We start from the raw sequence: 115,343 nt of genomic DNA, 5'->3' as shown, positions 1-115,343 counted from the left end.
GTCCACACATACTCCAACCCCGTAAACGGAAAAGGTTAAGCTGAACATCAGTATTGAAAAAAGCGGAAGATAGCCGGTTAAGTATGTATTTTTCATGATTCTCTCCTAGGATTTAACTTACAGTGTTCTCTTTCATATTAATCGTTTGGGATAGGAATGAAAAGGAAATTTTGATTTTCTGAGAACCCATGCCCACTTATAATGTTAAAGCGGTGGATTCTTTCGCCGGTTAATAAGAGAAAACCATGCCGCGAATTTCGACAATTTTATTAAATTCTATCCCTTTTTATTCTCTTTCTTCATATATATAAGCGGATTAGAACGCCGTTATTCATAGACTTTCAGGCATGCACAGATTGTTTATTTACGTTATACTTCTATTTACACAAACAAAATGATCAAATCACAAAGGACTGCGTATGCAGATATGAGCTGCTTACTAATGTAGTCCTTATTTACATGTGTAGCCTCTTGTTATATGGGGAAATCTAATGTGATGAATGTATTAAGGAGGGATTTTCGTTGTCGTTGCTTCATCTAGCCATAGTCCTGCCTTTTCTGGCGGCAGTTTTCATCCCTTTTTTGTTTAAGGGTTTGAGAAACATTCATACGGGATGGTTTGTTTTACTCGTTCCGCTATTGCTTTTTATTTACTTTGTTCAATACCTCCCTGTTACCAGGGACGGTGAAACTGTTACGAAAACGTTGGAATGGATTCCCTCACTGGGGATTAATTTTATTGCGCACGTTGACGGGCTGGGTTTGTTATTTGCCATGCTGATTACAGGTATCGGCGCACTTGTTGTCCTTTATTCGATTTATTACTTAGCGAAAGAAAAAGAAGCACTGCACAATTTTTATGTCTATCTGTTGATGTTTATGGGCGCCATGCTCGGAGTTGTTCTTTCAGATAACTTAATCGTGCTATACATGTTCTGGGAATTTACCTCTATTTCCTCTTTTCTTTTAATTGGATATTGGTACGATCGGGAACGGTCGAGATACGGTGCACAAAAGTCCATGCTGATTACGGTCTTTGGCGGACTTTCCATGCTGGGGGGAATAGTTCTTCTCTACTTAATGGGCAATACCTTCAGCATTCAGGAATTAATCGGTCTGTCAGATGTATTAATTACTGATCCATTATTTATTCCCGCATTGATTTTAATCTTACTGGGAGCCTTTACAAAGTCCGCACAGTTCCCATTTCATATCTGGCTTCCTGATGCGATGGAAGCCCCTACGCCAGTCAGTGCGTATCTACACTCTGCCACGATGGTAAAAGCGGGAATCTATCTTGTAGCCCGGATGAGTCCTGTATTTGCAGAATCGGGACTATGGCTGTGGCTGGTTGCCGGTTTTGGGATTTTCACCTTGTTCTGGGGTTCCTTTAATGCAGTCAAACAAACCGACCTGAAAGCCATTCTGGCTTATTCCACGATTAGTCAGCTGGGGTTAATTATGTCCCTTCTTGGCGTAGGTGCAGCAGCCCTGCATTATGATTATCTGGATGACAATATTTATATGGTCGCAACCATCGCAGCAGTCTTTCATTTAATTAATCATGCTACCTTCAAAGGAAGCTTGTTCATGATGGCAGGGATTGTCGATCATGAAACAGGCACCAGGGATATCAGAAAGCTTGGCGGTCTGGTCAATCTGATGCCAATTACCTTTACAATTGCGATCATTGGATCCTTTTCAATGGCAGGACTTCCTCCATTTAACGGGTTCTTAAGCAAAGAAATGTTCTTAACCGGCATGCTTTCTGTCCTTGAGCTTGATCTTTTTAATTTAAATACATGGGGCATTTTATTCCCTGTTATCGCCTGGATTGCGAGCGTGTTTACGTTTGTTTACAGCTTAAAGCTCGTATTTAAAACGTTCCTTGGCAAACCGCAGTTTGATCAGCTGCCGAAAAAACCTCATGAAGCGCCGATTGGTATGCTCATTTCGCCGCTAGTATTGATTTCAATGGTCGTCCTGTTCGGGTTCTTCCCGAATCTGCTTTCCAACAGTATGATCAAACCGGCTGTCGAAGCGATCCTTCCAAGTCTTGTTGACGCAGGACAGGAAGTGGATGTTCATATTTATTTCTGGCATGGTTTTCAGCCTGAATTATTTATGACACTCGGCATTATTCTTTTTGGAATTGTTTTATACTCTACCCTCGCGAAATGGCAGGGCGTGTATAACCGCATTCCGGAACGATTTACATTAAACGGCCTTTATGACCGCGGCCTTGCCCGAAGCGAGTCAGGGGGCTACCGTTTAACCAGCGGTGTTATGACTGGATTCATGCGAACCTATTTGGTTTACATCTTTTCATTCTTTACCGCGATTCTTTTATCAACTCTTATTATCAAAGAAGGCATTGTTTATGATACATCCGGACTTGCAGCAATCCAAAGCTACGAGGTCATCCTGGCACTCGTTCTGGTAGCAGGAGCCGTGACTATTCTTTTTGCAAAATCCCGCCTTACTTCTATTGTAGCGTTAGGCGTTGTGGGATATTCTGTTGCCCTGTTCTTCGTATTATTCAGAGCGCCGGATTTGGCTCTTACACAGCTTGTTATTGAAACGGTGACGGTTGCGTTGTTTCTGCTTTGTTTTTACCATTTGCCTGAAATCAGCAGAAAAGAAGAACGGATGCGATTCCGATTCGGAAATGCGGTTCTATCCGTGCTTGTCGGCGCTACGATGACACTGATTGCCCTGTCTGCTTTCAGTCAGCGTTCTGATGAATCCATCTCTCAGTATCATATTGACAATGTGTATGAACTTGCAGCAGGAGGAAATATGGTCAACGTAATTCTGGTGGATTTCCGGGGCTTTGATACGCTGTTTGAAATCTGCGTACTGGGGGTTGGTGCACTTGGCATCTATGCAATGGTCCGGTACCGCACGGCAAGGAGTGAAAATGAATGAAAAAGACCAATGATCTGATTTTACAAACCGTAACGAAAGTCATTTCGTTTATCATCATCTTATTCTCCATTCATTTGTTCTTTGCCGGCCATTACACACCCGGAGGCGGATTTATCGGAGGATTAATGACAGCAGCTGCTCTTGTACTGCTGCTGCTGGCTTATGATATAAAGACACTGGATAAAATACTGCCGTTTGATTATAAGCTTATGACGGCAGCTGGATTATTAATTGCTGTATTGACAGCAGCTGGTTCATTGTTATTTAACGTTCCTTTTTTCACACATGCTTATGACTATTTTGATCTTCCTTTATTAGGTGAAACATCTCTTCATACAGCTGTTTTATTTGATATAGGAGTGTACATGGTGGTAATCGGCATAACAATGACCATTATTCAAACGATAGGGGAGAGTGAATAATGGAATTTCTAATGTGCATTATAGTCGGAATTCTGTTTGCCAGTGCCGTCTATCTGATTTTATCTAAAAGCTTATTAAGAATTATTATTGGTACAGGCCTGTTAAGTCACGGTGCTCACTTGCTGCTTCTTACAATGAGCGGATTGAAAACCGGGGCTGCACCTGTGCTGAGTGACAATGTAACATCTTATACAGATCCACTGCCTCAGGCACTTGTTCTGACAGCCATCGTGATCAGTTTCGGGGTCACCGCCTTCTTCCTGGTACTTGCTTATAGAACGTATCAGGAGCTCGGGACGGACAATATGGAAGAAATGAGAGGTACAGAAAGCCATGATTAATTTACCTTTGCTTCCTATTTTAATTCCACTGCTGGCTGGCGTAATCCTAATGTTTTTCCCGAAACGCATTAAGGCGCAGCGCACCATTTCGATTATTTCAACCGTTGCTACCATAGCAGCATCAGCAGTACTTATAGCGGAGATCAGACAAAATGGGATTCAAACACTGAATCTTGGAAGCTGGCCGGCTCCTTTCGGGATTCCCTTAGTATCCGATATGCTGTCTGCTCTTTTGGTGCTTACTACGGGTATCGTAACGCTGGCTGTGATCTGGTACTCTATTTACTACCTTGAGGACGAATACGAACGATATTTTTATTACATCGCCGTTCAGTTTTTAATGGTTGGATTAAATGGAGCATTCACTACAGGCGATATCTTCAACATGTTTGTATTTTTCGAAGTGTTCTTAATTTCCTCTTACCTGTTAATTGTTTTAGGAGGAAAAAAAGCACAGCTGCGTGAGTCAGTTAAGTATGTACTGATTAATGTAATATCCTCTGCATTATTTGTAGCAGCCGTTGCTTTTCTGTACGGAGTAGTCGGAACGCTGAATATGGCCGATGTTTCGGTTAAAATTGCAGAATTAAATGACCCGGGAATTATTACCGTTATCGCCATTTTCTTTTTGCTTGTGTTCGGGCTTAAAGGTGCGATCTTTCCGTTGTATTTCTGGCTCCCGGGTTCTTATCACGCTCCGCCTATACCGGTACTTGCTTTATTCGGTGCATTATTAACCAAAGTCGGTGTGTACGCCATCATGCGTACGTATACCTTATTCTTTTACCATGATACAGGCTACACCCATATGATTTTAGGTGTGCTGGCTTTGTTAACAATCGTCATAGGTTCAATAGGCGCACTGGCTTACAAAGATGTTAAAATGATTATTATTTACAACATCATTATTGCAGTAGGCGTCATTTTGTACGGTGTTGCTGTTATGACACCAGATGGGCTTGAAGGAGCTGTCTTCTACCTGCTTCATGATATGATTATCAAAACAGCGCTTTTCCTATTGATCGGAATTATGATGGCCATTGCAGGATCAAGTCATTTAAAATCCATGGGCGGCATGATCAAAGAATACCCGTGGATTGGCTGGACATACTTTGTCGCAGCTCTCTCTCTTGCAGGAATCCCTCCACTCAGCGGTTTTATTGGAAAACTGCTCATTGTACGCGGCGGATTTGATGCCGGAGAAATGATTGGACCCCTAATTATTCTGGGATCAAGCTTAATTGTCTTATATTCCGCAATGAAAATTTTCACAAATGGCTTTTGGGGAACGCCAAAAGAGTATACAGGAGCAAAAGCACATCTTGCTTCGCGTCTGTGGATCCCTGCAGCTGTACTAATGGTTATTGCCATTGCATATGGCGTAGGAGCAGAAGCAGTTAGACCGTTTATCACTCAAGCTGTCGAACCGCTCATCAACCCTGCAATCTATATAGAAGCCGTGCTAAAGGAGTAATGTGAAATGGCATTTCAACTTTTATTAAATTTCTTTTTGGCGTTCCTGTGGATGTTCTTAGAAGGTTCGTTTACCGTTTCAAGCTTTATTATTGGCTTTTTCTTAAGCATGATCGTTGTCTTTGGAATGAGACGATTTCTTAGCGGACGGTTTTATATTCTGAGAGTAATTGCGATTATCCGATTAACTTTCATGTTTTTATGGGAGCTGATTAAAGCCAATTTTGAGGTTCTAGCTATTGTTTTAAAACCAAAAATGGATATGCAGCCCGGGATATTTAAATACGATACAAATTTAAAGCGAGATTGGGAAATAACGCTCCTGTCCTTGTTAATTACGTTAACTCCCGGCACATTGGTAATGGATATCTCTGATGATAATGAAACGCTGTATATACACGCTCTTCATATACCTGATGTTAAAAGCGCCGTTTCTTCTATAAAAGAAGGATTCGAGAAAGCCATTATGGAGGTGAGCCGATAATGTTTACCTTAGTTGTTTCGCTCTCTCTTGTTGCTGTCACATTGTCTATGATAGGGATTGTTTACCGAGTCATCAAAGGCCCTACTACGCCGGACCGTGTCATTGCCCTTGATTCTCTTGGAATCAGTTTAATATCCGTTATTGGACTTATTTCCGTATTGATGAGAACAAGCGTCTTTTTAGAAGTAATCCTGCTTTTGGGGATTTTAGCGTTTATTGGGACAGTCGCCTTTTCCAAATACCTAGAGAAAGGGGAGATTATCCAACGTGAGCGAGATTAATGATTATGTCATCATGTTCTTTATCCTCGTCGGTGCTTTTTTTAGTGTTGTTACAGCGATTGGGTTAATCAGGCTGCCTGATATCTACTCCCGGACGCACGCCGCTTCTAAAAGCGCTACACTTGGGGTAATGTGTATTCTTATTGGTACTCTCCTCTTCTTTTGGACAGAAGAAGGCTTCTTTAACTCCCGTGTAGTTCTCGGCATTTTCTTTGTCCTGATTACTGCCCCGGTTGGAGGTCATTTAATCGCCAGAGCCGCTTACAACAGCGGAGTCAAGCTTTGGAGTAAATCAATACAGGATGATCTTGCAGATAAAGAAGAAAAATTTGAATCAAAAAAAGAAGGATCCCGCCAATAGCGGAATCCTTCTTTTTTAATGGTCATACAATGTTTGTTCAACTGACCCGTCACCCGTGTAAATAACCAGTTTACCGTTGTGCTCCGATACATACGGCTTTGCTTTGTCTTCCAGCTGACTTTTTGTGCTCTCCACAAAAATAGCTCGGTCTTTTCCTTTTTGCTTCAGCTGCCAGCCGTCCTTATGAGTCGAAATTTCATATACTGGCTGGTCTTGATCGCTTCCCTGTACAGATTTTTCTGCACGGTCTGTCGCGATTGCAATGACTCTGCTTTCCTCGTAATTCTCTTCTCTCAAAAGAGCATTGCCAATTTCAATTGCTTTACTCCTGACATCAGCGTCTAAGTTCTTCCAGGAATCCGGATAATCATTTTTCGTCCAAGGCATAATCTTCACCCTTTCGATATGATAGTTCTATGTTTCCACGAAAGGGTGTTTCTAAACTTATTTTTTCTCAACCACCGCTACTGTACATCTGGAAATACACAGCAGCTGCTCCTGTTCATCCACGATTTTAACTTCCCAAACCATCGTCGTTCTTCCCTGATGAATCGTTCTGGCTCTCGCGGTAACCACACCATCTTTTTTAGATTTAATATGATTCGCATTGATTTCCAGACCGAAGCAAGCATGTGTCTCTAAATTGATTAAAGCGACTGAACCGTAGCTTGCTACAGTTTCTGCCAACGCAACGGAAGCGCCGCCGTGAAGAAAGCCAAATGGCTGTCTGGTTCGCTCGTCCACCGGCATGGTTGCTACGACTTCTCCTTTTTCAATCGAGGTGATCTCGATTCCTAATGCCTCTAAAAGTGTTCCCTTTGCATTGTGTTGGTCCATTGGCTACCTCTCCCTTACTCTTTGTCTCTTTCATCTTGACGAGTAGAATGGGAAAAATCAAGAACAAAACAAAAAACCCCGGCGCTTGTTCAGCGCTCAGGGTCACAATATAATTGATAGTCTTCTACCGGTAGTAAGGATTATATGGTCCCGGGCCATAGCCTCCAGGTGGATATCCCGGCTGGAAACCAGGCTGATAAAATGGAGGCGGATATGGAGGATAATAAGGTGGGCGAGGGCGTACAAGTGCACCGCCAAGGGCCCCGCCAAGCAAGCCTCCTAAAAATGGAGCCACAAAAAATGGTGCTCCAATAAATCGGCTGCCCCCATAACCTGAACGATTATAGTTGTAAATAGGATAATTCGGCATTCTTCTCCCTCCTTCTTCTTTCCTTATATAAATATGTGAAAAAAGAAGGAAGAGGCTGGGCAAACGCTTGAATTGAGAAATCAGCCTAACTTATAAAACCAGTGCCGCAATCCAGCCAAAAAGAATGAGCGGAATATTATAATGAATGAATGTCGGAACACATGTATCCCAAATGTGGTTATGCTGTCCATCTGCATTCAGGCCTGCTGTGGGGCCAAGTGTACTGTCAGAAGCGGGAGAACCTGCGTCGCCCAGTGCACCCGCTGTTCCAATCAATACGATGGTAGCAAGCGGACTGAATCCAAGCTGCGCCGCCAATGGAACAAAGATAACCGCAATAATCGGAATGGTGGCGAAAGACGATCCGATTCCCATCGTTACTACAAGACCGATCAACAGCATTAGAATCGCGGCGAGCGAACGGCTGTCGCCAATTATATTAGAAGCACCATTTACGAGATTTTCAACATCGCCTGTCTCTTTTAAAATGGCAGCAAATCCATTTGATGCGATCATGACAAAACCAATAAAAGCCATCATTTTCATGCCATCAGTCATCAACTGATCCTGATCCTTCACCTTTACGGTTCCGAAAATAAATAGAACAGCCAGCCCGACAACTGCTGCAAACACCATCGATTCAATGAAGGTCTGAACAGCCAGTGCAGCGACAATTGCAAGAACCGTTACCGCCAGATCCTTGGTGCTAATCGCTGTTTCACCCACATGGTCCGTTGAACTGATAACCTTTTCCTCATATTGTCTTGGTTTACGGTAGGTCACAAAAACAGCAATCACTAGTCCGATCACCATTCCCGCTGTCGGAATAAGCATCGCCTGTGGGATCGTTGAAGCATCAATAGCAAGCCCGCTAAGTTCCATATTTTCTGCAATCGTATTATGAAAAATCTGTCCAAATCCGTACGGCAGCAAAATATAGGGAGCCGTCAATCCGAAAGTAATCACCGTTGCAATGAGCCTCCGATCCAACTCAAGTTCATTCATCACCAGCAAAAGCGGCGGGATTAAAAGAGGGATAAATGCAATATGAACCGGAACAGCATTTTGAGATAAACAAGATATAAACAAAATGGCAAGGACAATCAAAACTTTCGGAAGTGCCTGTCTTCTGGAATCTTCTTTTCTGCTGACTATCTTTACAATTTTGTCAACCAGCAGCTTTGGCAGTCCTGTATACGAAATTGCCACTGCAAACCCGCCCAGCAAAGCATAGCTTAGTGCAATATTTGCTCCGGCACCTGCACCTTCAGAAAAAACGGTGACAAGCTCATCAATAGTAAGACCCCCGATTAAACCACCTGCCACTCCTCCAATAACCAGCGCAATTACAACATTAATCCGGAGCAGACTCAAAACAAGCATAATTAAAACCGCAATAATAACAGCATTCAAACCAATCAGCCTCTCGATCTATAAATTAACTCTTTAGTATACTAAACAAGTAACGTGTTAAACCCTCCCATACATTATCAAACCCCTCTCCCTGTGTCAACGAAAGGGCAAAAAGTCGGAATGTTTCTTCACATTACCGCACAAAAATGGGCCTGTCCCCTTTTGTGCGGTAATGTGAAAAAGGCTCCACAACGGGAGCCTTTTTCATTCAACCTTTTTATTTATGCTTAAGAGAAAATTGTTCGATCAGGAGAGCCAGTGTACGGGTCATGGCTCCTGTTGCGCCTGCTGGTCCAAGGTGATGAGCAGATTTTGTGGTCGCCGTTCCTGCGATATCAAGGTGAACCCATGGTGTACCCTCTGCAAACTCTCCAATAAATGCCCCGGCAAAAAGAGCGTGGCCGTCTCTGCCCGGCGAGTTATTAAGGTCTGCTACAGGTGATTTGCGAACACGATTTTTATCGCCTTCCGTATATGGCAGCTGCCAGATAAATTCGCCTGCTTCAGCTGATGCTTCAAGCACCTGCTCAAACAATTCTTCGTTGTTCGTAAGTGCACCTGTCTTATCCAGTCCGAGTGCTACGATTACACCGCCTGTCAGTGTAGCAACGTCCACAATATAGTTGGCGCCGTGCTGCTTCGCGTAGGTTACTCCATCCGCAAGAGCAAGACGTCCTTCAGCGTCTGTATTTAAAATTTCAATGGTTTTGCCGCTTAAAGAAGTAATAACGTCATCAGGTTTAAAGGCCTTTGAACTGACCATATTATCTGTAGCCGGAATCACTGCGACAACATTTTGCTCAGGCTGAAGACGGCCAATCACTTCCATTGCGCCAAGAACAGCTGCGGCTCCACCCATATCTGCTTTCATTCCGACTATGCCATCTTTTGGCTTAATGGAATAGCCCCCAGTATCAAATGTAATGCCTTTTCCAACAAGGCCCAGTACATCTGTCCATTCGTCTCTTCCTTTGTGCTTAAGCACGATCATTCTAGGCGGTTCTGCTGATCCCTGGTTTACTGCAAGCAAAGCGCCCATTCCCATTGATTCCATTTCTTCTTTGCCAAGAATCTCACTTTCAAAGCCATATTTCTCAGCTAATTCAACTGCATAGTCTGCCATCTTGGAAGCAGTCAGCATATTAGCAGGCATGTTGACCAATGTGCGCGCAGAGTTTGTTCCTTCCCCCAATACAAACCCTACTTCCAGGGCAGCCGTCATTTCCTGTTCGTCTGTATGGGTCCAGACGGAAATGGCTTCAAGCGTCACTTCCGGCAAATTAGGCTTTTTACGGTATCCTTCAAATTCATAGCTGGATAAAGTAATGCCTTCTGTTAATGCCTGTCCTGCATCAGATGGTTCGATTGCCATAGACAGGAAGCTGTCTATGGCAACAGAAACGCTTGAGACTCTGCTGTTTTTCAATACTTTTCCCAGCGCACCAAAGCTCTCACGCAATCCGTCTATCGTCAGCTCCTTCTGGTTTCCAAGTCCTACAAAAATAATGCGTTTTGCATTGCTTTTTCCGAGCATCGGCAATTTTGTAATCGTTTTGGCTTTTGTTGAAAGATCTCCTTCCTTAACAAGCGCGGTTAATTCTCCATTGAGCTCCTTGTTCAGCTCTTCTAAAATGCCTTCAAATTGTGAAGATTTGTTCCATAACCCTACAACTAAGTAATCGTGTGAAGATTCAAGCGGGTTTTCGTTATGTACGGACCATTTCATTTCAAAACACCTCCACTTTTTATTATACCTAAAAGTGCATTCGATTTCGATTTACGGACCGCGCATTCACGAATAACCATATAAAATATGATATAATAGCCCAAACAGATTGAGTATTTGCAGTAGAGAGGGTGCAGTCATTTCATGGAACTATTTACGAATTTTCCGCTTTGGGCATCACTGTTTGCCATATTATTTGCTCAGGTTGTAAAAGTACCGATTCAATTCATTGCCACTAGAAAAGTGGACTGGTCCCTCGTAACTTCAACTGGCGGCATGCCCAGTTCTCACTCAGCTGCGGTAACTGCTCTCGCCACAGCGATCGCACTCGAATCCGGACTTTCATCCCCGGTATTTGCATTGGCTACGGTTTTTGCGATTATCACCATGTTTGATGCTACAGGTGTGCGTTTTCAGGCAGGCGAACAGGCCGCAGTCATTAATCAGCTTTTGAAGGACTTTAACAAATTTGTTTCGGAAGCAAAAGGGTGGACGGAAAAAGATGAAGAAGAAAAAAGAAAAGAGCTTAAAGAGCTTTTAGGTCACAAGCCGGTGGAAGTTTTCTTTGGCGGACTAACCGGGATCCTTCTTACATTGCTGATCCATTATTTATTAACACTATAACGACGATGAATGGCAGGTGTTTTATTTGAGAATTGCATCACTGTGTCCCAGCAATACAGAACTTTTGCATTATCTCGGGTTAGCACCATCTTTAATTGGTGTGGATGACTTTTCTGACTGGCCTGAAAGCATTGAACATTTGCCAAGACTGGGACCTGATTTATCAATCGATATAGACCGGTTGGAGGGGCTGGAACCTGATCTGATCGTGGCTTCGTTAAGCGTGCCCGGTATGGAAAAGAATATAGAAGAGCTTGAAAAAAGAAAACTTCCGTATATCGTTTTAAATCCTCAAACCCTGGAGGAAATCGGTCAGGATCTCCTGACGCTTGGAAAAGCTGCCCGCTGTGAAGAAAAGGCTTCAGAGGTTCATTCACACTATCTTGCTATTTTGGAAGAATTCAATAAAGCTTCCCAATCTGTTTCCAGCAGACCTTCTTTATACTGGGAATGGTGGCCTAAACCGGTCTTTACGCCAGGCGCTGTAAATTGGCTGACAGAAGTCAGTTTACTAGCAGGCGGTGTGAATGTGTTTAAAGACGTTGAACTTGCCAGTATCCAAACAGATTGGCAGGATGTATATGACCGCAGCCCTGACCATATTTGCCTGGCATGGGTCGGTGTCAGAAAAGAAAAAATAAAACCGGAGCTCATTCTTAAGAGACCTCAGTGGACGGAGCTGAAAGCAGTGAAAGAAAACAGGATACATATTCTAGAGGAAGACCTCTACTGCCGTCCCTCCCCCCGTTTGATTGAAGGAATCTGGAAGCTTGGACGCCTGCTGCATCCTCAGCAGTATAAATCAATATCACTGCCTAAACTATTCACATCATAAAAAAACGAAGCACAGCCCTCGCTGTGCTTCGTTTTTTATTTTGGTTCGTTTAATGAGAGAAGCTCTTTTTCCGTAAAAGTGCCCTCCCCTTCTTTAATGACATAGACGTCTACTTGCTGTTTGCCCCATTCATTAAATACTTCATCTACAGTATCGTAGTACAAATCAATAATGTTTCCTTTAATGGCACTGCCTGTATCAGCCACTACTCCGTATCCATAGCCCGGGATAAATAAAATTGAACCAATTGGAAAAACTTCTGGATCTGCAGCAATGGTAGAATACGTGTCTCTTACTACCTCAACACCGGAAAACGTAATTCCGTATAGGTCATCGCCCGGATTTTTCCCAGTCGACTCCTCCCCGGCTGTATAGCCTGTAGCGGTAACCGCCTTTGAAGGATAGCTTTTAATATGATCAGGCACGGCTGAAGGATCACTTGAAAGTAATCTCGTGGCTATATAATTATGCGTATATTCATTTTCAGCCATAGTTTTTGCTTGAAGCATAAGATCCCTGTCTTCAAGCAGCAAATTGGTCAGAACGTCTACACTTTGCATCTCTTCATCAGGATGCTCGATTGTATACGACTCCGTCACCTCAGCTTTTGTACTGGAAGGAATAAAGAGGACAACCATAGCTACAGCAAAAATAGCTGCCAAGTGCGAGGCAAAATGATTAGATTTCGTCAATCTGGTATCACTCCTTTCAAACTAGTATTTACCCAAATAGATGGTTAGTAATCCTCTTTTCATGAAGATTGTCCCATATCCATCGATTTAATAAAGAGCTTTTAGAGTGATAAACAGCTAACGATATTATTAGGAGAAATAAAAAAACTCCGCCATTTGGGGGAGCTTTAAAACATTCGATAACCGTTAGCACGAAGCCACCGCATTACCAGTCCTGCAATAATGGCACCGGCCATACCTGCAGACAATATTAATATATCGGCTAAAGCTAAGGAAGAAAATCGGCTTCCCAATGCTGTAAAGGACTCACCAGGAGCACGGAAATATTGAATAAAGCGAACCTCATCTACAATTAAAATTGTAATGACTGGATAAATGACAGCCATAATCCAGGTCATGCGAAGAAGCATATTTAATAAAAAACCGATGCCAAAAAACAGCACCAGAAAAAGAAGCATCGAGATTAATAATTGCGCGATTCCAAATGTCCCCAAACGACACACCTCCACATTCACTTCAACAGTCTACCTTATTTAACGGGCAGGTGCAATAAATCCTGAGGATAATTCATTCAGTTGTCACAAACGCCAGCAGCCTGCCTGCAGAGGTGAATTTAGCTCTATAAGGAGATTTTCATTGATGTGTGATGTACACTTTTCCAAATAAAAAACCCGGAGCCTAAACAGGACCGGGTTTACGTGTATAGTTGAGTGAGGCGTTTTTATTTCTTTCCATTTCCTCCACATGACGGGCATGTTTCTGATCCGCCTAATCTTAATTGAAAGTAGCCTTGCCCTGAGCAATATTCACATGATTTATTTGAATTTCGTTTTATTTTATTCATAAGGAGCATCCCCTCTCTGATGTGGTTGAGAGTAACTATAGCACGCCCCATAATAAAGTGAAAAGGGCCAAAAAAGGCAATAATAGTCCATGTAAGCGAATACATATAGGGGTTTTCTCTCTTTTTCTTTAATTATCAGAAAATTTAGAACTGTAAGGATATTTCGATTTTTGTTCACATTTGAGGATCCCCTCATCCTAAAAAGAGGTGGTAAGAGGTATAGTCAAAATGGTCTCCTGGATTTACCAGCGGGCTTCTTTTTAAGCCCTGCGAACGCATATGCTGAATCATCGCAGGAATCATTTGAGAGACACGAGGGTCTTTTTCAAGCTTATGAGGTGACATCCATTGAACTTCTGCAATTTCCCCTTCCTGGGCTTGAAGCGAGTGAATCTGCTTTCTGCATACAAGAGAAAAGATGATCATATTATCGCTAATTTCAGCACCTATGACTCCACTTCTTAATCCAATCACTTCTCCAACTTCTGCCTTCACACCTGTTTCTTCTAAAACTTCGCGTTGAACTGCCTGATCTGCAGTCTCCCCTGCCTCCACAAACCCTGCAGGCAGCGACCAGACTCCTTTCAGGCCGCCGTACTTCTTTTTAACGACGAGCCATTCACCCTTCTCATTCAACACCAGCCCTGCAACAGCCAACCAGACATTTTCTCTCTTTTTTTTCATATCATTATAATCTCCCCGTCAAAGTTTATAGATTGATTCATCACGGTCCAGCTTATAATATGCAACATACTTCAAAAAGGCCGAACCTGAACAAGTTTTTTGCATTTTACTATAGAAAAAAGAGCCGCGAAAGCAGCTCTTACTATTATAAAATATTTAATTTTCCTTTTTTAAATACAAGTCCTGGTCCACCAAGAATAAGAAGGGCACGGTTGTCGATCACTTTTTTCATGATCGCAGCACGTTTGCCTGTAATCTTTCTGCCAAACACTTCGCCAATTGCTTCGTTTCCGCCTAAAGAACATACTGTTCCTTTTAAGTCAGGAGCGAATGGCTCAAGCTCTTCCCCTTTAAGAAGGGCAGTGATGTTATGAGCGATATGTGCTCCCTGCTGCATAGCGATCTGAGCAGTAGGAGGGAATGGACGGTCATTTTCAGGGTTGATCATCAGTGCACAGTCCCCAACGATAAATACATTGTTATGACCAGGGGCACGAAGATCAGGATCTACTTTAATACGTGCTCTCATATTTTCAAATCCAGCTTTTTCAATGATTGGATTTCCTCTTACGCCGGCAGCCCAAACGACTGTATGAGATTTAATTTCTTCAAACTGATCTTCATCTCTTTTGATTTTCACACCTTCAGGAGTTGCTTCCACAACAGGCGTTCCAATCGAAAACTCAATGCCTTTGCTTTCAAGATGAGAAACAGCGTAATCAACAAGCTCTTTATCAAATCCAGGCAATACCATTGGAGCTGCTTCTACACATAAAATCCGAACGGCTTGCGGATCAATATCGTATTCAGCACATAGTTCAGGAACACGTTCCCCAAGCTCGCCCAGGAACTCGATTCCTGTAAATCCGGCTCCTCCGACAACAATTGTTAAACGGGAAGGATCCTTTACTTCTTCCATGCTGTAAGTCGCAAATTGATATTCAATATGTTCGCGAATTTGACGCGCTGCTTTAATATTGGCAATGGAGAATGCATGTTCTTTTAAACCGGGAATGCCAAACGTTTCGCCTTCAAATCCTAGTCCTACTACTAAATAATCATAGGCAATTTCGGATTTGTCGGTAATGACTTTTTGTGCAGCAGTATCAATGTTTTCAACACTTGCTTTGATAAAGTTTACTTTCCCTTTATCCAAAACACCGCCAATGTCATATCTTACTTTATCATGGTGCATCGTTCCTGCTGATGCTTCGTGCAGCCAGGTTGTTTCATAATGGTAATCATTTTTATTAACTAAAATAATATCTGCATTATCTGCACTGACCATTTTTTGAAGCTTAGTAATAACGGATAATCCTCCATATCCTGCTCCCAGGACAACTACTGTAGGTCTCTTCACTCGGATCACTTCACCTTTACATTGTATTGCGATGGTGGTTAAGGCGCCATCGCGAAGCCCATATTTAAATAGTTTGTGATAATATTCACGAAAGAAAATAGCAAACCTCTCTCGTGTTTCTATGATCTGCATAGTATCTTACCCAATCATAGCCCTTTTTTGTCAAGTTTTCAAGGTTTATGATGGAAATCAGAATACTTAGATAGTCTTGCTACAGATGCCTATTGATTTTATCTAAAGTACAGCAGGAAAGTGGGCTTTAAAAAAAGAGTATGATAAAATACGTAAGGTGTAAAAGTTTATTATAGGCAAGAAATCGCCTTTTAAAAGGGATGGTTTCATTTATATGGAGGGATTAAGAATGAAAGAAGATACAAAGATCTACGACATTACCGTAATTGGCGGCGGTCCGGTCGGGCTGTTTACAGCTTTTTATGGCGGAATGCGCCAGGCCAGTGTGAAAATAATTGAAAGCCTGCCTCAGCTGGGCGGACAGCTGTCCACTTTATATCCGGATAAATATATTTATGATGTTGCAGGGTTTCCAAAAGTACGCGCACAGGAGCTCGTCGATAATCTTGAAGAGCAGATGTCGCGTTTTGAGACAACTGTCTGCTTAAACCAGGAAGTCGTCAATGTAGAAAAATTGGAAGACGGAACATTTACTTTAACAACAAACGACGAAATCCATCATACCCGCACGATTATTATTACAGCAGGAAATGGTGCATTCCAGCCAAGAAAACTGGATCTGGACGGATTAACGGATTTTGAAGGCAAAAACCTTCATTATTTTGTCCCAAATCTGGAAGAATTCACAGGACGCAATGTAGTGCTTTGCGGCGGCGGCGACTCAGCGGTAGACTGGGCCCTTATGCTTGAACCGATTGCAGCCTCTGTCACTCTTGTCCACAGAAGAGATAAATTCCGTGCACACGAACACAGTGTTGAACAGCTGATGAATTCCAGCGTGAATATTATGACTCCATATACCCCTGTTGGCTTTGAAACGCTTGAAGATCAAATCAAGTCTCTCACGCTTCAAAAAGGACGCGAAGAAGAAACCATTACGGTAGATTTAGATGATCTTTTAGTAAATTACGGCTTTATTTCGTCATTAGGCCCTATTAAAAACTGGAGTCTAGAAATAGAGAAAAATTCCATTGTGGTTAACTCCCGTATGGAAACGAATATACCTGGGATCTACGCAGCGGGTGATATCTGCACCTATGACGGCAAAGTAAAATTGATTGCATCCGGTTTTGGAGAAGCACCTACGGCCGTAAATAACGCAAAAGCATCCATTGATCCAAAAGCCCGTGTGCAGCCAATGCACAGTACATCGATGTTTGAATGATCCTGCGTTTAGGTCATCACCTGACGGGTAAATATAAACTAAATATATTTAATTTGAAAGGTGATGTCTTATGCACGTATTAGTAATTGGAGCAAACGGAACTACAGGTTCAATGGTAGTGGAAAAGCTTGCGAAGAGTGAGCAGCATTTAGTTAAAGCCATGATCCGCAAAACAGAGCAGGCGCCTAAAATGGAAGAGCTTGGCGCGAGACCAATTATCGCTGATCTTGAAAGTGAATTTGACTATGCGCTTGAAGATGTAAACGCAGTGATCTTTGCTGCTGGTTCAGGTCCTGATACAGGTGCAGAAAAAACAACTGCAGTCGATGAAGAGGGAGCGAAAAAAGCGGTCGATTATGCCAAAGAAAAAGGCGTCGAGCGTTTCATTATGCTAAGCTCTATAGGAGCCGATGACCCATCTGTTGCATCAGATAACGAAACATTCCATCACTACCTGCAGGCCAAACACAACGCAGATGAACATTTAAAACAGAGCGGACTGGATTATACTATTATCCGTCCTGTTGGGCTGGAAGATGAACCTGCTAAAGGAAAAATTACAGCAAGCAAAAGTCTTGCCAACAAAAAAGGCACGATCACGCGTGAGGATGTCGCCACTGTTCTGGTAGAATCTCTATTGATAAATGGATTGAAAAATAAGTCAATCGAAATTGAAAACAGTGACGAAAGTGATATTGTTCCGGCACTTGAAAAATTGTAATTTCCTAAATAAAAACCAGAGCTGAATTTTTTCAGCCCTGGTTTTTTTTATATTCTCCTTAAAGGTATGCTTAAGCACCCCCCTCCTCGGAGGAAAGCGTCAACCGTAAGCAACGAGAACCATAAAAAAAGTCTGAGACACGTTTGTCCCAGACTCCATAAACATTTATTTTCTATTATACTTTTTATTAAATCGTTCCACTCTTCCGCCTTTATCCGCAAACTTTTGTTTGCCTGTATAAAAGGGATGCGTGTCTGAACTTACTTCCACCTTTAAAAGTGGGTACGTATTTCCGTCCTTCCACTCAATTGTCTCTTGAGACTTCTTTGTAGAACCGGTTAAAAATGAAAACCCGCTGTTTGTATCTATAAACACAACTTTTTGATAATCAGGATGCTGATTTTTCTTCAAAGTAAATCCTCCTTTATTCAAAATCGTAATGATTACGATTTGATTATTATTTTATTAAAACATACTTTTATATTCTTCGCAACCTATGGACAAATAGTCAGGGCCCTAGATATTTTATAAGGACATCCTGACTGGTAAGTCAATCAATTTTGCACCTTTATTTTTCTTTTATAAAGAAAAATCATACCAGAGCCTACGATCAATGTAAGAACGATAATCCCGATTATAAAAACATTGGGATTGCTATTGATTTCATCCGAAAAATATCGAAACGAAACAGCCTGCAGACCGATAAAAGCAGGAACAAAGATCGTGATCCATGTTTTCGTATAGATGGCAGATGCGATAAACAGAGCAAGGCAAATTGCAATAATAATCGTGTTTTGGAGCGGGGTTGCAACAAAGAAAGGTTGGGCTGAGTGACTTTTCATCCATAATAACAACATCACGAATATGCCGGTAACAAAAATATTTGCGCCGAAAATCAACACCATTCCCCAAAAGGACTTATATAATGAAGGCAGGACTCTGCACATCACTAACCCGTAGACAAATACGCCAATAGCTGCTCCGCCTAAAGCAAACCACAGAATAATACTGGACAGGGCAAACGTCCCTTCAATGGCAGGACCAAAGCTGAAGTAAGCTGCAATCAGCAGTATCATCATTGGAATCAATACGGCCATCTGTTTTCGATCTGTTTTCATTTCGTTAGAAAGACTTTTCATGTACTTCCTGGGGCTTTTGCCGACTATGTTAGCGATATCCTTTCCCTGCTCCTCTGCTCTCGTTAAATGAATTTCAAGTTCTTCTGTGATTTCGTCAATCTCCTGATCCTTCTTGCCTTTTGAAATTAAATACATTCGGAGCTCTAAAATAAATTTTTCTGATTGTTTTGACAGCATCCCAATTCACATCTCCTCTTTTTTTAATACCTTGTTTACTGTCTTGTTTAATTGATTCCACCTCTGATGAAAAAGTAGCAGCTCTTGCTCCCCTTTCTCAGTTAATGAGTAATATTTCCTCTTTGGACCTGCAGTTGACTTTCTAAGTGTTGTAGCAACAAGCTTTTCCTTCTGCATTCGGAGCAATAATGGATAAATCGTTCCTTCACTGAATGAAGTAAATCCATACGATTCAAGCTTAGCAGCGAGTTCATATCCGTATATTTCTCCTTCTTTTATGATAGCTAAGAGACAGCCATCTAAAATCCCTTTTAGCATTTGTGTCTGATCAGCCATACATTCAGCTCCTTTTACCTTGTAATACAAGAGTTATCATCATTCTTATATACCTTGTAATGCAAGATATAAAAATAGTATAGCTTTTATTATCTTGCATTACAAGGTATACATCTAAAAAAATCCTTCAACGAATTTAATTCGTCAAAGGATTTTGAAGTATATTAGCAATTTTCAGGTGTTCCTTTTTTTGTAGCAGTAGTAAATGATGAACCACAGCCACATGATGCAATGGCGTTCGGATTTTCAATCGTAAATCCGCCGCCCATTAACGATTGTTTATAGTCAATTTCAGTTCCTCTTAAGATGTCTGCGTCTTCTGTTTTCACCAGCACGCGGATGCCATGATGCAGCTCTTCTCGATCTTCCGCATCCACTTCGTGCTCAAAGCCCATCCCATAGGAAAGACCGCTGCAGCCTCCGCCTTTAACCGCTACTCGAAGATAGGCATTTTCTTCCTCGGCTTCTTTCATCATATCTTTCACCTGAAGCGCTGCAGCTTCGGACATTTTGATTACTTGTTCCATCGTAGCACCTCCGTAAATTCCTTCGTATACGTAGTATAGCTTTTTTATCCATTTGTCTCAACCATTTGGATTTTTTCTTCCTGCCTGCTCTTTTAAAAAATTTTATAAAAAACATACCTTTAGACCCATTAAATGATAAAATAGCAAGTATATAGCACTATCCAATGAAGGCGGTGGAAAAATGGAAGTTTCTCCAATCTATACGAAATCAATCACATGCCCCTTGTGTAACCACAAATTCTCATCTTCTAAGACCCGGTCCCGCTTTCTAAAAATAGAAGGGCATCAAAGCGATCTGCGTCCGATTTATCAAAATGCAGAACTGGATCCAAACCTTTACCACGTGCACGTCTGCTTTTCTTGCGGATACTCCTTTACGGAAGATTTCTCTCCTTATTTCCCTCCAAATACTAAACAAAGAATTCAGGATGCTCTCAATAGCAATTGGAAGCCACAGGACTTTTCGGGTGTCCGGCAGCATGGTCAAGCGATAGCGTCCTTTAAGCTTGCCATTTTTTGCGCACTATTAAAGAATGAAAAGCAGGTTATAATCGCAGGTCTGTATTTGCGGCTCTCTTGGCTTTATTCAACCATTCAAAGCAATGACCAGCAAAAAAGATTTCAGCGCCTTGCACTCCATTCCTACAAGGAATCCTATTCAATCGGAGATTATACAGGCACCAAAATGTCTGTAGAACGTCTCCTTTATCTTGCTGCTGATCTTTCCCTTCAATTAAGTGAAGAGCAGGAAGCAACCACCCTATTTTCTAAGCTGATTGAACAGCAAAATGCAGCCACTGAACCAAGAATCGTCAAGCTTGCTAAAGAACGCTGGCAGACGTATCGGGCAGAAAAAAACAGTCAAAGTATTCAACCTTTTACGTCATGAAAAAAAGCACTCTGCAAACAGACTTTTCAGCCTGTCTGATTTGCAGAGTGCTTTTACCATTGGAAAGCATATTTATTAAAACATAGGATTTTCTTCTAAATACACATAAATTTCCTCAACAAGCGCTTTAGGTGTATCCGCTTCAACAACATCTCCATTTACCAGGGCAAAATGAGACGCTGCACATTTTCCGCAGTAACCAAGACAGCCGTATTCTATGACATCCAGATTGGGATCCCGTTCTAGTTCTTCGAGGGCCTCCTGTGAGCCGCTTGCTAAATTGCTTATGCAAAATTCTATAATTGGTTTCATTGTCTCACCTCACACTACCTATTCATGCTACCTTTTTTCAGTTAAACCGTCAATCATTTGAATTGAAGCCCGTATGAACACTCTTTACAAAGTTTGTGAAGGAATTCTCTTATTATTATTGTACAATCGACCTTATTCCGCTATACTTTTTTTATAAATACAAACGTTATGTACACGTTAATTAAGCGAATAAGCATCATATTGAAAGTGCTTACGCTGACAAATGCTGATTGCAAAGAGAGGGTTACTATGAAACAGTTAGTTCTGCTTGGCGGCGGATACGGCAATATGAGGGTGCTTCTGCGTTTACTGCCTAACCAGTTGCCAAATGATATGGAAATCACCTTAATTGATCGTACGCCTTATCACTGTTTAAAAACTGAATATTATGCCTTAGCCTCCGGAACGATTTCCGACCAGGAAGTTCGTGTATCTTTTCCTGAACATGAAAGGCTCAAAATGAAATACGGCAATGTGACAAAAATAGATACGAAGAAAAAGCATGTTTTATTAGAGGATGGGTCTTTTGTCGATTATGATGATTTAGTCATCGGGCTTGGATGCGAAGATAAATATCATAATGTGCCTGGAGCAGATGAATATACTCACAGTATTCAATCCATTTCCAAGGCAAGAGCGACCTATGAGAAGCTGTCGAATCTTCCTTCCGGTTCTGTAGTCGGAGTAGTCGGCGCTGGGCTGAGCGGTATTGAGCTTGCAAGTGAATTAAGAGAAAGCAGAAGTGATCTCTCAATTAAGCTTTTTGATCGGGGCGAACGCATTCTCCCTGCTTTCCCTGTTCGATTAAGCAATTATGTTCAAAAATGGTTTGATGCCAATAATGTAGAAATTGTCAGCAACTCCAATATTACTAAAGTTGAACCGAATAAGCTTTTTAACCATGAAGAAACGATCCCTGTTGATGTCTGTGTCTGGACAGCAGGTATCCAGCCTGTAGAAGTCGTACGGAGCATTCCGACTGAAAAAGATGCTTCAAACCGAATTGTACTGACTCAATATCATAATCTCCCTAAGGATGAAAATGTGTACGTAGTTGGTGATTGCGCAAGCCTTCCTTTCGCGCCAAGCGCCCAGCTTGCTGAGGAGCAGGCAGAACAGATTGTCAAAGTCCTGCTCATGCGCTGGAAAGGGGAACAGCTTCCTGCTGAGATGCCAAAAATCAGTTTAAAAGGGTTTATGGGCTCCCTCGGCAAAAAACACGGCTTCGCCTATCTTGGCGACCGCACAATCACAGGAAGAATTGCCCGGCTCATGAAATCAGGCGTTCTGTGGATGTATAAATACCATAATGGCTAATATCATCACGCTCATTTAGTTGAGCGTGTTTTTTATTAGTAAAAATGCTCTATATCTAAGAGCCTGGGACATAAATGTCTCAGGCTTGCTGACCTGTTCACTTTGCTTAAGGTGGACATTTTCCGAAGGGACGGTTGGAGTTGTCGCCTTCCGCTCCGATCTCCTATTACTATTTATGAATACTACCTCGCTTTTTAATCTTTTTTTAGTTTTGTCTCCACTTCGGGATGAAATTATTGTCATTACTCTGCAAATTGATTGTTTTAAATCGGAGAGTAAAACTGGCAAAAAATAAAATCATACCACTCTCTCCCGCGTGCCAAGCAGAGGAACTGAAGAGAGAATATTTCTGTACGAAAACGTCCGGCGGGTTTTTCTGAGGTAGCAATAAGCGACCATAGAATACTCATTCAGCTGGAGAATTTTTATTTTTCTATGGCTGATCTCATTACGGTCTGAAAGATAAATCATTTCAACAACAAGGTCTTGCTCCATTGCCCTTATAAAATGATGCTTTTTCATCTTAATACCCCCTTTATTCTATTATAGAACAAACGTTCCCTTTTTATAACTAAAAACATTTTCCTTTTTATTTACCGTATTTTAGTAAATGTGCTTTACAGAAAAAGACAAACAAAAAAGAACAATCATGATACCGATTGTTCTTCTGATCTTTTTATTCTTTGGAAATGTAATGAATAAATTGAGTAAGCAGTTCGGCCTCTCCTGTAACAATGATGGCTGGCAGCAGGATTAAAGTGGCGACGACGGCAAGATTGGATAGAAAAAAGATTTTGCACGTTTTTTTAAACACATTCATTTGAGTCATCACCTTTTCTTATTGAAAAATAGACGATCTCAACATAATATGCTGTGTATGTTTAAACATTCTTAGAAAGTTTTACGCCTCTGCTTTATAGCCGTACTTTTCAAATTCACCAAAGACCGTTTTCAGCCTTGGATTGCCTTCTCCTACAATACGGTCCTCGATCAGTACCACAGGATAAAATAAATCCTCTTCTTCCATTCGTTCAATGAATGCTGTTTTCTTCTCATCCTCATGCTTTTGATTTATATCCACATATTCCATTGTGAAGGACTGATTTGGAAATTTACGTCCAAGCGCGGCCTCAAGCCATTCGTATGTTTCTTTTGAAGACGGAGCTCCTACGCAGCTTGGACAAATTGTTTCGGCGCCATAGACTGTTACGGTAACAGGTTTAACTAACATGCAGACACTTCCTTTCAATTTTAAACAAATGAATCAATCTGGATGGATTTTTTTCTTCATCCTTATTATAATAGAAGGTAGGAAAGGAGTCGATTCGAATGACAGAAGTTGAAATGAAAGATTCGGTTCAGGAAGTTCTTGATAAGCTTCGTCCATTCCTTCTTCGAGATGGCGGAGACTGTGAATTGGTAGACGTAGAAGACGGAATTGTGAAACTCAGACTTCTTGGTGCTTGCGGCACATGCCCAAGTTCGACGATTACTCTTAAAGCAGGAATTGAACGCGCACTGCTTGAAGAAGTTCCCGGCGTCGTTGAGGTAGAGCAGGTATTTTAATGTAAACTGCATATAATGCAAGTGGCACTTATTCCACTTCTTATACACTTAAAGCCCCTCGCGCTGATGCGGGGGGCTTTAAGTCGGCTTATATATGTTTTTCACCGCTTTAATGCACCTTTGTCAAAGGGTCATTCCCCGTCAGGACATGGGTGATATTGTCTGCACAAAGCTCCATCATGATTTTTCTTGTTTCAAAGGAAGAGCTGCCGATATGCGGGACAGCGATCACGTTTTTCATGGATAAAAGAGGATGAGAGGAATCGATCGGTTCCTTTTCAAATACATCCAATCCTGCTCCTGCAAGTTCTTTCTCCTGAAGTGCGTGTATTAATGCTTTTTCATCTGCAACAGGTCCTCTGCCAGCATTAATAAAATAAGCTGTCTCCTTCATGAGAGCAAATTGCTCTGCCCCAATCATCCCTTTTGTTTCTTCGGTTAGAGGCGCAAGACAAACAACAAAATCAGACTCCTGCAGCAGCTCATCCAGCGTGCGGTAAAGTGCCTGAAGATTTTGTTCTGCTTCATGGTTTCTGGATCGGTTATGATACAAAATCGTCATATCAAAGCCTCTGGCTCTTTTGGCCACTGCTTCGCCAATTTTGCCCATGCCTATGATTCCGATTGTCTTATGGTGAATGTCACTTCCTGCAAGCAAATAAGGCGACCAGGACTGCCAGCTGCCCTGCTTCACGTAATCCGCTGCTTCCACGATTCTTCTTGCTGAAGCCATGAGGAGGGAAAAAGCAAGATCAGCAGTCGTATCCGTAAGCACATCCGGTGTATTTGTGATGGTGATCCCTTTTTCAGCCGCTGCCTTCACGTCAATATTGTCATAGCCCACTGCGAGATTCGCCACGATTTCAAGCTGTGGAGCGTGGTCAAGCAGCTCTTGATCCACCTGGTCTGACAGCATGGTTAACAGAGCGTGGCTGTCTGCGGCCTGCTTCATTAATTCTTCCCGCGGGCAGGCATGATGCTCGGAGTGCCAAACCTCCACTTGAAAATGTGTGGCCAGCGTCTGAATCACTTCTTCATCAATGTTTCGAGTAATAAATACTTTTTTCACCATAATTCCCCTCTTTCTATAAAATCTCCCATTCAGATAAGGAAGTAATTGAAAAAGCAGGCTGTCTTTCCATTGTCATCAGGATATCCTTTGTGGTTACTCCTGTATGCACAATGATGGTGTCCATCCCTACATTTAACCCCGCAGTAATGTCTGTATCATAATTATCGCCAATCATTGCTACTTCCTCTTTAGGAAGACCGAGCACCTGTAATGCCTGTTCCATTATGATCGCTTCCGGCTTGCCGATAAAAACAGGCTCTGTTTGTGTGGATACAGTAATGACTGAAGTAAGCGATCCATTGCCAGGCAGCAAGCCCCGCTCTGTTGGTATGGCGATATCTCCATTAGTGGAAATAAATTTCGCCCCGCCGCGCACAGCCAGACAGCCAAGAGCCAATTTTTCATACGTAATATCCCGGTCAAGTCCGACCACAACGTAATCTGGGGATTCGGTTACTAGCTCCATCCCTTTTTCCTGGAGAGCCTGACGGATCCCTTCGCCTCCAATCACATAGACAGTCGCATCCATCTTTTCCTGGGAAATAAATGCCGCAGTTGCCATAGAAGTTGTAAATACCTGATCATTTGACACCGGTACATCGAATTTTGTCAAATGCGCTGCCACTTGATCTGGCGTTTTAGAAGAATTATTAGTGACAAATAAATAAGGAATGCCACGCTCATGTAGTTTTTTAACAAACGCGACTGCTTCTTTTATCGGTTCTGTTCCTCTGTACATCGTTCCATCCAAATCGATTAAATATCCTTTATAAGCTTTCAACTACAAACATCCTTTCTAACGTATGACGATAAAATTTTACATCTCGTAAATTATTTTTTGAAAGCAGACACGGGTCCTAATTCCGTTTCTAAATACTTTCTTATCCTGCTTGGGAATTGGCTCACTGCCGGAATGGATTTTTCCATTGACCGGGCAATCTCATCATGATTTACTGTCAGATACTCCTGCACAAGCTGCTTTCTTAGCTGAATCAGGTTTTTCAGAAGCGGAGTCATTTCTTCCGTTACGACTTTTTCATCATCGAGAATATCGATAATATCATCGTAGCTGCCTGGATCCCTCATAATGAATCCGTCAATCATGCTGTTTCCAACATCCAGAATGCTTTCAATAATCATATGTGCAGTCCGCTCAAGTGCCAACTTTTCTGTTTCCTTTTCAAAGGAAATTTGCTGATTAAAGTAGGAGGTCTTTTCTTCCATATAAACAAGCATCTGCTCAATTTTTTCACGGTCAACAAAATACATTGATCTTCACTCCCATGCACGATTTATCCTTCACTAGTTTACCACAAGATAGTCGTTTTTCTTCTTGATGACATTACTGAAACCCTCTTTTTCAGGACAAACTATAAAAAAGGAGGCAGTGAAACGTGGCAAAAAACGAAGAATACAGTGACTTTTCCAACGTAGAAGTCGGTCGTGAATATCTGATACCTGAAACTCTTCCCGAAGGTCCCTACGGATCACCACGCGGCAAGTATACACTGGTGCGCAACAAGTCGGGGCCATGGCGAAAAGGACAACGCTATTACAGTGCGTTTAATTATGAAAATAAAGGTCTGCACGAAGATATACCGAGAGCAGAGCCAGGCTCGCACATTCCGTAATTTTGTATTAAAAAATCAAAAAAAATGACCCGGCAACAGGTCATTTTTTTGTCTCTACCTTCTTAATCACAAAGTATGGACAGCCAAAATTACAGTATTCAAACAGGTAGTCCTTTACGGTTGAAATTTTAGTGTCAAACGAAGACTTTTGATTCTGGTCATCAAAAAACCCCTTTAACCGGAGCTGACCATAGCCCCAGTCCCCTACAATAAAATCGTATTTGTGGAGGATTTCGCTGTAACGACCTTCAAACGCTTCCTGGTCAAAGGCATCCCGAAATTCATCAACTATTTCATATGTTTGATTTTGAATGGAAATCATCATTTACACCGTCCTTACTCTTCAAACTGATACGTTCATTATACCGTAAAAACCATCATTTACTATGATAAAATATCGCATCCTCTGGGGAACCTAAATGTAAGGAGGCGATGTGGATGAAAAAGCATGCTGCATTTTTATTGGCGGGGGCATTAACACTTGGTGCTTGTTCATTGCCAGATACCCCAACAGTGGATACAGACATTGAACAGTCTGCGGCAGCAGATACTCTTGAGATTACCGATACAACCGAAAATCATTTCGGGTTTTCAACAAAAGTGGCAAACCCCAATGACGGGGAAGGAGAAAACGATAATATTGCTTATAAAATGAATCTTCAAGTCGCTGCAGATGCGATAAGCCGGTTCAGCGCATCGTTGCCCGGGATTGAAAATGTTTCTACCGTGGTAACAGATGAAGAAGTTCTCATTTCCTATCAGGTGGCCCAGGATTATGATCATGAGATGGATCCAAATGAAATGGCCGATCAGGTAAAGAAAAATGCCTTATCTGTTGTTCCAAGATGGTATCATGTTTATGTTACAGATGACCCTGATCTTCGTGTGAATGTTGAAAGCATTGCAGAAACTCATTTAAATGACGCGGATATGGAAGATGCTATTGCCTCAACCATCAAACTGATGAGAGATTCCTCTCCGCAAGGCTATCCAATTGACGAAGGCGAAAACGCCAATGGTGAAACAAAGGATGAAGAAAATGACATGGTGGAAGAAGACATCGATCTTGCACCAGCCGCAATGGATATTCCGGCAGTAAAATCACTGGACGCCTAATTCGAATGGAAGACCAAAGCAAAAGCAGCAGATTCATCTGCTGCTTTTCATTATTTAGCCTGCTCTACTTTTTCTCCCTGCGCCTGGCGCTCACGTGAAGCTGCATTAACCTGCTCGTCCGCGTGATAAGATGATCGTACAAGAGGACCTGCTTCACAATGCTTGAAGCCTTTCCCCATTGCAATTTTTCTTAGTTCTCCAAATTCAAGCGGCGTATAATACTTGATAACAGGAAGATGTTTTTTTGTAGGCTGCAAATACTGGCCAATCGTCATAATATCCACATCATGCGCACGAAGATCATCCATTGTTTGAATGATTTCCTCTTTTGTTTCCCCAAGTCCAATCATCAGACTTGATTTTGTTGGAATGTCAGGCTGAAGCTCCTTTGAACGCTGCAGCAATTCCAGTGAACGTGCGTATTTAGCTCTTGCCCGCACTCTTGGCGTTAAGCGTTCAACCGTTTCAATATTATGATTTAATATATCAGGGCGTGCATCCATCAGTGTTTTAATGTTTTCATAAACGCCGCCCATATCAGACGGAAGAACTTCTACAGTGGTAAAAGGGTTTTTCCTTTTAATCGCACGGACCGTTTCTGCGAAGACCTCTGCTCCCCCATCCTTTAAATCATCACGGGCAACTGCAGTAATAACAGCGTGCTTCAAGTTCATCATAGCAACTGAATCAGCTACTCTTTCCGGCTCTGCTAAGTCGAGTTCTGTAGGCAGACCCGTCTTTATCGCACAAAAGCGGCAGGCGCGTGTGCAGATATCTCCTAAAATCATAAAGGTAGCTGTTCTTCTGATTCCCCAACATTCATGAATATTCGGACATTTTGCTTCTTCGCAAACTGTATGAAGATTATTTTCTCTCATCATTTTCTTAAGGCCCGTATAGTTTTCGTTCGTATTAAGCTTAATTTTCAGCCACTCAGGCTTTCTTAAGTAGCCGTCTTTTGTTTTTGTGCTCATTTCATTCTCTCCCATCTGATAGGTTCAGGGGTTCTAACCCGTTCGAGTAATCGACAAAAAAATGAAAATATGTAAAGCTTTCTGACAATGTCACTTTATCACACTAACTGGTTGAAAACAAGGGAGGCTAAGGGGTTTTAGCCCTTCAAAATGCTTATGCGACCGTTCTGTGACATGGCTGCGATGTGCAGATTCAGTATGTGATATTGATTTTTTTTGCACACTTATACCCTTGCAAATTATCTATAAAAAAGAGGCTGGGACACAAAAGTGTCTCAACCTCTTTGACCGGTTCGCTGCACTTCAGGCGGACGCTTTCCGCAGGGACGCCGCTGAGCCTTTTCAGGGCTCTGCCCTTTAAAGTCTCAGCTTGCCGTCATATCCTGCAGGAGTCGCCACCTTCCGCTCCGCTCACCTCTTACTATTACTATTACTAATTACTGTCTCTTTTTTTAACTTATTTAAGTTTAGTCCCAACCACTTACTTATGAATAAGTTATGAATGGGCTTTAAACTAAATTAAGCTGTTCTTTTGGATTTTTTAACTGCGTTAAAAATACTTGCTGCAAGGCCCCCCCATAAGAGAACAATTCCTATGATCATCATGACGATGGCACTGGCTGTCATCATTGATACCCCCTCTATTCTTTTTCACCTGCTATCGAATGATGCTTGCTCCATTTACCAATAGAAAGCAAAATCCCTACAAGAAGTGCTCCAACTGCTACAGACACACCACCGTAAAGGGTAAATGCAGTGGTATAGCCTTCATAATTCCCTGTGTCACTGTCAAATTGCTGAAGAATATTCTGTTTTAACAAGCCAAACATCATGACTCCAAGCACGATTGGTGTAATAACGCCAAGACAGATCTTCCACCAGACTCCTAGCTGGATATCTGAAGTTAGGTTTGCGTGAGACTGCAAGGTATTCGTTTTTCGAAGAATCCAGACTACCATAATCACTTCAACGAGTCCCACAGCTGCTACACCGAATTGGTTAATGAAGTAATCCGCCATATCAAGGAAGTATAGACCTCCCTGAGTAGCAAACAGGATTGAAATTGTGGCTGCCAATCCGCCTCCTAGAATAACTGCTTTGTTCCGGCTGACACCAAATTTTTCTGTTACACCCGCTACATATGTTTCTGTAATAGACATTAAGGATGTTAACCCGGCAAGTGTTAAAGAAAGGAAAAACAATACGCCAAAGAATCCATTGAATCCAGGAAATTGATTAATGATTTGTGGAAAAACGACGAATGCAAGTCCTACTCCTGCATCTGCTACTTCATCAACAGGTACCGCCAGCTGCGTTGCCATAAATCCTAACGCTGCAAAAACACCGATACCTGCAAGAAGCTCAAAGCCTGAATTTGCAAAACCTGTGATAAATGCATTGTTTGTAATATCAGACTTCTTAGGTAAATAACTTGAATATGTGATCATGATGGCAAATGCAATGGATAAGCTGAAGAAAATATGACCGTATGCTGCAACCCAAACGCCAGGGTTCATGATCTGATCAAAGTCAGGCTCAAAAAATGCATTTAAACCTGTAGCAGCGCCCTCAAGCGTAACGGCACGCACCACAATAATCAGGAATAAAATAACCAAAGTAGGTATGAAAATCCGATTGGCAATTTCAATTCCTTTTTTGACTCCTTTAAGAAGAATACCAAGGGTAATTACCCAGACAAGAATTAATGGAATGAAAACACCCCATACAATTCCTCCAGTCTCACCAGGTGTGACCTCAAGCAGCTGAAGAAAATCCCCCTGGAGGAACGCTCCCGTATCTTCCCCCCAAGCCTGATCAAACGAGAAGATGGTATACCGCATGGCCCATGCGATAATGACTGCATAATAGGTTGAAATGACAAAGGCTACAACTACGCCCCACCAGCCAAGCCATTCTGCTTTTTTTCCACCAGCCCGAAAAAATGACAGCGGTGCAGAGCCACGGTACTTATGACCGATTGTAAATTCCATGATTAAAATAGGAATACCAGCTGTTAAAAGTGCAAATAAATATGGAATTAAAAAAGCTCCGCCACCGTTATCGTAAGCTACATATGGAAAACGCCAAATATTTCCCAAACCAACTGCAGATCCAACTGCGGCTAAAATAAATCCTGCGCGTGTCCCCCATTGTTGACGACTCATTTTCTTCCCTCCCATTAAACTTCCATTAAAAGTAAGAAGTTTTTATATATTCAGATTATTTATTCTAATCTAAAAATAGTATAGCACTTCATGCCTAAATGTAAAAGAACTATTTGAGATCATTTATTATTATACTGGTATATGTACATTACACTTGAAAACCAAGCGTTTCAGTAAGGAAGGTTAATAAAAAGTATTCATTTAATATCTTATACATTATATGAATAGAGCAGGTTTTAATTCTAAAGTACTATTCGTTTCAATTTTATACTCTTTATCTAAGGGGATTTACTACCTTTTAGAAGCTGAGATTTCTTCGATTGGGATTTATAACTAGTAATAAATCAATGCCAAAAAGAGCCTGAGACAGAAGTGTCTCAAGCTCTCCCATTGGTTCACTGCGCTTCAGTCGGACGCTTTCGGCAGGGACGGCGCTGAGCCTTTCAGAGCCTTGCTCTGTAAAGCCTCAGCTTGCCCGTCATGTCCTGCAGGAGTCGCCGCCTTCCGCTCCACTCACCTACTGCTACTAATAAATATATCTTCATTTGTTAAATTTTTTCGAGTTTTGTCTCAGCCTCTTTTTGGTTATGTCACTGTATATTATGATTTTGTAGCAGTTTCCTGAGCAGAAACCACTCTTTCTTTATCAGGGTTTCTTCCCATGATCAGAGCAAAGGCAGCCAGCAGAAGAATAACTAGTCCAAGCGCCAGCCAGGTACTGCCGGTGAAACCAAGCAGAATATAGCCGGCTGAAGCAATAACAGCCCCTGTTACCGCATAGGGAATCTGCGTAATCACGTGATCGATGTGATTACTTCCTGCTCCTGTTGAAGAGAGAATTGTCGTATCCGAAATAGGAGAACAATGGTCTCCAAAGACAGAACCGGCAAGAACTGCTGCAAGGGCAGGAAGAAGAAGTGAACTGTCCGTGCTTACGGCAATCGTCCCTGCAATCGGTAGAAGAATCCCGAACGATCCCCATGATGTTCCTGTAGAAAATGCCATGACACCTGCTACCAGGAATAACAGCACAGGAAGCCATGCAATATTTAAGTCAGATTGAGTTACAGCGTTAGCGAGATATTCACCTGTTTCAAGTTCCCCGATGAGTCCTACAATCATCCAGGCAAACACAAGAATATAAATGGCAGGCAGCATGGATTTGATTCCCTCTTTTAACGCAAGGAAAAATTCAGCACCCCCAATTTTATTTGAACGCTTCACCTGACGTATAAAGAATCCAATCGAAACAATGAGACCTACTGAAGCTCCCCATACAAGGGATTTAGCTACATCGGTGAATTCAAACATTTGCAGAATTGAAGCCGAGCCGCCATTTTCTTCGGTGTAAAGCTGACTGCCTGTCCACATCATGGACGCTACTGTTCCAATTACCAATGCAATGATTGGCCAGATCAGGTCTCCTACTGTGCCGTGAGTGCTTGTTGGCAGATCATTTTTTAATTCTCCAGGAATATCTTTTGTTTCATCGTACACTTTGCCTGTTTCGATCGCACGGTTTTCATGCTTTCTCATTGCGCCAAAATCCACGCCGCGGAATGCTACAATAAACACAATCCCAAGAGCCGCCCAGACATAAAGGTTCATCGGCACCATTTGCATAAAAGCAGAGAATGGCGTGTATTCGGTAATGGCATGCTCCGTTAAGATTCCACCGATAACAGCGATGATGTAGGCGCCCCAACTTGATACAGGGGAAATCACACATACCGGTGCGGCAGTTGAATCAATTAAGTAAGCAAGCTTAGCGCGGGATACACGGTGGCGGTCTGTAAGCGGTCGTGCTACCTGTCCTACTGCAAGGGAATTAAAGTAATCATCGATAAAAATGACCACTCCCAGGCATGCAGTCAGAACCTGTGCACCGGCACGCGTTTTTACACGCTTCATGGCCCACTCTCCAAACGCTCTTGCTCCTCCCGAAATATTGATAAATGCGGTAATAACACCTAAAATAAGTAAGAATAGGATAATAAAAATATTCCAAAGATTTAATGCTCCGTCTGACCAAAACACACCGCTGAATGATGACCACAGTTTTTCAAACGTACCTAAGATTGAAAAATCTACGAGCAGCAGTGCAGCTGTAATGATCCCTGCTCCCAGTGAGAGCAGAACTCTTCTTGTTAGTACCACCATTGCAATCGCAATAATTGGCGGCAGTAATGACAACCATGTTCCTTCCATAATGTCCTCCTTGTTCTTGACAGGGTATCTTGAGGGCAATCGTTCCAAAAACGCAAAAAAGAGCAATGATAGAGGTCTCTACCATTACTCTTATAGGTTCAGTAATGTATGCTCCATCACGATCTGTAGCTCCTCATAACGTAAAATCAGGTTTACGCAATGAGAGTGTTATCCTTGTTTAAGATAACCCCAATAGCAATGTCTTTGACATACACTCGCTATTTCGGCAGCTTTTCCTTTCAACTGTGATCTTAGTTGTCATCCTCACACAGCGTACTTTTAAAAACTGCTCCTCTACCCCATCGGATTATGATGTGGTGATATTCTTTTTACTTTTCTATACTACCAGTCCTGCAAATGTTTTTCAACCTTTTATGGAGAAGGAAGCGGAACCTCCATCGACGGAGCCATGCCATCTCCTACATTATAAATTTCTGGAACTTTACCTCTTATCAATCCCATTGCAACTGGAATATCCTGCTCAATGGTTGTAACTTTCGTAGCAAAAGGCACAATGATCTGGACGTTTACGATTAGATGGATATTCACTTCTACAAACGCATTATTAATCCCAAACTCTTTTATATTTGAGGTGATATTGGAAGTAACGTCGCCAACTGCATGAAAGCGAATTGGAACTTCCGGACCCAAATTTCCTAAAAGGACATTATTTGTAGCTTGTCCTAAAGGAACTGTATAGACAATCCCCTCCATATCTCCCGAATCCTCCACTTCAAGGTCAAGATCCGTTAAAGATCGCAATACACTGGTGTCGCCGCGTTCAATTGCCCGAAGATGCTCCTGCACCAGCTGTGTGGTTTCTGTTTGCACACGATTAATAATTTCTGTATTAAATTGAGTCGTGACCATTTCTGCTGAATCCGTTGGAACATTTTCAATGATTTCATTTATGTCCATAATCGTGGCAATCTCCCTGTTTACAGCTTTACTGATGACAAGAGCGCCAATTTTTTTCGTCTGTGATTCGGCATAATTCATTAATGTCGGTTTGATTCCTACATTTATTGTCCATAATCCCAGCACGGTAAATCCAATAAAGAGAACGGCGGAAATAAACCATACATAGCGAAGCGGCATGGGGCCAGATGGCCGCGTTGATTTAAATTTCACATAAAACGCCCTCCTTCGCTTCATTGTATGCGAAGAAGTGGACGAGTTTCCTATAATCTGAACTTCTCTGAATTTAAAAAAGTTATACGGCACTTAAATTCTTAAGCTTATATTTTAAAATATCCCGCAGAAATTCAGGCATAAAATATTCTTTTGGTGCTCTTTGCATTTCAGGGAAAAAGTAGCCAAACGTAAACATGTCTACTGTCGCCACCCGGTAGACTTTATCCGCCTCAATCATTTCCCCGCCTATTTTAAAGGTGTAGGAATGCGGTGTGATATTTTTATAAATAAATGTTCCGAGAATGCTTCCTCTAAAACCAAGACCCTTTACGACAGTGTTTGGCCACTCCTGATTTTGGGACTGCCTCAGCACCTCTTTCAGCTCGCTTCCATGAAGCTCCACGATACAGGGATTAATAGGATGAGGGAGAATCCGGTGTAAATCAAATGCTGTAACAGGACCGGCAGACAGCGAGTCAAGGAGCAAGCCTCCCGTCAGGATTGCGCAGTCTGCTTGACACCATTCAAACAAAGCGTCTGCAAGAAGTGCGGATAAAACAGAATCCGGATCGAGCGGATGGTGCGGAAGAGGTTCACTGAGCGAAGCTTCTACAGTAGACAGAAGGTCTTTCCCCCTGTCCATCCACATTTGGATCTCCTGCTGTTCCTTTGGCGACTCTTCAAGTGTAATTGTTTCAATGAGTGATGCCGTTTTTCGGGTGACTGAACGGGATGAATGATCATAATCTATTTCCACTTTTCCTGTATACGCCCCGTGCTTTCCGGCAGCAGCCAGCAATGTTTGATTTTGAAGCTTCCCCTCTTCAAAGGTATGATGTGTGTGTCCTCCCATAATAACATCAATCTCCGGACACTCTTCAGCTACCCATTCATCTTCCCTGATTCCAAGATGCGATAGAAAGATAACAATATCCACTTTCTGTTTCAGCACCCGAACCTGAGCTTTCAACTCATCTTTTGCAGGAGTTACAAGCCAGCCCAGTCTTTCGTAAAATGCGGGATATTCTGCCGTAACTGCAACAATGCCAATCTTCGTTCCTTTTTCAGTCGAAGTAATATACGTTGGATATACCCAATGCGGACGCTCTCCTTCTGAGGTAAAAAGGTTAGCCAGAACAACCGGGAATTGAGCTTCATCGTATAGATGGTGTAAGTCCTCATGGGCAAATGTAATGCCTTCGTTGTTTCCAATGGTCACGGCATCATAGCCCGCTTCATTTAACAGCTGTATATTTTCTTTACCTTTGGATCCTTCTGTTAAAGGATGCCAGCGGTCTGCATGATCTCCTATGTCAAATAAAAAAACAGCTTCTCCCCTGTCCCGATGAAACTTTTTTCTTTCTTTCAGAAGATCCCGGATTCTCGGCCAGTTTTCAAAATGACTGTGAAGATCATTTGTATGATAAAAATGAATGGTCTCTTTCATGGGAGAATCCCTCCTTTTTTGCTATCCCAACAGCCCTTCCATAATGGAACGGATTCCGATTAAAATCAGAATGAAACGAAGTACCAGCACCAGCTTGTCCGAGCGCAGCCGGTGATTCAACCAGGCGCCAAGCTTCGCACCGAACCAGGCTCCCGGAGCAAGTGCGAGAACATAAAGCCAATTTACATTACCCAGAATTATGTGAGAAGCAGATCCTGTAATCGAGGATAAAAACACCATCAGCATGGAGGTGCCTACTGCCACGTGAGGAGGAAATAAAAAAGCGATAATCATGACCGGCACCATGACCGATCCGCCGCCAATTCCAAATAAACCTGAGCCAAATCCCACCGTGAACGCTGCCAGCACTCCAATAAGAGGAGGAAATCCATATTGAAATTCCATCCCCTGTGGATCTGTAAAATTGCGCTGATAAGAAGCGGTCTTGAACCGTTCAATCGGCTTTATTCTATTTCGAACCATAAGAATTAAAGATAAAAAGATCATAAAAAATCCAAACGATAAATGAAAGGAATCCAGTGTAAGCTTCTGGTTTACCCATGAACCGAGAATTGTACCCGGGCCGCTTCCGATAAAAAAGAGCAGGCCGCTTTTAATATCAACTGTGTTCTTTTTTAAATACGACAGTGTAGAAGATAGACCCGTAAAAATCATTACCACAAGAGAGATCCCGACGGCTGTTTGAGGTGTAATTCCCGCAATCCACCCTAAAGAAGTACCAAAAAATAATAGAGCAGGCACCACAATCACGCCCCCGCCAAGACCTATCAAAGAGCCAAGCGCACCTGCCGTCAGTCCGATAAAAATTAATAAAACCCATTCCATTCCATTTCATCTCCAGCTTCTTTATCCCGGTTTATTTCCATCCGGGCATTTTCATCCTTATAATTGTAAATGGAATCGCAAATGAACGCACGTTTAATAAACTGTCTAAAATAAGTCCAGCTGTCTGGGTGCTAATATTGTATAGTCGATGTCCATTAATTTCATAAACTGCTTTGCATTTTTTGCAGCATGACCTCCGGAATTATTATTAAAGAGAACATACACATCTTCCGCTTTTTTATGCAGTTCCTTAACTCGTGTCACCCATTCCAGAAGTTCATCTTCATTATATTCATATAAATAGCGTACTTCACGCCAATTGCTTTCGTTTCCTTTTCGGGTCCAGCCATGAACATTGCGTCCATGAAAGCGGACAAGTACAGCTTTTCCACTTGTTACGACCGGTACAATCGGTATGGAACCTTCCCCAGCCTGAGGCTCTGAGAACAGGATTTGCTTAACAGTTGTGTGAAATTCCCTTTTTATTATAATATCATGCGTTGGATTCATTTCAACCAAATACAGATTGTGTCTAATTCAATAAAATGAAAAATCTATCGTTTAATTATGATAAATAAACAAATATAGATTCACTTAAAGTTATAGATATTCATACATATAATTAATATTTTCACCTTTTGAAACACACAATTATAATATTGACTTTATTAAAAACATTGTATAAGCTAATGGTAATTATCAAAACAATTAACAAATAAAGGCAATGAAGAGAAAAAGTAAAATGATTACGTTTTTCACAGAGAGCTTCGGTAGCTGAAAAGAAGCAAAAACACTCATTTGAACAATGGTCTCCGAGCTTCGTTCTGAACATACTATTGTATAAGTAGGATTCGACGAGTCTTGACACTCGTTATCAAAGTCACAGTATAAGAGTAAATTATTACTATTACTCCGTACTTGTTGAGGCAAATGGTGTGAGCCATTTGCGAAATAAGGTGGTAACACGTGGAATTCAAACCTCGTCCTTAACTATTACAGTTAAGGCGAGGTTTTTTTGTTTTTCAAAAAAATATTTATATGGAGGTTTTACTAATTATGAGTATCTTTATTGGCGGTGCGTGGGCTTATGCGAATGGCTCATTACATTTAGGTCATATTACAGGTTTGTTACCAGGAGACATTCTTGCAAGGTATTACCGCATGAAGGGAGAGAATGTTTTATATGTATCAGGAAGTGATTGTAATGGAACGCCAATTACAATTAAAGCCAAACAAGAGGGTGTAACACCAAAAGAAATTGCTGACCGTTATCATAAAGAATTTGTAGACTCCTACGCAAAATTGGGTTTCTCATACGATACCTATACAAGAACAGATACCGAATTTCATCATAAAATCGTTCAGGATATATTTTTAAAGCTACTCGAAAAAGGACTTATTTACAAAAAAGAGATTGAACAAACATATTGCGAATACGACAATCAGTTTTTACCTGATCGTTATGTTGAAGGTATATGTCCTAATTGCGGTGCTAATGCACGTGGGGATCAATGTGATTACTGTTCATTAGTTTTAGATCCACTTGATTTGCTCAATAGAAAATGTAAGATATGCGGAAATCCTCCTACCACGAGGTTCACAGAGCATTTTTACTTCTCATTAAGTTCTTTTCAATCTAATTTGGAGACCTATACAAAGGAAGCCGAGGATAATGGTCTTTGGCGGGAAAATGCAATTTCCCTAACTAAACGTTATTTAAAGGAAGGTCTACAAGATAGAGCCGTTTCAAGAGATCTGTCTATCGGAGTTAGTGTTCCAGTTTCAGGATATGAAGATAAGAAGATTTATGTTTGGATTGAGGCAGTTTCAGGCTATTATACAGCAAGTAAGCTATGGGAGAAGGAAACAAACAATGATGCAACACCGTTCTGGAATTCTTCTACGACATCTTATTACATTCATGGGAAAGACAATATCCCATTCCATTCAATTATATGGGCGGGAATTCTATCTGGTCTTGGAATAGATGCATTACCAACACATATAGTTTCAAACGAATATTTGACTTTAGAAAAGAAAAAATTGTCTACAAGTAAAAATTGGGCAGTATGGGTTCCAGATATATTAGAAAGATACGATCCAGATTCCATACGTTATTTCCTAACAATTAATGCACCAGAGAACAGAGATGCTGATTTCTCTTGGAAAGAATTCATATATAGCCACAATAGTGAGTTATTAGGGGCATACGGAAACTTCATAAATCGAACATTAAAATTTATTGAAAAGTCTTTTGATGGCAACATTCCTCAAAAAGATATTTCTTTAAATATAAAAAATAAAATTAACCACTTATACAATGATGTAGGTAAGTGTATCGAAACAACTTCTTTTAAACAAGGTATCGAAAAGGTATTTGAAGTTGTCAGATTCTCAAATAAATACTTTGATGAACGTCAACCTTGGAAACAAATTAATGAAGATATAGAGGCTTGTGAACAAACTTTAGCAGATTGTGTTCACCTTATTGCTAATTTGTCACATATTTTAACTCCTTTTCTTCCTTTTTCAAGTAACAAAGTAAAAGAAATGATAAATATAAATGAAACTAAGTGGGAAGCATTCTTAGTTGAGTCGAAGCAATTGTCAAATGTACAACCGTTATTTGAACGAATAGATCCTGTAAAAATTGAAGAAGAGCTTGAAAGATTAAACAAACAAACAATATAAAGAAATATTTGGGAAACCCAACTATCAGGGTTTCCCGTAAATCTACCTAACTCAAAATTATTTCTGACTGGTTAGTCTTTAACGTTGTGTTGCTCTGATAACTTTTTTAATCTACTTTTTCTCATTGGAGTTACTACCTTATTTTGTTCCGCTTGATTGGATAAAGGGTTGCTACGGTTAAAGTTTTTATTGTACTCCTCAAACTTCCTATAGGCTTCCTCTTTATTAGAAAACGCAGTTTCAAAAAACAAATCAACAATTGGATGTCTGGACTTTCCAGTTGTCAACAAGTTAATTAACTGAACATCAGATTTATGACTTGCATTGAACCAAGAAAACAGAATTGATTGTTGCTGTTCAACTAACATCTCTAATTCCTTGACTCTTTCTTTTTGTTCAACTATTTCTTGCTTCATTTTATCTATCTTTTCCAGATACTTACTTGATTCTTTTGCTTTCTTTTCATTGAGTTTTAGTGCTTGTATTAATCTTTTTTTATCACTCGCTTTTCCAGAGTAGAACTTATTTACACATTCTTCTGTATCTACAAACACTTCTGTTTGTTCAACCTTTTTTCCTTGGATAGTAACTTTGTATGATTCGTTTGTTTCATCTACAATCATTCTTCCCTGACGATTTGGTCTTCTCCAAAACTCGTCACTCAACTTATATGAAATCTCTCCTTTCTCGTACAGTATCTTTGCAAAGCGATACATTTCAGAATACGTGATCATACCCGTAACCTTTTCTTCTTGAATGTATCTATAAACGATATTTCTAATTTCTTTTTCGTCATATAACTTGGTTTTCCTACCCCTCGTTGCCATTGTAATCAATCCTTTCTTTTACCTTGGTCAAATTGACATACCTTTTTATAGCGTTATCAATACGTTTTGACCGATTAATCAATTCTTTTCTAATTTCAGGATTGTCAGCAGAGTAGAATTCATCTTTCGTATAATTGTATATGTTGTTATATAAACTTCTTAGGTTTGCCACAACATCATTGATTTCATCTTTACTTTCATTTAACTTCTTTGCTAATAGGTTTTGCTTCTCCATCAATTCTTCTCTTGATATTCTCCAAGAATCACATTCCCAACAGTCTTCAACCATACAATTCTGAAATTCATCTGTGCAATAACCATCTACTAATTCATTTTTAACGTCAGAGTTTGAAGGTCTTAATACAAACTTTTCTATAAAAGATGTTCCTATTGAAGTATCTTGTTGTTCATCTGAATTTCCCAACTTCTCACTATAACTTCCCAAATCAATATTTGAAATCAGTTCTAATATTTCAAGATCCACATAATTTTGAACATGATTGAAATAATGATTTTGCGAATCTATTGAAATATGTCCACCAAGTCGTGCAATTTCAACAGGATGGTAGCCTTGCCTGTTCAAATTTATAAAAGCAAGGTGACGGGTATCTCCTGGCTTTAGTTGTTGAGTAATGGAGATAACATCTGAATCAAGCGGATTTCTATTCAAAGTGACATTGTATTGACCAAACACTATCAGATTAAAAAATACTTTTAACTCTGATCTAAAAATACTATTTGTAAATCTATATGGATTCAGCCTTTTTGAATACGTACCATCAGTAGGCATCCAATACTTCCCTTCAAACATATTTGGTATTGAAAGGTAGGAAATAAGCGTATCTGTTCTACCAAAGCCGTTAGTTTTTTCTTTATAATCCTCTATCTTTCGATAGAGAGATTCAGGAATATTTATTTTATCCAAAATTTGTATTCTTCTTTTATTAGTTTCTTTTATTTTGTGTCTTGGTAATTTAATGTAAAACTTCCCGTTATTTTCAATAAGGCAGTCACGTTCAATGTTGCAATATTCGCTTGGTCTCATTGGTATCAAATTTGTTAGATTCCACCAAAGCCAAACCGAAAACCATTTCAAGTATTCTATCTCTGATAGATTGCTTGAAAAATAATTTTCTAAGACTTTTGAAAAAACAAGAATATCTTTAGACGGAGGGATTATTCTCACAACGCTTTTTTCGGATTTAGGTTTAACTGAATATAATAGAGAGATATATTCATCAACATCAAAACTAAATTCATTATAGTAATCAAAAAAGTTTAACATCCCACTACATACGTATCTTCTCATACTATCCGACATATTTAAAAAAACATCGGCAAGTTCATCTTGATTTCTTTCAGTAAGCCCTTTAGTAATTTGTAGGAATACTAACAATGATTCATTAACCATCGTTATAATTGTTTGTGGGTTATATCCTTCATCTAAATTTGAAGACACCCAACATTTTACAATATCAACAAACTGATCCTTTGGAATATGCTTATTAAACTGGATAGCATCCTTAATCTGATTGAAGTCGATTGATTCTCTTTTGGATTCATAAGGAATTTCCAAATACCATTTCATCTCCTCAAAATAGCAGGAACTAAGATGTTTTGAATCCATTTCAGATTGAAGGATTATTTTTGCTTCTTTAATAGAATTTTCTATATCAAAGTGACTCTCATTGTATTCGTCAATCGTTTCTAAAGCTCTCTGTAAAGCTGTTGATTCTATCATAAAACCGCCTCCACCTTAATCTACGGGCTGTAAACCTTCTTCTTGTGGATCTGGAAGTTCTTCTAAATCGCCTATAAAGACGTTTAAATCATCGTCCAACAACATCTCGATAATTTCTGCCCCAAACATCTGTTTTGCTTCAATTATCTTAGAATAGTCCAATATCAATAGGTTGTATAATTTATTTTTTTCTCCTATTGGAGTCTGTGAGTTATACGCTATACTCTTATAAATCGTAAGTGTCCTTTTCAATCTTTTAGTAATAGTGCTTAGTGAATAGAAATGAGGAATAGAAAAAGGACACTTATTACAATCTGCTTTTGGGGCAATACACGTTGAAAAGAAACATTGATAAGTTTCCTCTCTGGCAGGAGATAACCCCAAGTTAATAAGATTTAATCTATTTTTTAATTCCTCTTTTGGTAATTCTTCTAAGAAAGTACCTACCGTTACGTCTCTATTTGATAGTGAGTTCAGATAAGATGCCATGTCTTCTAACTTCACAACATCACCAAGGAGCTTACGTAACTCAATAGACTTTTGTGTTTTTTCCAATCTATTTGTAAGGTTATCCCCAAGTAATAGGTTGTTTACTTTATGATATATGAACCCAAAATAACCAGTATCAAATAACTGTTCAGTAATGAAGTCTAAATGTTCTTGTGGCAACTTGATATAAATATTAGTCGTTTCAAGATTTGTGTGACCTCTTAAATGCTGTGCGATCAACATTGGATCGCCATTTAGCGTTGATTCAATGACTGAACTTGTAATACTTAGAACTGTTCTGTTCATTTTTCTTGATTCAAACTTAAATCCTTCTTTATATCCCCCAAAAAAAGAAGAATGGATAGGTTGAGTAACTTCATTTTTTCTGTTGAAAAAGTGAATAAGATGTGATTCTTCGTGAATATGAAAATGCCTACATCTAAACTCACATATTAAAATCGCATAAGCCATCGACAATTTCAGTTCACTTGAACAATAAAAAGTAGCCTTTTCTTTGTTCTTGTTATGCTCAAACCAACGAATTTGATAGAATCTTATCACCTGTTCAGCTTCTTCATTTGTTAAACTCAATTTCTCCAAATCCTCAAACGAGTTTAGATTGAATTTATCAAAAAGATGGGAAGGATACCTTGGGAACTCAACCACCGTTCCTTTTCTCCAACCATTATTTATATGCAATAAAACATATAGCCACATTGAGTCATATTTCTTATACTCTTTGATGTTTTTCAAGTCCTTCGTACTCTTTAAATATTTTATATTATCCAGAGCTAATTTCTTATGAAGTCTGTAATCCTTTACATAATTGTATAGAGAGATATACTCTTCAAGATCATATGTTTCTTCATCTTGATTACTTATTTTCTTTTTACTCTCACGTTTAAATTTCAAATTTGACAGGTTCATTATCCTTTTCCCTGTCTTTTGCTCTATATGATTAACAACTTCACACAAAAAAGAATATACGTGACCTTGATATTTCTTCGGAACATTGTTATTAAATATTCCTAAATTAATTTCATTTTCGGAAAATGAAAGCAACTCCCTTTCTCTTGTAAATTCACAAATCAGCTTTGTAGTGTACTTAAACGCAATAACTCTACCAATAGAAGTTTCCCTATTTCCAGACATATTCCGAAGTCTGTTCTTAGTATATTGGAACCATAGTCCCTTTGTTACTTGTGCATTTTCAGAAAACTGCACATCCTCAAATTCAAGAATTTCATTTAAGAGAATAGGATAATCAGTAATTGTATTACACAGTGCTGAAATAGTTCTTTCTGTTCTTAACCTTGCAATATAGTCATCAATACCCTTCTTGTCATATACAACTTTTTTATATTTATATTTTTCTGTTCTGACAAGAGGGGAAACTACACCTTTAATTTCATATCGTTTTAGTGCGTTATCATCTGCCTTTGAAGTTCCTATTGTATTGTGAAGCAACTCTACTTCTTCATACGTATATGTATTTTCATTTAACTCTTTAAGCGATTCTTCCTGCAAATTTTTAATAAAGTTGAAATCGCTTTTACCTAAATAAAGATCAGGCCCACTCACGAAAAAAGTTTCGATATTATACATTTTAAGAGTTGCACGAAAATTCTCTGGACTTATTGATAATTGTTCCACAGATTCTCTAACACTTATTACATCACGATATTTTTTATATACTTCTTCTTTTCGGACGAATTTGTATTCATATAAATTTTGAAGTGATACAATATCAATCCCTTGTTTTAATAGACTATCTCTGAATGACTTAATATCAACATCAATATTTAATTCTTTGTAAGCGTCGAATAGTGAGATGTAATCCTCCAAAAACTTATCGCAACTACTTTTCTTAATAAAAAATTTCTCATTCCTTGTTATGGGAATTTCAAGAATCAATGTTTCCATACCTACTTGCTCGATAAATCTATGAAGACCTTTAGAATCTGACCTAACGGATTTTCCTGTAATTCTTACAAACGCCTCTTCCAACACCATATATTCACTACGAATTCTGTCTACTTTCATAAGATATTTCTCGAATGATTGAACACTAATAAAAGTACGGTCTTTAATTTGTTTCACATTAATTTCACCAGATTCTATCAAACTATTTAATCTGGTTGAAGTCACACCATAATGTTTAACATCATATTTTTTTACCAATTCAGAATAAGGTGAGTATCCATCCATTATAGGTTCCTCAAATCTTCAATTTTTGTATATTTCTTGTCTGCGTGAGTAGTTGCCTTTGCTATTATTTCAACTGCTTCTTCGGTCTTTTTCTTAACATTATGTTCTTCTATATAGCTCTTTGAAGATTGAATATTACTGTCACCTCGTGCAATCATCACTTCGCTTGCAGACCACCCCAACAGAAATACAAGCATATTGGTGAAGATTCCTCTTCCAACGTGAGTAGACCAACTTTTTGATGTCAGTCTTTGATAAGCCTCTTCATCATTCACAAGAAGAATACTTAAAAATTTATTTTTAACCTTTGTAAAACGTTCCCAATAAGAAATACCTGAAATCGGCTGTCCAGTATGTATTGAACAGAATAGAGCCTGCTCATTTTTTATTAAACCTTTCTTTTCTAATCTCGAAAGTAAATTCTTATGTTTACCATACATCTCTAAGACAATAGGGGCTTTGAAAACTGCTTGTATCCTCGTTTTCTTAACCTGTTCTGCTACTGTAAGTTTCTTATGAGAGAATAGGACATCCCAATTATCTTTGATATTTAAAGTAAACTCACCTGAACCGTTTCTGTACGGCTCTTTTACACTACTACGCAAAAGGTTCACTACTTCGCCTTTTCTCAAACCTCCATAACATTGTAAAGCAATACCCAATGCTATATCGGGAGCTTCCAATTCAGCAATTCTAATAAATAAATTTACAAGGTCTAATCTACCATTTCCGAAGTCGTGGAGATTATCTGATCCTCTTCCCATATCCCTCATATTTGGGTACTCTGTTCCTAATTCAAAATTATCAAAAGGGCTAAGTATAATAACTGTTTTCTTGCCCTTAATGCTCCTAATATCTTCTCTATATTGAATGTTTTCTGTTATTAAACCCTGCTCACTTAACCAAAAATAAAATTTTGTAAGCATTCGGTCAGCATCTCTTACTTGCTGTGCAATGATTTCATTTGCCCGTACTCTTTGCGTTAAGGAGGTAATATAACTTGAACCATGTTTCAATTTCAAACCACTAATACCATTACTTCTCAATTCCAAAAACATTTCTTCTTCATCGGATATACAGTCTAAGATATAATTCAGGAACTTTTTTATTTCCTCTGCATAGTTCTTCTGTGTTTTTAATGCTAATGATTTCCTATCAAATGTACTCTTTATGAAATTTGATAACGGGTGAGGTAAAACTATCCCTGTTTCTTTATCCTCTATACAAAGAAATATCTTATCCTCTTCAACTAAATCACCTTGCCTAATTTCCTTTATTTTCATTTGTTTTACTACAAATTCATAGCTCACTATAATCCTCCTTCCGCTACCCGCTACGGGACTACATCCCCCTACATTGAATAGAACATACATTCTATATATAAATAATAACTTAATTATAAAAATATTTCCACACAAAAAAAACGACTATTGTGTAAAATAGTACGTCTCATAATGTTTGATATATCAATGTTTATTTTATATTATTCAAGTTATCCTATTTATAAACCCAAACATACTAATCCATATCACAAATACTGTGGATCCAATTCTCTTCCTTTAAAAAGGATAAGGTTCTGTCTGTATATTCAGGCTGATACCAGGTCTGGTTGCGAAATTCAATCGCCAGAGGAAGGTCAGCAAGCTGTGCTTTACAATAGCGGATGTAGTCAACATTCTCCTTGCGGCAGTCAAACCAGGGTGGATATTGCAGGAGCACCATAGCAAGCTTATTAGATTGTTGAAAAGGGCGTACAGATTGCCTGAATGCCTCAAACATTGTTTTTTTTGTCTCAAAGGGAATGTCACCCCGTTGATGACCAGTCATTCCCTGATAAGCCTTCACCACAAATTGAAAATCATCCGGAGTCTCTCTGATCCATTTTTCCACATTTCGTTCCGGCTGAATGGCGTAAAAAGAAGCGTCCAGCTCTACAATCGGAAAATGTCCCGAATAATCCTTCAATTTATCTTTAGCAGCGGAGCTTGTCTGATACAGATCAGGGTGATCTCCCCACCCCGTTAATCCAATGTAAATCATCTCATCACCTACTAGTATGTATGCTTACATTCATTGTACCATAACAAAAAACGGAATCCTTTATCGTCCATTCCTTGAGAATATTCTACTCAATAAGGCTTCTTTCGTATAGACCTAAAAAAGCAATTGAGTTTCAATCAAATCATAAACATAAAAACACACATCCTGTAAAAGGATGTGTGCGATTTCAATGATTTATCCAATTGAACCTTCCATCTCGAACTTGATCAGACGGTTCATTTCTACTGCATATTCCATCGGAAGTTCTTTTGTAAATGGCTCGATGAAGCCCATTACGATCATTTCCGTTGCTTCTTCTTCAGAGATTCCGCGGCTCATAAGATAGAACAGCTGCTCTTCAGATACTTTCGATACTTTTGCTTCATGCTCCAATGAAATATTATCGTTTAAGATTTCATTGTAAGGAATCGTATCGGAAGTGGACTGATTATCCATGATCAGTGTATCGCACTCGATATTTGAACGTGCTCCGTGAGCTTTGCGTCCAAAATGAACAATTCCGCGATACGTTACTTTACCGCCTTGTTTTGAAATGGATTTCGAAACAATCGTAGAAGACGTATTAGGTGCCAGGTGATGCATTTTTGCTCCTGCATCCTGATGCTGCCCTTTACCTGCCAATGCGATTGACAGGGTCATGCCGCGTGCGCCTTCACCGCGAAGGATAACTGCCGGATATTTCATTGTCAGCTTCGAGCCGATGTTGCCATCCACCCATTCCATTGTTGCATTTGCATCACATACCGCACGCTTCGTTACCAGGTTGAACACATTGTTCGCCCAGTTTTGAATCGTTGTATAGCGGCAGTAAGCATCTTTTTTGATAATGATTTCCACGACTGCACTGTGAAGTGAGTTTGTGGTATAAACAGGAGCGGTACAGCCTTCTACGTAATGAACGCTTGAGCCTTCATCCGCTATAATCAGTGTACGCTCAAACTGCCCCATGTTTTCAGAATTAATTCGGAAATAAGCCTGAAGCGGAGTATCTACTTTTACGCCCTTTGGCACATAGATGAAAGATCCGCCGGACCATACGGCCGAGTTAAGAGCAGAGAACTTGTTGTCACGAGATGGGATAACAGTGCCCCAATGCTCTTTAAACAGTTCTTCATTTTCACGAAGAGCAGAATCTGTATCTTTAAAGACGATTCCCATGTCTTCAAGCTCTTCTTTCATGTTGTGGTATACAACTTCAGATTCATACTGTGCAGATACACCTGCAAGGTATTTTTGCTCTGCTTCAGGAATACCTAATTTGTCAAACGTACGCTTGATCTCTTCAGGAACCTCGTCCCAGCTTCGCTCACTTTTCTCAGAAGGCTTAACATAGTAGGTGATTTCATCGAAATTCAACCCGCTCATGTCGCCTCCCCATTGAGGCATTGGCATGCTGTAAAACTGTTCAAGTGCTTTTAGACGGTAGTCAAGCATCCATTGAGGCTCGCTTTTCATGCGTGAAATCTCTTCAACAATTTCTTTTGTCAATCCACGCTTGGAGCGAAAAATGGAAACATCTTCGTCATGAAAGCCATATTTATAATCGCCCACATCCGGCATTTTCTTAGCCATGGTGATTCCTCCTTTTTTACTTATCTGCTTAAAGATGAGCTGCTTTCAGCTCACTTTTGACGCTTTAATGCGCAAAGCAGATATTATGAATCGTTTTGGTCAATCCCTTTTTCCATCGCTTTCCAGGCAAGTGTGGCACATTTGATTCGTGCCGGAAACTTTGCCACTCCCTGTAAAGCTTCGATGTCGCCAAGATCGATTGAATCATCGTACTCTTTGCCGAGCATCATATCGGAAAAAATCCCTGACATTTTCAGTGCTGTATCAACTTCCTGACCTTTGACTGCCTGCGTCATCATAGAAGCGGATGCCATTGAAATCGAGCATCCTTCACCATCGAATTTCGCCTGCTTTACGATCCCGTTTTCAACGTCAAGCGACAGATGAATACGGTCTCCGCAAGTAGGATTGTTCATATCTATTGTAACACTTCCATCTTCAATTGCACCCTTGTTGCGCGGGTTTTTATAATGGTCCATAATCACTTGCCGATAAAGTGTATCCAAGTTATTAAAAGACATCGCTAAAATACTCCTTTGTTTTCACAAGTCCGGCGACAAGCTTATCAATGTCCTCTTCTGTATTATACAAATAAAAGCTTGCACGCGCCGTTGATGAAACATTCAGCCACTTCATCAGCGGCTGGGCGCAGTGATGGCCTGCCCGAATGGCGATTCCCTCTGCATCCAGCACTGTTGCCAGATCATGAGGATGTACATCCGCCAAATTAAAGGTAACAAGACCTGCCCGTTCCTGAGGATCTGCCGGTCCGTAAATAGTCATATCTTCAATTTGTGACATCTTATCCATCGCATAAGCAGCTAAATGGTGTTCATGCTTTTCAATTTCTTCAAGTCCTACTTCTTCAAGAAAGTCAATGGCAGCGCCTAATCCGATTGCCCCTGCAATAATGGGAGTACCGCCTTCAAACTTCCAAGGAAGCTCCTTCCAAGTTGACTCCTGCAAGCCGACAAAGTCGATCATTTCACCGCCGAATTCAATCGGCTCCATTTTATTCAGGATATCTTTTTTGCCGTAAAGAACACCAATGCCGGTTGGTCCGCCCATTTTATGTCCGGAAAATGCAAAGAAATCGCAATTTAAATCCTGAACATCGACCTTCATATGAGGTGCAGCCTGGGCGCCGTCCACTACCATAATCGCCCCGTTTTCATGAGCGATCTGGGTGATCTCTTTAATCGGATTCATCGTGCCAAGTACGTTTGATACCATCATAATGGAAACAATTTTCGTGTTCTTTGTCACGGTTTCACGTACATCTTCAAGAGATAATGTTCCATCTTCCTGAAGCGGCACATATTTAAGAGTAGCGCCTGTTGCTTTAGCCAGCTGCTGCCAAGGTATAATATTACTGTGGTGTTCCATATGAGTGATGACGATCTCATCGCCCTTACTCACTTTTTCGCGGCCGTATCCTTGAGCGACTGTATTAATAGCAGTAGTGGTACCACGCATAAAAATAACTTCCTGCGTTGAAGGGGCATTGATGAAGTTCTTTACCTTTTCACGTGCTCCTTCGTAGCGGTCAGTTGCTCTTGTTCCTAATGTATGAACACCACGGTGCACATTTGAATTGTACCCTCTGTAGTATTCATCTAATGTTTGGATCACAGACAGCGGCTTTTGAGAAGTCGCTGCGCTATCCAAATAAACAAGTGGATGACCATTAACTTCCTGATCAAGTATAGGGAACTGTCTGCGGATCTCATTTACATTCATTATTGAACTTTCCTTTCGATAACCTCGCTCAGCTGCCGTTTAACTCCCTCAATTGGAAGCTTGGTTACAACCGGTGCAAGGAAGCCATGTATTACCAGACGCTCTGCTTCATGCTTGGAAATACCGCGGCTCATCAAATAAAAGAGCTGCATTGGGTCTACCCGGCCAACAGAAGCTGCGTGTCCGGCTGTAACATCATCTTCATCGATCAAAAGAATCGGATTGGCATCTCCGCGCGCTTTCTCACTCAGCATCAGCACACGTGACTCCTGCTCAGCATTGGCTTTTGTCGCACCATGCTCGATTTTTCCGATGCCATTGAAGATGGAAGATGCTGCATCTTTCATTACACCATGTTTCAAGATATAACCTTCTGAGTTTTTGCCCCAGTGCGTTATATTCGTTGTGAAATTCTGCTTTTGATTCCCACGGCCGACAACCACCATTTTTGTATCGCCGAATGAATTGTCGCCAATTAGCTTGGTAATATTTTCAGAGACCGTATCGCCATCATTCATCATGCCTAGCGCCCACTCAATACGGGAATCACGGCCTGCAATGCCTCTGCGGTTTACATACGTTGTGGTGCCTGCTGATAAATTATCAACTGCTCCATAGACAACGCGTGCATTTTGCTTGGCAATAACTTCAGAAACGATATTCACAACCGATTCTTTTACATCATCAGTAGCAAGATAAGATTCTACATACGTAACAGAACTATTGTCGTCTGCTACAACGAGCACGTGGTTAAATAATGCAGCGCCAGGGTGGTCATGAACATAAACAGCCTGGATCGGCTCAGCAATTTCTACATTTTTAGGTACATATAAAAATGCCCCCCCGTTTACTAATGCTGCATGCAGTGCTGTAAGCTTGTGTTCGTCAACTTTTACAGCATCTGTCATAAAGTACTTTTCAACCAGCTCAGGATGTTCTTTTGCTGCTGTTAAAATATCAGTAAAAATAACTCCCTTTGCTTTCAGCTCTTCAGAAAGAGTCAAAAGCGCAGGTGTATTATTGCGCTGTATATATAAATTTCCCTGTTTTTCAACATCAATTAGTGTCTTAATGCTTTCCGGCAGCTCTTCTACTGAGCCATATACTTCACTGTCGATTGTATGATTTGCAAACTGGGTAAAGTTCCATTTTGCAATTTTCGTTTTGTCCGGCTTCGGTAATGGAAGATCATCTGCTTTCGCAAGTGCGTCCAATCGAAGGGACGACAGCCAGTTTGGCTCACCGTTGCGCTGTGAAAAAGCCTCTACCGTTTGCTGATCAACCGGTAAGTTTGTTTGTGTCGTCATCTTTATCCTCCTAACGATTACGCTTCTTGACCTACAGTTTCGTCTTCAATTCCAAGTTCCTGCTTAATCCAGTCATAGCCTTCTGATTCCAGACGGTGTGCAAGCTCAGGACCGCCGGATTTTACTACACGTCCCTGCATCATCACATGAACATGATCCGGTGTAATGTAATTTAGCAGACGCTGATAATGCGTGATAATCAGGCAGCCGAAATCTTCTCCGCGCATTTGATTGATTCCTTTGGAAACCACTTTAAGCGCATCGATATCAAGCCCTGAATCAATTTCATCAAGAATACCGAATTCCGGTTTGATCATCATTAACTGAAGAATTTCGTTGCGTTTCTTTTCCCCGCCTGAGAAGCCTTCATTTAAATAACGCTGAGCCATGTTCTGGTCCATTTCAAGGAAGTCCATGTTTTTATCAAGTTCTTTAATGAATTTCATCAGCGAAATTTCCTGTCCTTCTTCACGTCTTGAATTGATTGCTGAACGAAGAAAGTCTGCGTTTGTAACGCCGGTGATTTCACTTGGGTACTGCATAGCAAGGAAGAGGCCTGCCTGTGCACGCTCATCCACTTCCATTTCAAGGACATTTTCTCCATTAAGAAGAACTTCACCTTTAGTTATATCAAATTTAGGGTGTCCCATAATAGCAGATGCAAGAGTTGACTTGCCTGTACCATTTGGTCCCATGATAACGTGTATTTTACCGCTGTCGAGTTCAAGGTTTACACCTTTTAGTATCTCCTTGCCTTCAATTTCAACATGAAGATCTTTAATAATTAATGTTGAAGCCATAGCTGTATTACCTCCGTTTGAGCAATTTTATGGACAATCCATTCTCACTTTATTCTCATTCTAATCTTATAACAAATTAAAATAAGAATCAAATCCTACAGATTATGGAGGAAAATGAAAGTTCCTTAACCAGAAAAAAGCCAGTGTAGTAAACACTGACTCTTTTCTCATTACTTATTATAGATGATTGTGAAGTTTACTATCAAGGTCTGCAATCAATTGCTGCTCTTTTTTGTAATCTTCTTCTCTTTTCATTTCAACTTCCATGCGAACATCATGCTGTCTCATGTATGTTTCATAACCTACTCCATGAGAACTTTGCATCGCTTTTTCCATTTCACCTGTGTACTCCATATTAATCTTATGGATAATGAATCATTCCTTTTCGGTTTTTTCCGTGGCTTATGTTCATGTACACAGGTTATATACCCAGCAAAAAAATGGATAAACCATTTTTCTGGATTTTTTATTGCTTAATTTGTCCTTCTTCATACAAATTCAATGTCCATTCCACTTCTGTAGCTCCCTGCGCCATGACAGCACCTGCCTGAACCGCTGCACTAACAGCTGAAACTTCCCGGATTTGAGAAGGTGAAATTCCATGATCAATACAGCCGGTGACATGATAATGAACACAGTATTCATCCTGGGTTGCAAGGCTTACTCCAAGCGCAATCAATTGTTTTTCCTTTTGAGTAAGCTCACCTTCTTTAAAGCATTCCTCCGTAAAGGAGTGATAGGTTTTCATTATTGCAGGCATTTTACTGCTTAATTCGCCTATTGCTTCTTTAAGTGTAAACACATCTTCATCCTGGATATGATGATCCATATTGCCACCTCTTTTAATTAGAATAGACTTAATATGTGCAGGATTGGATTGATCATTCGTTCTTTTAAGAAATGCTTCATTCGAGTTCATTGAGCAATAGAGACAGGGGCATTTTCCGTTTCAGGCGTACGCTTTTCGCGGGGCGGGAGGCGAGCCTCTTTAATGCTGCCGCATTTTCACGGTCTCACCCTTCCCGCTTCGTCCTGCTGGAGTCGACGTCTTCCACTGCAATGCCCCTATTCTTTTTGACTGTGTCATCCCAAAACAGGATATGAATTTACGCATACAGGAAGTAATAATCCTTTACTTCTATGATTCACATGTAAATTGAAAAGCAGGTGGGTTCCTATTTTTAAAAGGAAACCGGGGCATTTCCGTTTCAGGCGTACGCTTTCCGCGGGGCGAGAGGTGAGCCCCTTTAATGCTGCCGCATTTTCATGGTCTCACCCTTCCCGCTTCATCCCGCTGGAGTCGACGCCTTCCACTGCAATGCCCCTATTCTTTTTAACTGTGTCATCTCAAAACAGGATATGAATTTACGCATAGAGGAAGTCATAACCCTTTACTTCTATGATTCAAATGTAAATTGAAAAGCAGGTGGATTCTTTTTTTATAAGGGGACCGGCGCATTTCCGTTTCAGGCGTACGCTTCCCGCTTCATCCCGCTGGAATCGACGCCTTCCACTGCAATGACCCTATTCTTTTTGACTGTGTCAGCAAAAAATGAATATGAGTTTTTAGGTATATAGGTCTTCACATTAATTTTACTTTTGGTGGGGCGGTTCTAAGGGAATCAATTTTATACTGCAAGTGGCGTTAGTAATTAGAAAGAGTAATTAAAATCAGAGTGCTCTGTGATGTCATCGCTTTCTATCGCAAAGGACTTATTTGGCAAGCTTAAAGCGCTGTGAATTGTAAAAGAGCAGCCTGAGACGTATTTGTCCCAGGCTGCTCTTTTCATTTGATTTAAGCTATTAAGTTCAAGTCTATTTATGTTTCTTATTCCCCGCTTACAGGGACAACAGAACCTTCCCATTCTTCAAGAATAAAGTCCTGGATTTCTTCAGAAGTTAAAACTTCCACTAGCTTTTGAACCGCTTCATTATCTTCATCGCCGCTGTTTACTGCGATTACATTTACATATGGAGAATCTTCATCTTCACGTGCGATGGAATCTTCAATTGGGTTAAGACCTGCATCAATTGCATAATTTGAGTTAATAAGAACAGCGTCGCCTTCTTCATTTTCATAAAGCTGAACAAGAAGAGATGCTTCTACATCTGCTACAAACTCAAGGTTTTTTGGATTTTCCTGTACATCTGAAATTTCAGCAACTGTTTTATCTACTTCCGGATCCAGTTTAATCAGACCTTCCGCTTCAAGCATCGTTAAAATACGGCCATGGTCTGCCACTGAGTTGCTCATAATAATTTCCGCGCCATCCGGTAATTCATCAAGTGAGTCGTATTTTTGAGAGTAAACTCCAATTGGTTCAATGTGGATGCCGCCTGCGTTCGCTAGATCATAGCCAAGCTCTTCGTCTGCATTTTGCGATTCAAGATATGGTACATGCTGAAAATAGTTCGCATGAATTTCACCAGCATCTAAATCCTGATTCGGAAGAACATAGTCCTGGTAAGTCTCAATCACCAGGTCCACTCCTTCTTCTTCAAGTAGTGGCTGCGCTTGCTCTAAAATTTCAGCGTGAGGTACATTGGATGCTCCGACAATCAGCTCAACCGGCTCACCGTCTTCACTTTCTTCTATCTCACCTGCTGAATTGTCTGATCCACATGCTGTTAAAGCAAAAATACTCGCTGCTGCAAAAGTTCCTGTTACCCATTTTTTCATTTAAACTCTCTCCCTTTTTTAAAGTTATCTTTTATCCAGTTTCCGTGTGAAGAAATCACCAAGAAATTGAATGATAAATACAATGATCAAAATAATAATAGTGGCTGCAAGTGTCACGTCGTCCCTGCTCCGCTGAAAACCTTCTAAGAAAGCAAGATTCCCAAGGCCGCCAGCTCCAATAACGCCTGCCATTGCGGTATAGCCAACAAGCGCAATCGCTGTTACTGTGATGCCGGAAACAAGAGCCGGAAGCGATTCTCTGATAAGAACTTTACTAATAATAGTAGAAACCTTCGCGCCCATTGACCTTGCTGCTTCAATCACCCCTTTATCAATTTCACGAAGCGCAATTTCAACCATTCTTGCGTAGAATGGAGCAGCTCCAATAATTAAGGCTGGCAATGCTGCATTCGCTCCCCTGATTGTATCAAGCAATGCACGGGTGAACGGAATAAGCAGGACGATTAAAATAATGAATGGTATGGACCTGAATACATTAACGATGATGCTGGTGACCGTATAGACTGCCCGATTTTCCCAAATATTATTCTTAGATGTCAGAAAAAGCAGCAAGCCGAGAAGAAGTCCGATAATAAATGTAAAAGCAACTGATATCACGGTCATATAAATGGTTTCGTAGGTAGCCTCCCACATCGTCGGCCATTCTACATTTGGAAACAGCTGTTCAATCATATGAGATCACCTCCACTCCCACTTTTGCGGAATGCAGAAAATCTACCGCTTTCCTAACTTCATTGACCGGACCATTTACGTGGATAAACAACGACCCGTAAGCTCCGTTTTGTGTCTGGGATATTTTCCCCTGCAGAATATTAACCTGCAGATCAAATGAGCGAATAAGATTAGTGATCACAGGCTGCTCTGCCGATTCACCGACAAACGTCAGTTTAATCACCTTGCCATCCTTAACCTCTCTTACCAGCTGCTCGATGGTTTCCTTCGTTTCTTCAGGCTCTGTCACCTGCTGCACGAATCGCTTCGTAATGGCCTCTTTTGGCTGCTTGAACACCTCAAGAACATCACCTAATTCAACCACACGGCCATCTTCCATCACGGCTACCCGATGACAGATTTTTCGTATAACGTGCATTTCATGTGTTATCAGTACAATTGTTAATCCCATCCGTTTATTGATATCCACAAGTAATTCCAATATGGCATCGGTGGTTTGGGGATCTAATGCGGAGGTTGCCTCATCGCATAAAAGAACTTCCGGTTCGTTGGCCAGTGCGCGGGCAATTCCCACTCTCTGTTTTTGACCGCCGCTTAGCTGTGAGGGATAGGCGTCGCCCCGTCCACTGAGCCCGACCAGCTCGATTAATTCATCTACCCGCTGATCCCGGTCTTTTTTTCCTACACCCGCAATTTCAAGGGGGAACGAAATATTTTCCCGGACGGTACGGGACCATAATAAATTAAAGTGTTGAAAGATCATGCTGATTTTCTGGCGCGCCTTTCGCAGCTCACCTCCCTTGATATTGGAAACCAGTTTGCCGTTCACATCCACTGTTCCTGAGGTTGGCGATTCAAGACCGTTCAGCATGCGGATTAAGGTGCTTTTCCCCGCGCCGCTGTAACCGATCACACCGAAGATCTCTCCCTCTTTAATGTTAAGATTTACATCATTCACAGCTGTTAATGATCCGCTTTTTGTTTTAAACAGCTTCTTTACGTTAGAGATGGTAATCACGCCATCACCTTCTTTCTTTTCTATAATTATTTTCTTCTAGCAGTATGCCCATTAAAAAGGGCCAGGATAAAACAAAAGCGCCCTTCTGCAAATAGGAGCAGAAAGGCGCAAAAATAGAATGTCCCTTCTCTCATATCCCAGGTTTAACCTGTGTGAATTGGCACCTTTCCAGTCAATAATGACTGCTGGTTGCCGGGTTTCATCGGGCACATCCCTCCACCGCTCTATATAAGAGTATTCGTGTTATTCAGTTCGCTGCACCTGATGTCGAATCATGGCGCTTTCAGTACGAGAATCATATTATCACGATTTCAAAATAAGTGTCAACAAAAAGATTTCTCTAACAGCACACTCTTTTTCTGGCAGTCGATGAGGAGTGAAAATAGTTTAGAGCCCAATACCAAAATAAAAAAGCCACCCGGCTTACAGATGGCTTTGCAAACGCTCAAATATATTTGGCACCGATTCAAATTTATAAAGCTTCTCTTCAAACTCACCGTTTTTCCAAATAAGCAGGCACGGGACACTTTCAATTTGATACGTTTCAGCAAGTGATTCCACATAGTTTAAATCCGCTTTTCCAAAGCTGTAGCCCGGAAGCGTTGAAGCGGTAATTTCAAGCATGCGCCCTGCAAGCTTGCAGGTTCCGCACATGGGGGTATAAAGATAAAGAGCAGTGTGGGCAGTGCGCTTAAGCTCGGCCTGCAGCTGCTCTATTTTCCATTCCTGTATCATTTATATATTCATCCTTTTTTCCAAATACTCAGTATTAATATCAATATTTGCACTCAGCAGCAGAGAAGCTAAAAAATTGGATGGCGTAGTAGCCACTTCTCTGTAAGCACGGTCAATATAAAGATGCTCCGCATCAGGGAATTCACGTTTAAATTGTTTTCGGAGCTTTTCACCCGCTTCATCTGCGTCCACTAAAATATACACATCCCGATTCGTAAGCTGATCAATTAATTCATCCATTCTTGAAAAACTGATCGTGCCATTCGTGCAGATAATGTCTACCGGTTCTCGAATAATCGGCAACACCTTTCTTTTATCAGACGTACCTTCGACAATGATGACCTTCTCATACCCATCATCCATCCTGCCTCACACCCTATCATCCATAATGGCCAGTTCACAACACAATGAATTGATTAAAGTAGTATATGATGCTTCTTTTATTTTCGCTTGTTTCTTTGTGAAATGCAAACACCAGCAATTGAAAAAAGGCGTCTGACCATACGCTTTTCATTCCTGATCAAGCCAAATTTGACGGTTTAAAGGTAAAGCAGTTTAAAGGTGAAAAAATATAAATAAAGCCGCTGTCCGTTAACGTGCACGTCCAGCGGCCTGACTATGTATTGCTTAGTCTTCATTCGTCATTTCATCGTATTTTTCAGCAGTCATCAGCTCATCTACTTCACTTGGGTTGTCCAATTCCACAACCACCATCCAGGCTTTTTCAAATGGAGATTCATTGACAAATTCAGGGCTGTCGCTCAGTTCTTCGTTAACTTCTATAACCTTGCCGCTGACCGGTGCATAAAGCTCGGAAACGGTTTTGACCGATTCAACACTGCCAAAAGGCTCGTCAGACTTCAGCACATCTCCTACTTCAGGAAGCTCAACAAATACAATATCGCCAAGTTCAGACTGTGCAAAAGAAGTGATGCCGATGCGTGCTTTGTTGTCCTCTACTTTTACCCACTCATGTTCTTCTGAATAACGTAATTCTTTTGGTGAACTCATATTATTCCCTCCACTTTCAATCTGCGTTCTTTACCCTTTAATTTTTGCATATTCAACGCCTTAACACAAGAAATGTTTATCCCGGATTGTTACTTCCAGTATTGCTCAAATTCAGCTTCTTTGAAGCCAACCGTCACATGCTGGCCATCTGTTGTAAGCGGACGTTTAATCAGCATGCCGTCTGAGGCGAGAAGCTCCAGTTTTTCATCATCGCTCATGTCGCCAAGACGATCTTTAAGTCCCAGTTCTCTATACTTCATGCCGCTTGTATTAAAAAACTTTTTAAGATCCAATCCGCTTTTTTTGTAAAGCTCATTCAGTTCTTCTTTGGATGGAGGGGCCTCAATTAAATGAACTTCCTCAAATGAAGTTCCCGCTTCTTCAAGCCATTTTTTTGCTTTTCTGCATGTTCCGCATTTTGGATATGAATAAAAAGTAATGGACAACTCATTCACCTCATTTTTTAGTTAAATTACTGGAGAAGACTAATAACATCTGTCCTCCACTGTAATAATTAATTGCTTCAGCTGATCAATTGCGTCTTCAAAAGCCAATGAATAATAACGCTGCGTCCCTTGCTGCTCCATCTTCAGTATCCCCTGTTCCCGCAGAATTTTCAAATGATGTGAAACGGCAGGACGTGATAATGTAAGCTTTGATGTTATTTCATTTACTGTTAACGTATCATTTTTCGTCAGCAGCAGGATAATATCCTGCCGGCAGGTATCGCTTAATGCTTGAAATAAAGGAATACATTCACGCAGTTTCTCCAGCGCCTGTTCTCCCATGGCAGTCACCTCAATTCTTCTGACCTCATTATACTCTTTCCTGTGTTTTTCTTACAATCGCAGCAGCCGTTTTACTGGAAACCAGTGAACCAAAACGTGTTTGAATACGGTTCATCGCACCAGGAATAATTTCTTCTTTTCCCTTATGAAACTGTTCAAACGCTTCGTTTGCCACTTCTTCTGCCGACATAATCTTCTTTTGAAACAGCTTGGAGTCATCCAGTTCAGCAGCATCCTTAAAGCCGGTGCTTGTGGGTCCGGGACAAAGAACAGACACTTGAACGCCAAAATCCTTCCACTCATTGGATAAAGCAAGGCTAAAGGATTTTACATAGGCTTTAGATGCATAATATACAGCCATTAATGGACCCGGAAAATAAGCCGCAACCGAAGCTACGTTTAAAATCCTGCCTTTTTTTCTTTGAATCATGTCTTTACCGAACAGTTTTGTAAGGGCCGTTAAAGAAGTAATATTCAGCTGGATCATCGCTTCTTCTTTCGCCAGCTCTGTTTTGTGAAACTCACCGAACAGGCCCACCCCGGCATTATTAATCAGCGTATGAATTTTGAAGCCTTTTTCCGTAATTTGCTGATACAGCTTCTGAGCAGAACCCTCTTGAGAGAGATCACTCTCAAACACCGCAACTTGCACTCCGTATTTCTGCGAAAGCTCAGCTTTTTGTTGATTTAAACGCTCGATGCTTCTTGCAGCAAGTACAAGGTCTTCTCCTGCCTCAGCATATTTAATTGCGAGAGATTCTCCAATTCCACTCGACGCTCCTGTAATTAGTACAGTCATAATTCCATTCCTCATTTCCATTGGTTATTGTTTCTTTAATGACATTTAGTTCAAATGTTTAAACATTTGAACATATAGTACAGTATTCGACTTTGATCTGTCAATTTACATGCTTTTTTATCAAAAGACATTTACTAAAACGCAAGCTAAAAAAAACACCCTGTAAAATCCGTCAGATGCGGACCTTCACAGGGTGTTAAGACGATTAATTAAACAACAAATTTTTCAACATCAATCAATTTTGCCGCTGCTTCACGCTTCACCGGAATTAAATTCACTGGTGTATAGCGTGTGAATTTGCGAAGAGCTGACAGCATCATGCGCAATGTATCGCCGCTTTCAACCGCAATAACGGTTTCTTTGGCATGCCCTTCAATTTCATTGAACGCTTCCTGACAGAAAATTTGAGTGTAAAGGATTTTTTGTTTATTTTTCTCAAGCCCAGTTTTATTAACCGCTTTTTGCGTACGCAGCAATGCAGATTCCATTGCATAAGCGAGAGACACGATATCCGCAATGTTCACAAGAACTTCCTGCTCAGCCTCAAGTGCTTTGCCATACTTTTGTGCAGCCAGTCCGGCAGCCAGCAAACCAATCTTTTTCGCATTTTTCACAAGATAGGCTTCCTGAGCTAACGGCTCATCACTGATTTCTTCCGGCATCATCGTCATCAATTCTTCCTGAAGGGCCTGTGCTTTTTGGAAAAGAGGCAGCTCACCTTTCATCGCTTTTCGCAAATACGTACCCGGAACAAGAAGACGGTTGATTTCATTCGTGCCTTCGAATATCCGGTTAATACGTGAATCACGGTAAATCCGCTCCACTTCGTATTCCTGCATGAAACCGTATCCGCCATGAAGCTGAACCGCTTCATCCGCAATGTAATCGAGTGTTTCTGTTCCAAACACTTTATTTAACGAGCATTCAATGGCATACTCAGCAATCGATTTAGCTACTTCCGTGCCGTTTTTAATTTCTTCATCAGAGAGCTGGCTCATGCGGTCTTCAAAAAGCCCAACTGTCCGGTAGACGGAGCTTTCAGTTGCATATAGTTTTGCACCCATAGTCGCCAATTTTTCTTTTGTTAAGTTAAACGATGAAATAGGCGTTTTAAATTGCTGACGTTCGTTTGTATATTTAACTGCCAGCTCAAGTGCGCGTTTTGACGCGCCGACTGTACCGACACCTAGCTTGTAGCGGCCGATATTCAGGATATTGAACGCAATGATATGCCCTTTCCCTGCATCTCCAAGGAGGTTTTCTACCGGCACCTCTGCATCAGATAAAATCAATGTGCGCGTGGAAGAACTTTTAATTCCCATTTTCTTTTCTTCTGCTCCAACTGAAACGCCAGGGAAATCTCGTTCTACAATAAAGGTAGAGAAATGCTCTCCATCTATTTTAGCGTAGACTACAAATACATCAGCAAAGCCGGCATTGGTAATCCATTGCTTCTCACCATTCAGGACATAATGAGTACCTGCCTCATTAAGCTTTGCCACCGTTTTTGCACCAAGTGCGTCTGATCCGGAACCAGGCTCTGTCAGTGCATAGGCCGCAATTTTTTCTCCAGTGGCAAGTGCCGGAAGATACTTTTGCTTCTGGTCTTCATTTCCAAAAAGAACGATTGGAAGTGAACCGATTCCTACATGTGCCCCGTGAGTAATTGAAAAGCCTCCTGCCCGTGACATTCTTTCAGCGATCAATGCAGAGCTTACTTTATCAAGCCCCAACCCGCCGTATTCCTCAGGCACATCTGCTCCTAAAAGACCAAGGTCTCCTGCTGACTTCAAAAGCTTAACAGAGCGGTCGAACTCATGATTTTCAATATGCTCTACCTGCGGCACGACTTCGTTCAGGACATAATCCTCTGTCGTTTTGGCAATCATTTTCTGCTCATCTGTATAGTCCTCAGGTGTAAACATGCGATTTGCCTCGATATCCTCGATTAAAAAACTGCCGCCTTTAATGACGGATGTTGTTTCGTTTGTCATCACTGGTTCCTCCCTTTTCCCCTTTAGTTCTTATTGAATCATTTCAAATACGCCTGCTGCTCCCATTCCTCCGCCGATGCACATTGTCACTACACCAAACTGCTGGTTTCTGCGTTTTAATTCATGCAGAAGGGATAATGTCAGCTTTGCTCCGGTACAGCCGAGCGGGTGCCCCAGAGCAATCCCACCGCCATTGACGTTCACGATTTCTTCATTTAAACCGAGCTGTCTGATTACCTGAATCGCTTGGGAAGCGAATGCTTCATTTAATTCGAACAGATCAATGTCTGACAGTGACAGGCCTGCAAGCTTCAGCGCTTTAGGAACTGCTTCCACAGGACCAATTCCCATAATTTCAGGCGGAACTCCCCCGACAGCAAATGACCTGAATTTCGCGATGGGCTTTAAGCCTAAGGATTCTGCTTTTTCACGATCCATCACCATCACAGCTGCTGCCCCGTCGCTTGTCTGGGATGCATTACCGGCTGTTACGGTTCCGGTGCGGGAAAATGCAGGACGCAATTTGCTTAAAGATTCTACAGTTGAATCAGGCCGCACGCCTTCATCCTGGGAAAATGAAAATGTTCTTTCGTTCAGCTGATGTTTTCCATCAACGTTTCGCAGCGTCACATCAACCGGCACAATCTCATCATTATACTTTCCTTCTGCCAGCGCTTTTGCAGCTTTCTGATGGCTCCATACAGCGAAGGCGTCCTGTTCTTCACGGGTGATGCCGTATTTTTTGGCAACCTCTTCAGCTGTATGCCCCATGCTCATATAATATTCGGGCATTTCTTCTGCAAGACGGATATTCGGCCGTACAGTATGACCCATCATTGGTACAAGACTCATAGATTCAGCTCCGCCTGCTATGACTGTATCTGAATGGCCCAGCATGATTCTTTCCGCCCCGTAAGCAATGGTCTGAAGTCCGGATGAGCAATATCGATTGACCGTAATAGCAGGTACAGTATGGGAAAGACCCGCCAGTGCCCCAATATTTCTTGCCATGTTCATTCCCTGTTCAGCTTCAGGCATCGCACAGCCGATAATCAAATCATCAATGTTCCCATCATAGTTCCCTGCCCGCTTAAGTGTTTCTCTTACCGCAAGTGCACCTAAATCGTCCGGACGCACAGTAGCTAAAGATCCTTTTTTTGCTTTACCAACTGGTGTTCTTGCACCAGCTACAATTACTGCTTCACGCATTGTGCTCCCCCTTTACATTTAACTCTGTCCCTCCTGCTGGTGAAGAATAGATCACTTGCTGTTTTAACTGTCTTTCTTCAACAGCGGAATGGGGTCAGAGAGAATAGATTTATATCAGTTGCGCAGAGGCTTGCCTTTAACAAGCATATGCTGCATTCTCATTTGAGACTTCGGCTCCTGAATCAAACTTAGAAAAGCTTCCCGTTCAAGCTTCAGCAAGTACTCTTCGTCTACTTCCGTTCCAAAAGGCACTTTCCCTCCAGCAATCACGTAAGCAAGCTTTCTCGCAATCTTCAAATCATGCTCGGAAATAAAGCCGGAATGGTACATCGTCTGAGCACCAAGCAGCAGCGTGGCATACCCGGTTTCCCCGACTACAGGCACTTTCCGTTTAATCGGAGCAGCGTAATTTTCCGCTAAATGAAGAACCGCCTGTTTTGCGTCATAAAGCAGATGGTCTCCGTTCGAGCTGATCGCATCAGCTGGCGTCAGAAAATGATTGTCTCTTGCTTCAGCGCCAGAAGTTGATACCTTGGCCATTGCAATCATTTCAAAAACAGTATTGGCTACCTTCTGGAGATCAAACTCAACCCCTTTCGGGAGACTGTTGAGATAATTTAAGTAAAGCTCCTTGTTTCCTCCGCCTCCCGGAATGAGACCAACACCGACTTCTACCAGTCCCATATACGTTTCAGGGGATGCCTGAATATGGTCAGCCGGGAGACAAACCTCTGCCCCTCCGCCAAGCGTCATGCCAAACGGGGCTGCTACCACAGGGAAAGGACTGTATTTTAACCGCATCATCGCCTGCTGGAATTGTTTCACGACCATTTCGATTTCAAATACGTTATCGTCCTGAGCCTCCATTAGAATCATTCCAAGGTTTGCACCTACACAGAAATTTTTGCCTTGATTCCCAATCACCAGACCTTTATAATTCTTTGAAACTTCATCCACTGCAAAATTAATCATTTGAATAATGTCCATGCCGATTGCATTGCTTGGCGAATGGAATTCAAGCAGCGCTGCACCATCACCAAGATCAAGTAAACTTGCACCGGTGTTTTTCTTGATGACTCCATGTTTCTTCTTCCAGCGTTTCAGATTGATTGCTTTTTCATTCTCTTCCACAAGGATGTAACTGCCATTATGGTAGTAGAACAGATCGCCTTCTTCTTCTTTATAAAAAGCAGTGTGACCCTGCACAAGCATTTCTTCTATCCACTCAGGAACCGCATGACCCTCTTCTTTCATACGGGAGACAGACCGTTCGATGCCGATCGCATCCCACGTTTCAAATGGACCTTTTTCCCAGCCGAATCCCCATTTCATTGCACGGTCGATGGAGACGATATCATCTGCAATTTCACCGTGAAGCTTGGCTGAATAGAGAAGCACTGGTGACAAGATGGACCACAGCAGTTCTCCTGCACGGTCTTGTGCATATACAAGCGCTTTCATTTTATTGCTTAATCCTTTTTCCTGCTTCGCAATCTCTAATGAAGGCGCCCGGAGCTTGCCGCGTTCCTGATATTCCATAGAGGATGGGTTCAGTTCGAGGATCGTTTTGCCGTCTTTCCGGAAAAAGCCCTGGCCTGATTTGCTTCCAAGCCAGCCGTTATCACGCATTTGCAGCATAAAGTCAGGAACATCAAACACGTTCTTTTCTTCACCCTCCACCTGATCATATACATTTTTTGCTACATGAATAAATGTATCCAGTCCGACAACATCAAGGGTTCTGAAGGTTGCACTTTTCGGACGTCCGATCAGAGGTCCGGTAATAGAATCCACTTCTCCAACTGAGTAATTTCCCTTCAGCATTTCCTGTACAGTGACAAGAAGACCGTACGTCCCGATGCGGTTAGCAATAAAGTTTGGCGTATCTTTTGCCAGTACTACGCCTTTTCCCAGTGTATTTTCTCCAAATTCCTTCATGAAATTGACGATCTTCTCATCAGTATGAGATGTCGGAATTACCTCCAGTAGCTTCAAGTAGCGGGGAGGGTTGAAAAAATGAGTTCCGAGAAAATTCTTTTTAAACTCTTCAGATCGCCCTTCCACCATGGCTTCAATTGAAATTCCGGATGTATTGGAGCTGACAATGCTGCCTTCTTTTCTGTGCTGTTCCACTTGTTCAAAAACCTTCTTTTTCACATCCAGGTTTTCGACTACCACTTCTATAATCCAATCAGCCTCATTTAATCGGGAAAGATCGTCCTCAAGATTTCCAGCTTCAATCAAAGCTGCATTTTCTTTTGTTGATAGAGGTGCCGGTTTTTGCTTAAACAGTTTTTGAATCGCTGACGCACTGAGGCGGTTTCGCACCGCTTTATCTTCTAATGAGAGCCCCTTTGCCTTCTCCTGCTCTGACAGCTCCTTTGGAACGATATCGAGCAAAATTGAGGGAATTCCAATATTCGCTAAGTGAGCTGCAATTCCCGATCCCATGACGCCGGAACCAATTACTGCCGCTTTCTGAATTTGTCTGACCAAATCAGTTTCCTCCTTTTGAAGACTTTTTGAATGAATCCTCATTCATTTTTTAGATAAAAAAAAGATAAATTTGTTTACTCTTCTATGATAATAGATTTACCAGCATTTCGCAATAAGAGAACTTGAAATTTTCAAAAAATTATCGGCTGATCAAATCAGCCGACTTCTTTTATTTATTAAATATCCCTCGGGCCACAAAAGCTACATTTGCCGGCCGTTCAGCAAGCCGCCGCATAAAGTAGCCGTACCAGTCTGTACCAAACGGCATGTACACGCGCATTTTGAAGCCTTCGTTGTGAAGGTCTCTTTGACGGTCTTCGCATATTCCATACAGCATTTGAAATTCAAACTGTTCATGGGGAATTTGATGTTCCTTCACCAAATTTTTCGTGTAGTCAATGATTTGGTCGTCATGAGTCGCAATTGCTGTGTAGTTTCCATTGAGCAAATGCGCTTTAATGATTTTCTTAAAGTTGTCATCTACATCTTTCTTTTCGGGAAATGCTACTTCAGGAGATTCTTTGTATGCTCCCTTTACAAGCCGTAAATTTGGAGAGAAGCTGTTTAAATCGGCAATATCTCCTTCAGTACGGTATAAGTAGGCTTGAATAACTGTACCAATATTTTCGTACTCGCCCTTCAGCCGCTTAAACAAATTCAATGTTTTTTGACAGCGCTCGTAATCCTCCATGTCAATGGTTACAAACACATTGTTTTCAACAGCTGCATCCATAATTCTCCGCATATTTTCGAGGGCTACTTCTTCAGATAAATCAAGTCCCATTGAAGTGAGTTTTAGGGAAAGCTGTGAATCCAGCTTGTGAGCACCAATTGCCTGAACGGCTTCTATGCATAGCTCTGTCATTTCGCCTGCTTCTTTCTCATTGTCCACAAATTCCCCGAGACAATCCAGCGTGACGCAAAGCCCTTCTTTATTAAGTGTTTGAATGGATTCCACCGCTTGTTCCACCGTTTCTCCGGCGACAAATCTTGCGGCGCCAAAACGAAGGCCGTATTGCTTTGCAACCTTGGTCATTGGCCTGTTCTTGGACAGGAACAAAAAGAAATCGCGCATCACTCGTTCCATGATAGACAAACCTCCTGATAGCAAAAATCATCCTGCAAGCGCTCTCTGTATTCAGAAAATAAGAAATCGTTACACGAATCATTCTTATTCTATCATTACTAATAAGATTTGAATATAACATCGTGCGTATAAATTCACATATATGGGAGAACGTAAGAGAGATCACTAAAGGAGGTTTTTATATTTATGCAAAATCAGTCTCTTTCAACAAAAGACGCATTGTATGTGGAAGACATTTTAGCATGGAATCTGCTGGCAGCTAAGAAAACACATTATGCTGCATCACAATGCCAGACACCCCAAGTAAAAGCGGAACTTGAAGCCGCCTGCCAGATGCATTCCAAGCATTTTCAAACCATTACGAATTTCTTAACATCCAATACGCAGGCCTCTGGCCAAATGCAATAGGGGAGGACATTAGCTATGCAGCAAACGACTACGCAAACAGGCGGAGGCATGCAAACGCCAGCCAACATGACTGAGCAGGATTGGGCGACAGATGTTCTTATTTTAGAAAAACATTTAAGTGTTGCCTACAGTACTGCATTAAATGAAGCAAGCACTCAGCCTTTGTTTGATCTTATCTCAACTATCTGCCGCGAAACTCAGACACAGCAGCATAAGTTATATGAATTGATGAAGCAGCAGGGCTGGTATAATCCTACACCGGAGACGCCGCAAGCTCTTCAGAAAACTGCTCAAAAAGCTTCAGCCGATCTGACCAAGCTGCCCGTTCATTAATGAAAAAAGAGCTTGAGACAAAAGTGTCTCAAGCTCTTTGGCTGCGCTTCAGGCGGACGCAGGGACGGCGCTGAGCCATCCAGGGCCTTGCCCTGTATAGTCTCAGCTTGCCGTCAAATCCTGCTGGAGTCGCTACCTTCCGCTCCACTCTCCTCTTACTATTGATAAATACTTCTTCGTTCTTTACATTCTTTAGAGTTTTGTCTCAACCTCTTTAACCGGTTCACTGCGCTTTAAGGGGACGCTTTCCGCAGGGACAGCGCTGAGACTTCTTGGATCTTGCCTTGCAAAGTCTAAGCTTACCGTCATCTCCTGCTGAGAGACACCACCTTCCGCTCTACTCACCTAATACTAAGAATTTATGCCCTTTAAGTAAAATTCCACTTGTAATTCTCAGCTCTTTTCTTCATTTGACTCAGCTTCTTTTGCTTTCAGCTCTTTATTTTTCTTTTGAATGTCCAGCACTACTTTTTTCATTTCCTCTTTTCCTTCAGGATAAAGGGAATTCCAGTGCTTGGCGAGAGCAGGCATTTGCTTGGCGATATGGTTATACATAATCCATTGTTGAACTTTTTCAACCGATTCCTTTGAATTTTCTCCGGTTAGCAGCTCAGTATATTTGTCGATCATTGCTTGCAGCTGCTCGCTTAATTCCTTTGTTTCCACGGTCATCTCTCCCTTCTCTTCTCATTTATTTTCTGACTGATTAAAAATAAAAACCGTCCACGAAGAGACGGTTTGCGTTTTGATTTACTGACCCACAGCTTCAACAGCAGCCACTTTTGCCTGCTGGACGATACAGCGTCCTTTGCCGTGAGGAATGCACAGTGGTGTTCCAAACAATGGATCTGTTGTTACTTGGCAATGCATTTGAAAAACATGCTTGACCATATCGCAGCTGATAACTTCCTCCGGTTTTCCCTGCTTGAAAACAGTCCGGTCTTTTACAGCAATCAGATTATGTGCATAGCGGCAGGCAAGATTTAAATCATGCAGCACCATGACGATCGTACGGTTTTCATTTTCATTTAATTCAAACAGCAAATCCAGAATCTCGATTTGATGGGTCATATCCAAATAAGTAGTCGGTTCATCAAGCAGAATAATATCTGTATCCTGGGCAAGCGTCATTGCAATCCATGCACGCTGGCGCTGTCCTCCCGAAAGTTCATCGACAAACCTGTCCTGAAATTCTTCCATACGAGTTGCTTGAAGTGCACGCTGAACGCTGTCTTCGTCATCTTTGGACCATTGCTGAAGAAAGCCCTGATATGGATATCTTCCTTGTTTAACAAGCTGCAATACGGTTAAACCCTCTGGTGCTGTCGGGGATTGTGGCAGAATGGCCATCTCCTGTGCAACCTTGCGGGTTGAGTAACGGTTAATTTCTTTGCCGTTTAACATAACCTCTCCATTTTGCGGCTTCAGCAATCGAGCCATTGAACGAAGTAATGTGGATTTCCCGCATCCATTTCCGCCGATTAAAACAGAAATTTCACCCTTGGGAATCGTTAAATCTAACTCTTCTATAATAATGGAATCTCCATAACCTAACGTTAACGTTTGAGTCTTAAGCATACTCTGATATCTCCTTTGTCTCTCCTGTAAGTGCACATGACTCCTTCAGGAAGTTCCTTCGCAAATCGGACGACTGTATACGTTTCTCTTTTTAGTCTAGAGTACAAACGACCATTCGTCAATGACTTTGAGAATCATTATCACCAATTTCTTTTCAACTGTCACAATTTTGATGCGGTTTAAATTTCTTTAGTCATCGTATGAACAGACTGCCATAAATATTTCATCTGCCGGGACCTGTGTTTTGATCTTTTTAGAAAAACATATTATGATCGGTTGTATGGAGGGATGAACATGCAAGGAATTAAAAATACCGATACGTTTAAAGAAGTCATCGCAGGCAGCGAGCCTGTCATTGTTAAATTTACAGCAGACTGGTGTCCGGACTGCCGCAGAATGGATATGTTTATTGATGATATCGTGGAAGAATACAATCAATATTCATGGTACACCTTAAACAAAGATGAGCTCCCTGAAATCGCAGAATCAAACGATGTTATGGGTATCCCAAGCCTACTGATCTTCCAGAATGGCGAAAAAAAGGCTCACCTGCATTCAGCAAACGCTAAATCACCCGAGCAAGTAACAACCTTTTTACAGGAACAAAAATAACGGCCATTGCGCCGTTATTTTTTTATTCTTTTTTACGTTAAAGGACAAAAGGGGCCAGGCCCCTTTTGTCCTTTAACGCAGCAAAATTATAGAAAAGCTGTCGATTTGAGTCCATAATAGGAGTATCTTGTTTGGATGGGAGTGGTTCTGAGATGAAGGAAAGGTCAATTAAGGTTAACGGGGAAGTGGTTTCTTCTTCTGTTGTTGCATTTGATAAGGATGGGACGCTGTTTCAGGCAGAGCCATTTTGGCTGGCTTTAAATAAGGAGAGAAAAAAACGTTTTATCGATATAGCTGGACCTGAGCATGGGGAGGCGTGGGACCGGATGATGGGTGTTGATGGAGACCATGTCGATCATCAGGGTCTGCTAGCGATCGCCGGAGAGCAGGAAGAACGCATTGCGATTACAGCGCTTCTTTATCAGCTGACCAAAAATCCGTGGATAACCTCTATGGCGCTGGCTGTCAAACTGATGGAAGAAAGCAATAAGGCGTTGGATATTTCAGCCTGCTTTATTCCCACACCGGGTGCTGTCGAGCTATTAAACGACTTAAAGCATGCAGGCTACGTAGTGGGAATCGTAACATCAGATCTGCAGGAGCGGACGAGCGAGTGTCTGAAGCTTCTTGGCTTTGACCGTAACATCGATTTTGTAGTGACACCTGCTGACGTTCAACACGGCAAGCCTTCTCCGGATATGCTTGAAAAGGTATGCCGCAACTTCACAATCCCTCCCTCTGAACTGCTTATGATCGGGGACAGTGTGGTAGATTCCATGATGGCACGATCTGCGGGATGTAAGAGTGTCTCGGTTCATGAACAGGAACGTTTACGGGAAACACTCGCTTCCACATCGGATCATCTTGTTTCCTCTTTATCACATATAAAGGTGGAGTGGGAGTAATCTTTTTATTGGCTTTCTCACAACACAAACAGATTATAAAAATGACATCGCCATTGTGCGGTGTTTTTTTTATTTACTCCAAAATTGAAGTAAACACCTTCGTTCTTGACACAACTGTCGAAAACGTGAAGAATAGTGATGAAAGAACTTATACTAACCATCTTTTATAGGAATAATTATTTTAGAAATGCCAAGAGGAGGCTGCAGGATGTTTGAATGGGTATTAAAGCGCACAAAGATTTTCATGGTGCTTTTTGTTTTAAGTATTATCGTTGGGGTTATGGTGTTTCTACAGCTGCCTCAAAGGGAAATTCCTGAGACTTCTGTAAATGTCGGTACCATTTCCACTGTGTATCCGGGTGCGACGCCTGAAGTGGTGGAACGGACCGTCACTAATCCGATTGAACAAAATCTCGAATCAATTGAGGGAATTGAGGAAATTTCTTCTGCATCCGCCGCTGGTTTTTCATCAGTGATCGTGACACTTGAAGACGGAGCAAATTCACAGGAAGTGTTTTCATCTATCCAGCAGCAGGTATCCGATGCTGAAGCCTCCTTCCCCGAAGAAGTGGTCTCTACTTCTGTAGAGGAAGCACAGGCAAATTTCCCAATCGTTTCTTATATGTTAACAAGCGAGGATCGGGATGCATTTACAGATCTTCAGCCTTTAATGGATGATTGGGATGAAGAAATTTCAGCAGTTGCCGGTGTTTCCGGTACGACGGTGAAGGGCGTTCAGCCTACTGAAATTATTTTGACGGTTGATTCTGAAGAGCTTGGTCAAAATGGTCTTGCCATCCCGGATGTTATGACCGCAATTGAAAGTGAATTCAATCCTGTTCCTCTTGGGAAACAGGAAACCGGTAAAACCATTTACCAGCTTTCCATTGAAACCTATGAAACAGTTGAAGAAATGGAACAGGTGACAGTAGGACAATCTCCTGAAGGTAAAGCTGTTTCCATAGCAGATATTGGATCTGTTGAGCTTTTACCAAAAGAAACAGAGGATTTGATTACGTATGATGGAGTGCCTGCTGTTTCCTTTACAGCTTATCTAGACGAAGGACAGGACATTCCAAGTGTGGATGAAGCTGTCGTTTCAAAGATGGAAGAGTTAGAAGATACATTGCCTGAAAATATTGAACTGGTGCCTTATTATTCTCAGGCAGACCTGGTAAATACCATTTTCGACGGCTTGTATTTTTCACTTGCGATTGCGGTATTGGCTGTCATTGTAACAAGTGCACTTGGTTTAACTCCAGGCGGTGCAATTGTTGTCGCCATTGCGGTTCCGCTTTCAGTCCTGATTGGCATTATTCCTCTCCCCTTTGCGGAAGTGGATTTAAACCAGATTTCAGTCATTGGCGTGATCATTGCACTCGGTATCCTGGTGGATGACTCTATTGTGGTAAATGATAATATTCAGCGCAGATTTAAACTTGGGGACAAAGCACTCCCAGGTGTTATTACAGGGGTAAAAGAAGTTTGGGTATCCATCGTCACGTCCTCCCTTGCAATCGTCTTTACCTTTTTGCCGCTGGTCTTTTTGTCAGGTGGAAACGGAGCCTTTATCCGCGCGCTTCCTACGGTATTAATCACAACCATTCTGGCATCAACCATTGTCGCTCTTGTATTTGTACCCATGATGCGTTTCACTTTTTACCGTAAATCCAATAAAAAAATGTCGGATTCTCCAGGTTTATTAGGTAAACCTTTGAATTGGATTTCAAATTTTTACGCTGATAAAGTTTTAGTGAAAACATCTAAAAAGCCGCTTTTAACAGGATTGATCGGACTGGTTGTTACGACCGCACTGTTTGGTCTTGTCGTCCTGACGCCTTTTGAATTTTTCCCTGATGCAGATCGAGAAGAAGTGACAGTTGATGTCACACTGCCGATCGGAACACCGCTTGAAGAAACACTTTCAACGCTTCAGGAAATGGAAAGCACACTAAAAGAAGATGACGGTGTAACAGAAACATCCATTTTCGCAGGTACCGGTCTGCCGAACCTTTTTAATAGTTCGCTTGATACAACAGGTGATTATACCGGGCAGCTTGTCGCAAGAGTGGACCGTGAAAATCAAACCGCCCAAGGGCTGATCGACGATTGGACGGACGAGCTGCGGGAACAGTATCCCGATGCCATCATTTTCATGGAAACGATTCAGCAAGGGCCTCCAGCTGGTGCTCCAGTAACGGTCACTGTCAAAGGACCTGAACTGGAAGAATTAATCTCAATCCGCGACACGGTGATGAGTGAAATTGACGACTTGGGTGTCGATCTGGTTCTCGACAATATTGGAGAAGAAGAGCCCACTATTGAATATATTCCTAATCGTGATGCATTAAATGAAAATGGAATCACTCTTCAGCAAATCAGCCAGCAGATCAGAGTGGTGACAGAAGGAATCCCGATGGACAGCTTTGATGATGGCGTGACTGAACGGGATATGACCCTTTTAGTGGATCCTGTGGAAGAAGGGGAAGAAATTGATTTAGCCCAAATCGAATTGCCTGCCGCCGCTCAAGGTGAAACACAGGGGCCTCCTGCTCTTGTCACACTGGATGAGCTTGTGACAGCTGAAGAAACGGAACAGCTGCAGCGGATTCCTCACGATGGAGGAGAACGTGCCATAACAATCCGGGCATTCCCGGGTGAAGTCGAAGACCTGGAAGCCAAAGTAACGGAAATTACCGAAGAGGTACGTGAAGGTCTTTCAGAAGAATACAGTCTGGTTTTAGGTGGAGAAAACGAAGCGCAGGATGACTTCTTCTCTGAAATTATCATTCTGTTTACAATTGTTATTTTCCTTGTGTATGTATTAATTGCGTTTCAATTTAATTCATTGTCTTTGCCTTTGCTTGTGTTGGTGGCTGTTTACCTGGCCATTGCAGGAGCTATACTTGGATTATTTGTCACACAAACACCAATCAGCTTCCTGGCAGTAATGGGTATGGTTTCCCTAACAGGAATTGTGGTCAGGAACTCTGTCGTACTGATCGACTTTATTGAACAGGGCATAAAAAATGGCATGAAGGTGAAAGAAGCGGTTATTGAATCAGGACGTGTCCGGATTCGCCCGATACTTCTTACAGCCTTTACTTCCATTGTGGCATTGATTCCTGTAGCTGTAAGCGGGGATGCCCTATTTACACCGCTTGCTGTGACCATTATATCCGGAATCATGTTTTCAACCCTTCTGACCCTGGTAATTGTTCCAATGCTTTACATCGTCTTTTTGAAATTTAGAAGACGTGGAAAAGAACTTCGTAAAACAGGTCAGTTTTAATTTAAGTGAATTAGCTCCCCCCTTTCTGCTTCCCATTATGGGATCGCAGGAGGGGGGTTTTTATTACCCCGAATATTCCCATTCTTCATAATGCAGACAAAAAAAGCCTGGGACAAAAATGCCCCAGACCATTGGACCGATTCACGCTTTGGCAGGAATGGCGCTAGACCTTTCCAGAACCAAAGCCTGAAACTCAACTTGCCGCCATCTTCTGCTGATATACCCGATCCATTCGACTCATATTAACGTTTTTAAAACTTTTTCAATTATGTCCCGGCCTGCTTCAAACATCATGTACTTTCAAAATGTCCTGCAGTTCTACTCCTCAGTCAGATAACCATGCTCTGATTCTTTTCCATCGATGGATACAGCCGTGACGGAGTAGACCGCTTCAGGGTCTTCTACAATTAAGCTTTTTCTTTCATAATAACTTACACTTTCAATTTTTTCTTTCGTTCCGTCCTCCAGCTCTTTGTAAATGCGGTAACCCACAACTTCCTGATCGCGCACCGCATACCATGAAAACTGATTGCCTGTTAGAGCTACATTGGTTGGCACTGTCGGTTCATATTCCAATTCTTCCGGTTCTTCTTCTACAAGTTCAGTATAAACAACTAACCGGTCTGGATATTGGCCGCTTTCCCGGTCAAAGGGACCTGTACACGTAATTAAGTTAAGATTTCTGGAGTCAGAGGGACCAAATATCTCCTGAAGCGGAGCGCCATCAGCCGGGTATGATTCCATGGAGGTCACGACAAACGTCAACGGTTCACCCTCTTCTCCTGTGACAATAATCTCGTCCCCTTCTGTAAGATTTCGAAGCTCAAAGAAGATCGCCGGTCCTTCATAGCTGTCTACATGTCCTGCTAATACAGAGTTTCCGACTCCCCCCGGCTTCGTACCCGGTTCAAACCAGCCGACTTCATTTACATTTTCAGGAACCTCCATCGCCCCATCTTCTTCAATTCCCACCTGAATAATATCAGCCTCTATCTCAAGCGAAGGGATGGAGACATTTACCGGGGTTAAAGGCGTTACTTCCTTTTCTTGAACTGCCAGCAGCTCTTCATATTTTTCTTTGTCTTTATCTAGTATAGGAAACTCTTCTTCTTTTTCAGGTTTCGTCTCAATCTCTTCCCCAAGAGATCCAAGATCATCTTCTTCTCTGCTTTGCGCCTCAGAGGTGCTCCCTTCTTCTGCGCCGCTTGATTCTGCAGAAGATCCTGTATATTTTTGTGCAGCCATCATGACGCCATATGACACCATAAATACTGCAATTCCAACTAAAATCGATAACAGTAGCTTTTTCGCCAAGACTTGCACCTCCCTGCAATTGAATAGCCTTTGTATAGATAACGAAAAAAATAGACCTTCAGATCACTTTTCTTATGATTTTAGTACGTTACCAAACAAAAGGGGTCTGACCCCATTTACTTTTAGTTTACATCACTTTTTTTCATTATTGCGAATTTGAATCGGCTGTTTATCTTTCTTTAGGAGAAGGCATGGATTATAATTATGGATACCTGCTATGGAAAGGATCGATTTCATGAGTGAACAGAAGAAGGTAAGTTTACAGGATTTAGTGAAGCAGCAGCTTGCAAACAAGAAAAATCAATCTAATGCTAATGCAGCTTCTCAGGGACCTGGCAATGAAAAGAAAATGAAAAGCCAGCAAGCAAAGAAAGTAGCTAATACGAGAAGAAAAGCCGGAGGTTCTTAAGTCGTTTACTTTGGACTTGGAAGCTCAGCAACTGAAAAACGACCCTGCAGTCCGGAAATGGCTGCGGGGTCGTCTTTTTTTAAGATCTTCCTCTTCTTTTACTCGGTGAGGCTTTAGGTGCAGTATGACTGCCGCTGTATCGCTGCTGTCGTTTTTTATTTTTTTCAATCTTTTCTTCTTTTCTTTCTTTAGCACTCATGGAATCCTTTTTTGAAGCACCTTCATGCCTGTCATAGTCTGATGCGTTCACTTCTACCATTTTTCTGGGAATTTCGTATTGGATTCCCTGCTCTATATCACGCATCAAATCTTTATCTTTTGGAGCTGACAGCGTATATGCCGCCCCATCTTCTCCGGCACGCCCTGTTCTTCCAATGCGGTGGATGTAGCCTTCAACATCCTCCGGAACATCGTAATTAAAAACATGGGTAACCCCTTCTACGTCAATTCCTCTTGATGCTACGTCGGTTGCGACAAGGAGCTGCAGCTTGGCGGTTCGAAATTGTTTCATTACGTTTTCTCTTTTTGATTGAGACAGGTCGCCGTGCAATTCCCCGACAAGATAGCCTCGTGATCGCAGCTCTCCATACAGCTTGCTTACCCGTCGGATCGTCCGGCAGAAAATGATCCCTAAAAATGGCCTGGCCTCATCAATCGTCTGACATAATGCCCCGAGCTTTTCCCTGTCGCTTACTTCAATGACATAGTGCTGAATTTCTTCCACCATGCTGGACTGGTCCCTGATCTGTACGGTTTCAGGCTTTTTCATATAACGCTTTGCAAGCTTGCGAATATCCTTGGAAAGCGTTGCAGAAAATAACCCCATCTGCCTATCTTCGCTTGTCAGTTCGATAATCTGCTCTACTTCTTCAAGGAAGCCGAAATGAAGCATCTGGTCTGCTTCATCTATGATCAGCGTCATTACCGTCGCCAAATCGATGGTTCCCCGTCTGACATGGTCAAGCAGCCTTCCCGGTGTTGCAACGGCTATTTGAACGCCGCGCGCCAGGCTTTTTACTTGTTTATCTAAATCCTGGCCGCCATATATGGATAAAACAGATGGTTCTTTATCACTTATCTGCAGCTTTTTTAACTCTTCGGTTACCTGAATTGCCAGTTCCCTGGTAGGAGCTAGTATAAGCGCCTGCAGCGTAGGATTGGACTGATCTATCTTTTCAAGAGCAGGAAGCAAAAAAGCGAGTGTTTTTCCTGTTCCTGTTTTCGCCTGTACCAATACGTCTTTATTGTCCAGCAGGATGGGAATGGCTTTTTTCTGCACATCCGTTGGGTTTAAAATCATTTGCTTTTCTAGTTGTGTGCCGGCCTTCTGGGAAAGACCGAGCGATAAAAATTCTTTCAATGCATACACCTCTTTCGCTCTATTATACCTTTTTTCTTCTCTGCGCAGTATTTGTCGTTTCTTCAGTTAAGATTCAACGTTGTGTCTGCTATACTAAAAGAATCTTGCATTTAAAAAGGAGACACCTATGAATATCATGATAACAGGTGCTACTGGATTTGTAGGCACTAAATTAGTTAAATCCCTTTTAAAAGACGGACATACCCTCTTTCCTCTTGTCCGCAGCGAAAAAAAGAAGAGTGCGATTCTGGCTTCTCTTTCTCCTGAAGAAGCAAAGCGGGTTCATCCGGTTTACGGAGACGTCACAAAAGAAATGCTTGGAGTGGACCGGGCTGATCAGGAAAAACTGCTGGGTCAGCTTCATATACTCTACCATACTGCAGCTTATTTATCTTTTGATCCTGAAGATCGCGAAAAAACGTTTTTTGTCAATGTTCAAGGGACAAAACACGCCATTGACTTTGCACATAAAATTAAGATTCCTTCATTCTTTCATATCAGTACTGCTTATACGCTTGGGCTTGATGATTATGGAAAGGAGGACCTTCATTCTTTATCCCGCACGTTCGTGAATGATTACGAAGAAAGCAAGGGCCATGCTGAGCATCTTGTCTGGCAGGAGCGCGATGCTCTGAACGTATCGATCTTCCGTCCGGCTATTATTGTCGGTGATTCCAATACCGGTGAAGCAGATACAACATTTGCCTTATACGGTCTTTTAAAAGCTGTAGCGCTTGTAAAAAAACTAATTCAGCGAGGGAGGATTTCCTCAGACCATGAGATCCGACTTTTGTGCAGCGAGGAAGCATCGAATAATGTTGTCCCGGTCAATTATGTAGTCGATGTATTAAGTGCCGCTGCCATTCATGCTGCGCCCTCTGCCATTTACCATATTGCAAATAACCATGCTCCTAAAAACAAAGACGTCATGAATTGGATTAGAGAAATTAGCGGAGTGACGCAATTGAAGCTGGTCAATGACCCTGATCGCCTGACGGAAAGCGACAAAGTGATTAACGAACCGATGAATGTCTTCCGGTCCTATCTATCCCGGTCCGTCGTATTTGAAGACCCCAATACACAAAATTTGTTGAAGAAGAGCGGCAGAAATAAGCTTGATTTGACAGACGAAAAATATCGAATGCTGATTAAAACATACTTTAATTCCTGATTTTTCTGCGAAACTTTCCCGGTTTCGCACTTTTTTTAAAAATAAATATTTACAGAATATTTCGATTTTCGAATGGAAATTTTTACGTTAAAATGTGATTAAAAGTCTTGAAGCCATAATATTTTATCCTCTTTTTCTCTGGAAATTACAATGCAAAAAATTGCAGGTTTTTCATCATTTCCATCCTTAACCCTTTACAGAAAGGGTTTTCATAGATTTACATTCCCTAAAATTACTATTTACTTAATTAAAATTTCTGTGTATATTATTCCATATTCAGATAATTCAAAAAAAGGGGATGAAAGAATGCAAGGTATCATTGATAGTGCCAATAATTTTTTATGGAGTTACGTTCTTATTGCTGCCTTACTTGGTGCAGGTCTTTATTTTACAATTACTACACGCTTTGTTCAGTTTCGCTACTTGAAAGAAATGGTACGGGTGCTCGGTGATAAGTCGGTCGTCGTGGACGGAATGAAAAGCATCAGTTCCTTTAAGTCCTTTTCGATTGGAGCTGCTACCCGAATCGGAACAGGTAACTTAGCTGGTGTTGCTGTTGCGATTGTGGTCGGAGGTCCGGGTGCTGTGTTTTGGATGTGGGTTGTGGCACTCTTGGGGGGTGCGACAAGCTTTATTGAAAGCACACTCGCCCAGATCTATAAGGTTCGGGACGGTTCAGCATACCGGGGAGGGCCGGCTTATTACATTGAAAAAGGATTAAATAAGCGCTGGCTTGGCATTATCTTTGCCGTTTTAATCGCCGTTACATTCGGATTAATTTTTAACTCTGTTCAAAGTAATACAATTGCCCTTGCATTTGAGAGCGCATTTGGAATTGACCGTTTGATTGTCGGCGGGGCTGTTACACTTTTAACAGGACTGATTATCTTTGGCGGTGTTCACCGTATTGCAAATTTCTCAAGCGTGATCGTTCCGATTATGGCCGTTTTGTATGTCGGAATTGCCTTAGTCGTAATTGCGCTGAACTTCACCCAGATCCCTGCTGTATTTTCAACGATCATCAGCAGCGCATTTGGTTTTGAACAGGCGCTTGGCGGCGGGATCGGTGCTGCTATTATGCAGGGTGTGCGACGCGGATTGTTCTCCAATGAAGCGGGTATGGGTAGTGCACCGAATGCGGCTGCTACTGCCAATGTCAGCCACCCGGCAAAGCAGGGCTTTATTCAGACGCTTGGTGTTTATGTCGATACTTTAATCGTTTGTTCGGCTACTGCTTTTATTATTCTGGTAAATACAGATTATCAAGCAAGCGGACTGGAAGGAATCCAGCTTCTGCAAAGCTCACTGAGTCTTCAAATCGGTGACTGGGCCGGAATCTTTGTGGCTGCAGCGATCTTTATGTTCGCGTTCAGTTCAATTGTAGGAAGCTACTATTACGGGGAAACAAATATTGAATTTATTAAGAAAAGCAAAATCGCACTTAATGTCTATCGATTCCTGACAATGGGACTTGTTATGTTTGGATCTTATGCGGGTCTTGGTCTTGTCTGGGCTCTTGCCGATGTATTCATGGCTCTTATGACCTTGATTAATATTATAGGAATCGTGCTGTTAGGTAAAATTGCTATCATTGCACTGAAAGATTATGAAACGCAGAAAAATCAGGGCATTGATCCAACCTTCTCCCCTGGGAAGCTTGGCATAAAAGGAACTGAATGCTGGGATGCCATCCGAAAAGAACATGATAAGGTATCTTAAACAAACTATCACTGCATGACCATACTAATTAAACCATAGTAAATAATCGCCCGGGAAGCTGTCTAAGCTCCCGGGCGATTTTTAGATACCGCAAGAATCATCTTTGCATGCCTGATCATCTGATCCTTCTTTACTGGTCATGTGAATCAGACCTGATCCCTGCTGTTCCTCCCAGACCTTATTTAATACTTCTTCAAACGCTTCTACCGGCTGTGCACCAGAAACAGCCCACTTTTCTTCAAAAACAAAGAACGGTACGCCTGTAACGCCAATCTGGGAAGCTTTGCTTATATCTTTTTCCACATCGGCTGTAAAAGCATCAGATGTTAGTATTTCCCGGGCTTCTTCTCTATTCAAACCTGCTTCCTCTGCAAGGAGTGCAAGTGTTTCATGCTCTCCAATATGCTTTGATTCAATAAAGTACGCCTGGAGTAAACGCTCTGTTAGTTCTTCCATTTTCCCCTGGGAGGCAGCCCAGTGAGTCAGCCTGTGAGCGTCCCGTGTATTCGTACGCTTCATTTTATCGAAATCATACGCAAGTCCGACTTCCTTCGCCTGCTGTGTGACTCCTCTGGTCATTTCTCTCGCCTGTTCAAGGCTTGTGCCATATTTGCCTGCAAGTGTTTCAATCATATCCTGGTCAGCATGCAAGGGGGCGTTGGGATCTAATTCGAAGCTTTTATAAACAATTTGCACCTGGTCCTTATGCGCAAAATTCTCCAGCGCCTTTTCAAACTTTCTTTTCCCTATATAACAAAACGGACAAACATAATCCGACCAAATCTGTACATTCACCATCATCACTCCTGGCTGATAAATTTCACTTCTTGATTTTATCTAACCATAAGTGAAGAAGAGAATCGAGAAAATTGCCTGTGTTTTATTTATTAAAAAGTATCACTTTTTTTCAGGAGGTAATAAAATGTATAAAACTCGATGGACCACTAATGAAGAGATACCTCTTATGGCTGACTATTGGTACAGGATGGTATGTGAAATGGAAGAGGTTGACGGGATCCCAAAGCCAGATCTGCAGAGGGTTGAAGAAGTTAGAAATTTATTTATAAAGGAGACTGAGTTAGATAATTTAAAGTTTAGAGTTGCCATTGATAATAAAGGTGAAATTGTTGCTTGTGCAGGTGGTCTGATCAGGTCAGAGTATGCATACCCGCTTTCACAGGAACTTAGTCTTTTTGGATGGTTGTTAGCGGTATATACTTTGAAAAATCATCGTAGGAATGGGTTAGCTTATAAATTGGTAGATGATGTCTGTTTATGGCTTACAGAAAGAGGGGCCAAAAGAGCAAGATTGTGGTCAAGTTCAAGTGGGAGAAAGATTTATGAAAATCTCGGGTTTAAAAATATGATGGATATGTCAAAACCACTAATATAAATTTTGGAAATTAGAAAACGGAGAGATAATATCTTCGTCTAATGTATGTAACAGAAATTTAGAGAAATAAAAGCAATCGCCCTACATGTTGAAAGAAGAATCAATGTTTTTTCATTATCATTATCTCTATGTGAAAAGCGTGTTTTGATTTAAACCGGTAATAATTTGTTAATAACCCGGTTTATGTTCAAAGATAATATGGTACCGAATTTTAATCATGTTGAACAGAGCTTTTAAGGATTATAAATTTACTGGAACTTATCTAAAAATTTCTGAGGCGGATATTTATCGTAAGTATGAGGTGAGCGGAGCGGAAGGTGGCGACTCCTGCAGGATTTGAAGGCAAGCTGAGACTTTACAGGGCAAGGCCCTGAAAAGTCTCAACGCCGTCCCTGCGGAAAGCGACCGCCTGAAGCGAAGTGAACGGTCAAGGAGCCAGAGACATATATTGTCTCCAGCTCCTTTTTCGACTCATACCTATAGTGTTAACACAAACCGTTCTTGATTGATGAACGAATTATTCTTCATCCAAATCTGTTACCGCTCCCTTTGAAGAAGAAGAAACGAGGCGCGTGTATTTTGACAGCATGCCTTTACGGAATTTTGGAGCAGGCTTGATCCAGGCCTTCGCACGCTCTTCCAGCTCACTTTCGGACAAGTTGAAATTGATTTCCTGTGTATCACTGTCAATTGTAATCGTGTCGCCTTCCTTCAGGAGTCCAATCGGTCCTCCCACATGTGCCTCAGGGGAAACATGTCCAATGACAAAGCCATGTGAACCGCCTGAAAAACGGCCATCTGTCATCAGCGCGACTTTGCCGCCAAGCCCCCTGCCGACGATCATCGCTGTAATCGACAGCATCTCCGGCATCCCAGGTCCGCCTTTAGGACCCACATGACGGATTACGAGGACGTCCCCTTCTTTGATCTGGTTATCTTCAATGGCTTTTGCGGCCTCATCTTCACTATCATAAACACGGGCCGGTCCTTCAAAACGACTGATTTTCTGCCCGGACATTTTCGCTACTGCCCCGTCCGGCGCCAGGTTTCCTTTGAGCACAACAAGCGGTCCGGTCTTTTTAAACGGCTCATTGAAAGGTTTAATGACCTGCTGTCCTTCTTTTAAAGGCGATACGCTTTCCAGGTTTTGAGCAATGGTTTTCCCCGTCACTGTCAGGCAATCTCCATGAATGAGTCCCTGTTCGTGCAGAAGCTTCATAACTGCAGGCACCCCGCCTACTTCAAACAAATCCTGCATGACATATTTTCCGCTCGGCTTTAAATCGGCTAAATGCGGGACATTTTGGCGGACTCTTTCAAAATCATCAAGCGATAAATCCACATCTGCTGAATGAGCCATGGCCAGCAAATGTAAAATAGCATTGGTTGAGCCGCCGAGAGCCATGACAACCGTGATGGCATTTTCAAACGCTTTTTTTGTCATAATATCACGGGGGTAAATATCATTTTCAAGTAAGGATACGACGAGCTCGCCTGCTTGACGGCATTCTGATTCCTTGTATTTATTAATAGCAGGTGTGGAAGAAGATCCAGGTATACTCATGCCAAGTGCTTCAACTGCTGCAGCCATTGTATTCGCTGTATACATGCCCCCGCAGGCTCCTGCCCCCGGACATGCATGGCATTCAACTTTGTAGAGCTGTTCGTCGTCGATGATGCCTTCCTGATATTGACCCACTGCTTCAAAGGAAGACACGATATCAATGTCTTTGCCGTCCAGTTTTCCAGGCTGAATCGTGCCTCCATATACATAAACAGAAGGGATATTCATACGGGCAATCGCCATTACACAGGCTGGTGTGGTTTTGTCACAGCCGCCAATCGCTACTATACCGTCAAGTCGTTCTGCATTGGTAACTGTTTCAATCGAGTCTGCAATGACTTCACGGCTTGGCAGTGAGTAAAACATTCCTTCATGGCCCATTGAAATACCATCTGACACGGTAATGGTATTAAAGATCATCGGGGCTCCGCCGCCATCTTTCGCTCCTGCTTTTGCCTGTTTGGCTAATTCATCGATATGTATATTACAAGGGGTTACTTCGCTCCATGTGCTGGCGATTCCAATCATAGGCTTTTTAAAATCTTCATCTGTAAAGCCGACTGCCCGCAGCATGGAACGGTTTGGCACCCGGTTCACACCTTCACTGATTACTTTGCTCCGGATTCGCATATCTTTCTTTTTGTCCATTGTCTCCACCCTTTCCCTGCATCTATAGCTGCCAAACGATTTAACCAAATCGAAACTGTGTATGTCATATCATACTAACTTGCGACATCAATCGCAATAAGTTTTCAGAATATATTAACATTTGTATTTATGAAAGCGTTCTCGTGAACCCTTTCATTAAATAAATATGGACTGATGAAAAACATTAGGTGATTTTTGATCAGGCCGTGAATCCAGCCACAAATGATTTAAGAGAAAGTTCTTTATCAAGTAAACATCAGCTTTAAGCACTTTTTTCACTCCAAATCATTATAAATTGACATCCTAAGACTAGCACCTATTCTTATTGGCTTATTTTTAAATACTATAGTTAATAGATAAGGAGGTGATCTTTTTGGATAACAATCATTCTGGTAATGTGAACGCAAGAAAGTGTTGTGGGAGGGTAAAGCCAAGAGAAGGTAAATCAGCTTTCAGGGCACTTAAAAATGCAGCAATTCCCATTCCAACAGCGCGTGTGAATTTTAAAGTTTCCTTTAATGATGAACAGTTTGATCTAAGCTACGAATACAATAGAACCACATCTACATTCATTGCAAAAGAAGCAGGTGTGTATTTATTTACTGCTACACTATCATTTGATCCCGATGACGATAACGTTGATTATGAATTTGGAATGAACTTAGTTATTAATGGCGCTAGTCAAGATGTAGAGGCAGATTATACAGGATTCAATGCTGTATTTTTTAATGTAGTAGACCTTAGTGAAATAGTTAAGCTAAATGAAGGCGATACAGTAGAGATCTTTGCATTAAGTACCACTCCAGGTACAGTTGCTATTGACCAGCGATCTAGTTTCGCAGGTGCTAGACTAGTTTAGACCACTCAAAAGACTTAAGTAATTCTATAAAGTAACTTCAGAAGTTACTAGAATAAACACTAGTACTAGTGTTTATTCTAGTAGTCTTTTTTGCCTTTTCCATTTCCACACTAAATACTCGAGGCAGATTTAATTCAGGTTGCTTTATAATCCATTTAATCTTTTGTTTATACTATCCATCTAAGTACAAACCCTTATATAAATCTAGTTGAAATTCTATTTTGAAATTTTACAGATCCTTTCTTAATACAGTACTTCCATTTCAAGCTTGAATGAAAAAAAGAATATGAAACTTCCCCTCATGCTTTACACGCCTAATGATCTTTATCACGATCCAATCCAGGCAGATATGCTGAAGGGTCATGTGCTGCTCCATTTGGAAAAATCGTCACCACATCACGATCGAAACTATCTGAAGTTGCATAGTTCTACTGACCAAAACCCCGGACCCTCAGCTTCCCATTCTTCTTCGGCAACTTTATAACCGTCCAAATGATGAGGATTCGGAGGGTATACATATGTGCACGACCTACACCTTCCCTAAGCGATGTTTCCAGAATAGAAACACCCTCCACAAAAATATAAGCCAGTAATCGATCGTACAGATCTTTTCGCTCAACAATCTCGAATGAAAGCTGGGCTGAATTATTCAACTGCTTATTTTGGTTTGATGCTTAAGGTCCAAAAGGCTTTATACCTTTTTGACGATTCAACCTCAGGCTTTAGACGTTCAATTGAAGGCTTGTCCCGAGCTTTTTCATGTGAGAAACAGCGGCTTCTTGAAAAATAGAGTAAACCCTTATCCCACCTGCCCTTTTTGCTCTTTGCCCATCACCAATTTCCGGTTTTTATCATATAAAGAGAGTAGCTTACTAGATTTTTCTCTGGGCAGTTGAACCAGATAAAAAAGTCGGGCAGGCTGCGAATTAAAAATAAAAATGGAGGAGTTAAGTTGAAGAGAAATAAACGGATTTTATTTTCCAGTTTGACAGATATCTTCATCATTTTTGCTTCAGTTGCCGGAAGCTGCTACTTGCTGCTTGGACCTTATTTTAGTGATTTCCTGCTTGAAGCTGTTTATCTGACATTGCTCTACTCCCTCACGTTCATCGGAGCATTTTTATACTTTAATGTGTACAAAAATTTCTGGCGGTATGTGAGTCATTATGAGTTTTATCTCATATCAAAAACGGCAATCCTGTCGATTTTAGTTTGCTGGAGCGCGCAGGTTTTACTTGAAAAGATTAACGGATATGCGATTCCATTTGCTTTATTTTTGCTTAGCTGGGTTTTTATCGTTTGCGGAGTATCATTTATCAGGATTTTTACAAAAATACGCTACAGTCTTAGAGAGACCGGAAATGAGAACGGACGGCGCACACTGATTATTGGCGCGGGCAATGCAGGGCGGCTTGTGCTGAATGAATTAAGAAAATCACATAACTCCCCTCTTTATCCTGTAGCCTTCATCGATGATGCGCTGGATAAGCTGGATGCAGAAATAAGCGGTATTCCAATCGTTGGGTCTCGTCACGACATTCATAAAGTCATTAAGGAATACGCCATTGAAACGGTTATTATCGCGATTCCTTCCGCCTCTGGCCCTGAGATCTCTGCAATTGTTACGATTTGCAAGGACCACCGGATTGATGTGAAAATTCTCCCGAGAATTAACGATATTATAAATGGACGGATTGCGACCACCATCCGGGAAGTAAAAGTAGAGGATTTGCTGGGAAGAGCTCCAATTAAACTCGATCTTGATTTAATCGCAAGCTACTTAACCGATAAAGTTGTTCTCGTCAGCGGGGCAGGCGGTTCAATCGGCAGCGAGCTGTGCAGGCAGATTGCTCAATTCAGTCCATCCACCCTCCTTCTTCTTGGTCATGGTGAAAACAGTATTTACTTGATTGAAAGAGAACTGAGAAGCCGTTTTCCTCAGCTGCAAATTGAGCCGATCATTGGTGACGTACAGGACCGGAAAAGGATACAGCGTGTTTTCCGCGACTTCCATCCACAGGTTATTTTCCATGCTGCTGCCCACAAACATGTTCCCCTCATGGAATACAATCCGACCGAAGCCATTAAAAATAATGTATTTGGCACACGTATCATGGCTGAGTGCGCTCATGAAAGCGGGGCAGAAAAATTTGTTCTCGTCTCTACGGATAAAGCGGTTAACCCGACGAGCGTCATGGGAGTTACCAAACGAATTGCCGAGCTTTACATTCAGCACATCAACTCCTTCAGTTCCACCCGATTTGCTGCTGTGCGCTTTGGAAATGTTCTGGGGAGCAGAGGAAGCGTGATCCCTTTATTTAAACAGCAAATTCTTGAAGGCGGCCCCATTACGGTCACTCACCCTGATATGACACGGTATTTTATGACCATTCCTGAAGCAGTTCAGCTTGTGATCCAGGCAGGAGGCCTATCAACAGGAGGCGAGACATTCGTACTTGATATGGGAGAGCCGGTAAAAATCAGCGACCTTGCAAGAAATTTAATTACCCTATCCGGCCTTACGCCGGGTAAAGACATTGAAATAAAGTACTCCGGGATGAGGCCTGGCGAAAAGCTTTATGAAGAGCTGCTGTCAGCTGAGGAAGGCAATCGGTCCTCAAAGCATGAACTGATTTTCATTGCGCAGCCTGTGGAAATTGAAAACTACAATATGCCGGAGAAAATCCAAAGACTAAAAGATTTGATTAAAAATAATGAAAAAGAAGAACAAACAGAAGATCTTAAAAAATGTTTAAAAGAAATTGTCCCGTCCTATTTGCTATCAGGCGATGAAAACGGACAATAATTTATTTCTGTTCAGTATCCTGATGCATGCTCAGAAAAAACCTCCAGAAAATGATTCAGGAATCGATCATCGAATTCGTGAATCTCTCTGAAGGTTTTTTATCGTTTTTCCTGCTGAAGCGATTTCCGGAAAACAGTAAGCTGCGACTGATCTTTTGCTGTATAATCCTGCTCATCCTTCAAGCCGCCCACTCCATTTGCAATCCCGACAATCTGGGTAGGCTGCTGAATGCGGTCCACCACAATATCCCCGTCATTGCCAATGATTCCTCCCGCCACCACTCTAATGCCGTTGTCCCATTTCACTTCTCCTTGAATATTCGTATAAAAATCCCGTATATACTGAATCAAATATAAAAGCGTATGAGGAAAAGCCGCTCTTACATCCAGCCGGTAGCAGGTAATCTCCTTACCGCTCGCTTCTAAAATAAATTGGGGGGTAAAGTTATTAATTCCTCCATCCAGTGCCACGCTCTTTGTTTTCATCATGACGGCCATTTCAGGTGGAATGACATGAGAGGATGAGGTAAACGAAATCAGACAATCCAACTCCAGAGGCTCATAGGTGCCGGTTTTAAGATAGTGAATCTTATTCTTCGCAAATTTAGGAAGAAGATAGTTCAATACCTTCACAATTTCTTTTGTTTTTTCATCATTTCTGGAGCTTAAATAAATGCTGCAGCCCCTTTCAGCCAATCGCAGTGCGAGCTTGGAACCTAGATTGCCTGCTCCATAAATAAGCATTTTTTTGTTTTCGAGCTCATCTTTAAAGGAATGCCGGAGAAACAAATCGGCAGCTTCAAGCGTTGTATCATTTGGTTTATAGGCGATGATTCGAGCTTTTTTTACAATGGTTTTGGCAATTTGCAGCAAATCAATCTCTTTTTTTGATTCGATATCGATAAACAAATAGGCGACATGGGGATCTACTAATGAAAATAATTCCCTGGCTGCGTCAGGTGAAACGACCAGGAAATTGATCGCTTCATATCCAAGTGCCGTTCTTCTTGGCAGAACAGCAAATGGCAGGGAATCTCTGGCAGTGGTGCCGACTGTTGCAATCCGCTGCTCAAAGGGACATGTAAAGCTGTTTATTTCACTTACTATTCGATTTTCCACAGTATCACCTATCCTTCCCTGAGGTGGAGGGAATGCATGTGTGTAAATGCTGGCTTAACAGGAAGGGCATTGTGCATTTTCAGCGCTGAACAAAAAACGGGAGCAGAGCATCAATGACTCTATTTTGCTGAGATGGGGTCAAATTTGAGCCGGAAGGGAGACAAAGTCCAGAAGCAAACAGCGAATCACATACACTGGTTTGTTCGTCATGAGGATAATAATTGCAGTGAGCATATAACGGCTGTCTGTGCATGGGCTTCCACAATCTTCGGGTTTCAATGTTCTGTACTTCTAAGGCCTCTATAATTTTCTCAGGAGGAGCGGTGATCACAGAGGAATCAAGTGTTAAGGCAGTCAGCCAGCGGGTTGAACGGCCATGCTTTGTCTCGGGCATAAAGTGAATCCCTCTTAAGCCGCTGAATGCTTCCTGATAGCGGTTAAAAACTCTTCTGCGTGCTTCCACCCGATCGTCAAGCACCATAAGCTGCCCGCGGCCAATTCCAGCAAGGACATTGCTCAGGCGGTAGTTATACCCTGTTTCGCTGTGCTGATAGTATTTCGCAATGTCTTTTGCCTGTGTGGACCAGAAACGGATTTTTTGCAGCGCATCCATATCATCTGAGACGATCATGCCGCCATTTGAAGTGGTGATGATTTTATTTCCATTAAATGAAAAAATGCCAAATTCACCAAATGTTCCACTGGCTTTGCCTTTATAGGTGGCGCCAAGTGACTCAGCCGCATCCTCGACAATCGGCACTTGATACCGCTCACAGATTTTTTTTAGTTCATCATAATCTGCACTCTGTCCGTATAAATTTACTGCAACAATGGCTTTAGGCAGCTGTCCACTTTTCTCCGCTTCCTCCAAAGCCCGTTTCAGCGCCTTAGGACTCATATTCCAGCTCTCCGGTTCCGAATCGATGAACACCGGTTTTGCCCCCTGGTAGAGGATCGGATTTGCACTTGCTACGAATGTAAAGGAAGAACAAAAAACAACATCTCCTGAACCTATCCCGAGAGCTCTAAGCGCTAAATGAATAGCTGCTGTTCCGGAAGTGACCGCAACGGCCCCTTTTGTCCCTGAGTAAGCCGCCACTTCTTCTTCAAATTTGGTCAGATGCGGACCTACAGGAGCAATCCAATTTGTATCGAAGGCGTCATTGATAAACAATTGCTCGGCTGAACCCATATGTGGTGAAGAGAGAAAAATCCTTTCCGGTTTAGCGCCCATTCCGTCTTCACATCACTTTCCTGAAAGGTTTTTATACTGGCTAAAAAGATCATTCATACGTTGTTCAAGGCCTGATTTTTTGATGACATTGGACCAGGATAAGGATTCCAAAAATTCTTTTTGTATGGACTGAGGGGGGTGGCTGATCAGTTTCTTTTCCAAATCCGACAAGGAAGCATCCACGGTAATAAAAGACAGATTGTGTTTTTCTTTAAAGTAGTTGACCCACTTATACTCCGTTGAGATAATCCTCAGGTTCATGGCTAAATACTCCAGCAGCTTTGTGGAAGTTTGAAGGTTATAGGGGTATTTATCCGGCATATAATTAATGCCGTAAACAGCTTGAGAGGCGTATTTTGGCACGTCCTTGTATGGGATGCTGCCTGTAAAAATAATATGATCATCTGCTTTAAATTCTTCGTAAATATCATCCGGTACAGTTCCAATCATTAACAGGGAGCGTTTTTCCTTCAGCTGTTTAAACTGTCTGAGAAAATGATCGATGCCCCTGGCTTTCGTAATCGCACCAATATAAACACAATCATATTGCTTTACCCTGTCCTGATAACGAAAAAAAAGATCATCTACTCCCATGTCCCGCTGAAGAGAAACGACCTCATCTTTAAACTGCATTCCATTTTCAACAAACTCATTTAAAAAAATCCGGAGATCCGGCTTTTGATTCAGGCTACGTTTAATCATATTTTTCCCCTTTGGAAATATGCCTGTAGATAACGATGCGTATTCATGAATAAGCGGCATTCCATCGGGTGCTGACCGATCAATTCCTGGAAATGTCCATAGGGCATCGAAGTCAGAAAACGAAAAAGAGCCGATTTGAGCAGAGTCAAAAAATTTAAAACCGCTCTCTTTTTTATCAAAATATTGAATGGTGGCATCTATTTGAGGCAAATAAGCTTTAGTAGAGTTCATCATGAGGATTTTTTTCATTGTGCTCCCTCCTTCTGCCGCTTTATAAATATGTTTCTTCCTGAAGACGCGGTCTGATCCATTTTGCCGGTGCTCCGTAAACGACACCCAGATCACCAAAATCCTTTGTTACCGTGGCGCCTGCCCCCACCACCGTATGATCTCCAATCGTTCGCCCATGAAGGATCCGCGCGCCAAGCGAAACAGCGGAATTGTCTCCAATCACAACATTTCCGCCTAAATGTGCGCCAGGTCCAACGCTTGAATAATCTCCAATTACACAATCATGAGCAACAGACCCAAGAGTATTTACAATACAGTGCTCCCCAATGCTTACATCACTATTAATAATCGCTCCAGCCATGATGGCGGTGCCGGCACCGATATGACATCTTGGACTTACATAAGCAGTTGGATGAATAATCGTGATAAATGGAAAGTTTGGATTTGATTTTTTAATCACATCCGCTACTTTTTTGCGTGACCAGTTATCCCCAATTCCAATAATTCCGCCAAAAACAGGTTCTTTTATCGTTTTAATCGAAGCTGTGTCACCTAACACAGGATAGCCTTGAAAATGCGATGGCCGCACAGGATCATCATCAATCAACCCTAAAATTCGAAACTGAGGCATGTGCTCAATAATGTCCACAATTACCTTGGAATGTCCTCCACAGCCGATGATAATTAAGTTCTTCCCCACTCCATCCCGCCCCTTCAAAGGCTTTTCACCTGTTTAATCTTGCTGATTCCAGAGCTTTTTGTAGATGCTATCCATCTTCTTAAGAATAATAGGCAATGAATACTGCTCTTCGATTACTTTTCTGCCAAGTATGCCAAATTGCTTTGCCTGTTCCTCGTTTTCAAGCAGATCCCTGCATTTTTGTGCAATTTGGGCAGGTGACTTCACATCGACTAAATAACCAGTTTTCCCATTTTGGACTAAATCCCGGTTGCCGCGAATATTGGTCGCAATGACCGGAATTTCCATTGACATCATTTCCATTATGGATCGCGGCAGCCCTTCTCTCAGGGAAACAAGAAGCCCGATATGTGCAATGTTTAAGACAGAAGGAATATCTTCAACAAATCCAATGCAGCGAATATGCTTTTCAAGCTTTCTGTTCCAAATCTCCTGTTGAATCTCCTTTTGCAAGTGTCCTTTTCCAATTAACAAAATCACAAAATTAGTCATTTCTTTTTGCAGCAGGGACGCCGCTTCAACCACATCTATTTGTCTTTTATTTTCATTCAGCTCTGCGATATGCACGATCACTTTTGTTCCGGGAAGGAGCCCGAGACTTTTTCTTACGTGCCTGGGATTTTTTAAATTTATCCGATGCGGGCTAAAGTGCTCAATATTCACGCCTACCCCTTCAACGTAATGAAGTGAGAGGGCCGGGAAAAGAACCTGAGCTTCTTTTAAGTCATCCTGGTTTGTCACAACCAGTTCACTTGTTTTAGTTGCGGCTACTTTTTCCATTCCTTTAAAGAAACTATTTTTCCACCAGGACTCCTGTTCATTAAAATGAAATCCATGCGCTGTATAAAGTGTTTTTTGTTTAGAGGAAGCGGCCATCCGGCTTAAAAAAGAGGCGATGGGTGTATGAAGGTGCAGAACAGAATAGCCCTTGCATACGCGCCTCATTTTGAAAAACGATTTTACATTGCCAAAATGAAAAAGAGAGCGGCTAAAAGGAACATGGTGAACCTTGACGCCGAGACGGGTTAGAAAGTCCACGGAAGTCCCATCGATATTCGCAGCCACCCCGACCTCATAGCCCTGATCAAGGAAAGATTGAATATGTGGAATCAGAAACGCTTCAACGGTCCGGACGATCGTTGTCACGAAAAGAATGTTTTTCTTCATAAAGGCCCGGCTCTCTTATTTTTCTTTCTGGCAGTAAAAAAGATCAGTGGAAGCAGCATGGCCATGGCAGCCAACCGGTAGCGATAAATGGATCCGATATTCGGCAGGCTAAAGGAAACCGCTATAAAGATGGAAAACGCATACAGAAAAATCATTTTCCCTGTATGATTTTCAAATATATCTTTTCTGTTTTTCCACATGTAGTAATACAGTACATACCAGCAAAGCATTTCAAATGCCGACATTAAATAGATTGCCTGGCTAAATGAAAACCACTGCCATGGGAATGGAGCAAATATAGAGAATGGAAGCTGAACAAGCCAGCGGATTTCAGGAGAAAACAGCGTAACAATATGAATTCCTGAACCCCCGTCAAGCGCTATTTCATTAATGCGGTCGACCCCTTCATCTGAAGTGGAATTGCCAAAGGTCTGCACGATAATATCGCCAGCCGATGTGGCACTGAACACACCTACTGCTGCAATAATTAAAATACAGTTGCGCAAAAAGCTGCTATTTCCTCTGAAAAACTGGACAGCGAGGTAGATCAGTACAGGAATCGAGATCGCCAATAAAAACTGAGGACGCATATAGGAGATAACGACAACCCCGCTCAGTCCAATGACGAGATCCACAACAGAAATTTTAGCTTTTGTCAGGGAAAGAACAAGAAAGCTTGCAAGAACCATACCAAATACAACAAAGGCATCCTTTAATAACGAGATGGACCAGAAAATGGCGCTCGGAAACAAGCTCCACAGCAAAGCGGCCGCTACTGCTGCTTTTTTTCCTCCAACTCGCATACCAAGTTCATACAACAACGGTACAATGATGACCGTTACCCCCAGGTTGATCAGCTGAGGAATCATCATGTCAATGCCAAACAAATTATATAAAAAAGCGACAAAAATCGTATAGGACAGGTTTCCCTGTAATGCCTCATACCATGAATGGGTCGCCAGCGCTTTTACAGCATCTCCATGGTAAGCAAGAGCATCAATATCGCCGGGAAAAAAGCCGTCCAGGCCATTTTGATAGGAATAAATTTTCAGCAGGACCAGCATCACAACGCGAACCGAAATAGCTAAAAGGATAATTTTCAGCACAAGCGGCGGATGTCCAAAAAGGGTGGAAAAGAAAACAGCAATTAAACCAGATAACACGACGATTAGAAAATAGATGGCTGCCGTCGTACCAATTACAGGCACGAGTGCGCCAGCGATAAGCATTAAGCCTGCCCAAAAAAACAGCCACAGTGCTTTATCCGGTAACACAATTTTAAATGGCATTCGATCACCTACCAGTCTTTAGTGCACAGATTACAATTGACAAAAAGCAATACGAACAGAATTACTTTGCTTCATATTTCTTTACCATTCCTAATTTTTTCCCTATGATCTGAAAGCCCTTATCTTTATAAGCCGACAGAAGCGGCATTTTGTTAGAGGAAACGAATAGAAAAAGGAGATAGCAAAGCAAGTACAAGCTAATTTGCACGATAAAATGAATAGGAATGGCTTCAATGACTGCCATCAGGCTGACCATGATGCCAAAAGGAAGTAAAATAGTGCCAAAATGACGCACATACTCCGACCACTTCAGCCCCATATCCCTGAAGCAGACAAACATTAACAAAAGCGGATACAGCATATACGATACCGCAGTACCAAGAGCCACACCGTTAATGTAATAGCCGAGCCGGATCATAATCAGGTTGATAATTGCATTGATTAATACTCCGCAGCATAGAACCTTTAAATAGCTCCATTCCTTGTGGACAACCGTTAAATAATGAGCATACAGCATTGCCCAAATAAAAAAGAACATGCCTACAATTACAATTCTTGCAGCAGTCGTACCCGCCACATACTCAGGCATAAAGATTTGTACAAACCAGGGGAAAACAAAAAATGCAATCCCGAGAAGAATCGGGCTGATATAAGAAAGCAAAATGGTCGGCTCCAATATAATGGGCATCAGAGCCTTCTTTTTTCCTGTTGCTCCGTACTGGTAATTGATTTTTGGATACATCACCTGATGAAAAACAGATGGCAGCACCATAATTCCCTGATAAATAAAAGCGATGATGCCATACATTCCTACAGAAACAGAATCGAAGAAAGCAAAGATCAGCAATCTGTCCATCGTTGTAAAAAGACTCAGCAAAATACCGATCAGTGTAATGCGAAAGCCGTAATTCAGCAATTTTTTAAACAGCCCGCTATGCCATTTCAGCGGAATCTTCGTCTTCATTTTCAGCCTGCTGTACGTCAGGGCGGCAACACTGCCGATCAGCACGCCAAGAAAAAGTCCGTAAATCCCAATGAATATGGCGCAAATCCCCATCACCACATACTGGAGGGAGCCGATGATCAGCTGAATCACTGCCACTTTATTAAATTGCTGAACGGTTAAATAAAAATGGTTGAAAAAAAGAACCAGATTTTGAAAGGGAACAAGCAGCAGCGCCATCACACCCATGATGGTCTCAAAAAAGGTTAATGGCAGAATCAAAAGAACAATAACCCCTAAAAAAGACATTCCTGAGGACATCAGAATCCACACGAGTGCGGTGCTTCTAATCTCATCTGCCTTTTTAAACCGGCCCTGTCCAAGCATTCTCGGAACATCCCTGCTAAAGCCCTCCAAAATTCCAAACTGCAAATAGTAGCCATACACTAAAAACAGTGAATAAATCAGCCAGATCCCATATTCTTCAGGACCCAGGATGTTTCGTATCCAGATACCGGTAATAAAAGACACGGCAGCGGAAACAGCAGAAACAATAAAAAGGTTTGAAGGATTTTCTTTAAGTGGCATGCTCCTCACGATCTCCTTATTAAACCGGTGTAGTCACCTTGCTGTGGGAGGGCAGCATAAACCGTTTTTATTTTTGATCTTTTAACCGATGAATAGCAAAAGTCAGCCACATTGAGAAAATTAAAGCGAGAACCAGTGTAATTCCCATAATCAGCATCGGTTGAGGGAAGATAGGATCTTTATTAACTGTTCCTTTATTCAGCACCTTGGAATTTTTCTCATCCAGGCTCATAATATGCTGTACTTTTTGATCAAAAGAAGTAGCGATTGCATTGGCAATAAGAGCTGCTTCTGTCGCGTTGGAATATTCGACGCGCAGTTCAATCACTTGAGAATCCTGTGTACTGGAAACTGTTACGTCTTTTTCATTAAATGAAATGGTGTGGCCGTCTTTTTGCAGACGATTTTGTGCATCCTTTAAGATATACGGACTGATCAAAATATCCTGATAGGTTGAGATCAGCTTAAGCGAATCATCAATATGACTCGTCAAAATCGGGCTCTCCGCAGTCTGCTTGCCTGCCACAACGATATCCACCTTTGATTCATAGGTCGGCTCAATAACCTGATACGAAATATAACCGCTCGCTGCAACTGCTCCGATTGTAAAAATAATTACGATCCATAACCTCTTTAAAACAATAGAAAAAAAGCTTGAAAAACTTAATTTTTGCTCATTCATTTATTTGCTCTTCCTTTCTTTCAAAAAAATGCACTTCATCCGGCACTCTAAAAGCATGGTAATTCTTCTACTCTGTTCTTTCCTCTGTTACAGTCCCCTCAAATCGCTTCATCGTCGCCGAATCCGGATGGCTGACTCCTTTTGGCCGGACCACTCTCATCACAGTCATCCAAAAAATTTTTGCATCCAGCCATAGAGAACAATTCTCCACATACCAGACATCCAATTCAAACTTCTGCTCCCACGAAATTGCATTCCTTCCATTTACCTGCGCCCACCCCGTCACTCCAGGCTTAATCTTCAGCCTTCTCGCCTGTTCACGGGTATACAAAGGCACATATTCCATCAGCAGCGGACGCGGTCCAATAAAGCTCATTTCCCCCTTCCACACATTTACCAGCTGAGGAAGCTCATCTAGCGAATACTTCCTCAAATAAAGGCCAAAGGGTGTCAGTCTCTCTTCATCTGATAGAAGTTCTCCTGAAGCAGAAAGAGCATCCGTCATCGTGCGAAATTTATAAATGGTGAAAGGATTGCCATGAAGCCCGGACCTGACCTGCTTAAACAAAACGGGCGAACCAATACGTACCAAAACAATAAATCCAATAACAGCAGCCAACGGAAACAGCAATACGATGAGAATGCTCGACAATAAAAAATCAATTAGCCTTTTCATCCTGACACCTCTCTGCATTACTATATGGCTTCGGGCTTAAATCAGTTACACTAAAAAAGCACAAATCCACCCATCACAAAAAAGACTTCCAGTTCTATAAAAACAAAGCTTCCTACATAGGCAGAACAACTAAAAAAGCAAACCCGAAATAATACCGGATCTGCTACTATAAGATTCATCCCACCTGAACAGTTGCCTCCTCACTGTCCATGTACTAAAATAGATGAAAAGTTTCAACAACATCTTAAAATCAAAAACGATGCAGACTAGCATAACTAATCCATACTCAGGGCAGCTCCGCTTTAGAAGCACCAGGACGGGATTAGCAGAGAAGAATGCGAGTGTTTACTAAGACTCATTAAGTACAAAGAAGACTTTCCAACTGATAAAATAACTAAACAAGACAATCCGCAGACTAACTGAAACAGCTATTTATTCGAGACGCAAATCACGACACAGAGCAGAGTTGCCTAAAAGGACAATGAGCATCTGGGGCAGAGCGAGCAGCGAAGAATGCGAGCACTTGCTGAGACTAACCAAGTACAAAGAATTCATTACAACTGATAAAATAACTAAACAAGACAGTCCGCAGACCAGCTGAAAGCGCTTGACATTCGAGGCGCGAATCCCAGGACAGAGCGGAGTTGCCTAAAAGGGCAATGAGCATCTGGACTGGGGTGAGCAACGAAGAATGCGAGTGTTTACTAAGACTTATTAAGTACAAAGAAGCCTTTCCAACTGAAAAAATTACTAAACAAGACAGTCCGCAGACCAGCTGAAAGCGCTTGACATTCGAGGCGCGAATCCTGACACAGAGCGGAGTTGCCTTAAAGGGCAATGAGCATCTGGGTCAGGATGAGCAACGAAGAATGCGAGCGCTTGCCAGCGGTCTGCAGACTAGCTGAAAGCGCTTGTCATTCAAGGCGCGAACCCCAGGACAGAGCGGAGTTGCCTAAAAGGGCAATGAGCATCTGGACTGGGGTGAGCAACGAAGAATGCGAGCGCTTGCCAGCGGTCTGCCCAGAAAGGAAGATAAAAATGATAAACAAATTTAACCTAACCACCACCTCAAGAGACGAAATGATCGACGTCACCTCTGATATACAAGACTGGATTGCAAGCCAGGACATTCAAGATGGAATCGCCGTTGTCACTTCGCTCCATACAACAGCTGGAATTACCGTGAATGAAAATGCGGATCCGGACGTAAAGAAAGACTTTCTTATGCGACTTGATGAAGTGTATCCGTGGGAGCATCCTAAAGACCGGCATGCAGAGGGAAACACAGCCTCACATTTAAAAACGAGCACGGTCGGCCACGCTCAGACATTGGTGATCGAGAATGGAAAGCTTGTTCTCGGCACCTGGCAGGGCATTTACTTTTGTGAATTTGACGGCCCGAGACACAACCGGTCCTATGTGGTAAAGCTAATAGGATAAAAAAACCACCGGCTGCGCCATGTGCGCTGCCGGTGGTTCTTCTTAGTTTTTCACATTTTTAACATATACTTTAAGCTGCTTCACAATCTCCTGCTGCATATCCTCATTAATAAGAAACGACACGCCATACATGAATCCATCGCTCCATACCTTTTTCCAGACAATTTTGCCTTTAAATTGATAGCTTTCTTCATTTAATTGAAAGTGCATGACAATTTTAACGGGATTGTTCTCTTTAAAGGGGATATTCAGTTCCGAATACACTTTAGAGCCGCTCGGACTTAAGTCCAACAGCTGAATTTCTCCTTCTGTCGTTTCAACCGCTTTCCCATTCACTTCATAAATAGAAAAACGGGCATTGAGCGGTTCCTTGAATGCGAAGCGAAACGCTTCATTGCGGTTATACCTCATATCGCTCCCCCTTTTGTTGCAATCTATAGAAATCTATCTAAATTATAACAATCTCTATACAAAAAAACGAACCCCTATTTGCACGAGATTCGTTTTCTTAATTTAAACTGATTTCGGCTGCTCTTTTTCCTTCTCCACCACATTGACCATATAGTCTTTGCCCCATGTATACATGGCATCCAATATTGGCATCAGGCTCTCGCCATTTGCAGTTAAGGAATATTCAACCTTCGGGGGCACTACGGGGTAAACTTCGCGATGAACAATCTGATCTTCTTCAAGTTCCCGAAGCTGATTTACAAGCATCCGCTGGGTAATGCCGGGCATTAATGATTTTATTTCACCAAACCGCTTAGTTCCCTCTTTGCCTAAATGCCATAAAATCAGCATCTTCCACTTGCCGCCAATAACAGACAGCGTTAATTCCTTTTCACAATGAAATATTTTATCCTGCATTCTAGTCATTTTATCGCCTCCAAAGCCTGTTATCTCTCATAGTATACTTTTTAACACTATGTAAGAAAAAAGTGCGTACTTACATAAATTGATTATAACATGTATACTTTCATCTATGTTCATTTTTAAATGAATGATTTCACAAAACACACGAGGAGTGACGCAGAGATGGAATTACAATTAGCACTTGATTTAGTAAACATTCCAGAAGCAATTGAATTGGTTAAGGAAGTTGAAGAGCATATCGATGTAGTTGAAATCGGTACTCCTGTTGTGATAAATGAAGGACTTACAGCAGTTAAGCAAATGAAAGAAGCCTACCCGAACTTAAAAGTCCTGGCAGATCTTAAAATTATGGACGCTGCAGGCTATGAAGTAGGCCAGGCCGCTAAAGCTGGCGCAGACATTGTGACCATTCTTGGAGCAGCTGAAGATGCATCCATTAAAGGTGCTGTGGATGAAGCAAAAAAACAAGGTAAAAAAATTCTCGTTGATATGATGGCGGTTAAAGATCTTGCCGCACGTGCAAAAGAAGTAGATGCTTTAGGCGTAGACTACATTTGTGTTCATACAGGCTATGACCTTCAGGCAGAAGGCAAAAATTCGTTTGAAGATCTGCAGACGATTAAAGATGTAGTTAAAAATGCGAAAACTGCAATTGCAGGCGGCATTAAACTAGAAACACTTCCGGAAGTGATTAAAGTACAGCCGGATCTAGTGATTGTTGGCGGAGGAATTACCGGACAAGATGATAAAAAAGCAGCAGCCTCAGCGATGCAAAAGCTTATCAAACAAGCATAATCTGCCATGCAGACTGTACAATACGCAGCTAAAATCGTTGCGGAATTAGAAAAGTCTGCTGCGTTACTTTCCGATCAAGAGGCTGAGAGGTTAGTAAACAGCATTCTAAAAGCTAAAAAGGTTTTTGTAGCAGGAGGCGGCAGGTCTGGCTTCATGGCAAAATCCTTTGTCATGAGAATGATGCATATGGGAATTGACGCCTATGTTATCGGAGAAACCGTCACCCCGACTTTTGAACAAGATGATCTGCTTATTATTGGTTCAGGGTCCGGCGAAACAAAAGGGCTGGTTTCAATTGCTGAAAAAGCCAAGAGTATTCGCGGAACAATTGCAGCTGTCACGATTAACCCGGATTCGACCATAGGAAAGCTCTCGACTTTTACTGTCAAGCTTCCAGGTGCGCCAAAGGATCAGTCTCAAAGCGACTTTCATACGATCCAGCCGATGGGCTCTCTTTTTGAACAAACCTTATTGGTGTTCTATGATGCATTGATCTTACGATTCATGGAGAAAAATGAACTTGATAATGATAAAATGTATGGAAAACATGCAAATCTCGAATAAAAAAAGCTGTTCAGTAAGTCCGTGCAATGACGGACTGCTGACAGCTTTTTCTTTTGCTATTCTTTAATCACTGAAAACAATTCCAAAATGAATCTTTGCCAAATGATTAAAATTTTCTTCTCTAATTTCTTCTTTTTTACTTTCTCCATTCGCCCACTGTGTAAACGTCTTACCCGTCAACGTTTTATTACCTTCTTTAGTCAGCTGGGTAATCAGGAGCTGTTTATTAAATGGCGATCGCTCTTCGTCAATCAGCTGATCTCTTAATTCATTCCATGATGAAATTTCCACTGGATCAGGAGAAAATGCATACCCTGTTCTCCAATCATCATCTTTATGCCTTACGATCATTTCCAAAATAAAATCATCTTCTCTCGATCGAATTCGGAATTTCCCATTAGAAGTCTCAACGCTCTCACCGCTGAACGGAACGGGAGCAAGCGGCAGATTCCCGCCAAATCCTGTGTCAACTAAGTAATCCCGATTCTCATAGGTCAGTTTTATTGCGGCATGAGTCTTGCAAAGGCACTCCATGTCATGGTGTCAGCATTAAAAACCAGCCCTTTCATCATGCTGACCTGAAAACCATTTTCGGCTAAAAATAAGAAAAGGACAGTGTTTAATTCATAGCATAGTCCTCCCTGTTTTAGAGTCAGCAGCTTATGAATCATAAACTCATCAGTCAGATCATCCCTATCTTTATTCATAATCGCCTTGTTTTCGAAGGGAATGCTATACGCTGTTTTTTTAAGTAATGATTGTAAATGAGCAAAATCCAGGGTTTGATCCATCGAAAATCCTATTCGCTGGCGGAACAATTCGTTGATTTTTATGGGCTTCCTCCTTTAAAAGTGAATATGTATAGCAGGAACGGTTCATTTCCGTTCCGGACGGATGCTTTCCGTGGGGCGGGAGGTGAGCCCCTTCCATGCTGATGCATTTCACGGTCTTCCCCTTCCCGCTTACTCCCACAGGAGTCACCGTCCTTCACTACAATGAACCTATTCTTTTAAACTTTAAGTCATCATATTAAATGAACTGATGGTTAGATAATATAATCTTCGTTCTTACTTCTACTTTTTTAGAAAACAGGAACCGGTTCATTTCCGCTTCGGACGGATGCTTTCCGTGGGGCGGGAGGTGAGCCCCTTCCATGCTGACGCATTTCACGGTCTCACCCTTCCCGCTTGCTCCCACAGGAGTCACCGTCCTTCACTTCAATGAACCTATTCTTTTAAACTTTAAGTCAACAGATTAAATGAATAGATGGCTAGGTAATATAATCTTCGTTCTTACTTCTATTTCTTTTTAAAAAAGGAACCGGTTCATTTCCGCTTCGGACGGATGCTTTCCGTGGGGCGGGAGGTGAGCCCCTTCCATGCTGGCGCATTTCACGGTCTCACCCTTCCCGCTTGCTTTCACAGGAGTCACCGTCCTTCACTTCAATGAACCTATTCTTTTAAACTTTGGTTGGATAATTTAATCTCATTATAACTTATCATAATTTTTAGGAGAGAACCGGTTCTTGCTTTTCCTTGAGCCTCATTAAATAAATCATCATCCTAAGCATTAAAAAAGAAAGAATGTTTTCATGAGTGAATTCATGAAAACATTCTTCGTAAGGATGAAGCTAATTAATTTGTAACTTTGTCTTTTTTAATTTGCTTGCTTCGGAGCTGACCGCATGCTGCGTCGATGTCAGAGCCCTGTTCAACACGGACGCCGCAGTTAATGCCGCGATTCAGGAGCGTTTCGTAAAATTCAACGATTGCTTTTTTCGTGCTTCGTTCATATTGATTGTGTTCGTCAACCGGGTTGTACGGAATCAGGTTGACATAGGAAAGGTGACGCTTATTGCTGAGAAGATTGGCAAGCTGCACCGCTTCTTCCTTGTGGTCATTGACATCTTTTAGCAGAATGTATTCAAATGTAATTCTGCGGTTTGTTTTTTCTAAATAGTAATCAATGGCCGGCATCAGCTTTTCAAGCGGGTACGCACGGTTAATTTTCATAATCTGCGTACGCAGTTCATTGTTTGGAGCATGAAGAGAAACAGCCAGATTGATCTGAATATCCTCATCTGCAAAATCATAAATCTTATCCGCAAGACCGCTTGTTGATACCGTAATGTGACGCGCGCCAATTGAAAGGCCTTTTTGATCATTTACGACGCGGAAAAAGTCCATCATATTTGGATAGTTGTCGAATGGTTCTCCGATACCCATTACAACGATGTGGCTTACACGCTCGTCTTTGCCCATGCTGTCCAAATGGTGCTGAACATTCATGATCTGCTCTACAATTTCTCCGCCAGATAAATCACGGTTCTTCTTCAGAAGTCCGCTGGCACAGAACGTACAGCCGATATTACAGCCAACCTGAGTTGTTACACAAACAGAAAGTCCGTAATTAAATCGCATCAGTACAGTCTCTATCAAGTTGCCATCTTCAAGCTTGAATAAAAACTTAATCGTACCGTCTTCTGACTTTTGAACGACTTCTTCCTTCAAGGACTGAATATAGAAATGCTCTTCAAGCAATGCCACACAGTCTGAATTTACGTTCTTCATTTGAGAAAAGTCTGTTACACGTTTTTTATACAGCCAATCCCAAATTTGTGCTGCACGGAACTTTTTTTGTCCCTGTTCCACCAGCCACAATGTTAATTGCTCTAATGTTAATCCATAAATGGATGTTTTAGTCATGTTAAAACCCTCTTTTCAAAAATTCACCTTTAAAGGTAAATCCTTTTATTTCAGTGACTTGTCCAGTTTTCGTTCGTTGTTTAACGTTACGTTCTTAATTTGCATCACCCGTTATTTTACCACAAATTAAGATGGAATTAAAGTGCTAAGTTCTCTTCTTTCATTACTACACAAAAAGAGGCTGGGACAAATATATGTCTCAACCTCTATAAACCGGTTCTCTGCGCTTCAAGTCGACGCTTTCCGCTCCGTTCACCTCGTATTTACTAATAAGAACTGAATTTAAACTGCTTTCACTGTTCTGTACGAGCCTTTTTCCTACGTTGTTATAACAAAAATCCCGCCGCAATGGGAGACTGCCTGATATTCACATTGACCGTAGGAGTTCAGTGCTTCCCTTATTTCATCCGCCGCGAAATAAAATTCGTCATGGTCCCAGTGAGCAAGGTTTTCTTTTTTACAGTGCTCTAATTGCTCCCGGTTATCAAATGCAATATCTCCAATAATGATTTTCCCTGTTTTCGAAAGCATGGGAAGCAAACCTTGAATAAAGTCGACTTTATCCTGGTCCGTTAAATGATGCAGAGCATAGGTGCTGATAATCCAATCGTACTGTTTTTCTTTTACTGACTTAGGGAGTCCTTTGGAAAAATCCCACTCCATTAAGTTGGCTTCCGGCATTTTCATTTGAGCAAGCCGGATCATCTCGGATGAAAAGTCAATCCCATCAATCGAGTGGCCATGCTCATAAAGCTTCCCTGTTAACACTCCAGTACCGAACCCAATATCAAGAACAGTTGATTGTGGATTTTTCATCACTTCATTAAAGATCATATTTAAACTTTTTTTGTAGCCTGCAAATGGGTACACATTGTTTTCTTCGCTCACCTGAACGGTCTTATCGTACTCATTTGCCCAAAGATTAAAACCTTTTTGATCTAACATCTTTACATGCTCCTCCTGAATAGAACGTTCGCATTCCGGTAGAAGCCGATTATGCTCTTCCGCTCTATTTCTTTTTTTCTTTTCCTCTTATGTCATTGTCATGTATTCGTTTAGTGTTTTTCATGTGATCTCCGCCTTTCTTGAATACATTGATTTTACCATAATTTTCTGATGATTTAGTGCAAAATTTAGATTACTCCTTAAGAAAGGTGCGGATATGGTCATTTACCAATTCAGGCTGTTCAAGATGCACCCAATGAGTCGCATCCACAAGAACCGTCCTCCCATTTGTGCATTGCTTTTCGTTTTCTTCTGCAATGGCTAGAGAAAGGAAGGAATCGCGAATCCCCCAAATGATTTGGACAGGGACCGTGATGACAGCAGGGTCTTCCTGTTTCTGTTTCGTTTTCAGCGCCCGATACCAGTTAATCATTCCAGTAAGAGATCCCTGCTTCGACCAGGCTTCCTCATATAACTCCAGGTCTGAATTTGTGAATGTATTTCTCCGGCTTGTCGAGAGAAGTGCCCTTTTCATCTGTTTAAACTGATTTTTTTGCAGCAGCCATTCAGGCAATGCTGGAAATTGAAAAAAGAAGACATACAGACTTTTAAAAAGCTGCATTGGCTTTCTTTTAATCGTATTTTTCATGACGGCAGGATGCGGACTATTGAGTATGACTAACTTTTCTACCCATTCAGCCCGCGTCGCTGCAAGATGCCACGCCACAACCCCTCCCCAGTCGTGACCGATGATGACTGCTTTATCCCGGTCGAAGCTTTGGATCAGCCCTATCACATCATCCCGCAAAAGGTTCAGTCCATATGCGTTTACACCGGATGGCTTATCACTTTTATTGTAGCCGCGCTGGTCAGGAACGACGACACGATAACCCTGGGCCACAAGGCTGTCGATCTGCTCCCGCCAGCTGTACCAGAACTCAGGAAATCCGTGCAGCAAAATCGCCAGCGGACCATCTTGCTTTCCAGCTATTCCAACATGCAGCTTGATGCCGTTTGTTTGTATGAAGCTGAATTCCATAGTAGTTCCTCCTTACTGGAAATGGTTACTATACTGTTTTCTCTTCTATCTGAAAGTCAAACTAAAAAAACTGCAGAATACACTCTGCAGTTTCGTTTAGAAATTATTTACTTTTCAATTCTTTTACAACTTGCACGACCTTAGAAGGCTCCACTCGCTGTGTGTAGTCAGACTCAACCTCAGCAAATATAATTTCACCTGAGGAATCGATCACAAACGTTGCAGGCTTAGGCAGCTCCCAATCGTCGTTTCCATTATGACCCGGCACATCCAGTCCGGACTCTTTATAAACGGCAATTAAATCCTCCGGCATTTTAAATACAAGATCAAACTGCTCAGCTACGCCGTTGGCATCATCACTTAGTACAGTAAATTGCAATTCGTTTTTTTCCTTAGTTGATAAAGAAGCATCCGGTTTTTCCGGGCTGATCGCGATTAGTGATGCTCCAGCTTCTTTTATCGCTGAAAGCTCTCTTTGGTAGGCTTTTAATTCAAGATTGCAGTACGGGCACCAGCCGCCTCGATAAAAGGTTAAAATAACAGGGCCATGTTTCAGCACATCCTCCAGTGAAACATGTTCGCCAGCCGCATTTGGCAAAGTGAAGGCTGGTGCCTGATCTCCTTTTTGCAGACCTTGTGCAACACCTGATTCTTTTAGCTCACGGGTAGCGTTCGCCATAATTTCCTGTTTTTCTTTCGGCGCCTTTTGTTTAAATTGTTCTTTATAAGCTTGAATTTCTTCTAAAAGTGTTGTCATTTGAATGCCTCCTTTTTACGATGAGACCACTATAGCATGAAAGAAAGGGCTCATGCTTTTAATCTGCCTGACGAAATGCAGCGCGTTTAAAATCCGGTTGCAAAAAAAATAAAGAGCTTAGGACAAAAATGTCCCAAGCTCTTTGACTGGTTCACTTCTTACTATTTATAAATACTTACTCATTATTTAAACGTTTTGAGTTCTGTCCCAATCCCTTTAGGTTCCTATTTATGAGTATTTCATCAATCTGTGCAATTGTTGAAGACGGTGAATATTAACCACCTTGAACTTGTATTCTCAACAGCTGAAAATCCCGATAAGTTAGATTTTCTTAACTTTTTGATTCAGAATTCTCTTGCTCGTTCATCCGGGGCAGTACATTGTTAAAAATATCATTCATCGTGATGACACCGACGAACTCAGAACCGTCCATAACGACGGCAAGCTGCTCACTGGAGCGCCGCATGCTGGAAAGAGCTTCATGCAAGAGTGTACCCGGCTTCAAAACGAATGAGGGGCGTGCAAGTTCCCACACCGGCTTGTCTGCCGGCTCCAGCATCGTATCGCGTACATGCAGGACTCTTGGAGGTGCTTGATCCTCCGCCATAATAAGAATCCTTTTGTGCCCGGTGCGTTGTGTGGCTTCCTGGACATCCTGTGCGGTGGCTTCTGAATTAACCGCAGTCGCAGTTGTATTTTTCGAAAGCAGGTCCCCGACCCGCAAGGTTTCCAAATCCAGAGCACCTGAAATTGGTCTTCGGATGGACGGGTCCAGCGCCCCGACATTCGCCGAATATTCCACAAGGTGCCGGATGGTTTCGGCATCCTGGCCGCCAACCGCTGCAGTATTAACAGGTTCTACACCAGATGCCTTCACAAGGCTATTAGCTATATTGTTTACCCATAATAACAAGGGGCGGAATGGTCGGATAAATATCCGTGCAGGCAGGCCAATCATTATAGCCGAAGCCTCAGGATGCGCAATTGCCCATGATTTTGGCGCCATTTCACCTATGACGAGATGCAGAAACGTTACAATCAGCAGGGACAAAAAGAAAGATGTCCCATCTGCCAGCCAGTATGGAAGACCTGCCCCAGCAAATAGCGGAGAAAACCAATCATCCACTGCCGGTTTCGTTACCGCACCAAGAGCGAACGTACATACTGTAATGCCTAATTGTGCACCTGCCAGCATGACGGTAAGTTCATTCACTGATTGCAATGCAGCCCTTGCGCCGCGGTTCGTTCGCGCTGCCTCTTCAAGTCGATGACGCCGGGCTCCAAGAAGTGCAAATTCGATGATAACAAAGAAGGCACTTAATGAAATTATTCCTGTTGTTACTAAAATCACTATTAAGGGGTTACTCATTACTCCCCCTCCTTACCTGTTCCGATTCTGAATCAATGTGCGTTTCTGTTTTATCGATTGTCAAGTTAACCAGGGTTGGAACCCTTTTATCCACCTCGATAATCTGTGCTTCTAAGGACCGGCGGACTGGCTCATCGTTTACAAGATCAGCGGGGTCCTCCGGAAGCTCTACCGTTATTTTTTCATTAACAGCTGGGAGGTTTCCATAATGAGCAATAAGCATTCCCGCTATTGTTTCATAATCACCACGCGGCAGCTCGTATCCAATTTCGCGTTCGGCTTCATCCACGTGAACATCTCCGCTCATTTGCCACGAGCCTTCTCCTTTAGATTTGACTAAAGCTGGCATTTCGCCGCTGTCGTGCTCATCTGAAATTTCTCCAACCACTTCTTCAGCCAAGTCCTCCAATGTCAATATTCCAGTAAAGCCGCCATACTCATCAATAACACAAGCAAGATCGTCTTTTGTCTCACTCATTCGTTTTTGTACATCTGGCAGCGCCATTAAAGTAGCCACGACTAATGGAGGTCTCATAATTGCAGTTACAGAGTCATCATCAGCGGCAGATGACGACAGTACATCCACAAGATGCACCACACCGATGGGTTCATCTTCTGTATTAACAACAGGATAACGGGTATGTTCCTTTGCCATTAAAGACCGCACCTCTCCTATTGTCATGTCCGGATTAACGCTGCGCGCGCGGGAACGAGGTGTCATGGCATGTTCAACGTTACGCTGCGGATAGTCTAAAATTCGATCCAGTAAAATAGATAAGCCTTTTGGCAAATCACCGCTTTCACGGGAGTCAGCGACGATGGATTCAAGATCACGAGCGTTGGCACTGCTATCTAGATCATGCACTGGCTCGATTCGCAAAAGCCTCAAAAATTTATTAGCTGACTGATCAAAAAATTTAATCAGCCATCCGAAAATCTTAAGATAAATATTTGTTGAGGAAGCGAGCTTTCGAGCTAATGGCTCAGGATTCGCAATCGCAAGGTTCTTGGGATATAATTCACCAAAAATCATCTGTACAATGGTTGAAACACTCAAAGCCAGTACAGTACCGACTGTGATACTAACTGCGGCAGGCACCCCTGCGCCGTCAAGCAGCACACTTAAACTCTCCCCTACCAAAGGCTCGGCAACATACCCAATAAGCAGGCCTGTTACAGTGATGCCGAGTTGAGCTCCAGAAAGCATGAATGATGTCTGGTTTGTGACATTTAAAGCACGTTTAGCTTGTGTATCCCCTTGATCTGCCAGTGAACGCAATCGTGAGCGGTCAACAGACATGTACGCAAATTCTTGAGCGACAAAATATCCATTTGCGGCGATTATCGCGAGAATCACGAGAATGCCGAGCAGCAAAGTAAGCACAGCTGTTAACATAAGCAGTTTACCACCTTATAAGCATAAATGGATTGGAGACAATAATCAGGCTCCTGAACAGACGAACTGTCACTGCTTGAGTCAGAATCACCAGATTCGCTGTTAGTGGACAACACAAATTTCTTATTCATTATTTTATTTCCTCCGTTATGTTCGTAATTTTTTCAGAATACAGAAGGGCTCGTATAAAAGCAATCATTTAGCTTATTATGCACTGAGACCTATCCCCTTAATGTAATAAAGTTAAACCAGCGTTCGCATACCAAATAAAAAACAGGGATATTACAGAAGAGTCCATCTCCTCTAATATCCCTGTTGCGTCATGCATTTATATATGTGAATAATTCCACCAAGTTATGTAGTTGGTGGAGACGGTGGGAGTCGAACCCACGTCCAGAAACTTCAACACTTAAGCGTCTACGAGCGTATTCAATCTACTTGCAATTCGCCAGCTCTTATGCCGATTGACAGGCGTCCAAGTGGCTAATCTGATTGGTCTCTTCAGTCGACCTCAGATGGTGGCCGAACAGCGTATCCCACTGATAAGTGAGCCTCATTCAGGTCTACATGGGCGATAGACAGGTGAGGCCTCAAGTGCGTATTAGGCAGCTAGAGCTAAATCTTGTTTGTTGTTAACTATTTGTGTTGACGTTGATGACGAAGACGATCCCTCCGGCTCGCGACTCAAGCTCGAACCATTCCTGTCGAATCCGTAACGTCCCCTTGATCAAGGAAGAAAAAGGATGCTATCCAATTTCCTGTACGGGATTCCCAAATGTATTCGGGAATTTGAGCAGCTCATCGCTAGTAAGCGACTACAAATAGTATACCATAATCTAAATTTTTTTCAACCCCCGCGCCTATCGCTGGCTGTCTTTAAAGGCCCGTGCCATTTCACGCTTGGCTTCTTTCTTCTTCAGGGTTTCACGTTTATCATAATTCTTTTTACCTTTGGCAAGACCAATTAGTACTTTTGCGAAGCCGTCTTTTAAGTACATTTTTAACGGAACAATGGAATAGCCCTGCTGCTTGGTTGCCCCTATTAATTTATTAATCTGCTGTCTGTGAAGAAGCAGCTTACGCTCACGCAGCGGATCGTGATTAAATTGATTTCCCTGTTCATAAGGGGAAATATGTGCATTGTTTAAAAACACTTCTCCGTTTGATATACGGGCAAATGAATCTTTTAATTGCACACGGCCATTTCGAATTGACTTGATTTCTGTTCCTCTCAGGACGATTCCCGCTTCATATGTTTCTTCGATAAAATAATCATGGTTGGCTTTTTTATTTTGTGCCACCACTTTTCCAGAACCCTTTGGCATAAGTGACCCCTCCTTGTAGCGGGCAAGGCGGCAGTGATTGTTCACTGCCGCTCCCGTACGTTATTTCCGTTTTTTCTTACGGCTTTTTTGATTCTTTTTCTTTGCACTGCTTGGAATTCCTTCATAAAACTTTTGCTTTTTCTTTTTCTTCTTTTCAGAGGAAGCAACAGATGGACGCTCGCCGCCTGAACGGCCTTGGCCCTTGCCCTCTTTATTCTTGTCACGGGAACGTCCGCCACGTCCGCCGCCGCTTTGTATCACGCGTGCTGTATCTCTGCGCTCTCGTCTCGGTGTGCCTTTCATGCCGACGATTTCAAAGTCGATTGCCCGCTCTTCTTTATTCACATTGACTACCCTTACAGTGATCTCGTCGCCAATTCGGAATACATTGGCTGTCCGTTCACCAATCATAGCCATATGCCGATCGTCAAAGCGGTAGTAGTCATCTGTCATATAGCTTACATGCACAAGCCCCTCGATGGTATTAGGCAGCTCGACGAACAGACCGAAGTTTGTAACAGAAGAGATGACGCCATCAAATTCTTCCCCGATTTTATCGAGCATAAATTCGGCTTTCTTCAGTTCATCTGTTTCACGTTCCGCATCCACTGCACGGCGTTCGCGGCCTGAAGTATGAGCAGCAATTTCAGGAAGCAGCGCGTTCCATTTCTGCTGGGTGCGCTCGTCTGTCTTTTTGTTAATCAGATACGTTCTGATTAAACGGTGCACGATCAAATCCGGATATCTTCTGATCGGAGAGGTGAAATGTGTGTAGAACTCAGTCGCAAGACCAAAATGGCCGAGGCTGTTTTCATCGTATTTCGCCTGTTGCATGGAACGAAGCATCATAGTGGAAACAACCATTTCCTCCGGACGTCCCGCTACATCATCAATGATCTCCTGCAGGGCACGCGGATGGATTTCATTACCTGATCCTTTAACAACAAGACCGAAATTCGTAATAAATTCAAAGAACCGCTGAAGCTTTTCTTCTTTTGGATCCTCGTGAATACGGTAAATAAACGGCAGGTTCATCCAGTGGAAATGTTCTGCTACCGTTTCATTGGCAGCAAGCATAAACTCTTCAATCAGTTTTTCTCCTACCGAACGCTCACGGATGCCGATGTCTGTCGGATGCCCTTCTTCATTTACAAACACTTTTGCTTCTTTAAAATCAAAGTCAATGGCTCCACGGCCAAATCGCTTGCCGCGCAAAATAGCTGCCAGCTTTTCCATGTCCTTAAACATTGGCACAAGCGGCTCATACCGTTTCATCAGCTCTTCGTCTTCATCCACTAAAATGGAGTTTACATCAGCATATGTCATCCGCTCATTGGTCCGGATTACACTTTGGAAAATATCATGGTTGATGACGCCGCCATTTTGATCAATTTCCATTTCACATGAAAGAGTTAAGCGGTCCACCTTTGGATTGAGTGAACAGATGCCGTTGGATAAACGGTGGGGAATCATGGGGATAACCCGGTCAACTAAGTATACGCTTGTTCCGCGGTCATAGGCTTCTTCATCCAATGGAGATCCTTCTGTCGCATAGTGGCTGACATCCGCAATATGGACACCTAAAAGATAGTTGCCATTCTCCAGCTGCTTCAGCGAAATCGCATCATCCAGATCCTTTGCGTCCGCACCGTCAATTGTTACTGAAACCTCTTCGCGAAGATCACGTCTTCCTTCAAGATCAGAAGGATCAATTTCATCCGGAACTTCATTGGCCTGTTTTAAAACCTCAGGCGGGAATTCAACTTCTATACCATGCTTGTGAATGATCGATAAAATGTCCACACCTGGATCGTTTTTATGACCGAGGATCTCCTTTACTTCACCCTCTGCACTTTTTCGTCCATCGGGATAAGCTGTAATTTCAACAATCACCTTATGGCCTTCAACGGCTCCCTTGCTTGCTTTTTTGGGAATAAAGACATCACTTGTCATTTTCTTATCGTCCGGAATTACAAATCCGAAGTTTGAGCTTTCTGTATAGGTTCCGACGATTTGAGTCACACCGCGTTCAATAATGCGGACTACCGTGCCCTCTCTTCTGTCACCGGATGGAGATTCTTTTGACACCCGGACAAGCACCGTATCTCCATGCATGGCGTTAGCTGTTTCGTTCGGCGGAATAAACACATCATCAAGACCCGCCTCTTCCGGAATCAAAAAGGCAAATCCTTTGGCATGGCCTGAAAGCTTTCCGCGCACCAGATTCATTTTTTCAGGAAGTCCGTAGCGGTTGCTTCTTGTGCGGACAATATGCCCCTTTTCTTCAAGCACGACAAGTGCCTTTACCAGGTATTTAAAATCCTCAGAATCCTTTATATTAAATTGTTCTTCCAGCTCCTGTACTGTCAGCGGCTTGTACACTTCATCCCGCATAAACGCTAACAGGCTGTCTTTCATTTTCATTAACTTATCCTCCATTGACCTAATCCCTCCTCTGCAGCAGTCTTACTTCTTTTTATTTTTCAACAGACCAGTCAAGCGATTCCAAAAACTCCAGCACATCTTCATGCAGCTGTTCTTTTTCTTTTCCCAGCGTAATAACATGCCCGGATTCTTCATACCACTTCAGCTTTTTCTGGTCTGTTTCTACACCTTCATGAATAATATTGGCAGAATCCGTGTTGATCATATGATCATGACGACCCTGAACGACAAAAGTTGGTGTGTAAATTAAATCAACCGAATTTCGCACGTCCTTTATAAGTCCCTGCAGATCCTTAATGGTTTCCATTGGTGTTTTCGCAAATTCAGTCATTTCTTGTTCAATTTGTTCTTCTTCTTTGCCCTCATACTTCTTAAATTCTCTTGCATACTCCAAAACACCTTTATACATGACTTCTTCACTCTTAATGTACATCGGAGCACACATGGTCACAATACCCTTCACAGGTACAGTGTAACCTACTTTCAGCGAAAATACGCCCCCCAAAGATAGTCCGGCTACTGCAATTTCCTCATAGCCCTGGCTCTTTAAATAATCATACCCCTTCATTACATCTTTCCACCAATCCTTAGGTCCGGTTTTGACCAGTTCCTCCGGCGGCACACCATGTCCTTTATAATGAGGCGCATGCGATGTATATCCATTTTTCTCTAAAAAGCGTCCAAGCATACGCACATCGGAGGAATTCCCCGTGAATCCGTGCAATAACAGTACAGCTCGCTTTCCTCCCTCAAACGTAAAAGGTTTAGGCAAATTCAATTTCATCTTTATTCACTCCTGTATAGTCAAGTTCTCTCTCTTCTATTTTAATCAACATGAAATATGAATGCGAATCATGTGATTTGCGGTGGTTTCCAGCCAAGGCTTTATTGCACTGCAGAACAAAAGGGGCCTGGACCCTTTTGTTCTGCAGTGTCTTAAAGACACTCATGCGGCTCTTTATACTATTTCCTGTTTTATTGAAAATAGTGATCGTTTCCAAATGAATTAAAAAAAGCCTGACCAAAGGATGTTTGATCAGGTCATCTATTCGTTATCGTCCAACGACAAATGCTACAGAAATAGTTAGTACGAAAAATAATACCGCAAGTACAATCGTAATACGGTTCAATACTAAGTCGATTCCGCGTGCTTTTTGTTTGCCAAAGAGCTGCTCAGCACCGCCTGAGATCGCACCTGATAGACCAGCACTTTTACCGGATTGCAATAATACTACTACAATCAACGAAATACATGTAATAACAAGCAACACCGTTAATAAAGTTTCCATGAGTCCCACCTCCTGCACCGAACATCACAATGAATCAATTTTATCACAGGCTGAAGGTGGAGACAATCTTTCTTTTTGAAGCGTGAGCAGCTGCAGGTAAATTATGCAATGGTTTTGAAAATATTCTAGTGAACTGCTTAAATTTTTCAGGATGCATTGGGGTTTGTAAAATATTCAGAATCATCATACACTATAGGCAGCAAGAGATTGACACAATTGTCGGAAGAGGTGAAGCAGATGGGCGGCAGTATACTAGTCGAAAATGCAGTGAAAACGTTCAAAGGAAATGTGCACGCGGTAAAGGGCATCTCTCTTGAGGTGAAAGAAGGTGAATTCTTCGCTTTTTTAGGACCGAATGGAGCGGGGAAATCTACGACAGTTCAACTGTTAACAACACTTTTAAAACCGACATCCGGCAGAATGGAAGTGGCCGGGATTGATGTGAATAAAGAGCCGGAAAAGGTCCGATTGGAAATTGGTGTGGCTCTTCAGGAAACAGGAATTGATCCGGATTTAAAAGGCATTGAGCTGCTTGAATTTCAGGCGCGATTATTCGGATTTTCTAAAAAAGCGGCAAGGAGCCGGGCAGAAGAGCTGTTGGAGCTTGTCGGACTTACAGAAGATGCGAACCGGTTAAGCGGTAAATATTCCGGCGGGATGAGAAGAAGGCTCGACCTGGCGATGACGCTGGTGCATCAGCCAAAAATATTATTCCTGGATGAACCGACTACAGGGCTTGACCCTTCTAACCGAAAATCAATCTGGAAAGAAATTAAGCGTTTAAACAAAGAAGAAGGAACGACCATTTTCCTGACAACCCAATATTTAGAGGAAGCGGATCAGCTTGCTGACCGTATATCCATTATCAACAAAGGAGAAATCGTCGCAACAGGCACCCCTGAAGAACTTAAACGGACACTCGGCTTCGATGCGATTGTACTGGAGTTTGATTCAGAGGAGCAATCCACTCGTGCGCAGGAACTGATAGGAACGATGGATCTTCAGGCTGAGCGGCTAAAAAATGAAGTCACCATTTATGCGGAGAATGGAACTGCCATTGTGGCAGACGTTATTCGACGGCTTGATGAGCATCAGCTTCAGCCGGACCGCTTAAATGTTCAACCGCCTTCTCTTGATGATGTATTTATTCAGGTGACAAATGAGCAAAAGAAGGAGGCTTCAACTAATGGCTGATCAAAAAGGCTCGCTGGTTTCAGATACTCTGGTTATGACAAAAAGAAGTCTAGTTACCACTTTGCGAAATCCTCTTATTTTTGTTCCCAATCTAGCGATCAGCATGTTCTTTCTTTTTGTTTATGAGGCTGGGCTGAGCGGCATTGCAGACCTTCCCGCTTTTGAAGGAGCAAATTACCTTGCCTTTATTTTGCCGGTTTCGATTGTATCGGCTGCGATTGGCGGTGCCGGAGGAGCAGGGCAGGCGCTGGTAAAGGACCTGGACAATGGTTTTTTCTCGCGTCTTTTAATCACCCCTGCCTCGCGTCTTGCGATCGTACTAGGGCCCATTATTGCAGGTATGATGCAGCTGGTTGTTCAGGCTGGACTTATTATTGCAGTCGGGTTCTTTCTGGGACTTGAAGTTGCAGGCGGCGCTCTTGGCGTACTGGTCGTGCTGCTTCTGACACTCGGCTGGGGACTTGCTTTTGCAGGTTATTCAGTTGGGGTTGCTCTTCGGGCAAAGAACGCACAGTCGGCTCAAGCCGGAACCTTTATTTTCTTCCCGCTTATTTTTCTGAGCACCACGTTTGTTCCTTATGAATTGATCGAAGCGCAATGGCTGAAGGTGGCAGCGACCATTAATCCTGTTACGTATCTTTTTGAAGCGATGCGGACCGTCCTGATTGACGGGTTTTCTGAGCCATGGCCGATTATTCTCGGCTTTATCGTCATAGCTGTTCTCTGTGTCATTATGATTACCTTCTCTACTCTATCTGCAAAACGTGCAGTGAGTACGGATTAAGTGATTACATTCCTTCTTTAAAGTGTAAAAGGGGTCCGGCCCCTGCAGTCCACTGCAGGGGCCAGACCCCTTTTGTCCTTCACCGCTTCACAATACCACTATAACAAAAAAACACCGCATCCCTAAAGGACGCGGCGCTTCTTGTAAATGCTTATTTATTTAAGTTG

The 115,343-nt window shown here is 41.9% G+C and carries 118 protein-coding genes, 1 other RNA gene, 2 pseudogenes, 2 riboswitches and 1 other annotated feature (2 of these 124 cut by a window edge); of the genes and pseudogenes, 33 read left to right on the top strand and 88 right to left on the bottom strand.

Features of this window, described 5'->3' with window-relative positions:
- A protein-coding gene (locus P6709_RS08585) for a DUF5366 family protein (RefSeq protein ID WP_278240480.1) crosses the window boundary here: on the bottom strand, window positions 1–96 show its 5' portion. It extends 474 nt beyond the left edge of the window; 96 of the gene's 570 nt are visible here — the first part of the coding sequence; it begins with the start codon at window positions 94–96; its stop codon lies beyond the left edge, outside the window.
- A gap of 426 nt (window positions 97–522) precedes the next feature.
- Between P6709_RS08585 and P6709_RS08580 the strand changes: the two genes are divergently transcribed.
- The 7 genes from P6709_RS08580 to mnhG are packed head-to-tail and all read left to right on the top strand — an operon-like array spanning window position 523 to window position 6,290.
- Complete coding sequence (locus tag P6709_RS08580; RefSeq protein ID WP_278240479.1) at window positions 523–2,928, top strand: Na+/H+ antiporter subunit A; 2,406 nt, start codon at window positions 523–525, stop codon at window positions 2,926–2,928.
- Window positions 2,925–3,350: a Na(+)/H(+) antiporter subunit B gene (locus tag P6709_RS08575; protein WP_278240478.1), complete on the top strand. Its 426-nt coding sequence runs from the start codon at window positions 2,925–2,927 to the stop codon at window positions 3,348–3,350. The genes P6709_RS08580 and P6709_RS08575 overlap by 4 nt, the downstream gene beginning before the upstream one ends.
- Entirely contained in the window at window positions 3,350–3,691 is a 342-nt protein-coding gene (locus P6709_RS08570) for a Na(+)/H(+) antiporter subunit C (RefSeq protein WP_278240477.1), read from the top strand. The genes P6709_RS08575 and P6709_RS08570 overlap by 1 nt, the downstream gene beginning before the upstream one ends.
- On the top strand, window positions 3,684–5,165 hold the full coding sequence (locus P6709_RS08565; protein WP_278240476.1) for a Na+/H+ antiporter subunit D: 1,482 nt from the start codon (window positions 3,684–3,686) through the stop codon (window positions 5,163–5,165). The genes P6709_RS08570 and P6709_RS08565 overlap by 8 nt, the downstream gene beginning before the upstream one ends.
- A gap of 6 nt (window positions 5,166–5,171) precedes the next feature.
- On the top strand, window positions 5,172–5,648 hold the full coding sequence (locus P6709_RS08560; RefSeq protein WP_278240475.1) for a Na+/H+ antiporter subunit E: 477 nt from the start codon (window positions 5,172–5,174) through the stop codon (window positions 5,646–5,648).
- Window positions 5,648–5,929, top strand: coding sequence for a Na(+)/H(+) antiporter subunit F1 (locus tag P6709_RS08555; protein WP_278240474.1), 282 nt, complete (start codon window positions 5,648–5,650; stop codon window positions 5,927–5,929). Before P6709_RS08560 ends, P6709_RS08555 begins: the two co-directional genes overlap by 1 nt.
- Entirely contained in the window at window positions 5,916–6,290 is a 375-nt protein-coding gene (mnhG, locus tag P6709_RS08550) for a monovalent cation/H(+) antiporter subunit G (RefSeq protein WP_278240473.1), read from the top strand. Before P6709_RS08555 ends, mnhG begins: the two co-directional genes overlap by 14 nt.
- A 15-nt stretch (window positions 6,291–6,305) precedes the next feature.
- On the opposite strand, the gene P6709_RS08545 is transcribed toward mnhG, so the two are convergent.
- The 5 genes from P6709_RS08545 to P6709_RS08525 all read right to left on the bottom strand — a co-directional run bounded on the left by P6709_RS08545 (window position 6,306) and on the right by P6709_RS08525 (window position 10,636).
- A complete protein-coding gene (locus P6709_RS08545; RefSeq protein WP_278240472.1) occupies window positions 6,306–6,677 on the bottom strand; it encodes a DUF2188 domain-containing protein in 372 nt (123 codons plus the stop codon).
- Between the two features lie 57 nt (window positions 6,678–6,734).
- On the bottom strand, window positions 6,735–7,127 hold the full coding sequence (locus P6709_RS08540; protein WP_278240471.1) for a hotdog fold thioesterase: 393 nt from the start codon (window positions 7,125–7,127) through the stop codon (window positions 6,735–6,737).
- 124 nt (window positions 7,128–7,251) lie between these two features.
- Window positions 7,252–7,497: a hypothetical protein gene (locus P6709_RS08535; protein ID WP_278240470.1), complete on the bottom strand. Its 246-nt coding sequence runs from the start codon at window positions 7,495–7,497 to the stop codon at window positions 7,252–7,254.
- A gap of 90 nt (window positions 7,498–7,587) precedes the next feature.
- The gene (locus P6709_RS08530; RefSeq protein ID WP_278240469.1) at window positions 7,588–8,910 is read right to left on the bottom strand and encodes a Na+/H+ antiporter family protein; all 1,323 of its coding nucleotides are present in this window, start codon (window positions 8,908–8,910) and stop codon (window positions 7,588–7,590) included.
- Between the two features lie 217 nt (window positions 8,911–9,127).
- Complete coding sequence (locus P6709_RS08525; RefSeq protein WP_278240468.1) at window positions 9,128–10,636, bottom strand: leucyl aminopeptidase; 1,509 nt, start codon at window positions 10,634–10,636, stop codon at window positions 9,128–9,130.
- 144 nt (window positions 10,637–10,780) lie between these two features.
- Between P6709_RS08525 and P6709_RS08520 the strand changes: the two genes are divergently transcribed.
- Together P6709_RS08520 and P6709_RS08515 are read left to right on the top strand one after the other, a co-directional pair.
- Complete coding sequence (locus P6709_RS08520) at window positions 10,781–11,260, top strand: divergent PAP2 family protein (protein WP_278240467.1); 480 nt, start codon at window positions 10,781–10,783, stop codon at window positions 11,258–11,260.
- Window positions 11,261–11,285: 25 nt separating this feature from the next.
- The gene (locus P6709_RS08515) at window positions 11,286–12,095 is read left to right on the top strand and encodes a cobalamin-binding protein (RefSeq protein ID WP_278240466.1); all 810 of its coding nucleotides are present in this window, start codon (window positions 11,286–11,288) and stop codon (window positions 12,093–12,095) included.
- Window positions 12,096–12,130: 35 nt separating this feature from the next.
- Here P6709_RS08515 and P6709_RS08510 read toward each other — a convergent pair whose 3' ends face one another.
- The 5 genes from P6709_RS08510 to P6709_RS08490 all read right to left on the bottom strand — a co-directional run bounded on the left by P6709_RS08510 (window position 12,131) and on the right by P6709_RS08490 (window position 15,675).
- Window positions 12,131–12,787 (bottom strand): 3D domain-containing protein, encoded by a 657-nt coding sequence (locus P6709_RS08510; protein ID WP_278240465.1) that lies wholly within the window; start codon window positions 12,785–12,787, stop codon window positions 12,131–12,133.
- Window positions 12,788–12,954: 167 nt separating this feature from the next.
- Window positions 12,955–13,281 (bottom strand): YuiB family protein, encoded by a 327-nt coding sequence (locus P6709_RS08505; RefSeq protein ID WP_278240464.1) that lies wholly within the window; start codon window positions 13,279–13,281, stop codon window positions 12,955–12,957.
- A gap of 227 nt (window positions 13,282–13,508) precedes the next feature.
- Complete coding sequence (locus P6709_RS08500) at window positions 13,509–13,631, bottom strand: YuiA family protein (protein WP_278240463.1); 123 nt, start codon at window positions 13,629–13,631, stop codon at window positions 13,509–13,511.
- Between the two features lie 192 nt (window positions 13,632–13,823).
- A complete protein-coding gene (locus P6709_RS08495; RefSeq protein ID WP_278240462.1) occupies window positions 13,824–14,315 on the bottom strand; it encodes an NUDIX domain-containing protein in 492 nt (163 codons plus the stop codon).
- 145 nt (window positions 14,316–14,460) lie between these two features.
- Complete coding sequence (locus P6709_RS08490) at window positions 14,461–15,675, bottom strand: NAD(P)/FAD-dependent oxidoreductase (protein ID WP_278240537.1); 1,215 nt, start codon at window positions 15,673–15,675, stop codon at window positions 14,461–14,463.
- A 361-nt stretch (window positions 15,676–16,036) separates the two neighbouring features.
- Here P6709_RS08490 and P6709_RS08485 point away from each other — a divergent pair, with 361 nt between their 5' ends.
- Window positions 16,037–17,032, top strand: a complete 996-nt coding sequence (locus P6709_RS08485) for an NAD(P)/FAD-dependent oxidoreductase (protein WP_278240461.1) — start codon at window positions 16,037–16,039, stop codon at window positions 17,030–17,032.
- Window positions 17,033–17,102: 70 nt separating this feature from the next.
- Complete coding sequence (locus P6709_RS08480; RefSeq protein ID WP_278240460.1) at window positions 17,103–17,753, top strand: SDR family oxidoreductase; 651 nt, start codon at window positions 17,103–17,105, stop codon at window positions 17,751–17,753.
- A gap of 165 nt (window positions 17,754–17,918) precedes the next feature.
- On the opposite strand, the gene P6709_RS08475 is transcribed toward P6709_RS08480, so the two are convergent.
- The 4 genes from P6709_RS08475 to P6709_RS08460 form a co-directional block, all read right to left on the bottom strand.
- Window positions 17,919–18,164 carry a type B 50S ribosomal protein L31 gene (locus tag P6709_RS08475; RefSeq protein WP_278240459.1) on the bottom strand — a complete coding sequence of 82 codons (246 nt, stop codon included), beginning with the start codon at window positions 18,162–18,164 and terminating at the stop codon, window positions 17,919–17,921.
- 143 nt (window positions 18,165–18,307) lie between these two features.
- Window positions 18,308–19,069: a hypothetical protein gene (locus P6709_RS08470; protein WP_278240458.1), complete on the bottom strand. Its 762-nt coding sequence runs from the start codon at window positions 19,067–19,069 to the stop codon at window positions 18,308–18,310.
- 6 nt (window positions 19,070–19,075) lie between these two features.
- The gene (locus P6709_RS08465; protein ID WP_278240457.1) at window positions 19,076–19,405 is read right to left on the bottom strand and encodes a PadR family transcriptional regulator; all 330 of its coding nucleotides are present in this window, start codon (window positions 19,403–19,405) and stop codon (window positions 19,076–19,078) included.
- 164 nt (window positions 19,406–19,569) lie between these two features.
- Window positions 19,570–19,932 carry a HesB/IscA family protein gene (locus tag P6709_RS08460; protein WP_278240456.1) on the bottom strand — a complete coding sequence of 121 codons (363 nt, stop codon included), beginning with the start codon at window positions 19,930–19,932 and terminating at the stop codon, window positions 19,570–19,572.
- Between the two features lie 181 nt (window positions 19,933–20,113).
- Here P6709_RS08460 and P6709_RS08455 point away from each other — a divergent pair, with 181 nt between their 5' ends.
- Window positions 20,114–20,821, top strand: a complete 708-nt coding sequence (locus P6709_RS08455; protein WP_278240455.1) for a DUF2225 domain-containing protein — start codon at window positions 20,114–20,116, stop codon at window positions 20,819–20,821.
- 75 nt (window positions 20,822–20,896) lie between these two features.
- Here P6709_RS08455 and P6709_RS08450 read toward each other — a convergent pair whose 3' ends face one another.
- On the bottom strand, window positions 20,897–21,133 hold the full coding sequence (locus P6709_RS08450; protein WP_278240454.1) for a YuzB family protein: 237 nt from the start codon (window positions 21,131–21,133) through the stop codon (window positions 20,897–20,899).
- 249 nt (window positions 21,134–21,382) lie between these two features.
- Here P6709_RS08450 and P6709_RS08445 point away from each other — a divergent pair, with 249 nt between their 5' ends.
- Window positions 21,383–22,450, top strand: a complete 1,068-nt coding sequence (locus tag P6709_RS08445; RefSeq protein ID WP_278240453.1) for an NAD(P)/FAD-dependent oxidoreductase — start codon at window positions 21,383–21,385, stop codon at window positions 22,448–22,450.
- A 297-nt stretch (window positions 22,451–22,747) separates the two neighbouring features.
- Here the strand turns inward: P6709_RS08445 and P6709_RS08440 are convergent, their stop codons facing one another.
- From P6709_RS08440 to P6709_RS08430, 3 genes are all read right to left on the bottom strand, one after another.
- On the bottom strand, window positions 22,748–22,972 hold the full coding sequence (locus P6709_RS08440; protein WP_278240452.1) for a transcriptional regulator: 225 nt from the start codon (window positions 22,970–22,972) through the stop codon (window positions 22,748–22,750).
- Between the two features lie 154 nt (window positions 22,973–23,126).
- Window positions 23,127–23,270 (bottom strand): hypothetical protein, encoded by a 144-nt coding sequence (locus P6709_RS08435; protein ID WP_278240451.1) that lies wholly within the window; start codon window positions 23,268–23,270, stop codon window positions 23,127–23,129.
- 81 nt (window positions 23,271–23,351) lie between these two features.
- Window positions 23,352–23,681: a YuzD family protein gene (locus tag P6709_RS08430; RefSeq protein WP_278240450.1), complete on the bottom strand. Its 330-nt coding sequence runs from the start codon at window positions 23,679–23,681 to the stop codon at window positions 23,352–23,354.
- 98 nt (window positions 23,682–23,779) lie between these two features.
- On the opposite strand from P6709_RS08430, the gene P6709_RS08425 reads away from it, so the two are divergent.
- Window positions 23,780–24,016, top strand: coding sequence for a NifU family protein (locus P6709_RS08425; RefSeq protein WP_039810717.1), 237 nt, complete (start codon window positions 23,780–23,782; stop codon window positions 24,014–24,016).
- Window positions 24,017–24,125: 109 nt separating this feature from the next.
- On the opposite strand, the gene P6709_RS08420 is transcribed toward P6709_RS08425, so the two are convergent.
- From P6709_RS08420 to P6709_RS08410, 3 genes are read right to left on the bottom strand one after another with little or no spacing between them, the layout of a single operon-like run.
- Window positions 24,126–25,088, bottom strand: coding sequence for a 2-hydroxyacid dehydrogenase (locus P6709_RS08420; protein WP_278240449.1), 963 nt, complete (start codon window positions 25,086–25,088; stop codon window positions 24,126–24,128).
- A 13-nt stretch (window positions 25,089–25,101) separates the two neighbouring features.
- Entirely contained in the window at window positions 25,102–25,869 is a 768-nt protein-coding gene (locus P6709_RS08415; RefSeq protein WP_278240448.1) for a TIGR01457 family HAD-type hydrolase, read from the bottom strand.
- A 50-nt stretch (window positions 25,870–25,919) separates the two neighbouring features.
- Window positions 25,920–26,357 (bottom strand): DUF86 domain-containing protein, encoded by a 438-nt coding sequence (locus P6709_RS08410; RefSeq protein ID WP_278240447.1) that lies wholly within the window; start codon window positions 26,355–26,357, stop codon window positions 25,920–25,922.
- A gap of 125 nt (window positions 26,358–26,482) precedes the next feature.
- On the opposite strand from P6709_RS08410, the gene P6709_RS08405 reads away from it, so the two are divergent.
- Entirely contained in the window at window positions 26,483–26,719 is a 237-nt protein-coding gene (locus P6709_RS08405; protein ID WP_278240446.1) for a cytosolic protein, read from the top strand.
- Window positions 26,720–26,759: 40 nt separating this feature from the next.
- Here the strand turns inward: P6709_RS08405 and P6709_RS08400 are convergent, their stop codons facing one another.
- The gene (locus P6709_RS08400) at window positions 26,760–27,041 is read right to left on the bottom strand and encodes a YutD family protein (protein ID WP_278240536.1); all 282 of its coding nucleotides are present in this window, start codon (window positions 27,039–27,041) and stop codon (window positions 26,760–26,762) included.
- A gap of 116 nt (window positions 27,042–27,157) precedes the next feature.
- Here P6709_RS08400 and P6709_RS08395 point away from each other — a divergent pair, with 116 nt between their 5' ends.
- Window positions 27,158–27,835 carry a YhcN/YlaJ family sporulation lipoprotein gene (locus P6709_RS08395; protein WP_278240445.1) on the top strand — a complete coding sequence of 226 codons (678 nt, stop codon included), beginning with the start codon at window positions 27,158–27,160 and terminating at the stop codon, window positions 27,833–27,835.
- Between the two features lie 50 nt (window positions 27,836–27,885).
- Here P6709_RS08395 and lipA read toward each other — a convergent pair whose 3' ends face one another.
- The 8 genes and pseudogenes from lipA to P6709_RS08355 form a co-directional block, all read right to left on the bottom strand.
- Window positions 27,886–28,809, bottom strand: coding sequence for a lipoyl synthase (gene lipA / locus P6709_RS08390; RefSeq protein ID WP_278240444.1), 924 nt, complete (start codon window positions 28,807–28,809; stop codon window positions 27,886–27,888).
- A gap of 519 nt (window positions 28,810–29,328) precedes the next feature.
- Entirely contained in the window at window positions 29,329–29,439 is a 111-nt protein-coding gene (locus tag P6709_RS08385) for a methionine/alanine import family NSS transporter small subunit (RefSeq protein ID WP_278240443.1), read from the bottom strand.
- Window positions 29,440–29,450: 11 nt separating this feature from the next.
- Window positions 29,451–30,974: a sodium-dependent transporter gene (locus P6709_RS08380; protein WP_278240442.1), complete on the bottom strand. Its 1,524-nt coding sequence runs from the start codon at window positions 30,972–30,974 to the stop codon at window positions 29,451–29,453.
- A 600-nt stretch (window positions 30,975–31,574) separates the two neighbouring features.
- Window positions 31,575–33,182, bottom strand: coding sequence for a Na+/H+ antiporter NhaC family protein (locus tag P6709_RS08375; RefSeq protein WP_278240441.1), 1,608 nt, complete (start codon window positions 33,180–33,182; stop codon window positions 31,575–31,577).
- A gap of 118 nt (window positions 33,183–33,300) precedes the next feature.
- A riboswitch (Lysine riboswitch) is annotated at window positions 33,301–33,487 on the bottom strand.
- A 67-nt stretch (window positions 33,488–33,554) separates the two neighbouring features.
- Window positions 33,555–34,313 carry a sporulation protein YunB gene (yunB, locus tag P6709_RS08370; protein ID WP_278240440.1) on the bottom strand — a complete coding sequence of 253 codons (759 nt, stop codon included), beginning with the start codon at window positions 34,311–34,313 and terminating at the stop codon, window positions 33,555–33,557.
- Window positions 34,314–34,395: 82 nt separating this feature from the next.
- On the bottom strand, window positions 34,396–35,763 hold the full coding sequence (locus P6709_RS08365; RefSeq protein WP_278240439.1) for a bifunctional metallophosphatase/5'-nucleotidase: 1,368 nt from the start codon (window positions 35,761–35,763) through the stop codon (window positions 34,396–34,398).
- Window positions 35,764–35,784: 21 nt separating this feature from the next.
- Window positions 35,785–36,609: a sulfite exporter TauE/SafE family protein gene (locus tag P6709_RS08360; RefSeq protein WP_278240438.1), complete on the bottom strand. Its 825-nt coding sequence runs from the start codon at window positions 36,607–36,609 to the stop codon at window positions 35,785–35,787.
- Window positions 36,610–36,714: 105 nt separating this feature from the next.
- Window positions 36,715–37,059, bottom strand: a pseudogene (locus tag P6709_RS08355) (DUF72 domain-containing protein); the annotation flags it as partial.
- Window positions 37,060–37,324: 265 nt separating this feature from the next.
- Window positions 37,325–37,600: a binding site (T-box leader), on the top strand.
- Between the two features lie 65 nt (window positions 37,601–37,665).
- Here P6709_RS08355 and metG point away from each other — a divergent pair.
- Window positions 37,666–39,300 (top strand): methionine--tRNA ligase, encoded by a 1,635-nt coding sequence (metG, locus tag P6709_RS08350; RefSeq protein ID WP_278240436.1) that lies wholly within the window; start codon window positions 37,666–37,668, stop codon window positions 39,298–39,300.
- Window positions 39,301–39,371: 71 nt separating this feature from the next.
- On the opposite strand, the gene P6709_RS08345 is transcribed toward metG, so the two are convergent.
- From P6709_RS08345 to P6709_RS08225, 25 genes and pseudogenes are all read right to left on the bottom strand, one after another.
- Complete coding sequence (locus P6709_RS08345; protein ID WP_278240435.1) at window positions 39,372–40,127, bottom strand: hypothetical protein; 756 nt, start codon at window positions 40,125–40,127, stop codon at window positions 39,372–39,374.
- Window positions 40,111–41,868, bottom strand: a complete 1,758-nt coding sequence (locus P6709_RS08340) for a hypothetical protein (RefSeq protein WP_278240434.1) — start codon at window positions 41,866–41,868, stop codon at window positions 40,111–40,113. The genes P6709_RS08345 and P6709_RS08340 overlap by 17 nt, the downstream gene beginning before the upstream one ends.
- A 15-nt stretch (window positions 41,869–41,883) precedes the next feature.
- Window positions 41,884–44,565: a hypothetical protein gene (locus tag P6709_RS08335; protein ID WP_278240433.1), complete on the bottom strand. Its 2,682-nt coding sequence runs from the start codon at window positions 44,563–44,565 to the stop codon at window positions 41,884–41,886.
- Window positions 44,565–45,875, bottom strand: coding sequence for a hypothetical protein (locus P6709_RS08330; protein WP_278240432.1), 1,311 nt, complete (start codon window positions 45,873–45,875; stop codon window positions 44,565–44,567). The genes P6709_RS08335 and P6709_RS08330 overlap by 1 nt, the downstream gene beginning before the upstream one ends.
- Before the next feature lie 217 nt (window positions 45,876–46,092).
- A pseudogene (locus P6709_RS08325) lies at window positions 46,093–46,605 on the bottom strand (DUF72 domain-containing protein); the annotation flags it as partial.
- 195 nt (window positions 46,606–46,800) lie between these two features.
- Complete coding sequence (sufB, locus tag P6709_RS08320) at window positions 46,801–48,198, bottom strand: Fe-S cluster assembly protein SufB (RefSeq protein WP_278240431.1); 1,398 nt, start codon at window positions 48,196–48,198, stop codon at window positions 46,801–46,803.
- 83 nt (window positions 48,199–48,281) lie between these two features.
- Window positions 48,282–48,719: a Fe-S cluster assembly sulfur transfer protein SufU gene (sufU, locus tag P6709_RS08315; protein WP_278240430.1), complete on the bottom strand. Its 438-nt coding sequence runs from the start codon at window positions 48,717–48,719 to the stop codon at window positions 48,282–48,284.
- The gene (locus P6709_RS08310; protein ID WP_278240429.1) at window positions 48,709–49,938 is read right to left on the bottom strand and encodes a cysteine desulfurase; all 1,230 of its coding nucleotides are present in this window, start codon (window positions 49,936–49,938) and stop codon (window positions 48,709–48,711) included. The genes sufU and P6709_RS08310 overlap by 11 nt, the downstream gene beginning before the upstream one ends.
- Complete coding sequence (gene sufD, locus P6709_RS08305) at window positions 49,938–51,245, bottom strand: Fe-S cluster assembly protein SufD (RefSeq protein ID WP_278240428.1); 1,308 nt, start codon at window positions 51,243–51,245, stop codon at window positions 49,938–49,940. Before sufD ends, P6709_RS08310 begins: the two co-directional genes overlap by 1 nt.
- Before the next feature lie 17 nt (window positions 51,246–51,262).
- The gene (gene sufC, locus P6709_RS08300; RefSeq protein WP_278240427.1) at window positions 51,263–52,045 is read right to left on the bottom strand and encodes a Fe-S cluster assembly ATPase SufC; all 783 of its coding nucleotides are present in this window, start codon (window positions 52,043–52,045) and stop codon (window positions 51,263–51,265) included.
- Between the two features lie 177 nt (window positions 52,046–52,222).
- Window positions 52,223–52,381, bottom strand: coding sequence for a hypothetical protein (locus P6709_RS08295; RefSeq protein ID WP_278240426.1), 159 nt, complete (start codon window positions 52,379–52,381; stop codon window positions 52,223–52,225).
- A 130-nt stretch (window positions 52,382–52,511) separates the two neighbouring features.
- A complete protein-coding gene (locus P6709_RS08290; RefSeq protein WP_278240425.1) occupies window positions 52,512–52,874 on the bottom strand; it encodes a carboxymuconolactone decarboxylase family protein in 363 nt (120 codons plus the stop codon).
- Between the two features lie 999 nt (window positions 52,875–53,873).
- Window positions 53,874–54,725 (bottom strand): MetQ/NlpA family ABC transporter substrate-binding protein, encoded by an 852-nt coding sequence (locus P6709_RS08285; RefSeq protein WP_278240424.1) that lies wholly within the window; start codon window positions 54,723–54,725, stop codon window positions 53,874–53,876.
- Between the two features lie 24 nt (window positions 54,726–54,749).
- A complete protein-coding gene (locus P6709_RS08280) occupies window positions 54,750–55,418 on the bottom strand; it encodes a methionine ABC transporter permease (protein WP_278240423.1) in 669 nt (222 codons plus the stop codon).
- A complete protein-coding gene (locus P6709_RS08275) occupies window positions 55,411–56,436 on the bottom strand; it encodes a methionine ABC transporter ATP-binding protein (RefSeq protein ID WP_278240422.1) in 1,026 nt (341 codons plus the stop codon). Before P6709_RS08275 ends, P6709_RS08280 begins: the two co-directional genes overlap by 8 nt.
- Window positions 56,437–56,563: 127 nt before the next feature.
- Window positions 56,564–56,671, bottom strand: a riboswitch (SAM riboswitch).
- A 188-nt stretch (window positions 56,672–56,859) separates the two neighbouring features.
- Window positions 56,860–57,171 (bottom strand): thioredoxin family protein, encoded by a 312-nt coding sequence (locus tag P6709_RS08270; protein ID WP_336618991.1) that lies wholly within the window; start codon window positions 57,169–57,171, stop codon window positions 56,860–56,862.
- Window positions 57,172–57,534, bottom strand: coding sequence for a toprim domain-containing protein (locus tag P6709_RS08265; RefSeq protein ID WP_278240421.1), 363 nt, complete (start codon window positions 57,532–57,534; stop codon window positions 57,172–57,174).
- Window positions 57,535–57,798: 264 nt separating this feature from the next.
- Window positions 57,799–58,182 (bottom strand): glycine cleavage system protein GcvH, encoded by a 384-nt coding sequence (gene gcvH, locus P6709_RS08260; RefSeq protein ID WP_278240420.1) that lies wholly within the window; start codon window positions 58,180–58,182, stop codon window positions 57,799–57,801.
- 89 nt (window positions 58,183–58,271) lie between these two features.
- Window positions 58,272–58,628 carry an arsenate reductase family protein gene (locus P6709_RS08255; RefSeq protein WP_278240419.1) on the bottom strand — a complete coding sequence of 119 codons (357 nt, stop codon included), beginning with the start codon at window positions 58,626–58,628 and terminating at the stop codon, window positions 58,272–58,274.
- 39 nt (window positions 58,629–58,667) lie between these two features.
- Complete coding sequence (locus P6709_RS08250) at window positions 58,668–58,970, bottom strand: ArsR/SmtB family transcription factor (protein ID WP_278240534.1); 303 nt, start codon at window positions 58,968–58,970, stop codon at window positions 58,668–58,670.
- A 28-nt stretch (window positions 58,971–58,998) separates the two neighbouring features.
- Entirely contained in the window at window positions 58,999–59,769 is a 771-nt protein-coding gene (locus P6709_RS08245) for an SDR family NAD(P)-dependent oxidoreductase (protein WP_278240418.1), read from the bottom strand.
- 209 nt (window positions 59,770–59,978) lie between these two features.
- Window positions 59,979–61,763 carry an acyl-CoA dehydrogenase family protein gene (locus P6709_RS08240; protein WP_278240417.1) on the bottom strand — a complete coding sequence of 595 codons (1,785 nt, stop codon included), beginning with the start codon at window positions 61,761–61,763 and terminating at the stop codon, window positions 59,979–59,981.
- Between the two features lie 30 nt (window positions 61,764–61,793).
- A complete protein-coding gene (locus P6709_RS08235) occupies window positions 61,794–62,972 on the bottom strand; it encodes an acetyl-CoA C-acetyltransferase (protein ID WP_278240416.1) in 1,179 nt (392 codons plus the stop codon).
- A gap of 114 nt (window positions 62,973–63,086) precedes the next feature.
- A complete protein-coding gene (locus P6709_RS08230) occupies window positions 63,087–65,510 on the bottom strand; it encodes a 3-hydroxyacyl-CoA dehydrogenase/enoyl-CoA hydratase family protein (protein WP_278240415.1) in 2,424 nt (807 codons plus the stop codon).
- 127 nt (window positions 65,511–65,637) lie between these two features.
- Window positions 65,638–66,555 (bottom strand): proline dehydrogenase, encoded by a 918-nt coding sequence (locus tag P6709_RS08225; protein ID WP_278240414.1) that lies wholly within the window; start codon window positions 66,553–66,555, stop codon window positions 65,638–65,640.
- 186 nt (window positions 66,556–66,741) lie between these two features.
- On the opposite strand from P6709_RS08225, the gene P6709_RS08220 reads away from it, so the two are divergent.
- Together P6709_RS08220 and P6709_RS08215 are read left to right on the top strand one after the other, a co-directional pair.
- Window positions 66,742–66,963, top strand: a complete 222-nt coding sequence (locus P6709_RS08220) for a hypothetical protein (protein ID WP_278240413.1) — start codon at window positions 66,742–66,744, stop codon at window positions 66,961–66,963.
- 15 nt (window positions 66,964–66,978) lie between these two features.
- Entirely contained in the window at window positions 66,979–67,296 is a 318-nt protein-coding gene (locus P6709_RS08215; RefSeq protein WP_278240412.1) for a spore coat protein, read from the top strand.
- A gap of 393 nt (window positions 67,297–67,689) precedes the next feature.
- On the opposite strand, the gene P6709_RS08210 is transcribed toward P6709_RS08215, so the two are convergent.
- Both P6709_RS08210 and P6709_RS08205 read right to left on the bottom strand, forming a co-directional pair.
- Window positions 67,690–67,962: a DUF2573 family protein gene (locus tag P6709_RS08210; RefSeq protein ID WP_278240411.1), complete on the bottom strand. Its 273-nt coding sequence runs from the start codon at window positions 67,960–67,962 to the stop codon at window positions 67,690–67,692.
- 84 nt (window positions 67,963–68,046) lie between these two features.
- Window positions 68,047–68,874 carry an ABC transporter ATP-binding protein gene (locus P6709_RS08205; protein ID WP_278240410.1) on the bottom strand — a complete coding sequence of 276 codons (828 nt, stop codon included), beginning with the start codon at window positions 68,872–68,874 and terminating at the stop codon, window positions 68,047–68,049.
- 294 nt (window positions 68,875–69,168) lie between these two features.
- On the opposite strand from P6709_RS08205, the gene P6709_RS08200 reads away from it, so the two are divergent.
- From P6709_RS08200 to P6709_RS08190, 3 genes are all read left to right on the top strand, one after another.
- Window positions 69,169–69,486 carry a thioredoxin family protein gene (locus P6709_RS08200; protein WP_278240409.1) on the top strand — a complete coding sequence of 106 codons (318 nt, stop codon included), beginning with the start codon at window positions 69,169–69,171 and terminating at the stop codon, window positions 69,484–69,486.
- A gap of 152 nt (window positions 69,487–69,638) precedes the next feature.
- Entirely contained in the window at window positions 69,639–70,391 is a 753-nt protein-coding gene (locus P6709_RS08195) for an HAD family hydrolase (protein ID WP_278240408.1), read from the top strand.
- Window positions 70,392–70,599: 208 nt separating this feature from the next.
- Window positions 70,600–73,683 (top strand): efflux RND transporter permease subunit, encoded by a 3,084-nt coding sequence (locus tag P6709_RS08190; RefSeq protein WP_278240407.1) that lies wholly within the window; start codon window positions 70,600–70,602, stop codon window positions 73,681–73,683.
- Between the two features lie 318 nt (window positions 73,684–74,001).
- Here P6709_RS08190 and P6709_RS08185 read toward each other — a convergent pair whose 3' ends face one another.
- Complete coding sequence (locus tag P6709_RS08185; protein ID WP_278240406.1) at window positions 74,002–74,997, bottom strand: class F sortase; 996 nt, start codon at window positions 74,995–74,997, stop codon at window positions 74,002–74,004.
- Between the two features lie 235 nt (window positions 74,998–75,232).
- On the opposite strand from P6709_RS08185, the gene P6709_RS08180 reads away from it, so the two are divergent.
- Window positions 75,233–75,406 (top strand): hypothetical protein, encoded by a 174-nt coding sequence (locus P6709_RS08180; RefSeq protein ID WP_278240405.1) that lies wholly within the window; start codon window positions 75,233–75,235, stop codon window positions 75,404–75,406.
- Window positions 75,407–75,485: 79 nt separating this feature from the next.
- Here the strand turns inward: P6709_RS08180 and P6709_RS08175 are convergent, their stop codons facing one another.
- On the bottom strand, window positions 75,486–76,775 hold the full coding sequence (locus P6709_RS08175; protein WP_442905309.1) for a DEAD/DEAH box helicase: 1,290 nt from the start codon (window positions 76,773–76,775) through the stop codon (window positions 75,486–75,488).
- A gap of 118 nt (window positions 76,776–76,893) precedes the next feature.
- Between P6709_RS08175 and P6709_RS08170 the strand changes: the two genes are divergently transcribed.
- Entirely contained in the window at window positions 76,894–77,937 is a 1,044-nt protein-coding gene (locus tag P6709_RS08170) for an SDR family NAD(P)-dependent oxidoreductase (RefSeq protein ID WP_278240403.1), read from the top strand.
- A 306-nt stretch (window positions 77,938–78,243) separates the two neighbouring features.
- Window positions 78,244–79,656 carry an alanine/glycine:cation symporter family protein gene (locus P6709_RS08165; RefSeq protein WP_278240402.1) on the top strand — a complete coding sequence of 471 codons (1,413 nt, stop codon included), beginning with the start codon at window positions 78,244–78,246 and terminating at the stop codon, window positions 79,654–79,656.
- 81 nt (window positions 79,657–79,737) lie between these two features.
- Here P6709_RS08165 and P6709_RS08160 read toward each other — a convergent pair whose 3' ends face one another.
- Window positions 79,738–80,451: a DsbA family oxidoreductase gene (locus P6709_RS08160; protein WP_278240401.1), complete on the bottom strand. Its 714-nt coding sequence runs from the start codon at window positions 80,449–80,451 to the stop codon at window positions 79,738–79,740.
- A 127-nt stretch (window positions 80,452–80,578) separates the two neighbouring features.
- Here P6709_RS08160 and P6709_RS08155 point away from each other — a divergent pair, with 127 nt between their 5' ends.
- Window positions 80,579–81,049, top strand: a complete 471-nt coding sequence (locus P6709_RS08155; RefSeq protein WP_278240400.1) for a GNAT family N-acetyltransferase — start codon at window positions 80,579–80,581, stop codon at window positions 81,047–81,049.
- Window positions 81,050–81,566: 517 nt separating this feature from the next.
- Here P6709_RS08155 and ilvD read toward each other — a convergent pair.
- The gene (gene ilvD, locus P6709_RS08150; protein WP_278240399.1) at window positions 81,567–83,261 is read right to left on the bottom strand and encodes a dihydroxy-acid dehydratase; all 1,695 of its coding nucleotides are present in this window, start codon (window positions 83,259–83,261) and stop codon (window positions 81,567–81,569) included.
- A gap of 373 nt (window positions 83,262–83,634) precedes the next feature.
- On the opposite strand from ilvD, the gene P6709_RS08145 reads away from it, so the two are divergent.
- Both P6709_RS08145 and P6709_RS08140 read left to right on the top strand, forming a co-directional pair.
- Entirely contained in the window at window positions 83,635–84,120 is a 486-nt protein-coding gene (locus tag P6709_RS08145; protein ID WP_278240398.1) for a C1q-like domain-containing protein, read from the top strand.
- A gap of 952 nt (window positions 84,121–85,072) precedes the next feature.
- Entirely contained in the window at window positions 85,073–86,926 is a 1,854-nt protein-coding gene (locus P6709_RS08140) for a polysaccharide biosynthesis protein (protein WP_278240397.1), read from the top strand.
- A gap of 98 nt (window positions 86,927–87,024) precedes the next feature.
- Here the strand turns inward: P6709_RS08140 and P6709_RS08135 are convergent, their stop codons facing one another.
- The 9 genes from P6709_RS08135 to P6709_RS08095 form a co-directional block, all read right to left on the bottom strand.
- Window positions 87,025–88,044 carry a hypothetical protein gene (locus P6709_RS08135; RefSeq protein ID WP_278240396.1) on the bottom strand — a complete coding sequence of 340 codons (1,020 nt, stop codon included), beginning with the start codon at window positions 88,042–88,044 and terminating at the stop codon, window positions 87,025–87,027.
- A 79-nt stretch (window positions 88,045–88,123) separates the two neighbouring features.
- A complete protein-coding gene (locus P6709_RS08130) occupies window positions 88,124–89,278 on the bottom strand; it encodes a DegT/DnrJ/EryC1/StrS family aminotransferase (RefSeq protein WP_278240395.1) in 1,155 nt (384 codons plus the stop codon).
- Between the two features lie 12 nt (window positions 89,279–89,290).
- Window positions 89,291–90,229 carry a glycosyltransferase gene (locus P6709_RS08125; RefSeq protein ID WP_278240394.1) on the bottom strand — a complete coding sequence of 313 codons (939 nt, stop codon included), beginning with the start codon at window positions 90,227–90,229 and terminating at the stop codon, window positions 89,291–89,293.
- Window positions 90,230–90,251: 22 nt separating this feature from the next.
- A complete protein-coding gene (locus P6709_RS08120) occupies window positions 90,252–90,911 on the bottom strand; it encodes an acetyltransferase (RefSeq protein ID WP_041060970.1) in 660 nt (219 codons plus the stop codon).
- 33 nt (window positions 90,912–90,944) lie between these two features.
- Window positions 90,945–92,078, bottom strand: a complete 1,134-nt coding sequence (locus P6709_RS08115) for a glycosyltransferase family 4 protein (RefSeq protein WP_278240393.1) — start codon at window positions 92,076–92,078, stop codon at window positions 90,945–90,947.
- The gene (locus P6709_RS08110) at window positions 92,075–93,367 is read right to left on the bottom strand and encodes a hypothetical protein (RefSeq protein ID WP_278240392.1); all 1,293 of its coding nucleotides are present in this window, start codon (window positions 93,365–93,367) and stop codon (window positions 92,075–92,077) included. The genes P6709_RS08115 and P6709_RS08110 overlap by 4 nt, the downstream gene beginning before the upstream one ends.
- Window positions 93,368–93,428: 61 nt before the next feature.
- Window positions 93,429–94,898: an oligosaccharide flippase family protein gene (locus P6709_RS08105; protein ID WP_278240391.1), complete on the bottom strand. Its 1,470-nt coding sequence runs from the start codon at window positions 94,896–94,898 to the stop codon at window positions 93,429–93,431.
- Between the two features lie 67 nt (window positions 94,899–94,965).
- Entirely contained in the window at window positions 94,966–95,580 is a 615-nt protein-coding gene (locus tag P6709_RS08100; protein ID WP_278240390.1) for a YveK family protein, read from the bottom strand.
- A gap of 67 nt (window positions 95,581–95,647) precedes the next feature.
- Entirely contained in the window at window positions 95,648–96,256 is a 609-nt protein-coding gene (locus P6709_RS08095) for a sugar transferase (protein ID WP_278240389.1), read from the bottom strand.
- A gap of 1,038 nt (window positions 96,257–97,294) precedes the next feature.
- On the opposite strand from P6709_RS08095, the gene P6709_RS08090 reads away from it, so the two are divergent.
- Complete coding sequence (locus P6709_RS08090; protein ID WP_278240388.1) at window positions 97,295–97,696, top strand: secondary thiamine-phosphate synthase enzyme YjbQ; 402 nt, start codon at window positions 97,295–97,297, stop codon at window positions 97,694–97,696.
- Window positions 97,697–97,738: 42 nt separating this feature from the next.
- Here P6709_RS08090 and P6709_RS08085 read toward each other — a convergent pair whose 3' ends face one another.
- Window positions 97,739–98,107, bottom strand: coding sequence for a PilZ domain-containing protein (locus P6709_RS08085; protein ID WP_278240387.1), 369 nt, complete (start codon window positions 98,105–98,107; stop codon window positions 97,739–97,741).
- Between the two features lie 102 nt (window positions 98,108–98,209).
- Window positions 98,210–98,572, bottom strand: coding sequence for a winged helix-turn-helix transcriptional regulator (locus P6709_RS08080; protein WP_278240386.1), 363 nt, complete (start codon window positions 98,570–98,572; stop codon window positions 98,210–98,212).
- 159 nt (window positions 98,573–98,731) lie between these two features.
- Here P6709_RS08080 and hxlA point away from each other — a divergent pair, with 159 nt between their 5' ends.
- A complete protein-coding gene (gene hxlA, locus P6709_RS08075) occupies window positions 98,732–99,364 on the top strand; it encodes a 3-hexulose-6-phosphate synthase (RefSeq protein WP_278240385.1) in 633 nt (210 codons plus the stop codon).
- A gap of 6 nt (window positions 99,365–99,370) precedes the next feature.
- The gene (hxlB, locus tag P6709_RS08070) at window positions 99,371–99,928 is read left to right on the top strand and encodes a 6-phospho-3-hexuloisomerase (RefSeq protein ID WP_278240384.1); all 558 of its coding nucleotides are present in this window, start codon (window positions 99,371–99,373) and stop codon (window positions 99,926–99,928) included.
- Window positions 99,929–99,991: 63 nt separating this feature from the next.
- Here the strand turns inward: hxlB and P6709_RS08065 are convergent, their stop codons facing one another.
- From P6709_RS08065 to secG, 14 genes are all read right to left on the bottom strand, one after another.
- Complete coding sequence (locus P6709_RS08065) at window positions 99,992–100,462, bottom strand: arylamine N-acetyltransferase family protein (RefSeq protein ID WP_278240383.1); 471 nt, start codon at window positions 100,460–100,462, stop codon at window positions 99,992–99,994.
- Window positions 100,429–100,719: an arylamine N-acetyltransferase gene (locus P6709_RS08060; RefSeq protein WP_278240382.1), complete on the bottom strand. Its 291-nt coding sequence runs from the start codon at window positions 100,717–100,719 to the stop codon at window positions 100,429–100,431. The genes P6709_RS08065 and P6709_RS08060 overlap by 34 nt, the downstream gene beginning before the upstream one ends.
- An 843-nt stretch (window positions 100,720–101,562) precedes the next feature.
- Window positions 101,563–102,633 carry a 23S rRNA (adenine(2503)-C(2))-methyltransferase RlmN gene (gene rlmN, locus P6709_RS08055; protein WP_278240381.1) on the bottom strand — a complete coding sequence of 357 codons (1,071 nt, stop codon included), beginning with the start codon at window positions 102,631–102,633 and terminating at the stop codon, window positions 101,563–101,565.
- Window positions 102,634–102,951: 318 nt separating this feature from the next.
- A complete protein-coding gene (locus tag P6709_RS08050; protein WP_278240380.1) occupies window positions 102,952–103,578 on the bottom strand; it encodes a class I SAM-dependent methyltransferase in 627 nt (208 codons plus the stop codon).
- A 193-nt stretch (window positions 103,579–103,771) separates the two neighbouring features.
- Window positions 103,772–104,617, bottom strand: a complete 846-nt coding sequence (locus tag P6709_RS08045) for an alpha/beta fold hydrolase (RefSeq protein WP_278240379.1) — start codon at window positions 104,615–104,617, stop codon at window positions 103,772–103,774.
- Window positions 104,618–104,720: 103 nt separating this feature from the next.
- On the bottom strand, window positions 104,721–105,374 hold the full coding sequence (locus tag P6709_RS08040) for a peroxiredoxin-like family protein (RefSeq protein WP_278240378.1): 654 nt from the start codon (window positions 105,372–105,374) through the stop codon (window positions 104,721–104,723).
- Window positions 105,375–105,705: 331 nt separating this feature from the next.
- Window positions 105,706–106,743 carry a CNNM domain-containing protein gene (locus P6709_RS08035; RefSeq protein WP_278240377.1) on the bottom strand — a complete coding sequence of 346 codons (1,038 nt, stop codon included), beginning with the start codon at window positions 106,741–106,743 and terminating at the stop codon, window positions 105,706–105,708.
- Window positions 106,736–108,139, bottom strand: a complete 1,404-nt coding sequence (locus P6709_RS08030; RefSeq protein ID WP_278240376.1) for a hemolysin family protein — start codon at window positions 108,137–108,139, stop codon at window positions 106,736–106,738. The genes P6709_RS08035 and P6709_RS08030 overlap by 8 nt, the downstream gene beginning before the upstream one ends.
- Window positions 108,133–108,270 carry a hypothetical protein gene (locus P6709_RS08025; protein WP_278240375.1) on the bottom strand — a complete coding sequence of 46 codons (138 nt, stop codon included), beginning with the start codon at window positions 108,268–108,270 and terminating at the stop codon, window positions 108,133–108,135. Before P6709_RS08025 ends, P6709_RS08030 begins: the two co-directional genes overlap by 7 nt.
- A gap of 232 nt (window positions 108,271–108,502) precedes the next feature.
- Window positions 108,503–108,862, bottom strand: a transfer-messenger RNA (tmRNA) gene (gene ssrA / locus P6709_RS08020).
- Window positions 108,863–108,999: 137 nt separating this feature from the next.
- Window positions 109,000–109,464, bottom strand: a complete 465-nt coding sequence (smpB, locus tag P6709_RS08015; protein WP_278240374.1) for an SsrA-binding protein SmpB — start codon at window positions 109,462–109,464, stop codon at window positions 109,000–109,002.
- 60 nt (window positions 109,465–109,524) lie between these two features.
- Entirely contained in the window at window positions 109,525–111,903 is a 2,379-nt protein-coding gene (gene rnr / locus P6709_RS08010) for a ribonuclease R (protein WP_278240373.1), read from the bottom strand.
- Between the two features lie 37 nt (window positions 111,904–111,940).
- Window positions 111,941–112,693, bottom strand: a complete 753-nt coding sequence (locus P6709_RS08005; RefSeq protein ID WP_278240372.1) for an alpha/beta hydrolase — start codon at window positions 112,691–112,693, stop codon at window positions 111,941–111,943.
- Between the two features lie 268 nt (window positions 112,694–112,961).
- On the bottom strand, window positions 112,962–113,198 hold the full coding sequence (gene secG, locus P6709_RS08000) for a preprotein translocase subunit SecG (protein WP_041060890.1): 237 nt from the start codon (window positions 113,196–113,198) through the stop codon (window positions 112,962–112,964).
- 207 nt (window positions 113,199–113,405) lie between these two features.
- On the opposite strand from secG, the gene P6709_RS07995 reads away from it, so the two are divergent.
- Both P6709_RS07995 and P6709_RS07990 read left to right on the top strand, forming a co-directional pair.
- Entirely contained in the window at window positions 113,406–114,392 is a 987-nt protein-coding gene (locus tag P6709_RS07995; RefSeq protein WP_278240371.1) for an ATP-binding cassette domain-containing protein, read from the top strand.
- Window positions 114,385–115,176, top strand: coding sequence for an ABC transporter permease (locus P6709_RS07990; protein WP_278240370.1), 792 nt, complete (start codon window positions 114,385–114,387; stop codon window positions 115,174–115,176). Before P6709_RS07995 ends, P6709_RS07990 begins: the two co-directional genes overlap by 8 nt.
- Window positions 115,177–115,327: 151 nt before the next feature.
- Here the strand turns inward: P6709_RS07990 and eno are convergent, their stop codons facing one another.
- On the bottom strand, window positions 115,328–115,343 hold the final stretch of the coding sequence (eno, locus tag P6709_RS07985; RefSeq protein WP_278240369.1) for a phosphopyruvate hydratase. 1,280 nt of this gene lie beyond the right edge of the window; 16 of the gene's 1,296 nt are visible here — the last part of the coding sequence; its start codon lies beyond the right edge, outside the window — the gene reads right to left on this strand; its stop codon occupies window positions 115,328–115,330.

The sequence above is a fragment of the Jeotgalibacillus sp. ET6 genome (assembly GCF_029667115.1).
Classification (GTDB): Bacteria; Bacillota; Bacilli; order Bacillales; family Jeotgalibacillaceae; genus Jeotgalibacillus.
Note: the sequence above shows the minus strand (reverse complement) of the source record. Positions and strands in the feature narration are given on the sequence as shown.

Coding starts and splice junctions, on each gene's coding strand:
- P6709_RS08465 (WP_278240457.1), bottom strand. CDS start 19,405: ATGGCTGATCAGACACAAATGCTAAAAGGGATTTTAGATGGCTGTCTC.
- P6709_RS08195 (WP_278240408.1), top strand. CDS start 69,639: ATGAAGGAAAGGTCAATTAAGGTTAACGGGGAAGTGGTTTCTTCTTCT.
- smpB (WP_278240374.1), bottom strand. CDS start 109,464: ATGCCAAAGGGTTCTGGAAAAGTGGTGGCACAAAATAAAAAAGCCAAC.
- P6709_RS08110 (WP_278240392.1), bottom strand. CDS start 93,367: ATGCCATTTAAAATTGTGTTACCGGATAAAGCACTGTGGCTGTTTTTT.
- P6709_RS08555 (WP_278240474.1), top strand. CDS start 5,648: ATGTTTACCTTAGTTGTTTCGCTCTCTCTTGTTGCTGTCACATTGTCT.
- P6709_RS08200 (WP_278240409.1), top strand. CDS start 69,169: ATGCAAGGAATTAAAAATACCGATACGTTTAAAGAAGTCATCGCAGGC.
- P6709_RS08520 (WP_278240467.1), top strand. CDS start 10,781: ATGGAACTATTTACGAATTTTCCGCTTTGGGCATCACTGTTTGCCATA.
- sufD (WP_278240428.1), bottom strand. CDS start 51,245: ATGACGACACAAACAAACTTACCGGTTGATCAGCAAACGGTAGAGGCT.
- rlmN (WP_278240381.1), bottom strand. CDS start 102,633: ATGACTAAAACATCCATTTATGGATTAACATTAGAGCAATTAACATTG.
- P6709_RS08005 (WP_278240372.1), bottom strand. CDS start 112,693: ATGAAATTGAATTTGCCTAAACCTTTTACGTTTGAGGGAGGAAAGCGA.
- P6709_RS08570 (WP_278240477.1), top strand. CDS start 3,350: ATGGAATTTCTAATGTGCATTATAGTCGGAATTCTGTTTGCCAGTGCC.
- P6709_RS08500 (WP_278240463.1), bottom strand. CDS start 13,631: ATGAATAAAATAAAACGAAATTCAAATAAATCATGTGAATATTGCTCA.
- P6709_RS08225 (WP_278240414.1), bottom strand. CDS start 66,555: ATGGAACGAGTGATGCGCGATTTCTTTTTGTTCCTGTCCAAGAACAGG.
- P6709_RS08545 (WP_278240472.1), bottom strand. CDS start 6,677: ATGCCTTGGACGAAAAATGATTATCCGGATTCCTGGAAGAACTTAGAC.
- P6709_RS08560 (WP_278240475.1), top strand. CDS start 5,172: ATGGCATTTCAACTTTTATTAAATTTCTTTTTGGCGTTCCTGTGGATG.
- P6709_RS08220 (WP_278240413.1), top strand. CDS start 66,742: ATGCAAAATCAGTCTCTTTCAACAAAAGACGCATTGTATGTGGAAGAC.
- P6709_RS08575 (WP_278240478.1), top strand. CDS start 2,925: ATGAAAAAGACCAATGATCTGATTTTACAAACCGTAACGAAAGTCATT.
- P6709_RS08375 (WP_278240441.1), bottom strand. CDS start 33,182: ATGGAAGGAACATGGTTGTCATTACTGCCGCCAATTATTGCGATTGCA.
- P6709_RS08485 (WP_278240461.1), top strand. CDS start 16,037: ATGAAAGAAGATACAAAGATCTACGACATTACCGTAATTGGCGGCGGT.
- P6709_RS08170 (WP_278240403.1), top strand. CDS start 76,894: ATGAATATCATGATAACAGGTGCTACTGGATTTGTAGGCACTAAATTA.
- sufB (WP_278240431.1), bottom strand. CDS start 48,198: ATGGCTAAGAAAATGCCGGATGTGGGCGATTATAAATATGGCTTTCAT.
- ilvD (WP_278240399.1), bottom strand. CDS start 83,261: ATGGACAAAAAGAAAGATATGCGAATCCGGAGCAAAGTAATCAGTGAA.
- P6709_RS08295 (WP_278240426.1), bottom strand. CDS start 52,381: ATGGAAAAAGCGATGCAAAGTTCTCATGGAGTAGGTTATGAAACATAC.
- P6709_RS08205 (WP_278240410.1), bottom strand. CDS start 68,874: ATGCTTAAGACTCAAACGTTAACGTTAGGTTATGGAGATTCCATTATT.
- P6709_RS08245 (WP_278240418.1), bottom strand. CDS start 59,769: ATGACTGTACTAATTACAGGAGCGTCGAGTGGAATTGGAGAATCTCTC.
- P6709_RS08285 (WP_278240424.1), bottom strand. CDS start 54,725: ATGAAAAAATGGGTAACAGGAACTTTTGCAGCAGCGAGTATTTTTGCT.
- P6709_RS08280 (WP_278240423.1), bottom strand. CDS start 55,418: ATGATTGAACAGCTGTTTCCAAATGTAGAATGGCCGACGATGTGGGAG.
- sufC (WP_278240427.1), bottom strand. CDS start 52,045: ATGGCTTCAACATTAATTATTAAAGATCTTCATGTTGAAATTGAAGGC.
- P6709_RS08215 (WP_278240412.1), top strand. CDS start 66,979: ATGCAGCAAACGACTACGCAAACAGGCGGAGGCATGCAAACGCCAGCC.
- P6709_RS08105 (WP_278240391.1), bottom strand. CDS start 94,898: ATGCCACTTAAAGAAAATCCTTCAAACCTTTTTATTGTTTCTGCTGTT.
- P6709_RS08270 (WP_336618991.1), bottom strand. CDS start 57,171: ATGATACAGGAATGGAAAATAGAGCAGCTGCAGGCCGAGCTTAAGCGC.
- P6709_RS08540 (WP_278240471.1), bottom strand. CDS start 7,127: ATGGACCAACACAATGCAAAGGGAACACTTTTAGAGGCATTAGGAATC.
- P6709_RS08250 (WP_278240534.1), bottom strand. CDS start 58,970: ATGGGAGAACAGGCGCTGGAGAAACTGCGTGAATGTATTCCTTTATTT.
- P6709_RS08525 (WP_278240468.1), bottom strand. CDS start 10,636: ATGAAATGGTCCGTACATAACGAAAACCCGCTTGAATCTTCACACGAT.
- hxlB (WP_278240384.1), top strand. CDS start 99,371: ATGCAGACTGTACAATACGCAGCTAAAATCGTTGCGGAATTAGAAAAG.
- gcvH (WP_278240420.1), bottom strand. CDS start 58,182: ATGAGTTCACCAAAAGAATTACGTTATTCAGAAGAACATGAGTGGGTA.
- P6709_RS08065 (WP_278240383.1), bottom strand. CDS start 100,462: ATGGAGTGCCTTTGCAAGACTCATGCCGCAATAAAACTGACCTATGAG.
- P6709_RS08410 (WP_278240447.1), bottom strand. CDS start 26,357: ATGTATTTTGTTGACCGTGAAAAAATTGAGCAGATGCTTGTTTATATG.
- P6709_RS08025 (WP_278240375.1), bottom strand. CDS start 108,270: ATGAATAAGAAATTTGTGTTGTCCACTAACAGCGAATCTGGTGATTCT.
- P6709_RS08360 (WP_278240438.1), bottom strand. CDS start 36,609: ATGGAATGGGTTTTATTAATTTTTATCGGACTGACGGCAGGTGCGCTT.
- P6709_RS08445 (WP_278240453.1), top strand. CDS start 21,383: ATGAAACAGTTAGTTCTGCTTGGCGGCGGATACGGCAATATGAGGGTG.
- P6709_RS08265 (WP_278240421.1), bottom strand. CDS start 57,534: ATGGATGATGGGTATGAGAAGGTCATCATTGTCGAAGGTACGTCTGAT.
- P6709_RS08380 (WP_278240442.1), bottom strand. CDS start 30,974: ATGAGTCGTCAACAATGGGGGACACGCGCAGGATTTATTTTAGCCGCA.
- P6709_RS08345 (WP_278240435.1), bottom strand. CDS start 40,127: ATGGCAACGAGGGGTAGGAAAACCAAGTTATATGACGAAAAAGAAATT.
- P6709_RS08240 (WP_278240417.1), bottom strand. CDS start 61,763: ATGACAAACGAAACAACATCCGTCATTAAAGGCGGCAGTTTTTTAATC.
- P6709_RS08090 (WP_278240388.1), top strand. CDS start 97,295: ATGATAAACAAATTTAACCTAACCACCACCTCAAGAGACGAAATGATC.
- P6709_RS08035 (WP_278240377.1), bottom strand. CDS start 106,743: ATGAGTAACCCCTTAATAGTGATTTTAGTAACAACAGGAATAATTTCA.
- P6709_RS08115 (WP_278240393.1), bottom strand. CDS start 92,078: ATGAAGAAAAACATTCTTTTCGTGACAACGATCGTCCGGACCGTTGAA.
- secG (WP_041060890.1), bottom strand. CDS start 113,198: ATGGAAACTTTATTAACGGTGTTGCTTGTTATTACATGTATTTCGTTG.
- P6709_RS08040 (WP_278240378.1), bottom strand. CDS start 105,374: ATGACAACACTTTTAGAAGAAATTCAAGCTTATAAAGAACAATTTAAA.
- P6709_RS08480 (WP_278240460.1), top strand. CDS start 17,103: ATGCACGTATTAGTAATTGGAGCAAACGGAACTACAGGTTCAATGGTA.
- P6709_RS08435 (WP_278240451.1), bottom strand. CDS start 23,270: ATGAATGTGTTTAAAAAAACGTGCAAAATCTTTTTTCTATCCAATCTT.
- P6709_RS08565 (WP_278240476.1), top strand. CDS start 3,684: ATGATTAATTTACCTTTGCTTCCTATTTTAATTCCACTGCTGGCTGGC.
- P6709_RS08310 (WP_278240429.1), bottom strand. CDS start 49,938: ATGAATGTAAATGAGATCCGCAGACAGTTCCCTATACTTGATCAGGAA.
- P6709_RS08050 (WP_278240380.1), bottom strand. CDS start 103,578: ATGTTAGATCAAAAAGGTTTTAATCTTTGGGCAAATGAGTACGATAAG.
- P6709_RS08045 (WP_278240379.1), bottom strand. CDS start 104,617: ATGGAATTCAGCTTCATACAAACAAACGGCATCAAGCTGCATGTTGGA.
- P6709_RS08080 (WP_278240386.1), bottom strand. CDS start 98,572: ATGACTAGAATGCAGGATAAAATATTTCATTGTGAAAAGGAATTAACG.
- P6709_RS08190 (WP_278240407.1), top strand. CDS start 70,600: ATGTTTGAATGGGTATTAAAGCGCACAAAGATTTTCATGGTGCTTTTT.
- P6709_RS08395 (WP_278240445.1), top strand. CDS start 27,158: ATGAAAAAGCATGCTGCATTTTTATTGGCGGGGGCATTAACACTTGGT.
- hxlA (WP_278240385.1), top strand. CDS start 98,732: ATGGAATTACAATTAGCACTTGATTTAGTAAACATTCCAGAAGCAATT.
- rnr (WP_278240373.1), bottom strand. CDS start 111,903: ATGGAGGATAAGTTAATGAAAATGAAAGACAGCCTGTTAGCGTTTATG.
- P6709_RS07990 (WP_278240370.1), top strand. CDS start 114,385: ATGGCTGATCAAAAAGGCTCGCTGGTTTCAGATACTCTGGTTATGACA.
- P6709_RS08290 (WP_278240425.1), bottom strand. CDS start 52,874: ATGGATCATCATATCCAGGATGAAGATGTGTTTACACTTAAAGAAGCA.
- P6709_RS08535 (WP_278240470.1), bottom strand. CDS start 7,497: ATGCCGAATTATCCTATTTACAACTATAATCGTTCAGGTTATGGGGGC.
- P6709_RS08130 (WP_278240395.1), bottom strand. CDS start 89,278: ATGGGCGCTAAACCGGAAAGGATTTTTCTCTCTTCACCACATATGGGT.
- P6709_RS08235 (WP_278240416.1), bottom strand. CDS start 62,972: ATGCGTGAAGCAGTAATTGTAGCTGGTGCAAGAACACCAGTTGGTAAA.
- P6709_RS08180 (WP_278240405.1), top strand. CDS start 75,233: ATGAGTGAACAGAAGAAGGTAAGTTTACAGGATTTAGTGAAGCAGCAG.
- P6709_RS08230 (WP_278240415.1), bottom strand. CDS start 65,510: ATGAGGATTCATTCAAAAAGTCTTCAAAAGGAGGAAACTGATTTGGTC.
- P6709_RS08125 (WP_278240394.1), bottom strand. CDS start 90,229: ATGAAAAAAATCCTCATGATGAACTCTACTAAAGCTTATTTGCCTCAA.
- P6709_RS08060 (WP_278240382.1), bottom strand. CDS start 100,719: ATGGATCAAACCCTGGATTTTGCTCATTTACAATCATTACTTAAAAAA.
- P6709_RS08450 (WP_278240454.1), bottom strand. CDS start 21,133: ATGAAACCAATTATAGAATTTTGCATAAGCAATTTAGCAAGCGGCTCA.
- P6709_RS08455 (WP_278240455.1), top strand. CDS start 20,114: ATGGAAGTTTCTCCAATCTATACGAAATCAATCACATGCCCCTTGTGT.
- lipA (WP_278240444.1), bottom strand. CDS start 28,809: ATGAGCACAAAAACAAAAGACGGCTACTTAAGAAAGCCTGAGTGGCTG.
- P6709_RS08420 (WP_278240449.1), bottom strand. CDS start 25,088: ATGGTGAAAAAAGTATTTATTACTCGAAACATTGATGAAGAAGTGATT.
- P6709_RS08495 (WP_278240462.1), bottom strand. CDS start 14,315: ATGAAAAAAAAGAGAGAAAATGTCTGGTTGGCTGTTGCAGGGCTGGTG.
- P6709_RS08095 (WP_278240389.1), bottom strand. CDS start 96,256: ATGAAAAGGCTAATTGATTTTTTATTGTCGAGCATTCTCATCGTATTG.
- P6709_RS08460 (WP_278240456.1), bottom strand. CDS start 19,932: ATGGAACAAGTAATCAAAATGTCCGAAGCTGCAGCGCTTCAGGTGAAA.
- P6709_RS08085 (WP_278240387.1), bottom strand. CDS start 98,107: ATGAGGTATAACCGCAATGAAGCGTTTCGCTTCGCATTCAAGGAACCG.
- P6709_RS08385 (WP_278240443.1), bottom strand. CDS start 29,439: ATGATGACAGCCAGTGCCATCGTCATGATGATCATAGGAATTGTTCTC.
- P6709_RS08400 (WP_278240536.1), bottom strand. CDS start 27,041: ATGATTTCCATTCAAAATCAAACATATGAAATAGTTGATGAATTTCGG.
- P6709_RS08365 (WP_278240439.1), bottom strand. CDS start 35,763: ATGAAAGAGACCATTCATTTTTATCATACAAATGATCTTCACAGTCAT.
- P6709_RS08030 (WP_278240376.1), bottom strand. CDS start 108,139: ATGTTAACAGCTGTGCTTACTTTGCTGCTCGGCATTCTCGTGATTCTC.
- sufU (WP_278240430.1), bottom strand. CDS start 48,719: ATGTCTTTTAATAACTTGGATACACTTTATCGGCAAGTGATTATGGAC.
- P6709_RS08100 (WP_278240390.1), bottom strand. CDS start 95,580: ATGAATGAGCAAAAATTAAGTTTTTCAAGCTTTTTTTCTATTGTTTTA.
- P6709_RS08340 (WP_278240434.1), bottom strand. CDS start 41,868: ATGATAGAATCAACAGCTTTACAGAGAGCTTTAGAAACGATTGACGAA.
- P6709_RS08425 (WP_039810717.1), top strand. CDS start 23,780: ATGACAGAAGTTGAAATGAAAGATTCGGTTCAGGAAGTTCTTGATAAG.
- P6709_RS08430 (WP_278240450.1), bottom strand. CDS start 23,681: ATGTTAGTTAAACCTGTTACCGTAACAGTCTATGGCGCCGAAACAATT.
- P6709_RS08165 (WP_278240402.1), top strand. CDS start 78,244: ATGCAAGGTATCATTGATAGTGCCAATAATTTTTTATGGAGTTACGTT.
- P6709_RS08335 (WP_278240433.1), bottom strand. CDS start 44,565: ATGGATGGATACTCACCTTATTCTGAATTGGTAAAAAAATATGATGTT.
- P6709_RS08155 (WP_278240400.1), top strand. CDS start 80,579: ATGTATAAAACTCGATGGACCACTAATGAAGAGATACCTCTTATGGCT.
- P6709_RS08440 (WP_278240452.1), bottom strand. CDS start 22,972: ATGAAAAAGCATCATTTTATAAGGGCAATGGAGCAAGACCTTGTTGTT.
- metG (WP_278240436.1), top strand. CDS start 37,666: ATGAGTATCTTTATTGGCGGTGCGTGGGCTTATGCGAATGGCTCATTA.
- P6709_RS08470 (WP_278240458.1), bottom strand. CDS start 19,069: ATGCTGTCAAAACAATCAGAAAAATTTATTTTAGAGCTCCGAATGTAT.